At 63.0% G+C, this 110483-nt stretch carries 113 protein-coding genes, 1 tRNA gene and 2 riboswitches (2 of these 116 running past the window's edge); of the genes, 44 read left to right on the top strand and 70 right to left on the bottom strand.

Annotated features, from left to right (window positions below; genetic code table 11):
* Window positions 1-209, bottom strand: the 5' end (the start) of a protein-coding gene (locus ASD07_RS23565) for an FAD-binding oxidoreductase (RefSeq protein WP_055935943.1). 1399 nt of this gene lie to the left of the window's left edge; 209 of the gene's 1608 nt are visible here — the first part of the coding sequence; its start codon is at window positions 207-209; its stop codon lies off the left edge, out of view.
* Window positions 210-277: 68 nt separating this feature from the next.
* On the opposite strand from ASD07_RS23565, the gene ASD07_RS23560 reads away from it, so the two are divergent.
* Window positions 278-1315 (top strand): AraC family transcriptional regulator, encoded by a 1038-nt coding sequence (locus ASD07_RS23560; protein WP_055935940.1) that lies wholly within the window; start codon window positions 278-280, stop codon window positions 1313-1315.
* Here ASD07_RS23560 and ASD07_RS23555 read toward each other — a convergent pair.
* From ASD07_RS23555 to ASD07_RS23540, 4 genes are all read right to left on the bottom strand, one after another.
* Window positions 1312-1734, bottom strand: coding sequence for a hypothetical protein (locus ASD07_RS23555; RefSeq protein WP_229207269.1), 423 nt, complete (start codon window positions 1732-1734; stop codon window positions 1312-1314). The genes ASD07_RS23560 and ASD07_RS23555 overlap by 4 nt on opposite strands.
* Before the next feature lie 124 nt (window positions 1735-1858).
* Complete coding sequence (locus tag ASD07_RS23550; RefSeq protein ID WP_055935937.1) at window positions 1859-3232, bottom strand: cytochrome P450; 1374 nt, start codon at window positions 3230-3232, stop codon at window positions 1859-1861.
* A gap of 37 nt (window positions 3233-3269) precedes the next feature.
* The gene (locus tag ASD07_RS23545) at window positions 3270-4148 is read right to left on the bottom strand and encodes a sulfurtransferase (protein ID WP_055935935.1); all 879 of its coding nucleotides are present in this window, start codon (window positions 4146-4148) and stop codon (window positions 3270-3272) included.
* Between the two features lie 23 nt (window positions 4149-4171).
* Window positions 4172-7054 carry a pitrilysin family protein gene (locus ASD07_RS23540; protein ID WP_082507546.1) on the bottom strand — a complete coding sequence of 961 codons (2883 nt, stop codon included), beginning with the start codon at window positions 7052-7054 and terminating at the stop codon, window positions 4172-4174.
* Window positions 7055-7103: 49 nt separating this feature from the next.
* On the opposite strand from ASD07_RS23540, the gene ASD07_RS23535 reads away from it, so the two are divergent.
* The 3 genes from ASD07_RS23535 to ASD07_RS23525 are packed head-to-tail and all read left to right on the top strand — an operon-like array spanning window position 7104 to window position 9497.
* A complete protein-coding gene (locus ASD07_RS23535; protein WP_229207268.1) occupies window positions 7104-7871 on the top strand; it encodes an ABC transporter permease in 768 nt (255 codons plus the stop codon).
* Window positions 7872-7875: 4 nt separating this feature from the next.
* Entirely contained in the window at window positions 7876-8841 is a 966-nt protein-coding gene (locus ASD07_RS23530; protein WP_055935929.1) for an MlaD family protein, read from the top strand.
* Entirely contained in the window at window positions 8838-9497 is a 660-nt protein-coding gene (locus ASD07_RS23525) for a hypothetical protein (protein ID WP_055935927.1), read from the top strand. The genes ASD07_RS23530 and ASD07_RS23525 overlap by 4 nt, the downstream gene beginning before the upstream one ends.
* A gap of 125 nt (window positions 9498-9622) precedes the next feature.
* Here ASD07_RS23525 and ASD07_RS23520 read toward each other — a convergent pair whose 3' ends face one another.
* On the bottom strand, window positions 9623-10879 hold the full coding sequence (locus ASD07_RS23520) for a DEAD/DEAH box helicase (RefSeq protein WP_055935924.1): 1257 nt from the start codon (window positions 10877-10879) through the stop codon (window positions 9623-9625).
* Window positions 10880-10972: 93 nt separating this feature from the next.
* On the opposite strand from ASD07_RS23520, the gene ASD07_RS23515 reads away from it, so the two are divergent.
* The gene (locus ASD07_RS23515) at window positions 10973-11935 is read left to right on the top strand and encodes a dipeptidase (RefSeq protein ID WP_055935921.1); all 963 of its coding nucleotides are present in this window, start codon (window positions 10973-10975) and stop codon (window positions 11933-11935) included.
* Here ASD07_RS23515 and ASD07_RS23510 read toward each other — a convergent pair whose 3' ends face one another.
* Together ASD07_RS23510 and ASD07_RS23505 are read right to left on the bottom strand one after the other, a co-directional pair.
* Window positions 11936-12325: a VOC family protein gene (locus ASD07_RS23510; protein WP_055935919.1), complete on the bottom strand. Its 390-nt coding sequence runs from the start codon at window positions 12323-12325 to the stop codon at window positions 11936-11938.
* Window position 12326: 1 nt separating this feature from the next.
* Complete coding sequence (locus ASD07_RS23505) at window positions 12327-12734, bottom strand: hypothetical protein (protein ID WP_055935908.1); 408 nt, start codon at window positions 12732-12734, stop codon at window positions 12327-12329.
* A gap of 31 nt (window positions 12735-12765) precedes the next feature.
* Between ASD07_RS23505 and ASD07_RS23500 the strand changes: the two genes are divergently transcribed.
* Entirely contained in the window at window positions 12766-13182 is a 417-nt protein-coding gene (locus tag ASD07_RS23500) for a MerR family transcriptional regulator (protein WP_373922097.1), read from the top strand.
* A gap of 48 nt (window positions 13183-13230) precedes the next feature.
* Here ASD07_RS23500 and yfcF read toward each other — a convergent pair whose 3' ends face one another.
* Entirely contained in the window at window positions 13231-13893 is a 663-nt protein-coding gene (gene yfcF / locus ASD07_RS23495; RefSeq protein ID WP_055935905.1) for a glutathione transferase, read from the bottom strand.
* A 98-nt stretch (window positions 13894-13991) separates the two neighbouring features.
* On the opposite strand from yfcF, the gene gcvA reads away from it, so the two are divergent.
* Complete coding sequence (gcvA, locus tag ASD07_RS23490; protein WP_055935902.1) at window positions 13992-14933, top strand: transcriptional regulator GcvA; 942 nt, start codon at window positions 13992-13994, stop codon at window positions 14931-14933.
* Entirely contained in the window at window positions 14897-15643 is a 747-nt protein-coding gene (locus ASD07_RS23485) for a Mut7-C RNAse domain-containing protein (protein ID WP_055935900.1), read from the top strand. The genes gcvA and ASD07_RS23485 overlap by 37 nt, the downstream gene beginning before the upstream one ends.
* Here the strand turns inward: ASD07_RS23485 and ASD07_RS23480 are convergent.
* Window positions 15640-17463 (bottom strand): DUF4153 domain-containing protein, encoded by a 1824-nt coding sequence (locus ASD07_RS23480; protein ID WP_082507533.1) that lies wholly within the window; start codon window positions 17461-17463, stop codon window positions 15640-15642. The genes ASD07_RS23485 and ASD07_RS23480 overlap by 4 nt on opposite strands.
* Window positions 17464-17552: 89 nt before the next feature.
* Here ASD07_RS23480 and dapC point away from each other — a divergent pair, with 89 nt between their 5' ends.
* The 6 genes from dapC to ASD07_RS23450 all read left to right on the top strand — a co-directional run bounded on the left by dapC (window position 17553) and on the right by ASD07_RS23450 (window position 23737).
* A complete protein-coding gene (gene dapC, locus ASD07_RS23475; RefSeq protein WP_055935898.1) occupies window positions 17553-18770 on the top strand; it encodes a succinyldiaminopimelate transaminase in 1218 nt (405 codons plus the stop codon).
* Window positions 18767-19588, top strand: coding sequence for a 2,3,4,5-tetrahydropyridine-2,6-dicarboxylate N-succinyltransferase (dapD, locus tag ASD07_RS23470; RefSeq protein ID WP_055935893.1), 822 nt, complete (start codon window positions 18767-18769; stop codon window positions 19586-19588). Before dapC ends, dapD begins: the two co-directional genes overlap by 4 nt.
* Before the next feature lie 24 nt (window positions 19589-19612).
* Window positions 19613-20752, top strand: a complete 1140-nt coding sequence (locus ASD07_RS23465) for a PilT/PilU family type 4a pilus ATPase (RefSeq protein WP_055935890.1) — start codon at window positions 19613-19615, stop codon at window positions 20750-20752.
* A gap of 184 nt (window positions 20753-20936) precedes the next feature.
* Window positions 20937-21707, top strand: a complete 771-nt coding sequence (locus ASD07_RS23460) for a PEP-CTERM sorting domain-containing protein (protein WP_055935888.1) — start codon at window positions 20937-20939, stop codon at window positions 21705-21707.
* Between the two features lie 42 nt (window positions 21708-21749).
* Window positions 21750-23288 (top strand): helicase HerA-like C-terminal domain-containing protein, encoded by a 1539-nt coding sequence (locus ASD07_RS23455; protein ID WP_055935884.1) that lies wholly within the window; start codon window positions 21750-21752, stop codon window positions 23286-23288.
* Window positions 23288-23737: a thioesterase family protein gene (locus ASD07_RS23450; RefSeq protein WP_200953846.1), complete on the top strand. Its 450-nt coding sequence runs from the start codon at window positions 23288-23290 to the stop codon at window positions 23735-23737. The genes ASD07_RS23455 and ASD07_RS23450 overlap by 1 nt, the downstream gene beginning before the upstream one ends.
* Before the next feature lie 9 nt (window positions 23738-23746).
* On the opposite strand, the gene ASD07_RS23445 is transcribed toward ASD07_RS23450, so the two are convergent.
* Entirely contained in the window at window positions 23747-24625 is an 879-nt protein-coding gene (locus ASD07_RS23445; protein WP_055935876.1) for a hypothetical protein, read from the bottom strand.
* Window positions 24626-24743: 118 nt separating this feature from the next.
* Here ASD07_RS23445 and ASD07_RS23440 point away from each other — a divergent pair, with 118 nt between their 5' ends.
* The 4 genes from ASD07_RS23440 (at window position 24744) to ASD07_RS23425 (ending at window position 29170) form a co-directional block, all read left to right on the top strand.
* Window positions 24744-25097, top strand: a complete 354-nt coding sequence (locus tag ASD07_RS23440; RefSeq protein WP_055935872.1) for an ArsC family reductase — start codon at window positions 24744-24746, stop codon at window positions 25095-25097.
* Window positions 25094-26227 carry a succinyl-diaminopimelate desuccinylase gene (gene dapE / locus ASD07_RS23435; RefSeq protein WP_055935869.1) on the top strand — a complete coding sequence of 378 codons (1134 nt, stop codon included), beginning with the start codon at window positions 25094-25096 and terminating at the stop codon, window positions 26225-26227. Before ASD07_RS23440 ends, dapE begins: the two co-directional genes overlap by 4 nt.
* 10 nt (window positions 26228-26237) lie before the next feature.
* A complete protein-coding gene (gene prmB, locus ASD07_RS23430; RefSeq protein WP_055935866.1) occupies window positions 26238-27128 on the top strand; it encodes a 50S ribosomal protein L3 N(5)-glutamine methyltransferase in 891 nt (296 codons plus the stop codon).
* A 71-nt stretch (window positions 27129-27199) separates the two neighbouring features.
* The gene (locus tag ASD07_RS23425; RefSeq protein WP_055935864.1) at window positions 27200-29170 is read left to right on the top strand and encodes an ATP-binding cassette domain-containing protein; all 1971 of its coding nucleotides are present in this window, start codon (window positions 27200-27202) and stop codon (window positions 29168-29170) included.
* Here ASD07_RS23425 and ASD07_RS23420 read toward each other — a convergent pair.
* On the bottom strand, window positions 29140-29610 hold the full coding sequence (locus ASD07_RS23420; RefSeq protein WP_055935861.1) for a chemotaxis protein CheW: 471 nt from the start codon (window positions 29608-29610) through the stop codon (window positions 29140-29142). The genes ASD07_RS23425 and ASD07_RS23420 overlap by 31 nt on opposite strands.
* Before the next feature lie 127 nt (window positions 29611-29737).
* Here ASD07_RS23420 and ASD07_RS23415 point away from each other — a divergent pair, with 127 nt between their 5' ends.
* On the top strand, window positions 29738-30763 hold the full coding sequence (locus tag ASD07_RS23415) for an HDOD domain-containing protein (RefSeq protein ID WP_055935859.1): 1026 nt from the start codon (window positions 29738-29740) through the stop codon (window positions 30761-30763).
* Between the two features lie 45 nt (window positions 30764-30808).
* Here the strand turns inward: ASD07_RS23415 and ASD07_RS23410 are convergent, their stop codons facing one another.
* From ASD07_RS23410 to ASD07_RS23400, 3 genes are all read right to left on the bottom strand, one after another.
* The gene (locus ASD07_RS23410; protein WP_229207267.1) at window positions 30809-32671 is read right to left on the bottom strand and encodes a flagellar assembly protein A; all 1863 of its coding nucleotides are present in this window, start codon (window positions 32669-32671) and stop codon (window positions 30809-30811) included.
* Window positions 32672-32719: 48 nt separating this feature from the next.
* Window positions 32720-34609 carry a flagellar assembly protein A gene (locus tag ASD07_RS23405; RefSeq protein ID WP_156398160.1) on the bottom strand — a complete coding sequence of 630 codons (1890 nt, stop codon included), beginning with the start codon at window positions 34607-34609 and terminating at the stop codon, window positions 32720-32722.
* A gap of 138 nt (window positions 34610-34747) precedes the next feature.
* A complete protein-coding gene (locus tag ASD07_RS23400) occupies window positions 34748-35098 on the bottom strand; it encodes a hypothetical protein (RefSeq protein WP_156398159.1) in 351 nt (116 codons plus the stop codon).
* A 185-nt stretch (window positions 35099-35283) separates the two neighbouring features.
* On the opposite strand from ASD07_RS23400, the gene ompR reads away from it, so the two are divergent.
* The 6 genes from ompR to ASD07_RS23370 all read left to right on the top strand — a co-directional run bounded on the left by ompR (window position 35284) and on the right by ASD07_RS23370 (window position 40050).
* Window positions 35284-36048: a two-component system response regulator OmpR gene (gene ompR / locus ASD07_RS23395; RefSeq protein ID WP_055935850.1), complete on the top strand. Its 765-nt coding sequence runs from the start codon at window positions 35284-35286 to the stop codon at window positions 36046-36048.
* 25 nt (window positions 36049-36073) lie between these two features.
* Window positions 36074-37408: a sensor histidine kinase gene (locus ASD07_RS23390; protein WP_229207266.1), complete on the top strand. Its 1335-nt coding sequence runs from the start codon at window positions 36074-36076 to the stop codon at window positions 37406-37408.
* Between the two features lie 176 nt (window positions 37409-37584).
* Window positions 37585-38070 carry a VOC family protein gene (locus ASD07_RS23385; RefSeq protein WP_055935844.1) on the top strand — a complete coding sequence of 162 codons (486 nt, stop codon included), beginning with the start codon at window positions 37585-37587 and terminating at the stop codon, window positions 38068-38070.
* Between the two features lie 13 nt (window positions 38071-38083).
* Window positions 38084-38509, top strand: a complete 426-nt coding sequence (locus tag ASD07_RS23380; RefSeq protein WP_055935840.1) for a YciI family protein — start codon at window positions 38084-38086, stop codon at window positions 38507-38509.
* A 20-nt stretch (window positions 38510-38529) separates the two neighbouring features.
* Window positions 38530-39219 (top strand): YciI family protein, encoded by a 690-nt coding sequence (locus ASD07_RS23375; protein WP_162246599.1) that lies wholly within the window; start codon window positions 38530-38532, stop codon window positions 39217-39219.
* A gap of 84 nt (window positions 39220-39303) precedes the next feature.
* Window positions 39304-40050 (top strand): hypothetical protein, encoded by a 747-nt coding sequence (locus tag ASD07_RS23370; protein ID WP_055935833.1) that lies wholly within the window; start codon window positions 39304-39306, stop codon window positions 40048-40050.
* Window position 40051: 1 nt separating this feature from the next.
* Here ASD07_RS23370 and ASD07_RS23365 read toward each other — a convergent pair whose 3' ends face one another.
* A complete protein-coding gene (locus ASD07_RS23365) occupies window positions 40052-41044 on the bottom strand; it encodes a LacI family DNA-binding transcriptional regulator (RefSeq protein ID WP_055935830.1) in 993 nt (330 codons plus the stop codon).
* Window positions 41045-41115: 71 nt separating this feature from the next.
* Here ASD07_RS23365 and ASD07_RS23360 point away from each other — a divergent pair, with 71 nt between their 5' ends.
* The 6 genes from ASD07_RS23360 (at window position 41116) to ASD07_RS31115 (ending at window position 45411) form a co-directional block, all read left to right on the top strand.
* Window positions 41116-42375: an RNA polymerase sigma factor gene (locus ASD07_RS23360; protein WP_055935827.1), complete on the top strand. Its 1260-nt coding sequence runs from the start codon at window positions 41116-41118 to the stop codon at window positions 42373-42375.
* A 14-nt stretch (window positions 42376-42389) separates the two neighbouring features.
* Entirely contained in the window at window positions 42390-42668 is a 279-nt protein-coding gene (locus ASD07_RS23355) for a hypothetical protein (protein WP_055935824.1), read from the top strand.
* Window positions 42669-42704: 36 nt separating this feature from the next.
* Window positions 42705-43256, top strand: coding sequence for a hypothetical protein (locus ASD07_RS23350; RefSeq protein WP_055935821.1), 552 nt, complete (start codon window positions 42705-42707; stop codon window positions 43254-43256).
* Window positions 43257-43278: 22 nt separating this feature from the next.
* Window positions 43279-43641, top strand: a complete 363-nt coding sequence (locus ASD07_RS23345) for a hypothetical protein (RefSeq protein WP_055935818.1) — start codon at window positions 43279-43281, stop codon at window positions 43639-43641.
* A 168-nt stretch (window positions 43642-43809) separates the two neighbouring features.
* Window positions 43810-44511, top strand: coding sequence for a DUF3027 domain-containing protein (locus ASD07_RS31120; protein WP_156398158.1), 702 nt, complete (start codon window positions 43810-43812; stop codon window positions 44509-44511).
* 54 nt (window positions 44512-44565) lie between these two features.
* Entirely contained in the window at window positions 44566-45411 is an 846-nt protein-coding gene (locus ASD07_RS31115; protein WP_156398157.1) for a hypothetical protein, read from the top strand.
* A 593-nt stretch (window positions 45412-46004) separates the two neighbouring features.
* Here ASD07_RS31115 and ASD07_RS23320 read toward each other — a convergent pair.
* From ASD07_RS23320 to ASD07_RS23310, 3 genes are read right to left on the bottom strand one after another with little or no spacing between them, the layout of a single operon-like run.
* Entirely contained in the window at window positions 46005-46388 is a 384-nt protein-coding gene (locus ASD07_RS23320; protein WP_229207265.1) for a GFA family protein, read from the bottom strand.
* Window positions 46389-46428: 40 nt separating this feature from the next.
* Window positions 46429-46887, bottom strand: a complete 459-nt coding sequence (locus tag ASD07_RS23315) for an immunity 26/phosphotriesterase HocA family protein (RefSeq protein ID WP_055935801.1) — start codon at window positions 46885-46887, stop codon at window positions 46429-46431.
* 36 nt (window positions 46888-46923) lie between these two features.
* Complete coding sequence (locus ASD07_RS23310) at window positions 46924-47223, bottom strand: hypothetical protein (protein WP_055935798.1); 300 nt, start codon at window positions 47221-47223, stop codon at window positions 46924-46926.
* A gap of 125 nt (window positions 47224-47348) precedes the next feature.
* Here ASD07_RS23310 and ASD07_RS23305 point away from each other — a divergent pair, with 125 nt between their 5' ends.
* Both ASD07_RS23305 and ASD07_RS23300 read left to right on the top strand, forming a co-directional pair.
* The gene (locus ASD07_RS23305; protein ID WP_055935796.1) at window positions 47349-48518 is read left to right on the top strand and encodes an iron-containing alcohol dehydrogenase; all 1170 of its coding nucleotides are present in this window, start codon (window positions 47349-47351) and stop codon (window positions 48516-48518) included.
* 7 nt (window positions 48519-48525) lie between these two features.
* A riboswitch (TPP riboswitch) is annotated at window positions 48526-48624 on the top strand.
* Between the two features lie 73 nt (window positions 48625-48697).
* On the top strand, window positions 48698-50791 hold the full coding sequence (locus tag ASD07_RS23300) for a TonB-dependent siderophore receptor (RefSeq protein ID WP_055935793.1): 2094 nt from the start codon (window positions 48698-48700) through the stop codon (window positions 50789-50791).
* Here the strand turns inward: ASD07_RS23300 and ASD07_RS23295 are convergent.
* The 13 genes from ASD07_RS23295 to ASD07_RS23240 all read right to left on the bottom strand — a co-directional run bounded on the left by ASD07_RS23295 (window position 50788) and on the right by ASD07_RS23240 (window position 71811).
* The gene (locus ASD07_RS23295) at window positions 50788-51492 is read right to left on the bottom strand and encodes a hypothetical protein (RefSeq protein ID WP_055935791.1); all 705 of its coding nucleotides are present in this window, start codon (window positions 51490-51492) and stop codon (window positions 50788-50790) included. The two genes, ASD07_RS23300 and ASD07_RS23295, sit on opposite strands and share 4 nt — an antisense overlap.
* Window positions 51493-51495: 3 nt before the next feature.
* The gene (locus ASD07_RS23290; protein WP_055935788.1) at window positions 51496-52011 is read right to left on the bottom strand and encodes an AAA family ATPase; all 516 of its coding nucleotides are present in this window, start codon (window positions 52009-52011) and stop codon (window positions 51496-51498) included.
* Window positions 52008-52622 (bottom strand): nicotinamide riboside transporter PnuC, encoded by a 615-nt coding sequence (gene pnuC, locus ASD07_RS23285; protein ID WP_055935785.1) that lies wholly within the window; start codon window positions 52620-52622, stop codon window positions 52008-52010. Before pnuC ends, ASD07_RS23290 begins: the two co-directional genes overlap by 4 nt.
* A 233-nt stretch (window positions 52623-52855) precedes the next feature.
* Window positions 52856-54991 carry a S46 family peptidase gene (locus ASD07_RS23280; RefSeq protein ID WP_373922096.1) on the bottom strand — a complete coding sequence of 712 codons (2136 nt, stop codon included), beginning with the start codon at window positions 54989-54991 and terminating at the stop codon, window positions 52856-52858.
* A 69-nt stretch (window positions 54992-55060) separates the two neighbouring features.
* Window positions 55061-56593 (bottom strand): PAS domain-containing protein, encoded by a 1533-nt coding sequence (locus ASD07_RS23275; RefSeq protein ID WP_055935779.1) that lies wholly within the window; start codon window positions 56591-56593, stop codon window positions 55061-55063.
* Window positions 56590-58326, bottom strand: coding sequence for a CheR family methyltransferase (locus ASD07_RS23270; RefSeq protein WP_229207264.1), 1737 nt, complete (start codon window positions 58324-58326; stop codon window positions 56590-56592). The genes ASD07_RS23275 and ASD07_RS23270 overlap by 4 nt, the downstream gene beginning before the upstream one ends.
* A complete protein-coding gene (locus ASD07_RS31885; RefSeq protein ID WP_229207263.1) occupies window positions 58305-59147 on the bottom strand; it encodes a chemotaxis protein CheB in 843 nt (280 codons plus the stop codon). Before ASD07_RS31885 ends, ASD07_RS23270 begins: the two co-directional genes overlap by 22 nt.
* Window positions 59148-59209: 62 nt before the next feature.
* Window positions 59210-60583, bottom strand: a complete 1374-nt coding sequence (locus ASD07_RS23265) for an efflux transporter outer membrane subunit (protein ID WP_055935776.1) — start codon at window positions 60581-60583, stop codon at window positions 59210-59212.
* Entirely contained in the window at window positions 60580-63768 is a 3189-nt protein-coding gene (locus ASD07_RS23260) for an efflux RND transporter permease subunit (RefSeq protein WP_055935773.1), read from the bottom strand. Before ASD07_RS23260 ends, ASD07_RS23265 begins: the two co-directional genes overlap by 4 nt.
* Window positions 63765-66821: an efflux RND transporter permease subunit gene (locus tag ASD07_RS23255; RefSeq protein ID WP_055935770.1), complete on the bottom strand. Its 3057-nt coding sequence runs from the start codon at window positions 66819-66821 to the stop codon at window positions 63765-63767. The genes ASD07_RS23260 and ASD07_RS23255 overlap by 4 nt, the downstream gene beginning before the upstream one ends.
* Window positions 66818-68257 carry an efflux RND transporter periplasmic adaptor subunit gene (locus tag ASD07_RS23250; protein WP_055935767.1) on the bottom strand — a complete coding sequence of 480 codons (1440 nt, stop codon included), beginning with the start codon at window positions 68255-68257 and terminating at the stop codon, window positions 66818-66820. The genes ASD07_RS23255 and ASD07_RS23250 overlap by 4 nt, the downstream gene beginning before the upstream one ends.
* Window positions 68258-68437: 180 nt before the next feature.
* The gene (gene sppA, locus ASD07_RS23245; RefSeq protein WP_055935764.1) at window positions 68438-70315 is read right to left on the bottom strand and encodes a signal peptide peptidase SppA; all 1878 of its coding nucleotides are present in this window, start codon (window positions 70313-70315) and stop codon (window positions 68438-68440) included.
* Window positions 70316-70341: 26 nt separating this feature from the next.
* Window positions 70342-71811: a sodium:solute symporter gene (locus ASD07_RS23240; RefSeq protein WP_055935761.1), complete on the bottom strand. Its 1470-nt coding sequence runs from the start codon at window positions 71809-71811 to the stop codon at window positions 70342-70344.
* 89 nt (window positions 71812-71900) lie between these two features.
* Between ASD07_RS23240 and dgt the strand changes: the two genes are divergently transcribed.
* Genes dgt through ASD07_RS23225 form a run of 3 tightly spaced genes read left to right on the top strand, consistent with a single transcriptional unit; the run spans window position 71901 to window position 74282 of the window.
* On the top strand, window positions 71901-73124 hold the full coding sequence (dgt, locus tag ASD07_RS23235) for a dGTP triphosphohydrolase (RefSeq protein WP_055935758.1): 1224 nt from the start codon (window positions 71901-71903) through the stop codon (window positions 73122-73124).
* Complete coding sequence (locus ASD07_RS23230) at window positions 73121-74059, top strand: GyrI-like domain-containing protein (protein WP_055935755.1); 939 nt, start codon at window positions 73121-73123, stop codon at window positions 74057-74059. The genes dgt and ASD07_RS23230 overlap by 4 nt, the downstream gene beginning before the upstream one ends.
* A 4-nt stretch (window positions 74060-74063) precedes the next feature.
* Complete coding sequence (locus ASD07_RS23225) at window positions 74064-74282, top strand: DUF3820 family protein (RefSeq protein ID WP_055935752.1); 219 nt, start codon at window positions 74064-74066, stop codon at window positions 74280-74282.
* Window positions 74283-74289: 7 nt separating this feature from the next.
* Here ASD07_RS23225 and ASD07_RS23220 read toward each other — a convergent pair whose 3' ends face one another.
* Window positions 74290-74838 carry a type II secretion system protein gene (locus ASD07_RS23220; RefSeq protein ID WP_055935749.1) on the bottom strand — a complete coding sequence of 183 codons (549 nt, stop codon included), beginning with the start codon at window positions 74836-74838 and terminating at the stop codon, window positions 74290-74292.
* A gap of 105 nt (window positions 74839-74943) precedes the next feature.
* Between ASD07_RS23220 and ASD07_RS23215 the strand changes: the two genes are divergently transcribed.
* Window positions 74944-76191 (top strand): dipeptidase, encoded by a 1248-nt coding sequence (locus ASD07_RS23215; protein ID WP_200953845.1) that lies wholly within the window; start codon window positions 74944-74946, stop codon window positions 76189-76191.
* Here ASD07_RS23215 and ASD07_RS23210 read toward each other — a convergent pair.
* From ASD07_RS23210 to ASD07_RS23200, 3 genes are read right to left on the bottom strand one after another with little or no spacing between them, the layout of a single operon-like run.
* Window positions 76148-76549 carry a PPC domain-containing DNA-binding protein gene (locus tag ASD07_RS23210; RefSeq protein WP_055935747.1) on the bottom strand — a complete coding sequence of 134 codons (402 nt, stop codon included), beginning with the start codon at window positions 76547-76549 and terminating at the stop codon, window positions 76148-76150. The two genes, ASD07_RS23215 and ASD07_RS23210, sit on opposite strands and share 44 nt — an antisense overlap.
* Window positions 76549-76929: a glutaredoxin domain-containing protein gene (locus ASD07_RS23205; protein ID WP_055935745.1), complete on the bottom strand. Its 381-nt coding sequence runs from the start codon at window positions 76927-76929 to the stop codon at window positions 76549-76551. Before ASD07_RS23205 ends, ASD07_RS23210 begins: the two co-directional genes overlap by 1 nt.
* Window positions 76926-77351, bottom strand: a complete 426-nt coding sequence (locus ASD07_RS23200; protein ID WP_055935741.1) for a DUF1810 domain-containing protein — start codon at window positions 77349-77351, stop codon at window positions 76926-76928. Before ASD07_RS23200 ends, ASD07_RS23205 begins: the two co-directional genes overlap by 4 nt.
* A 126-nt stretch (window positions 77352-77477) precedes the next feature.
* Here ASD07_RS23200 and ASD07_RS23195 point away from each other — a divergent pair, with 126 nt between their 5' ends.
* Window positions 77478-77864 carry a KGG domain-containing protein gene (locus ASD07_RS23195; RefSeq protein ID WP_055936406.1) on the top strand — a complete coding sequence of 129 codons (387 nt, stop codon included), beginning with the start codon at window positions 77478-77480 and terminating at the stop codon, window positions 77862-77864.
* On the opposite strand, the gene ASD07_RS23190 is transcribed toward ASD07_RS23195, so the two are convergent.
* The 3 genes from ASD07_RS23190 to ASD07_RS23180 all read right to left on the bottom strand — a co-directional run bounded on the left by ASD07_RS23190 (window position 77861) and on the right by ASD07_RS23180 (window position 80351).
* Window positions 77861-78772 (bottom strand): DMT family transporter, encoded by a 912-nt coding sequence (locus tag ASD07_RS23190; protein ID WP_055935738.1) that lies wholly within the window; start codon window positions 78770-78772, stop codon window positions 77861-77863. The two genes, ASD07_RS23195 and ASD07_RS23190, sit on opposite strands and share 4 nt — an antisense overlap.
* Window positions 78769-79332, bottom strand: coding sequence for a glutathione binding-like protein (locus ASD07_RS23185; protein ID WP_055935731.1), 564 nt, complete (start codon window positions 79330-79332; stop codon window positions 78769-78771). Before ASD07_RS23185 ends, ASD07_RS23190 begins: the two co-directional genes overlap by 4 nt.
* A gap of 77 nt (window positions 79333-79409) precedes the next feature.
* The gene (locus ASD07_RS23180; RefSeq protein WP_055935728.1) at window positions 79410-80351 is read right to left on the bottom strand and encodes a LysR substrate-binding domain-containing protein; all 942 of its coding nucleotides are present in this window, start codon (window positions 80349-80351) and stop codon (window positions 79410-79412) included.
* Window positions 80352-80456: 105 nt separating this feature from the next.
* Between ASD07_RS23180 and ASD07_RS23175 the strand changes: the two genes are divergently transcribed.
* The 4 genes from ASD07_RS23175 to ASD07_RS23160 all read left to right on the top strand — a co-directional run bounded on the left by ASD07_RS23175 (window position 80457) and on the right by ASD07_RS23160 (window position 84229).
* Window positions 80457-81155, top strand: a complete 699-nt coding sequence (locus ASD07_RS23175; RefSeq protein WP_055935725.1) for a pirin family protein — start codon at window positions 80457-80459, stop codon at window positions 81153-81155.
* A gap of 97 nt (window positions 81156-81252) precedes the next feature.
* Window positions 81253-81906, top strand: a complete 654-nt coding sequence (gene ribA / locus ASD07_RS23170; RefSeq protein ID WP_055935722.1) for a GTP cyclohydrolase II — start codon at window positions 81253-81255, stop codon at window positions 81904-81906.
* 32 nt (window positions 81907-81938) lie between these two features.
* Window positions 81939-83255, top strand: a complete 1317-nt coding sequence (locus ASD07_RS23165) for a serine protease (RefSeq protein WP_055935719.1) — start codon at window positions 81939-81941, stop codon at window positions 83253-83255.
* Entirely contained in the window at window positions 83252-84229 is a 978-nt protein-coding gene (locus tag ASD07_RS23160) for an FHA domain-containing protein (RefSeq protein WP_055935716.1), read from the top strand. Before ASD07_RS23165 ends, ASD07_RS23160 begins: the two co-directional genes overlap by 4 nt.
* On the opposite strand, the gene ASD07_RS23155 is transcribed toward ASD07_RS23160, so the two are convergent.
* The 26 genes from ASD07_RS23155 to tpiA form a co-directional block, all read right to left on the bottom strand.
* Window positions 84230-84640, bottom strand: a complete 411-nt coding sequence (locus ASD07_RS23155; RefSeq protein ID WP_200953844.1) for a VOC family protein — start codon at window positions 84638-84640, stop codon at window positions 84230-84232.
* Window positions 84641-84657: 17 nt separating this feature from the next.
* Window positions 84658-85518 carry a hypothetical protein gene (locus ASD07_RS23150; RefSeq protein ID WP_055935713.1) on the bottom strand — a complete coding sequence of 287 codons (861 nt, stop codon included), beginning with the start codon at window positions 85516-85518 and terminating at the stop codon, window positions 84658-84660.
* A 10-nt stretch (window positions 85519-85528) separates the two neighbouring features.
* The gene (locus ASD07_RS23145; RefSeq protein WP_055935710.1) at window positions 85529-85831 is read right to left on the bottom strand and encodes a hypothetical protein; all 303 of its coding nucleotides are present in this window, start codon (window positions 85829-85831) and stop codon (window positions 85529-85531) included.
* Between the two features lie 540 nt (window positions 85832-86371).
* Window positions 86372-87295, bottom strand: coding sequence for a cupin-like domain-containing protein (locus tag ASD07_RS23135; RefSeq protein WP_055935706.1), 924 nt, complete (start codon window positions 87293-87295; stop codon window positions 86372-86374).
* 4 nt (window positions 87296-87299) lie between these two features.
* On the bottom strand, window positions 87300-87797 hold the full coding sequence (gene ispF, locus ASD07_RS23130; protein WP_055935703.1) for a 2-C-methyl-D-erythritol 2,4-cyclodiphosphate synthase: 498 nt from the start codon (window positions 87795-87797) through the stop codon (window positions 87300-87302).
* The gene (gene ispD / locus ASD07_RS23125; protein ID WP_055935700.1) at window positions 87794-88477 is read right to left on the bottom strand and encodes a 2-C-methyl-D-erythritol 4-phosphate cytidylyltransferase; all 684 of its coding nucleotides are present in this window, start codon (window positions 88475-88477) and stop codon (window positions 87794-87796) included. The genes ispF and ispD overlap by 4 nt, the downstream gene beginning before the upstream one ends.
* Window positions 88474-89181, bottom strand: a complete 708-nt coding sequence (locus tag ASD07_RS23120) for a hypothetical protein (RefSeq protein WP_055935697.1) — start codon at window positions 89179-89181, stop codon at window positions 88474-88476. The genes ispD and ASD07_RS23120 overlap by 4 nt, the downstream gene beginning before the upstream one ends.
* A gap of 4 nt (window positions 89182-89185) precedes the next feature.
* Window positions 89186-89743, bottom strand: a complete 558-nt coding sequence (locus tag ASD07_RS23115) for an NUDIX domain-containing protein (RefSeq protein WP_055935694.1) — start codon at window positions 89741-89743, stop codon at window positions 89186-89188.
* Window positions 89744-89923: 180 nt separating this feature from the next.
* On the bottom strand, window positions 89924-90229 hold the full coding sequence (locus ASD07_RS23110) for a DUF2818 family protein (RefSeq protein WP_055935691.1): 306 nt from the start codon (window positions 90227-90229) through the stop codon (window positions 89924-89926).
* Window positions 90230-90232: 3 nt separating this feature from the next.
* Window positions 90233-91720: an NADH-quinone oxidoreductase subunit NuoN gene (gene nuoN / locus ASD07_RS23105; protein WP_055935688.1), complete on the bottom strand. Its 1488-nt coding sequence runs from the start codon at window positions 91718-91720 to the stop codon at window positions 90233-90235.
* Between the two features lie 22 nt (window positions 91721-91742).
* Complete coding sequence (locus ASD07_RS23100; protein ID WP_055935686.1) at window positions 91743-93251, bottom strand: NADH-quinone oxidoreductase subunit M; 1509 nt, start codon at window positions 93249-93251, stop codon at window positions 91743-91745.
* A gap of 24 nt (window positions 93252-93275) precedes the next feature.
* Window positions 93276-95324, bottom strand: coding sequence for an NADH-quinone oxidoreductase subunit L (gene nuoL, locus ASD07_RS23095; protein ID WP_055935683.1), 2049 nt, complete (start codon window positions 95322-95324; stop codon window positions 93276-93278).
* A gap of 32 nt (window positions 95325-95356) precedes the next feature.
* Entirely contained in the window at window positions 95357-95665 is a 309-nt protein-coding gene (nuoK, locus tag ASD07_RS23090) for an NADH-quinone oxidoreductase subunit NuoK (protein WP_028104269.1), read from the bottom strand.
* The gene (locus tag ASD07_RS23085) at window positions 95662-96294 is read right to left on the bottom strand and encodes an NADH-quinone oxidoreductase subunit J (RefSeq protein ID WP_055935680.1); all 633 of its coding nucleotides are present in this window, start codon (window positions 96292-96294) and stop codon (window positions 95662-95664) included. Before ASD07_RS23085 ends, nuoK begins: the two co-directional genes overlap by 4 nt.
* Window positions 96295-96311: 17 nt before the next feature.
* Window positions 96312-96800 carry an NADH-quinone oxidoreductase subunit NuoI gene (gene nuoI / locus ASD07_RS23080; protein WP_028104271.1) on the bottom strand — a complete coding sequence of 163 codons (489 nt, stop codon included), beginning with the start codon at window positions 96798-96800 and terminating at the stop codon, window positions 96312-96314.
* A 15-nt stretch (window positions 96801-96815) separates the two neighbouring features.
* Window positions 96816-97898 (bottom strand): NADH-quinone oxidoreductase subunit NuoH, encoded by a 1083-nt coding sequence (gene nuoH / locus ASD07_RS23075; RefSeq protein ID WP_055935677.1) that lies wholly within the window; start codon window positions 97896-97898, stop codon window positions 96816-96818.
* On the bottom strand, window positions 97898-100228 hold the full coding sequence (gene nuoG / locus ASD07_RS23070) for an NADH-quinone oxidoreductase subunit NuoG (RefSeq protein ID WP_055935673.1): 2331 nt from the start codon (window positions 100226-100228) through the stop codon (window positions 97898-97900). The genes nuoH and nuoG overlap by 1 nt, the downstream gene beginning before the upstream one ends.
* A gap of 12 nt (window positions 100229-100240) precedes the next feature.
* A complete protein-coding gene (gene nuoF / locus ASD07_RS23065) occupies window positions 100241-101539 on the bottom strand; it encodes an NADH-quinone oxidoreductase subunit NuoF (protein ID WP_055935670.1) in 1299 nt (432 codons plus the stop codon).
* Window positions 101536-102027, bottom strand: a complete 492-nt coding sequence (nuoE, locus tag ASD07_RS23060) for an NADH-quinone oxidoreductase subunit NuoE (RefSeq protein WP_055935667.1) — start codon at window positions 102025-102027, stop codon at window positions 101536-101538. The genes nuoF and nuoE overlap by 4 nt, the downstream gene beginning before the upstream one ends.
* Before the next feature lie 9 nt (window positions 102028-102036).
* Window positions 102037-103290 carry an NADH-quinone oxidoreductase subunit D gene (locus tag ASD07_RS23055; RefSeq protein WP_055935664.1) on the bottom strand — a complete coding sequence of 418 codons (1254 nt, stop codon included), beginning with the start codon at window positions 103288-103290 and terminating at the stop codon, window positions 102037-102039.
* 3 nt (window positions 103291-103293) lie between these two features.
* Window positions 103294-103884: an NADH-quinone oxidoreductase subunit C gene (locus ASD07_RS23050; protein ID WP_055935661.1), complete on the bottom strand. Its 591-nt coding sequence runs from the start codon at window positions 103882-103884 to the stop codon at window positions 103294-103296.
* Between the two features lie 6 nt (window positions 103885-103890).
* Window positions 103891-104367 carry an NADH-quinone oxidoreductase subunit B family protein gene (locus ASD07_RS23045; protein WP_028104278.1) on the bottom strand — a complete coding sequence of 159 codons (477 nt, stop codon included), beginning with the start codon at window positions 104365-104367 and terminating at the stop codon, window positions 103891-103893.
* 3 nt (window positions 104368-104370) lie between these two features.
* Window positions 104371-104730: an NADH-quinone oxidoreductase subunit A gene (locus ASD07_RS23040; protein ID WP_028104279.1), complete on the bottom strand. Its 360-nt coding sequence runs from the start codon at window positions 104728-104730 to the stop codon at window positions 104371-104373.
* Between the two features lie 142 nt (window positions 104731-104872).
* A tRNA-Leu gene (locus tag ASD07_RS23035) sits at window positions 104873-104957 on the bottom strand.
* Window positions 104958-105052: 95 nt separating this feature from the next.
* Entirely contained in the window at window positions 105053-105511 is a 459-nt protein-coding gene (gene secG, locus ASD07_RS23030) for a preprotein translocase subunit SecG (RefSeq protein ID WP_055935658.1), read from the bottom strand.
* 30 nt (window positions 105512-105541) lie between these two features.
* Window positions 105542-106288 (bottom strand): triose-phosphate isomerase, encoded by a 747-nt coding sequence (tpiA, locus tag ASD07_RS23025; protein WP_055935655.1) that lies wholly within the window; start codon window positions 106286-106288, stop codon window positions 105542-105544.
* Window positions 106289-106363: 75 nt separating this feature from the next.
* Here tpiA and ASD07_RS23020 point away from each other — a divergent pair, with 75 nt between their 5' ends.
* Window positions 106364-106753 carry a hypothetical protein gene (locus ASD07_RS23020; protein ID WP_055935652.1) on the top strand — a complete coding sequence of 130 codons (390 nt, stop codon included), beginning with the start codon at window positions 106364-106366 and terminating at the stop codon, window positions 106751-106753.
* A gap of 6 nt (window positions 106754-106759) precedes the next feature.
* Here the strand turns inward: ASD07_RS23020 and ASD07_RS23015 are convergent, their stop codons facing one another.
* The 5 genes from ASD07_RS23015 to ASD07_RS22995 all read right to left on the bottom strand — a co-directional run bounded on the left by ASD07_RS23015 (window position 106760) and on the right by ASD07_RS22995 (window position 110318).
* Complete coding sequence (locus ASD07_RS23015; protein ID WP_055936399.1) at window positions 106760-107740, bottom strand: NAD(P)H-quinone oxidoreductase; 981 nt, start codon at window positions 107738-107740, stop codon at window positions 106760-106762.
* Between the two features lie 39 nt (window positions 107741-107779).
* Window positions 107780-108358, bottom strand: a complete 579-nt coding sequence (locus tag ASD07_RS23010; protein WP_055935649.1) for a TMEM165/GDT1 family protein — start codon at window positions 108356-108358, stop codon at window positions 107780-107782.
* A 6-nt stretch (window positions 108359-108364) separates the two neighbouring features.
* Window positions 108365-108540, bottom strand: a riboswitch (yybP-ykoY riboswitch).
* 147 nt (window positions 108541-108687) lie between these two features.
* Window positions 108688-109305 (bottom strand): tetratricopeptide repeat protein, encoded by a 618-nt coding sequence (locus tag ASD07_RS23005; protein ID WP_055935646.1) that lies wholly within the window; start codon window positions 109303-109305, stop codon window positions 108688-108690.
* Between the two features lie 43 nt (window positions 109306-109348).
* A complete protein-coding gene (locus tag ASD07_RS23000; protein ID WP_229207262.1) occupies window positions 109349-110113 on the bottom strand; it encodes a GIN domain-containing protein in 765 nt (254 codons plus the stop codon).
* Window positions 110114-110141: 28 nt separating this feature from the next.
* On the bottom strand, window positions 110142-110318 hold the full coding sequence (locus tag ASD07_RS22995; protein ID WP_156398156.1) for a hypothetical protein: 177 nt from the start codon (window positions 110316-110318) through the stop codon (window positions 110142-110144).
* A gap of 103 nt (window positions 110319-110421) precedes the next feature.
* Between ASD07_RS22995 and ASD07_RS22990 the strand changes: the two genes are divergently transcribed.
* A protein-coding gene (locus ASD07_RS22990; RefSeq protein ID WP_055935636.1) for a c-type cytochrome crosses the window boundary here: on the top strand, window positions 110422-110483 show its start. Its footprint extends 1345 nt past the window's final position; only the first 62 of its 1407 coding nucleotides appear in the window; it begins with the start codon at window positions 110422-110424; its stop codon lies beyond the right edge, outside the window.

Genomic DNA, 110483 nt, shown 5'->3' with positions numbered 1-110483 from the left:
CCAAGCGCATTGCGCAAGCGCACAGCCGGTGCCGTATCGATCATGGGGTGCGGCGGCAGGCGCGATCCGGCAAGCGAAGCGCAAGCGGCGTCGAAACTGGCATCCTGCACCGCCCGGCCCTGGCCAACCAGGCTGGCCAGGAACGCCAGCGCATCATCATGCAGCGGATACTCGACCGTCTCGTCGCCCCAACCGTTCCATCGTTTCATGTGCAATCCCTTGTTATACTTTGCTCAATAGACTTTAATCCATCGCCACCTGCCAGTCTTGCTTTTTCATGCCAGCCGAATTGTTCGATCATGCCAAGCCTGCTCGCGTAGCGGGCTCCTACCTGCAACCTGTGCTGGAGGCGGCGGCTGCGCGCGGGGTGACGGCGCAGGCGCTGGAGCAGGCCGCCGGACTGCCCGCCGGCGCCCTGGAGCCGCTGCCGGAAGCCCTGCCGGCCGATACCTATGTGAAGCTGCTCGATACTGCCGCCCGGCTGGCCGGCGATCCGCATTTCGGCCTGCACGTGGGCGAGCGCGTCAAACTGGGCACCTACACGGTGTATGGACTGGTCCTGCTAAGCTGCCGCGACTTCGGCCAGGCCTTTGAGCAGACCATGCGCTACGAACAGCTGGCGCACGACCTGGGACGCTCCACGCTGCAAGTCCATGGCGCCCTGGCCGACTACACCTGGCATTCGAATTACCCGGCGCAGCACCGCCACCTGGCCGACAGCGTGTTTGCCGGCATCCGCGTCTTCGGCAACTGGCTCGCAGGCGCCACGCTGCCGCCGGCCGAACTGTCGCTGATGCACGATGGCGGCGATCCGGCCGGCCACGCCGAGTACATGCGCGTGTTCGGCGCCCTGCCCCGTTTCAATGCGATGTCCAATGTGGCGCAGTTCGAAGCTTCGCTGCTGGCATGGCCGGTGCCAAATGCGGACGTGAGTCTTTATCCGGTGCTGCAGCAGCATGCCGAACAACTCCTCAGGCAGCGCGCTGCAGCGGCTAACGCCGGCATCGCGGCACAGGTGCATGAAGCCATCGTGCGCCGGCTGTCGCAGGGCCAGGTGCGGGTTGCCAGCGTGGCGGAAGACCTGGGACTGGCGCCGCGCACGCTGCAACGCAAGCTGTCGGACGCCGGCTCCAGCTTCCAGCAGGTGCTGGACGAAGCGCGCTTTGCCCTTGCGCGCGACTATTTGCGCCAGCCCGGCCTGTCGCTGGTCGATATTGCGTTCCTGCTTGGCTACCAGGAGCAAAGCGCTTTCACCCATGCCTTCCGCGAATGGTCGGGCATGAATCCGGGGGCGTGGCGCACGGCGGGGCGCTAGATTTCAGTGCCGCGCACGCGGACAAAGGGGCCGATGCAGCTTCCCATGTCGCGCCGCTGGCACATCAGGAACATATTGTTCGAAGGATGGAACACGATGAAGGACTGGATGATGTGGCCGACCTCGGTAATCTCGCCGGTGCAATCCTTCTTGCCGTTGTCTTTCACGATCTTGTCGTTGGAGTGGTAAAAACCATCGCCGTCGGGCTGGTCGTCGATCTGGAACTCGGTTTCCGCTATCTCGGCAGCGCTGGTGATCAGGGCCGAGCCGTCGGCGCGGATACGGTACATTTCGTGACAGGAGCCATCAGGCAGTTCGAAACGCCAGGTGCCGACAATCGGGTGGTCGGTGCGCAAGGGGCCAGCCAGCGTACTTTGGGCAGCCAGCAGGGCTGCGGCGAACAAAAGGATCGGTTTCATGGCAGCCCCCGGCGGAGTGTTTAGGCTCAGTATAGCCCTGTTGCGCTATTTGCACTTTCCTGTTGCCGTCATTTTTCCGCAGCCGCCTTCAGCTGCGCCAGCCCCTGTTCGAAGTCCTTGCCGATCATCTTGTCCATGCTGAAGAACAGGGCCGCAAAAGCACAGGCAATGCGCTTGGCGTCATGGTCACGGTGAACACCTCCTCCACCGGCGGCGCGCCGGGCACGGCCTCGATCGTGAAGTTGCGCGCCACCATGGACAGCAGGACCCGGATCTCGCTCATGGCCAGATAGCGGCCCGGGCAGAAACGCGGGCCGCCGCCAAACGGCACCATCCTGCGGGCGGGGTCGTCCAATTTTTCCTTCATGGCGGGATCGAGCCAGCGTTCGGGCCGGAACTCGGCCCCATCGGCCAGCGGCACTTCGCGTTCGAACGAATGGCGCACCAGCATGAAGGCCACGGTGCCCGCCGGCACCTGCACGCCATCCAGCGCCACGTCCTGCACCGCCTCCGCGCCCAGGATCGGTGCTACGGGCTTGAGGCGCATGGATTCCTGGACGCAGGCGTCCAGGTAAGGCATTTGCGCCGAACTTGCCGCAGCATCGGCCTCCTCGGCCAGGCGCGCGGCAGCTTGCGGGTTGCGCGACAACAGGTAGAGCAGCCAGGCGACGGTGTTGGCTGTGGTGTCCTCGCCGGCAAACACCATGATGATGGCATTCGCCCGCACCGTCTCGTCGCTGATGCCGGAACCGGGGATGTCCGCCGCCGCCAGCATGGCTTCCAGCAGGTTGCCCGGCTTGTCGTACAGCGCCGGATTGGCTGCCATGCGGGCCCGCGCGCCGGCAACGAAGCCGTCCACCGCAGCGCGTATGCGCAGGCCGGCGGCCTCGGTGGCATGATCGGCAGGCAGCTTGATGGTGCGCCAATAGGCGATCGGCGCTACCAGGCGCCGCGCCACCTGGGTAAACACGAATTCGATATCCTGCTGCAGCGGATTGTCCTCGTTCCGGACCATGTCCTGGTCCTGGCCCATGGCCATGCCGATCGCGACATCGAGGGCAAATGCCTTCAGGTCGCGCAGCAGGCGTTGCGGCTGCCCGGTTTCCGCCGCTGCCAGCCAGCGCAGGCGCAAACGTTCGGACATGGCCGCAAGCCTGGGATGGAAGCGATTGATGACTTCCGGCGTCAAGGCATGCATGACCAGCTTGCGCTGGCGGCGCCATTCCTCGCCCTCGGCCGCGAACACGCCCACCGCCGCCGCTTCTTCAAGGATGCTGGCCACGCGCCGCGAGCGCCGCCACTGGTCCGGGCGATCGTGCAGGATCTGCGCAATATCGGCATGCCTGCTGGTCACGATGAAGCGCCGCTCCATCAGGCGCATGCGGTAGATCGGCCCATACTCGCGCGCCCACTGCTCCAGTTTCTGGTGGAAATGGGCAGTATCGATTCCAACATTCCCCACCAGCGGCAAACCGGCGGGACCAGGCAGGTGATCCATGCTGCGCCTCCTTCAGAAAACGCTCCCGGAGCGCCGGTCAAGGATTGACCCGGCTCCACTCGCACCAGCCGCCGTCGTAGACGCTGATGCGCTCCCAGTCCATCAGCCAGGCATAGAAGAATGCCAGCGAAGCCCGCCAGCCGGTACCGCAGTAGAAAGCGGTGCGCTGGCATGGCTCAATTCCCGCCTGCCGCCATAGCGCACTGATTTCCGCCGAAGGTTTCATCGTTCCGTCAGCGTGCTGGTATTCGCTCATGCTGTGCACATCGCCATCGTTGCCGGCGCGGCCCCAGCGTGCGCCGGGGATGTCGCCGCGCGCATCGATATAGCTGTAGCCGGAAGTGGCGCCGACGTGCTCTTGCCAGGTGCGGATACTGACCAGGGCGCCATCCGGCTGCTGCAGCAGTTCGCGCGCCTGGGCGGTGTCGATCAGGAAGTCGGGGCGCGCCGGGAAGACGGCGCCAAAACTGGCGGCGGCCTGCGGCAACGGGCCGGCACCCTGCTCCAGCGCGTGACCGGCGCGCAGCCAGCCATCGAAGCCGCCATCGAGCAGGCGCACATCGGCTACGCCGGCATACAGCATGAGATGGGCGGCGCGGGCGGCGGCCAGCGAACTGCGGCCGTACAGGATGACGGTGGTGTCGTGGCGGATGCCGTTTTCCAGCAGGAGCGCCAGCAAGGCATCATTGGATACCTTGTTCCACAATGGCTGCCGTTCGAGGCGGTTGGTGTCGATGTAAGCGGCGCCGGGAATATGGCCGGACTGGTAGTCGGCCAGGCTGTCGCAGCCTACCTCGAACAGGCCCCATGCCCCGCCAGGCGCCCCCAGCACGGGCGCGCCATCGAGCAGGCGCGCCAGCCAGGCAGGCGATGGGAGCTGGCGCCAGCGCGCCAGGTCGGGACGGAAACCATGCATTTAAAACAATTCAAAAATGTCGCTTAATCCGCGAGTTTAGCAGCTTCGGCGTGCGCCCCCGGCTTTGCGTCGGGATTGGCTTCCTTGCCTTCGGGCTTGTTCTCGGCCGGGTGCATCACCACCTGCACGTAATTGTTGAAGTCGAAATAGCGCTTGGCTGCGGCCTGCACGTCCGCAACCGTCAGGCTGGCAATCATTTCGTTCTGGCGCAGCAGCACTTTGGGGTCGGTCTTGTTGACCAGCGCTTGCTGCAGGTTGATGAGCCACCAGCCGTTTTCACGCAGGGCTTTGCGGTAGTTGCTGCTCCAGTTTTCCTTGACCTTGGCCAGGTCGGCCTCTTCCGGCCCCTTTTCCTGCAGCTTGCGCACCTCGGCAAAGGTGGCTTCGATCGCCTTGTCGACGTTTTCAGGCGCAGTCGGCAAGCCGATATTGATGGTGTAATTGGCGTAGGGATGGCGTACCATGCCGCCCGAAATGTTCGCCGTATAAACCAGGCCCCGCTGCTCGCGCAAGGCTTCCGTCGCCTTGATCTGCATGATCTCGACCAGCGCGCGCAGGCGCATCTGTTCGACTTCGTTGTAGTTGGCCTCGCCGGCAAAGGCGATGCTGACCTGGCTCTTTTGCTCGCGGCCGCGGCGTACTTCTTTCTTCACCACCCCGCGCACCGGGCGTACATGGCGATCCTTGTATTCGGTAGCGATTTTCGCTGCCGGCAAGCCGCCCAGGTAAGTGGCGAGCAGCGGCTTGATCTTCGCCGGCTCAAAACTGCCGACCAGGAAGAAGGTCATGCCGTACGCGCTGGACAAGCGCTCTTTCTGCAGCGCCATCACCCGGTCCAGGCGAATGCCGTCCAGTTCTTCAGGACGCGGCGTCAGGGCTACCCGCGGATGGTTGCCGTACATGGTGGTGCGCATGGTATCCGTCAGCACCGCTTCCGGGCGCGCCTGGGCGTTGCGGGCCTGCTCCTGCTGCTTGTCGATGAAGACATCAAACAAGGCCTGGTCGCGGCGCGGCTGCGTCATTTGCAGGTAGATCAGCTGCAGCATGGTTTCCACGTCGCCGCTGCTGGAACCGCCGCCATAGCCTTCCGACACGCCGCCGATCCCGAAAGCCGAGCGCACACTGCGCCCGGCCAGGATCTTCTGCAGGTCCAGCGGCGCATAGCCGTTGACGCCCATGCTGGCCAGGATGGCGCTCGCATAGCGGGCATTGACGATATCGCCCTCCTCCGCCAGCGACTGCCCGCCGAAACGGGTGGAAGCCATCAGGACCTGGTCGTTCTTGAAATCGGTCGGCTTCAGCACGACCTTGACGCCGTTCGACAGCAGCAGTTCGGTGGTACCCAGCAGCTGGTCCGAGGTTTCCTTGACGATGCGGCCGGCTTTGGGCGGCTGCGACATCAGGCTCGCAGCCAGCGCCTTTTCCTCATGTGCCGACACGGTGGCCTTCTCGGCCTCATCGACGGTTGCGAGCATCTGCGCCGCCTGCGGCACCACAGTGCCCGACTTGTCGTTGCCCATGAAGATAACGAGTTTCTTCTGGCCGACCGGGATCGCGCTGCGCACCTGGGAGTTGACCTCCTCCAGCGTCACCCCCGGCAGCATGTCCTTGTAATAGCCGTATTCGTTCTCGATGCCCGGCATCGCTTCGCCATCCAGGAAGTGGCGGGTGAACTCGCTCACATAGGCCCCGGACTCGGTCTTGTCACGCTCGTTGTGCAGGTTTTCAATGAAGCGCATCATATTCTTCTTGGCGCGCTCGAGCTCCGCCGCGCTGAAGCCAAGCTGGCGCGCGCGTTCGCCCTCTTCGACCACGGCGCGAATGGCCGGCAATGCGCCAGCCTTGCCCACCACGGCGCTTGAAACGAATGCCTGGTGGCCGTGCACGGCCTTGGCCATATTGCTGTAGCCTTGCAGGAACGGCGGGCTGGTTTGCTGCGACAGTTCCGCAATGCGCTGGCTGAGCATTGCGGCCGACAGCAGTTCCACCATGTGGGTGCGGTACTCGCCAACCGTTCTGGATTCGGCGCGTTCCATGAAGGGATAACGGATCGTCACCAGGTTGGACGGGGCTTCGCGGTCGGTGACCACGATGGCTTCCGATTCCTTGCGTTCCGGGATAGGCGGGTACTTGCGTGGACGCGGATTGGCAGGGTTCACCAATTTCGAGAAATGGCTGGCGACCAGGCGCTCGGCCTCCTGCGGGTCGACGTCGCCCACCACCATCACCGCCATCAGGTCCGGGCGGTACCAGTCCTTGTAGAAGCGGCGGATCGCATCGGGCTTGAAGGATTTCAGTATTTCCTCCTTGCCGATCGGCAGGCGGCGCGCGTACAGCGAACCATTGAAGATCTTTGGCAGCAGCACTTTGTTCATGCGGTCGGTCGCGCCTTTGCCAAGGCGCAGTTCTTCCAGCACGATGCCGCGCTCACTTTCGATATCCGCATCATTGAAGGTTACGCCCTGGGCCCAGTCTTCCAGCACCAGCAGGCCCTTGTCCAGGTTTTCCTTCTTGTCGACCGGGATCGGCAGCATGTACACCGTTTCGTCGAAGCTGGTGTAGGCGTTCAGGTCGGCGCCGAACTTCACGCCCACCGACTGCAGCCACGAAATCAGTTCATGGCGCTTGAAATGGATGGAACCGTTGAAGGCCATGTGCTCGGTGAAGTGGGCCAGGCCCAGCTGGTCCTCGTCCTCCAGTACCGAACCGGCTTTCACCACCAGCCGCAGCTCCACCCGCTTTTCAGGGCGGCGGTTCTGCTGGATGTAGTAAGTCAGGCCATTCGCCAGCTTGCCGGTCCTGATCTGGGGATCAAGCGGCAGCGGCGCAGTCGGATCGGGGGCGCCGGACGCCACGAAAGAGCAGCACAGCAAGCTCGCTGCCAGGAGCAGTTTTAGGAGTTTCATAACATAGTACGATACACCATAGGTCATCCTTAATGCTAGTATGCCAACCATGAACGCTCACCGCTCTGCAATCGCATGGCTGACCAGCTGGTGGCAGCTGCTGCAGTTCGCCGCGCTGCTGCTGACGCGCGCCATGGCGCCATCCAGCTACCGGCGCGATAACCGGCGCATGCTGTCTGAACAGATCGTCGTTGCCACCACCGTCAACCTGGCCTGGTTTTCCGTGCTGTGCGCGCTGATCAGCCTTGTCATCATCCGTATCGTCGTTGTCACCTCGGCGAGCTACGGTCTGTCGCGCTATGCGCTGGAAATGGTGGTGCGCGTGCTGGTGCTGGAGCTGGTGCCGCTGACGGCGGCGCTGTTCGTGGCGCTGCGCACCACCCTGCCGGCCGGCGTCGAATTCGCGCAGCAAAGGCTGGCCGGGAACGCGCCCGACGCCCGTGCGGCCTTGCGCACCCAATTTTATCCGCGCGCCGCGGCGGGCGTGTTTGCGGTGTGGATGCTGGCTGCGGTCAGTTGCCTGGTGACCCTGGTGCTGACCTACCTGGTGATGTATGGCTTCACGCCGTGGGCGCTGCCGGGCTATACCCGCGTGGTGGGGCAGATTTTCAATCCGGCCGTATGCCTGATCCTGGTGCTGAAGGTGGTGTTTTTCAGCGTGGCGGTGGCGGTGATCCCGCTGGCTTCTTCATATTACACCGGCGCGTCCAGCCCGCTGCGGCGCATCGGCGTCGCGCACGGACTGGCGGACATGGTGCGCATGTTCTCCGTGATACTGGTGGTGGAAGCAGCATCCCTGATGGGCAATTATTATTGATGATATGAGCGAAACGACTCCTCCCGCAGCCGGCCCGGAACCGGCGCCGATCCATAACGCCGAAGCCAAAGCCGTGGGCCTGCTGGTGCTGCTGGTCGCACTGGTGCTGGGTGCGGTCATGTACCTGATGTACGCGCGCGGCGCTTTCGAGCCGACGCAGCGGCTGGTGCTGACTGCCGACGATTCCGAAGGCGTGGCGGTCGGCATGGACGTGACCTTCGCCGGCTTCCCGATCGGCCGCGTGCAGCGCATCGAACTGGCGCAGGACGGCAAGGCCCGCATCCTGGTCGACGTACCGAGCAAGGACGCGCATTGGCTGCGCAGCACCAGTATCTTCACGCTGGAAAAGAGCCTGGTGGGCGGCGCCAAGCTGCGCGCCTTCACCGGCATCCCGGCCGACCCGCCGCTGCCGCCCGATGCCGAGCGCGCGCTGCTGGTGGGCGATATGGCGGCCGAAATCCCGCGCCTGCTGCAAACGGCCAAGGACTTGTTGAACAACCTGGCGGCGCTGACGGCGGAGGAATCGGCACTGGGCAGCAGCCTGCGCAATGTGCAAGGCGTGACCGAGAAGCTGAACGGCCCCGCCGGCGCGCTCGGCGTGCTGGCGGGCGAAGACCAGAAAGCGCGCGAACTGCTGCGCAACGCCAATTCGCTGGTGGTCAAGGCCGATAGCCTGGTGGGCAATGCCGACAAACGCGTATTCGGCGACAAAGGCCTGGCCAACGATACGCAGGCGGCAGTGCAGCAGTTGAATGCCCTGCTGGCCGATGCCCGCAACTCGTTGAAGAAGCTGGATGCGGTGCTGGTGGAGGCGCAAGCCGTCGGCGCCAACACGCGCGAGGCCACCGAAGACCTCAGCACGCTGCGCGCCGAAGTCGATGCCAACCTGCGCAAGGTGGAACAGATGATCAATGAGCTGAACCGCAAATGGCCGTTCAAGCGCAGTGAACCGGAGATCAAGCTGCCATGAGGATGACGAAATTCGCCGCAATACTGGCTGCCGTTGCGCTGGCCGCCTGCAGCAGCGGTCCGCGGGTGCCGGACTGGCAGTTGAACGCCGCCGGCGCAACCGAGCGCGCCACCTCGGCCTACATGGAAGGCAAGACAGCGGTCGCAGAGCGTGAATTCGCGCTGGCGCGCAGCCAGGTTGGCAGTACCGCGCAGCCGGCGCTGGCAATCCGCATTGAGCTGCTGCGCTGCGCGGTGCAGGTAGCGGCGCTGGTATTCGAAGAATGTCCCGGCTTCACGCCGCTGCAGCCGGACGCGTCGGCCGCCGACCAGGCTTACGCGCGCTACCTCGCCGGCCGCGCCGCGCCATCCGAGGCCGCCCTGCTGCCCGAGCCGCAACGCGCGGTTGCCGCAGCTGCCAGCGACACCGCAGCAGCAGCGGCAGCCGCCGCCGTCAGCGATCCGCTGTCGCGCATGGTCGCCGCCGGGGCACTGCTGCGATCCAACCGCGCCACGCCGGAACTGGTGACGACAGCCATCAACACCGCCTCCGCCCAAGGCTGGCGCCGGGCGGTGCTGGCCTGGCTGAACGTCCAGCTGCAGCGCGCCGAGCAAGCCGGCGACACCAGCGAAGCCGAGCGCCTGCGCCGCCGCATCAAGCTCGCCACCACCCCATAACAGCCGAGGCCGTGTCACACCTTGGGGTCACACCCCGAGTGTGACACGAGCTCAAGCACATTCATTGTTGAGAGCGTGTCACACTTAGGGTGTGACCCCATGGTGTGACACGAGCGCGGCTGTTGTCAGCTGGCGGACTTGGCGGCGGCTTCGCGCAGTTTGTCTTTTTTGCTCTTGCGCTTGCCCTTGATGCCGCCGGTGCCGTCGTCGGCGCCGGGGGGCAGCGGCTTGGCTTCCTCGGTGGGCTCGAAACCGGCCAGGCGTTCGCGCTGCACGCGTACTTCCTGGCGCTTTTCGATCAGGCGGAAGTGCTGTTCGGCGTCGGGGGTGATGAAGCTGACCGCCAGGCCGGAAGCGCCGGCGCGGCCCGTGCGGCCGATGCGGTGGGTGTAGTCGGCCGGGGAGCGCGGCAGGTCGTAGTTGACCACGACCGGCAGTTGCGCGATGTCGATGCCGCGGGCTGCGACGTCGGTTGCAACCAGCACTTTCAGTTTGCCTTCGCGGAAGTCGTTCAGCACCGAGCTGCGGGCGCCCTGGCTGAAGTCGCCGTGGAAGGCTTCCGCTGCCACGCCGCCGCGGCGCAGCTTGTCGGCCACGTGCTCGGAGGCGTATTTGGTGGCGACAAACACCAGCACCTGGCGCCAGCCCTCTTCTTTCAGCAGGATTCGCAGCAGCGAGGTGCGCTGCGACTGGTCGACCTCGATCGCGCGCTGGGTGATGTCGGGTGTGTCGCCCGCTTCGTCCATGGTGGCCACGCGCACCGGCTCGTGCAGCAGCTTGTCGGCCAGTGCCTGCACGGCCGGCGGGAAGGTGGCCGAGAAAAACAGGTTCTGGCGGCGTGCCGGCAGCAAGGCCATGATGCGGGCGATTTCGTCGGCGAAGCCCATGTCCAGCAGCTTGTCCGCTTCGTCCAGCACCAGCACCGAGGTGCTATCGAGCTTGAGGGCATTGTGCTCGACCAGGTCGAGCAGGCGGCCAGGCGTGGCGACCATGATGTCGGTGCCGCCGCGCAGCGCCATCATCTGCGGGTTGATCGAGACGCCGCCGAAGGCCACTGAAACCTTGACAGGCGACGGCAAATGCGAGGCCAGTCCGCGCAGCGTCTCGCCAACCTGGGCCGCCAACTCGCGCGTTGGCGCCAGCACCAGCGCGTACAGCTTGCGCTGGCCGGAACCGGCGCCGCCCGACTCCAGCAGGGCGTGCAGCAGCGGCAGCGCGAAAGCGGCCGTCTTGCCGGAACCGGTTTGCGCCTGTCCCAGCACGTCGGCGCCGCGCAAAGCGGGCGGGATGGCGGCGGTCTGGATGGCGGTGGGCGTGCTGTAGCCGGTCTCGGTGACGGCGTTGAGCAGTGCGGGCGCGAGGCCCAGGCTGGAGAATGTCATGGCGTGCTTGGATTGGATAAGCCGGCAGTATACCTTGCGCCGGGTTTCATGCGACTATACGTTTGCTATCAAACTACCAACATTTACAGAAGAATGATCAATTGGGACGCCCACATCTGCCTGCCGCAGCATCCGCAGGCGGACTTTTCACCCCTCAGCCAGCTCCATTCCGCGGGCGTGAACTATGTGTCGGTCAACGTGGGCGCCGACATGAATCCGGTTTCGCAGGTGATGTCGGTGATTGCCGGCTACCGCGCCACCATTGCCGCCAGTCCCGGGCGCTACCGCCTGGTGTCCGGCGTGGATGAAGTGATCCAGGCCGCGGCGGACGGGGTGCTGGCTATCGGCTTCGACCTGGAAGGCGCAATGCCGTTGATGGAGCAGCCGGAAATGGCCGAAGTGTATGCCCGGCTGGGCGTGCGCCAGATGCTGTTCTCCTACAACCGTAACAACAACGTCGCCGATGGCTGCCATGACACGGCGCGCGGGCTGACGCGCCTGGGCCATCGGGTGCTGCAGGCTGTGAACGAGGCGGGCATCATGGTCGATTGCTCGCACACCGGCCGCCTGTGCAGCCTGGAGATCATGGAAGCTTCCAGCAAGCCGGTGGTGTTCAGTCATGCCAATCCTTTCGCGCTGGTGCCGCATGGGCGCAATGTGACCGATGAACAGATCCAGGCTTGTGCGGCGACGGGCGGCGTGGTGTGCGTGTCCGGCCTGTCCTGGTTCCTCGGCAGCGAGCAGCCGACTGCGGCTGACGTGGCGCGCCATGTGGCGTATGTGGCCGACCTGGTGGGCGTGGCGCACGCCGGCGTCGGGCTGGATATCTGCTTCAGGGAAAAGGACCTGGACGATACGCCGCCCGGCGGCTTCAACCCGGCATGGTGGTGGCCGGAGCCGGCCGGCTATCGCGCCGGCCGTTCGCCTTCGTTCGTGCCGATCTATGCCTGGCGCTCGCTGCCGCTCGAACTGCGCAAGCTGGGCATGGCGCCCAACGAAATCGAACAGGTCCTGGGCCGCAATATGCTGCGCGTGGCGCGCGAGACCTGGCGCTAGCTACATGCCGACGTCGCCGTAAGGCCCGGCCAGCACGACCACATAACCTTCCGGATCGCGCAGCCACAACTCCCTGTGCTGCGCATTGCTGTTCTCTTTCGGTCCTTCCAGCACAGTCGCGCCGGCAGCCGTGGCGCGGTCGACCGCGTCGTCGAAATCGTCGGTCCAGAACCACAGCAGCGCGCCGTTGCCGTAGGGGCGCTGCTCGGGATTGCCGATGTGGGGATGGTGGTGGGCGTCCCAGCGGTGCAGCTGCAGCACCATGCGTCCGTCGTGCAGCAATTGCTCATAGTCGTTGCCGCCATGGCCGCTCTTCAGGCCCAGGGTTTTCTGGTACCAGCGGCTGGCTGCCTCGACGTTGCTGACAGCAATTAAAGGTTGCGCTTGCATATCACCCTCTCCTTTTGCTCAACGGAGGAACAGCATACCACTGGGCGACGCCCCATGCGAACTCGGGGACGATGAACAGCCACACCAGCGGCAGCCCGCCGCCGGCCAATGTCCACGCAAACCAGGTGCTGAACAGGAAGCGCGCGGTGCCGTCGTAGGTGGCGAATTGCGGTTGCGGGTCGCGCAGGCGCAGCCAGGACCAGACCAGCACGATGCTTCCCATCAGGCAGGCAAACAGGAGGTGCATGGCGCCGAAGGCCGGCAGCGGCAGGCCGCCCAGCGCCTGATTCAGCGCGGACAGCTGGCCGTGCGCAAGGGCGAAGGTCCATGGGGTGGCAAAGGGTGCGGTAAGCAGCAGGTCGTAGGCGGCGCTGGCGCGCACCAGCTTGTGGATGTTTTGGGTTTTCATGCTGCGCAGCTTAAACCTTGGAGTACACTCCATGGTCAAGCACTTTTTTGGGAGCAGCAGCATGCAGATCGGCGAACTGGCCGAGGCGACAGGCCTCAGCCGCGATACCTTGCGCTATTACGAGAAGCGTGGCTTGCTGGCCGCGCGCCGCAGCGTCAACGGCTACCGCGACTATCCGGAGGAAGCGGCCGACTGGCTGCGCTATATCCGCCTGGCGCAGGCACTGGGCTTTACCTTGCAGGAGATCGAAGCCGACCTGCCCCTGCTCTTGGCCCCGGCCCGCGACAGCGCAGCCACCGCCGCGGCATTGCGTGAGGCCCTGCAGGGCAAGCTGGCCGATATTGACCGCCGCATCGGCGGCCTGCAGGAACTGCGCGGCGAGCTGGTGCGCCGCCTCGGTGCGCAGATGGAGGAGTGCCCGATGCGCGCCGGCGCGGCCGTTGCATAGAGCCGGCCCGACGCCGCGCCCGCCCCCCCTGACGACTGCCGTGGTCTTTCAGGTGCCCAACGTCTTCGTGTGCTGCAATGGCACCGGGTTGATTTTCTTCAGCCACGCTTGCAAGGAGTCGCGCTGAGACTGGAAGGCCACGTAATCCTTGAGTTTTTGCGGCACCGGGTCGCCGTTCACCACCAGGCGGCTCAGCATGATGGCGAGGTCAGTGTCGGCAATGCACCAGCTACCGAACAGGCAATCGCCGTTGACCACGCGGTCGGCCAGCCGCAGCAGCTTGTCCGCGGCCGCCTGGGCGGCGGGCGAGAGCGGCTGTTCGGGCTGGTCCGCCCGTTTGTAGAACACCGTGTAGGTGCTGCGGTCTTCCCTCAGCGCCAGCAGGTCGCTGCGAATCCAGGCCTGGATCTGGCGAGCAATGGCACGCTTCTCCGTCTGCACCGGGTACAAGCTCGGGTATCTCGGTGCAGGGTACATCTCTTCCAGGTATTCGGTAATGGCACTCGACTCGGTCAGCATGAAGTCGTCGTGCACCAGGCAGGGCACGCGGCCGGTCAGGGCCTTGGCGGTATAGGACGATTCCTTGTTCTGGCCGGCATCCAGGTCGACGGTCTCGATCGCAAACTCCAGGCCTTTTTCGCGCAGGGCAACAAAAGCGGAAATGGCGTAAGGACTGATGAACTGGCTGTCTACATATAGTTTGAAACTCATGGTAATGCTCGGGTTTGGTTAACAGTAAGCGCATGATATTGCTTGCCAATTACTAGCCAAAACGATATATTTTTGACCGCCTTGCTAATACCACTCACATGCGACTTCCCAACCTTTCCGCACTGCGCGCCTTTGAGGCGGCGGTTCGCCACGATAATTTTTCGCGCGCGGCGGCGGAACTGTGCCTGACGCACGGAGCAATCAGCCATCAGGTAAGAACCCTGGAAGAGGAGCTGGGCGTGCAACTGTTCACCCGCAATGGGCGACAGGTCACTGCGACGCCTGAGGCACAACGCTATGCCGCTACCGTGGCGCGCTGCCTGGCGGAGTTGGCGGATGGCGCGGCCGAGTTGCGACCGCAGCAAGGGTTGCAGCGCTTGAGCGTGACATCGATCCCCTCCTTTGCGGCACGCTGGCTGGCGCCCCGGCTGCGGCAATTTATCGAACAACATCCAGAGGTTGAAGTAATCCTGCAAGTCGGCCAGCAGTTACAGGACCTGGCGCAGGAAGGGATCGATATCGGCATCCGTTTCGGACGCGGCAAATATCCCGGGCTGGAAACGGAGCGCCTGAGCGGCGAGGTGCTCTATCCTGTAGCGAGCCCGCGTTACCGTCAGGGCGAATTGCCGCGCTGTCCAAGTGACTTGGAACAGGCCACCCTGCTGCGTTCGGAGGACCCCTGGACACCGTGGTTCCAGGCGGCCGAACTGTGCCTGCCTGAACCCTCCGGCGGTGTCATGTTCGATGACTTATCCATGCAGATTCGTGCCGCCGTCGACGGTGACGGGGTAGCGCTGGTGCGTCATATCGTGGCAATGCAGGAGATTGCCTCGGGACATCTGGTGCGCCTGTTCGACCTCGCCATACCTTGCGCGGACGAATACTATTTGGTGATCCCTCCACACGCCATGCAAAAACCGCAGGTGCGGGCATTCCGTAAATGGCTGAAGGCAGAGATCGCCCGGAACCAGCGACAGCCAGCGCAATCACCTTATACTGACGCATGGTCAGCGCCACCTTCCGCTTCTACGAAGAACTAAACGACTTCCTGCCGCGCGGGCGTCGCAAGGTTGAATTCACGGTGACGTGCGCCCGTGCCGCTACCACCAAGCACATGATCGAGGCGCTCGGCGTGCCGCATACCGAGGTTGAACTGATCCTGGTCAACGGCGAATCATCGGGCTTCGAGCGCATCCTGTGCGATGGCGACCGGGTGGCGGTCTATCCCAAGTTCGAGGCTTTCGACGTGCGACCCCTGTTGCGGGTGCGCGCCGAACCTTTGCGTGTGATGCGTTTCGTGGCCGACGCCCATCTGGGCGGGCTGGCGCGGCTGCTGCGCATGGCGGGCTTCGACACGCTGTATGACAACCGGATTGACGATCCGACCGTGGCCTCGCTGTCGGAGGAGGAAGGGCGCGTTGCCCTCACCCGCGACCGCGACCTGCTGAAGCGGCGCGGGATCACGCATGGCTGCTATGTGCGGGCGTTGAAGCCTGCGGAGCAGTTTGCGGAGATCTTCCGGCGCCTGGACCTGGCAGCCAGCGCGCGGCCGTTTACGCTTTGCCTGGCCTGCAATGCGCCGCTGCGGCAAGTGGCGAAGGCCGATGTGGCGGCGCAATTGCCGCCATCGGTGCGGGCTTCGCAGGAGCAATTCCTGACTTGCGACGTTTGCCGGGGCGTTTTCTGGCGCGGCTCGCACTGGCGCCGGATGACGGCGCTGCTGGCGAGCCAGGGCGTGGCCGGCGGCTAGCGCGGCGCGCAATCAGGCAGCTCGGGTTCCGGCGGTACCAGGACGATGCGCTGGCCGTCCACCTCGATGTCGCGCAAGGGCGTGGGAGAGAGTTTGAACTGGCCGGCCCGCAAGCGTTGCTGCAAGCGCGGGCAACCGGCGAGGGCCGTTGACGGCCGGCCGATGACTTCCCATTTGCCATTTCGCTCCGATAGCAGTGCGGCGCCGTCGCCGCGCTCCTCACCCAGCACCAGCACATCCGGCCGGCCATCGCCATCGCCATCAAGCACGATGGCATCACAGCGCCTGCCCAAACCGCGCATGCAGCTTGGCGGCGTGTACGGTTGCCACGTCCTCATCCAATCCTGCGTAAGGAAGCCAGCCGGCAATTGCGCGCCCTTTGGCCACACGCGGAGGTCAGGCGGCCCGGCGGCTGGAGCAGATGCCCGCGCTGCCGTCCCGCCCTCATAACGCTCGTCCAGTGCATCGGCCGCGCGAATACGTACGGCCGCGGCCTGAGGACCTGCGCCGCGTGCAGCCAGCGCCTGCAATGCCTGCATGCCGTAACGCGCGCCATGGTAACGCAGGAATCCGTAGTCGAACTTGTCGGCAGGCGTGGCGCCGCGCGCCAGGCGCGCCACCTGGTCGGCCACGGAAATGCGGGCCGGATCGGCGACCGGCGTGAACATGGCAAGCGACACCGCCAGCGACAGGAATGCTGCGGCAATATTCACCTGGCGCAGGCCATCCAGCCAGGGACCGCCACGGCGCACCGCGGCAAGCAGGTATCCGCCGGCATAGGACAAGGCCACCAGCAGGCAGGCTGCCGCGATCACCCGGTCCGGCGTCCAGCCGTAATCGGCCACCCGCAAGCCAAGCGCATACACGCCCAGCACCGCCAGCGGCGTCAGCAAGAAGCATGCTACCCGGGCCGCAAGGCGCACGATGCGCGCCAGCCCGCCCGCCGCGTCGCCGGCCTGGAAAGCGGCATTGACCAGCACCACCAGCACCGCGCAACTTGCCAGCAGTACGGCCGTGGCGTGGCGCGTCTGCCACAAGACCTCAAGGCCGGTAAACGGTAACGACGCAAGGAAGCCGCCGACCAGCAGCATGGCGATCGGCAGGATCCACGCCATCAGCACCAGCAACAGGCTGCGGATGCCGCGCACGATGGCAGGCCGCACGTCGGTGGTATGCATGGCACTGGAAAACGCCACGCACACCAGCGGTACCGAGAACCAGGACTTCAACAGCAGCCGTTCGAGGAAATCCAGCTTCAACAGGCCAAACAGTGCCGCGCCCATCCACATCACCAGCCACACGCCAAGCAGGAATAAGCCGGCGAACAATAGCTGGATGGCGAGCTTCCAGGCGCTTTCAAAGCAGGTGGCGTAATGCGCGACCCAGCGCCGGTCGTGTGCACCGGCCATCACCAGGCTGTGGGCGACGAAGAAGAAGCCTATGCAGAACGGGAACACCAGGAAGCTTGGGCGCAGCACGGGCGCGTGGTCGAGGGCATTGCGCCAGGCGTCATGCATGCCAACCATGGCCAGTACTGCGGCAGCGGCCCCCAGCCACAAGGCCAATGGCCGCCGTTCCAGGTGGCCCAGGCTGGAAATCAGCAGCGCCGGCAGCACGATCGCGGCCAGCACCAGCGGCAAATACAGTGCGGCCTGATTCGCGGGCCAGGCGCCAGATTGCTGCGCGCGATATAAAAAATACAATATAGCGCCTTGCATCAGGCCGGCGATCAAGCGTAACTGCCCGACACGCCGGGTCACGGCGGCATCGCGTACAGTTTCCTGCACGAGCAGGTCAGGTTCGGGAGTTGTGGCCTTCATGTATCGATCATAGCCTCTTGTCAATTTTGCAGCAACGCCACAGTTGCCCAGTACGGCTATAATCAATGGTTCAACCAGCCGTACGCGCCATGAATCCACATCTCGACAAGCTGCAGTCCTACCCGTTTGAAAAACTGCGCCAGCTCTTCGCCGGCAGCACGCCCAACCCCGCTTTCAAGCCGATCAGCCTGGGCATGGGCGAGCCGAAGCACCCCACCCCGGCCTTCATCCGCCAGGCACTGATCGATAACCTGGATGGCCTGGCCAACTACCCGGTAACGGCCGGCAGCGAGGCGCTGCGCAATGCCATCGCGTCCTGGCTGGAGCGCCGCTACGGCCTGCCGACGCTGGACCGCGCTACCCAGGTGCTGCCGGTGAACGGTTCGCGCGAGGCACTGTTCTCGTTCGCGCAGACGGTGATCGCGCCCGATACCGGCGCGCTGGTGATGTGCCCTAACCCGTTCTACCAGATCTATGAAGGCGCGGCTTTCCTGGCCGGCGCCGAGCCGTATTTCGTCAATTCCGACCCGGCCCGCAACTTCTCCCCGGATTACGACAGCGTGCCGGAAGCAGTCTGGCAGCGCGTACGCCTGCTGTATCTCTGCTCGCCGGGCAACCCGACCGGCGCCGTGCTGACGCTGACCGACTGGGAGCACCTGTTCGCGCTGTCGGAACGCTATAACTTCATCATCGCCGCCGACGAGTGCTATTCGGAGATCTACCATGGCGACGAGCCGCCGCTGGGCGCCATGCAGGCCGCCAATATTCTGGGCCTGACCAGGGAAGGCGAGCCATATGCCCGCCTGGTGGTGTTTTCCAGCCTGTCCAAGCGTTCGAATGTGCCGGGCATGCGCTCCGGCTTCGTGGCCGGCGATGCGCAAGTGCTGAAGAAATTCCTGCTGTACCGCACCTACCACGGCGGCGCCATGGGCCCGCATGTGCAGGCCGCCTCTGTCGCCGCCTGGGCCGACGAAACCCATGTCGAGGAAAACCGCGCACAATACCGCGCTAAGTTCGCCGCCATCACACCCCTTATCCAGGAGGTGCTGGAGGTGCAAATGCCGGACGCCGGCTTCTATTTGTGGGCCGACGTGACCCGCAGCGGCCTGTCCGACACCGAATTCGCGCGCCGCCTGCACGCCGAGTACAATGTCACCGTGCTGCCGGGTAGTTACCTGGCGCGCGACGCCCACGGCAGCAACCCGGGCCGCAACCGCATCCGCATGGCGCTGGTTGCCGAAACCGGGGAAGGCCTGGAAGCGGCGCGCCGTATCGTCCAATTCTGCCAACAACTGAAGAAATCATGAGCATCCAGCAAATTATTGAAGCCGCGTGGGACAACCGCGCCGAGATCAACCCGTCCAACGCCACTGCCGAAGTGCGCGACGCCGTCAGCCACGTGCTGGCCGGCCTGGACAACGGCTCGCTGCGCGTAGCCCAGAAAGAAAACGGCGCCTGGATCGTCAACCAGTGGGTCAAGAAGGCCGTGCTGCTGTCGTTCCGCCTGGAGAACAACGTGGTCATGCCGTCCGACGGCACCATGCAGTTCTACGACAAGGTTCCTACCAAGTTCGCCAACTACTCGGCCGAAGATTTCGCCAAGGGCGGCTTCCGCGTGGTGCCGCCAGCTGTGGCGCGCCGCGGTTCCTTCATCGGCAAGAACGTGGTGCTGATGCCTTCCTACGTGAACATCGGCGCCTACGTTGACGAAGGCGCGATGGTCGACACCTGGGCCACCGTGGGTTCCTGCGCGCAGATCGGCAAGAACGTGCACCTGTCCGGCGGCGTGGGCATCGGCGGCGTGCTGGAGCCAATGCAGGCCAACCCGACCATCATCGAAGACAACTGCTTCATCGGCGCCCGTTCCGAGATCGTGGAAGGCGTGATTGTGGAAGAAAACTCGGTCATTTCGATGGGCGTGTACATCGGCCAGTCGACCAAGATTTACGACCGCACCACCGGCGAGGTATTCTACGGCCGTGTGCCGGCCGGCTCCGTGGTGGTTTCGGGCTCGTTGCCGTCGGCCGATGGCAAGTACAGCCTGTACTGCGCCGTCATCGTCAAGCGCGTCGATGCGCAAACCCGCGCCAAAACAGGCATTAACGAATTGCTGCGCGGCGTATAACCGTAACAAGGAGATACCCAAAAAATGGCTATGGACCGCCTGTTCCAGCTAATGAAGGAAAAAAACGCCTCGGATATGTTTTTCGCCGTAGGCTCGCCGGTGCATTTGAAGATCAACGGTCTTCTGATCCCGATCAACCAGCAAAAGCTCGAGCCCGAAAACCTGGAGGCCTTGCTGGCTGAGGTCTGCTCGCCCGAGCAGCTGGAAGAACTGGACACGTCCAATGAGCTGAACATGGGTATCTCCGTGGCCAACCTGGGCCGTTTCCGTCTGTCGGCCTTCCGCCAGCGCGGCAGCATTTCCGCCGTGTTCCGTTTCGTCCCTGCGGCCATCCCGCCGCTGGGCGAACTGGGCCTGCCGCCGGTACTGGCCGACATGATCATGGAAAAACGCGGCCTGGTGCTGCTGGTCGGCGCCACCGGTTCCGGCAAGTCGACCACCATCGCGTCCATGCTGGACCACCGCAACGAGCTGCGTTCGGGCCACATCCTGACGCTGGAAGACCCGATCGAGTACCTGTTCCGCAACAAGAAGTCGATCGTCAACCAGCGCGAAATCGGCGCCGATGCCAAAGACTTCTACACCGCGCTGCGCAACTCGATGCGCCAGGCGCCGGACTGCATCCTGATCGGTGAGATCCGCGACCGCGAGACCATGGCGTCGGCAATGGCGTACGCGCAGTCGGGCCACCTGGTGCTGGCCACCCTGCACGCGAACAACTCGTACAACGCGCTGAACCGTATCATTTCCTTCTACCCGATCGAGAACCGCCCGGCCCTGCTGCAGGACTTGTCCTCGACCATCAAGGCAATCGTCTCGCAGCGCCTGATCCGTTCGGCCGGCGGCGGCACCCGCACGCCGGCGGTCGAAATCATGGTCAACACCCGCTACATCTCGGACTTGATCGAGAAGGGCGAGATCGGCCAGATCAAGGAAGCGCTGGAAAAATCCCTGTCGCCGGGCTCGCAGTCCTTCGAACAGGCGCTGTACAAGCTGGTCATGGAAGGCGCCATTACCAAGGATGAGGCGCTGGCCAATGCCGACTCCGCCACCAACTTGCTGTGGCTGCTGAACCATGGCGCGGAAGCGCCACCACCTGTCGAGGAAGAAGAACTGAAATCCCCGACCGACGCCTCCTTCACCGAGTTCACCCTGAACTCCTGAGTTCAGGCAACGCGCGCGGCGGGCATTGTTTGCCCGCCGTGTCGCCAATCTTTACACTCAAACCTGGTCCCAACAAAGCTGCAACCATAAGTAACTGAATTCATGGAATTTAGTTATTCGGGTGCATTTCTTGCGTCACCTCCAAACAGCAATCGACTTTGTCGAGCCCGCTCCGGAGGGGATCATGAATTCCTTACTACGCCTGTCCCTGCTGACTTTCTTGCTGTTGAGCGGACCATGGGCCAGGGCCTCGCTGCTGTCGAGTATTTCCTACTTTTCCTGCGGCGCACCGTGCCCTGCCGTGGTCAATTCGACAGCCCAGGACACAACGGCGCTTACTTTCAGCGACCAGTACGGATCGATCCTTGCGCAAGCCGGCTACGGCGTGCTGAAAGCCAGTGTTGACAGCTCATATGCCGCTGCACCGGGCGGCGGCTTCGTCAGCATGAGTACTGGCTCGTCCCTGGCCCAGTTCAGCGACACAGTCACCTTGGGAGGACTTAGCGGCCCACAGGAAGTTACTGTTGTCCTGCATTTCGAAGGCACGCTTGGCGGCGCTGGGGAGGAAACGCAGGGAACTTCCGCCAGCATGACGGTTTCCCTGACTGTCGACGGGCATAATATTGCCCTCGTCGCCGACTGGTTCGGCAACCTTCCCGAACCCCTGGCAAGCGCCAGCAGCCCCGGCCTGAGCGCAACGTTCGCACTGGATTATGGCGTTCCGATTTCACTCGCAGCACTGCTGCAGGTCAGCGGTACTTTCGGCGGCTTTGCCCATTTCGGGAATACAGCGACGCTGGAATTCCTGGTCCCTGAAGGCACCACCATCCAGTCCGGCTCGGGAGCTGAATACCTGGCGACTACGGTGTCGATTCCTGAGCCCGCAACGATTGCGCTGCTATTGATTGGCCTGGCCACGCTGTCCGCAACACGAAGTCGATATCGGCAAGCCTGATGGTATGATCGGAATTTCATATCAACAAGAAATTCTGTCCCTATGAGCACCGCCCTGCCGATCGCCAAAACCGACACCCTTTCCCTCGATTTGCTGTCCAGCCTGGTGAACCGCCACGGTTGCATTACCGGCGCCACCGGTACCGGCAAAACGGTCACGCTGCAGCGCATCGCGCAGTCCCTGTCCGATATCGGTGTGCCCGTATTCATGGCCGACATCAAGGGCGACCTGTCCGGCATGGCCAAGCCCGGCGCGGCGAGCGAGAAAATGGCCAAGCGCCTGGAAGCGCTGAAACTGGAAACCCCGCAATGGGCCGCCTGCCCGGTCACCTTCTGGGACGTGTTCGGCGAACAGGGCCACCCGGTGCGCGCCACCGTTTCGGACCTCGGCCCCACCCTGCTGGCACGCATGCTGAACCTGAACGATACCCAGGAGGGCGTGCTGCAACTGGTGTTCAAGATTGCCGACGACAACGGCATGCTGCTGCTCGACACCAAGGACCTGCGCGCCATGCTGCAGCACGTGGGCGACAATGCCGCCGACTACAAGACCAGCTACGGCAACGTCAGCGCGGCCAGCATCGGCGCCATCCAGCGCGGCCTGCTGGCCATCGAGGAACAAGGCGGCGAGCAGTTCTTCGGCGAGCCGATGCTGAACATCGACGACCTGATTCAAACCGATGCGGCAGGCAAAGGGGTGGTGAACATCCTCTCTGCCGACAAGCTGATGAACGCTCCGCGCATCTACGCGGTATTCCTGCTGTGGATGCTGTCCGAACTGTTCGAAAACCTGCCCGAGGTGGGCGATATCGATAAGCCCAAGCTGGTGTTCTTCTTCGACGAGGCGCACCTGCTGTTTGCGGAAGCGCCGAAAGCCTTGCTGCAAAAGATCGAGCAGGTGGTGCGCCTGATCCGCTCGAAGGGCGTGGGCGTATTCTTCATCACGCAGAACCCTCTCGACATCCCGGAAACCGTGCTGGGGCAGCTGGGCAACCGTGTGCAGCACGCGCTGCGCGCCTATACGCCGCGCGACCAGAAGGCGGTTAAATCGGCCGCGGAGACCTTCCGTCCGAATCCGGCCATCGACGTGGCGCAAGTGATAACCGAACTTGGCGTCGGCGAGGCACTGGTTTCCTTCCTCGACGAGAAAGGCACGCCGCAAATCGTGCAGCGCGCTTTCGTGCTGCCGCCGGCATCGCAGCTCGGCCCCATCACCCCTGCTGAGCGCCAGGCCGCGCGCGACAACTCGGTCGTGGCGGGTGTGTACGAAAAAGCCGTCGATCGCGAATCCGCTTACGAGAAGCTGACCGGCCGCGTGAGCGGCGCCGGCGCCAGCCCTGCGCCAGCCCCGGGCGGCCGTGCCCCGATGGGCCGCGGCACCGCACAGGCGCCGGCCGAAGCGCCGGCAGACAGCGGTGGAGGCTCCATCTTGGGCGACGTGCTGGGCGGCCTGTTCGGCGGCAGCAGCAAGCGCGACACCGCCGTGCAGGCCATGGTCAAATCCGCCGCCCGCAGCATCGGCTCGCAAGTCGGCCGCGAAATCATCCGCGGCGTGCTCGGCTCCATCCTCAAGAAGCGCTGATGGCGCAATCGGCAGTTTGCTGGGATCGGCCGGCGCCCTTCATCGTGCCCGTCACGCCGCGAGCGGGCGATATCGATGGTCTCGGCCACACCAATAATGCGGTCTACGTGCGTTGGTGCGAGGAAGCTGGCTGGGCGCATTCCAACGCACTTGGCCTGACGCTGGCCGATTACAAACGCCTGGATCGCGGCATGGCGATCCGCCGCAGCGAGTTCGATTACATCTTCGCCACGAACGAGGGGGAAGAGCTGCTGCTCGGTACCTGGCTGCTGCCTGGCGACAGTTCCCTTTCGATGCAGCGCTGCTTCCAGCTGGTGCGCCGGCGCGACAACACTACCGTGCTGCGCGCTCGCTGGGAGCTGGTATGCATCGAGCTATCCAGCGGCCGCCCCAAGCGTCGCCCGCCCGAGTTCAGCGAAATATACGTTCCGGCCTTCAGCGCGACCTGAAGCCGCCGCTCAGAATTCAACTTCGAAGTAGACGCGCGCCTGGTGCTGCTCCGCCCATTGCAGGATGGCGCGCACTTCTTCCAGCGCTGCCAGCGTGGCCTTTTTAGCCGGCAGCTTTTTCGTCGAAGCGCCAATAGCCGCCAGCAGTCCATCCACCGCTGCCAGCACTTCCGCAGCCGGCGCGCCGTCCTCTTCCGCCTGGCCATCAATGCCGACGTAGTTGGACAGCGGCGCCAGCCCCTGCTCCGCGCTGATCGATTCGAGCTTGCTCCAGGCACGGCCAAGTGTCGCGGCATCCATATCGCGCTGCATTGGGCACTCTGGCTGGGAGACCAGCCACATTGGCATGCTCGCAGTGCGGAACATTTTGGCCGCATCGAGCCGGCGTTGCGCCAGGCCGGCGTTGTAGGCCGGATCGTCAATTGCCGCGGCCCAGGCATCGGCGAAGGCGTCCTCCAGCTCCAGCATCTGCCGCACATCGTCAATAATGTCCGGCGGGGCTGCGGAAAGGCTGCTGCGCCGCGATACCGTCACCGCGCCAAAATGCGACAGGCCATGCACCTTCAGCACGCCCTTGGCGCCGTCCTGCTTTGCGTAGTAATGGTTGACTGTCTTGTCCAGGTCCTCGCGGCGCGGGCCCATTTCATTGATGGCCTTGACCTTGGCGTCGCTATAAAACTCGCCCCGGGCATGGCGGCGGGCGTTCATCAGCTGGCTGTGCGCTTCACGCTTCACCTCCAGTTCGGCGCGCAGCGCCGCCAGGCGTTCGATGGCGGCGCGTTCGCCCTCGGATGCGGCGCGCGACAGCGCCAGTTCCAGCGCCCGCTGTTCCAGGTAATGCGAATTGGAAGTGTCAATTTTCGCTTCGGTCCTGGTCGGGGCAGTCATGCAGCTGGTCCTTTGATGATCTTCAGTAACATTAGCAAAACGTACACGGCTTGTCCCCCCCTGTGCCACGATATAATGTCGTCCTTCGGCTGCAGCGCGGCCCCAGCACAACTTCTCGATGATAATTCTCTACGGCATCCCCAACTGCGACACGGTCAAGAAAGCCCGCGTATGGCTGGCTGGCCAGCAGCACGACTTCACCTTCCACGACTTCAAGAAACAGGGCCTGGAGGAAGCCACCGTGCGCACCTGGCTGAAAACCCTGGACTGGGAAGTGCTGGTCAATAAGAAGGGCACCACCTGGCGCGCCCTGCCCGACGAGCGCAAGGCTGCCGTTACCGGCGCCGATGCTGCCGTCGCCCTGATGCTGGAGAATCCGTCCGTGATCAAGCGCCCGGTCCTGGTTGGCGCCGGCCCGAAAGCGCATGTCGGTTTCAACGACGCCATGTACCAGGAAATTTTCGCGGCATGAGCGCGTCCCGTACCCTCGACCTGACCGAAAAGCTGCTCGGGCGCGAGTCCGTCACGCCGGACGACAAGGGCTGCCAGGACCATTTGAAGTCCTGGCTGGAGCCGCTGGGCTTCCAGTGCGAGACCATCATTTCCGGCGAAGTGACCAATCTGTGGGCGCGCAAGGGCACTGAAAGTCCGGTGCTGGTGTTTGCCGGCCATACCGACGTGGTGCCGACCGGCCCGGTCGAAAAGTGGTCGTCCGAACCGTTCTACCCGACCCACCGCGACGGCAAGCTGTATGGCCGCGGCGCTGCCGACATGAAAACTTCGATTGCCGCCATGGTCGTCGCCTGCGAGGAATTCCTGGCTGCGAACCCTGGGCATAAAGGCTCGATCGCCTTCCTGATCACTTCCGACGAAGAAGGGCCGGCCACCGACGGCACCATCAAGGTGGTGGAAAAGCTGAAGGCGCGCAACGAGGCGATCGATTACTGCATCGTCGGCGAGCCGACTTCCGACAAGACCCTGGGCGACATGATCAAGAACGGCCGCCGCGGTTCGCTGTCGGGCAGCCTGACCATCAAGGGCGTGCAGGGCCACATCGCCTACCCGCAACTGGCGAAGAACCCGATCCACCTGGCCGCGCCGGCGCTGGCCGAGCTGGTGGCGGAAGTCTGGGATCACGGTAATGAGTATTACCTGCCGACGTCCTGGCAGATGTCGAACATCAAGGCCGGCACGGGCGCGAACAACGTGATTCCGGGCGACATGCACATCGACTTCAATTTCCGCTTTTCGACGGCTTCCACGCACGAGAGCCTGCGCGAACGCGTGCATGCCATCCTCGACAGGCACGGCCTGGAATACCAGCTTGACTGGACCTTGTCCGGCCTGCCGTTCCTGACCCCGCGCGGCACGCTGTCCGAGGCGCTGTGCCACGCCATCAAGGATGAAACGGGCGTCGACACCGAGCTATCGACCACCGGCGGCACCTCCGACGGGCGCTTCATCGCCCAGATCTGCCCCCAGGTGATAGAATTTGGCCCCCCGAACGCCAGCATCCACAAGATCGACGAGCACATCGAAGTGCGCTTTATCGATCCGCTGAAGAACATCTACCGCCGCACCCTGGAAAACCTCCTGCGCTAAGAAGAAAACTATGGATACCACCCTGTACACCACCCCGCGCGACCTGATTCGCCACGCAGTCACCCGTTTCAACAAGGCCAGGCTGTTCTTCGGCCACGGCAGCGCCGAGGCTTACGATGAAGCGGCCTACCTGACCCTGCACACCCTGGCGCTGCCGCTGGACCGCCTGGAGCCGTTCATGGACGCGCGCCTGCAGCCGGAAGAAGTCGCCGAAGTACTGGCTGTGATCGAGCGCCGCGCCAACGACCGCGTGCCGGCTGCCTACATCACCAATGAGGCCTGGCTGGGCACCTACAACTTCTACGTCGACGAGCGCACCATCGTGCCGCGTTCGTATATCGCGGAACTGATCCCGAACTACTTCGCGCCGTGGGTCAATGATGCGGAGAACGTGTCGAATATCCTGGAACTGTGCACCGGTTCCGGCTGCCTGGCGATCATGATGGCGGATGCCTTCCCCGACGCCGCAGTCGATGCGGTCGACATTTCCGGCGATGCGCTGGAAGTGGCGCGCAGGAACGTCGACAAGTACGAACTCGCGGACCGCGTGAACCTGATCCAGTCGGACTTGTATGCCAACGTCCCGGCGGGCAAGAAGTACGACCTGATCATCACCAATCCACCGTATGTGAATTCCTCGTCGATGTCCAAGCTGCCGAAGGAATACCTGCATGAACCGCAGATCGCCCTGGACGGCGGCGCCGATGGCATGGACCTGGTACGCAAGATTGTCGCCGGCGCGGCTGAGCGCTTGACCGATGACGGCCTGCTGATCGTTGAAATCGGCAATGAGAAAGCGTTTGCGGAGGCGGCTTTCGGGGAACTGGGCCTGACCTGGCTGACCACCAGCCAGGGCGACGATATGGTGTTCCTGCTTACCGCTGACCAACTGAAACTCTAAACCGGTAGTGCGGTGTCTGGCCTGCGGGGTCCGACACCGCACTGCTGGTTTCAAAGAAACGACCAAAGAAAATGATCCGCTTCATCAACGTCAGCCTAATGCGCGGCCTGAAGCCGCTGCTGGAATCCGCCGACCTGACCCTGAACCCGGGCGACAAGATCGGCCTGATCGGCGCCAATGGCGCCGGCAAATCCAGCCTGTTCGCCATGCTGCGCAACGAGCTGCACCCGGACCTGGGCGACATCGATTTCCCGAAGAGCTGGCGCATGGCCTACGTGGCGCAGGAAACCCCTGCCCTGCCGCGTACCGCCATCGACTATGCCATCGACGGCGACGCCCACCTGCGCCAACTGCAGGCCGAACTGGCGCGCCTGGAAGCGCTGCCGGATTTGCCGGAGCACGGCATCGACATTGCCCACGTCCACGCCGAACTGGCCGATGCCGACGCCTACACCGTGCAGTCGCGCGCCGAGCAACTGCTGCTCGGCCTGGGCTTCTCGCTGGAGCAGATGCAGCAGCCGGTGGCCAGCTTCTCCGGCGGCTGGCGTATGCGCCTGAACCTGGCGCAGGCGCTGATGTGTCCTTCCGACCTGCTGCTGCTGGACGAACCGACCAACCACCTGGACCTGGACGCGATCATCTGGCTGGAAGACTGGCTGAAGCGCTACCCAGGCACCCTGATCATCATTTCCCACGACCGCGATTTCCTCGATGAGATCGTGAACGTGATCGTCCACATCGACGACCGCAAGCTGAAACGCTACTCGGGCAACTATTCCGGCTTCGAGCGCCAGCGCGCGGCGCAACTGGTGCTGCAAGCTTCCGCTATCGAGAAACAGCAGCGCGCCCGCGCCCACCTGCAGTCCTTCATCGACCGCTTCAAGGCCAAGGCCACCAAGGCGCGCCAGGCGCAAAGCCGCATGAAGCAGCTGGCCAGGATGGAAGAACTGGCACCGCTGCGCGCGGCTGCCGAATTCAGTTTCGAATTCCGCGATCCGGTCAGCGCGCCGAACCCGCTGCTGGTGATGGAAGACGTGAACTGCGGCTACCACACCGAGCAAGGCGACAAGACCATTGTGCGCGGCGTGACCTTCTCGCTGGTGCAAGGCCAGCGTATCGGCCTGCTGGGCGTGAACGGCGCCGGCAAGTCGACCCTGATCAAGACCATCGCCGGCGACATCGACCCGCTGACGGGCACCGCCACCACCGGCAAAGGCCTGGTGATCGGCTACTTCGCCCAGCACCAGGTGGAGATGCTGCGCCACGACGAATCGCCGCTGTGGCACCTGCAGAAGATGGCGCCGACCGTGCGCGAGCAGGAGCTGCGCAACTTCCTGGGCAGCTTCAACTTCCCTGGCGATATGGTGACCAGCAAGATCGCCCCGTTCTCCGGCGGCGAGAAAGCGCGCCTGGCGCTGGCCCTGATCGTATGGCAGCGCCCTAACCTGCTGCTGCTGGACGAACCGACCAACCACCTGGACCTGGAAACCCGCGAGGCGCTGACCGATGCGCTGGCGCAGTTCGAAGGCACGCTGCTGGTCGTATCCCACGATCGCCACCTGCTGCGCGCCACCACCGAGCAATTCATCATCGTCGAAAGCGGCCGCCTGCGCGAATTCGACGGCGACCTCGATGAATACAAGGACTGGCTGCTGCAAACCAAGATGGCCAAGCCTGCAGCTGCGGCACCGGCCGCAGCAAATGCTGCCGCCCCGGCAGCCGGCGCAGTCGAGGACACGCCGCTTTCCGCCACCGACCGCAAGGAACAAAAGCGCCTGGAAGCCGAGCAGCGCCAGCGCCTGTCGGCCCAGCGCAAGCCTTTGGAAAATCGCCTGAAAAAGGTGGAAGCCGCCATGGCCCAGCGCAGCGAACAGAAAGCTGCGATCGACTCGGCCCTGGCCGATCCGGCCGTCTACGAAGCTGAAAACAAGCCGAAGCTGAAAACCCTGCTGGCCGACCAGGTCGAGTGCAGCAAGGAGCTGGAGCAGCTGGAAGGCGAATGGCTCGAGCTTCAGGAGCAGCTCGAAGCACTGGCCGCCTGACGCGGGCGCTTCGCCGCGCGCACCGCCATCAGGCGGTCGATATCAAGCATGATCAGCCGGCGCTCGCCGAGCTGTCCCATCCCCAGCAGGTAGTCCACCTCCTCGCCCCCGTGCGGCAGGGGGTGGACTGCGCTCGCCGGCAACGACACCAGGTCGGTTACACCATCGGTCACCATCCCCATCACGCACGTTGAAAGCTGCAGGATGATCACGTCGGTGCGCGGATCGTGCGCCAGCGGACGTGGGCCGAACGCCACGCGCATGTCGACGATGGGCATGATGACCCCGCGCGACAAAGCCACGCCTTCAACGATCTCCCCGCCCGACGCAATGCGTTCGAGCGCACTCAATGGACGCAACTCCTGCACGCGGCGGTAGTCCAGCGCGTATTCAAGGCCGCCCAGGCGGAACGTCAGGTACTGTCGCAGGTCGGCTTCCATATTGCTCCTCTGATTCCGCTGATACGCTGTTCCATCGTACCGTTACGCAACAGCAAGCAGTTTGACCATCCTCAAAGATTGCAGCCTGGGCTACAATGCTTTCATAACAATTGCTGGGAAAGCACCCATGTTCCAATGGCTGAAGCGATTGCTCGCCACACCTGAAAGCCGGCCCCAGCCGGCAGCTCCTGCCGCGCCGGCACGGACAACGCCCACGCCGGCGCCGGTCCCGGTGCTGTCGCCCGCCCTCGAAGGCGGCCCCGATTTCGAACAGAAGGACCTGGTCAACGCCACTTTCCAGCGCTGGCTGTTTGGCCTGCACCAGGACGAATCGCTCGATACCACGGCGCCCGAGGGCCGCGTGCTGCACGAGTTGATCCTGGCCGCGCAGTCGGGGCACAATGCGGCCGACATGCTGCGCCGCATGCCGGGCGTGATCCCGCAACTGCTGCAAAGCCTGCGCAGCGAGAATTTCGCCGGCGCCGACATCGCGCGCAAGATTTCCAACGACCTGGTGCTGGTGGGGTCCGTGCTGCGCCTGGCCAATGCCGCCATCCAGAACAGCGGCGAGGTGACCAGCATCAACAGCGTCGAACACGCCGTGATCGTGGTTGGGCAAGAGGGCTTGCGCCAATTGATCACCACGGTCGCGTTCCGCCCCATCATCGACCTGAATTCGGGCCATTACACCAAGCTGCTGGCGCCGCGCATCTGGGAGCAGTCCGAAAAAAGCGCCGTCGCCTGCCGTATGCTGGCGCCGGAATTCGGCGTCGATCCGTTCGAGGCCTTCCTGGCCGGGCTGGTGGTGAATGCGGGCCTGTTGACTGCCTTGCCAGTGCTCGACAGCGCTGGTGCCAAGCCAGGCGAACTGGGCTCGACTACCTTCCGCGCCCGCCTGGCCAACGAGTCGCTCGCCATTTCGGCCGGCATATCGGAAGCGTGGAATTTCCCGCCCTCGATCACGCAAGCGATCCGCGAACAGGGAACCATGCGCAAGGGGGAACAGCGCACGCCGATGGCGCGCGTGCTGGCGGTGGGCGATTACCTGTCCAAGATCCGGGTCCTGCAAGCCAACCGGGCAATCAACGACACGGACCACAACCTGTTCCACGACCTGCCGCTGGGCGCCATGCCCTGCTACGCTGCTATTTGAAAGTCGGGGTCAGGTCTGGCAATCCGCCAGACCTGACCCCGACTTTCATGCTGCGCTGCCGCTCCAGTCGAACTGGCCGCCGCTGCCGATGAAGAGCGGGGGCTGCGTGCCCAGCGGGGCGCGGACGCGCAGTTTGACTTCTTTTGGCGGCAGCAGGTAGGCCGGCCCGAGGTCGGGATTGAACACCAGTTTGCGCACTACCATGTCGCCGGCCACCATGCGTACCGTGCAGCGCGCACCGCCGACAACCAACAGTTTCTGCTTGTAGACATGCTCACCCAGTTCCTGTTCCTTCTGCTGCGCGGCCTGCGCTTCCTTCATCGCCACTTGCAGCCGCGCCACCATCTTCAGTGACGGGCCGACCTTCAGCGCCATTTTCTGGAACAGCGCCAGCTGCTCCTGGTTCAGCGTGACTTCCTGCTTGCGCACCTTGCTGGCCAGTTGCAGGTAGTTGCGCACTTCCTGGTCGGCGGTGATGGCGTCCATCTGCTCCTTGCAGCGCTGCGCCTGCTGCTCCTGCTTGTCCGCGCGGAAGGCGCATTCGGCCAGCTTGTCGTCGTATTTGCCGGTATCGGGCACCATCACGTGGAGCTGCATTTCGGCCTGCTTGCGCGGGCCGGCGCTATCGATTTCGATGCGGCGCGCCGCAATGGCGCAGCCGGCGGCCAGCTTGATCAGCACCTCGTCGGCCATGATCTCGCAGTTGTAAGCCTCGGTGATGATCACCCGCGAACCGGTAATCACACAGTTCTGCGCCTTGCCCAGCACCACCTCGCCTTTTTTCGCCTGCAGCAGCGCGCCGGAAGCGACGCCCGCCACGCGGATATTGCCGTCGGCGTTGGTCGCGCTGCCGCCCATCAGGTTCTTTTGCAGCGCGATGGTGCCGCCGCGCGAGACGATATTGCCGAAGACGTCGGCATGCACGGTGATATTGCCGCCCTCCACCGTGCGCTGCTCCTGCACTTCGCCGAATTCCTCATAATCGCCGTCGAGCTTGAGGTTGCCCGTGGTGCGCGCGGACACGCCTTCGCGGCTGACGATCTTGGGCCCGATGGAAATGCGCTTGCTCTTGCTGTCGACGTTGATGAAGCCTTCGCGCGAAGACACCAGGTAGTCGACGCCATCATGATGTTCCACCACAGTCCCCTCGCCGGCCACCGTGGCCAGCTCCAGGTCGCGCGCCGGCGGCGGTTCCAGCACGATGCCGGACAGCTCGAAGCCGCGCGTGCCCGCCTGCGGCGGCTCGCGGCGCAGCAGCCGCGCCCGGGCTTTCACTTGCGGGAAGCGGTTCTGGAAACTGTGCAGGTCGAAGCGGCCATTGGCCAGCAGGCGCGGTGCATTGGAGCGGTGGATGCTTTCCGAAACCTCCACGATGGCGGCGTCGCGTCCCGGCACTGGCGGCAGCCTGCGCGCCACGATCAGGCGCGCCACCTTGCCGCTGGCAATGGCCTCGCGCACCGCCGGCGCATCGATGCCGAAGCGGATGCCCTTGGTCCACATATCTGCCACGAACTCGCCGAAATCGAGATGGGCCGGAACCGGCGCCTCGCCTTCGGCTTCAATAAACACCGGTTCGAAATAATATTCCGCCTCGCCGCCGACGATGCGCACCGACTTGTACAGGTCGCGCCGCCCGCTGGGGAATGGCACGACGTCGTCGGCGAAACGCCACAGGGGCTGGCCGTCCATGCCTTCCGGCAGTTCGGGGCCGACGCCGTACACGGCGCGGATGAAGACGCCGTAATCCAGGCCCCGGAAGCAGGCGCCGGACAGGAATACCTGGTTGGCAGCCGCCTGCAGCAAAGCCGCCGGGGCTTCCGCCTTGAAATACACACCATCGGCACGCTGGACCAGCGACGATGGCAGATCGCCAGCCGCCGCGGCGGCCGTGGCAGCGTCTGCAGGCACCTTGTCTCCCGGGTTATCTTCTTGCGCCATTGTACGGCTATCGGCCCACTACGCTACGCTCGCCTCGGCCGGGGCCGCGCCATGCCAGTTTACGCTGCCGGTGGAGCCGGCGAAGATGGCCATGCTATCGAGCCGCGGGCCACGCAGCATGGCTTTGTAATCCTTGGGCTGCGCCATGAAGTTGGCCGCCACCGCCTCGCCCAGGGGCAAGGTCCGCACCAGCACTTCGCCGTCGACCATGCTGACCCGCACCGAGGAGCGGGCGGCGGCATCGCGCTTGAGGGCTTCCAATTCGTCGCGGCGGGCGCGCGCTCCAGCGATGGCATCTTCCGCCACCTTGATCGATTGCACCAGCTGGCCGATCTGCTTGATGTGCGGCGCCACCGCGCCTGCCACTTTCTTCAGGTGCGGCACCTGCGCCGGCGTCAGGTGGATCTCGCCCTTGCGCAGCTTTTCCGCCAGCGTCAGGTAGCTGCGCACCTCGGACATGGCATTCAGGCGGTCGTGTTCCGCGCGCCAGGCAGCAATTTCCACCTCGTGCACAGCGACCTGCTTCTGCAGCGCTTCCAGCTCGGCGTCGTGGCCGGCGACGTCTTTCACCACCACATAGACGAACATTTCGCTGCTCTTGCGCGGGCCGGCGCTTTCCACTATGACGCTGCGGCCGGCGACGGCGCAGCCGATGGCCAGCTCCATATTTACTTCGTCGGCAAAGATCTCGCAGTTGGAGGCTTGCGCGATCACCACCCTGGGCGCGCTGATCACGCAGCTTTCGGCGCGGCCGGTGATGGTGACGGTACCGCAGGCAGTCTGGATGGTGGCGCCAGAGGCCACGCCCTCGATGCGGATGTCGCCCTTTGCATTGATGGCACGGCCGCCCACCAGGTTGCGCCCCAGGACGATGGTGCCGCCACTGGAGTTGATGTTGCCGAACACGTCGCCGTGCACCGTGATGTCGCTGCCGTTCACGTCGCGCAGCTCCTGCACGTCGCCGAATTCTTCAAAGGCGCCCATCAGCTCCAGGTTGCCGGTGGTGCGGCCGGACACGCCTTCGCGGCTGATGATCTTGTCGCTCAGCGCCACCTGCCCGCTTTTCGGGTCGACATTGAGGAAACCTTCGCGCGCGGCTACCAGGAATTCGCCGTCAGGCTCGCGGGCGATGACCGTGCCCTCGCCCGCAAGGCGGCCCAGATCGACGTCATTCGGCGCCAGCGCGGCCAGCGGCTGGCCGGCGATATTGCGGCCCGGCTCCCCCGGCACGCCCGGCAGTTTTTGCAGCAGGCGCATGCCCTGCTTGATCTGGGGGAAGCGGTTCTGGAAGCTGGTCAGGTCGACCGTGCCGTCCGCGCGCTGGCGCGGCGCATCGCTGCGGTGCAGCTCGGACGCCACTTCAACCACGCGCGCGTCCTGCGCCGGGGTCGGCTCCAAGTCGAGGGCCGCCGCCACGCGTTCACCCTTGGGTGCTGCCAGCGCGGCGCGCACAGCCGCCACCTGGATGCCGAAGCGCACATTCTTCAGCCACATATCGGCGACGAATTCGTCGAAATCGAGTTGCGCCTGGCCTTCCGGCAGCAACGTGCCGTCCGACAGCTCCTCGGCCGGCAGGTAAATCGGTTCAAAGAAGTATTCCGCCTCGCCGTCGCGGATCTTGACGTTGCGGTACAGGGGCTTGCGCGCGGATGGAAATGGCTCGAGCCGGTCGCCCAGGCGTACCAGCATTTCGGGATTGGGCGCCAGTTCCGCCCCTGCGCCGTACAGGGCGCGCGCCAGCACCGGGTAATCCAGGCCGCGCAGCACATAGCCGCTGCGGAACAAGGCATCGACCGCGGCGGCCAGTTCAGGCGCGAGCAGGCGCATGTCCAGGTAGACCCCGTCGGGGCGCTGGACTACACCGGCCGGCAGGTTGCCGGCGCTCTCCTGTTGTGCAATTTGGGACAAAGCTCCTCCTCCAGTGCCCTGATCATGGGCGCGCCGGGGCGCGTTGTCTTGCGGGCAATCAATATTACACGCAAAACATCAAATTCCGGAGGTTTTTGGGGCCGAAAGTTTTCCTAACGTTACGTAAACGTCACAAAGTCACCGCCTGCGCGGCAGGGAATACACTTGCTGGCCCGCTTCATTGATCTGGCGGCGCAGGTCGCGGCGTTCGTCGGGGGTCATGCGGCCCGTACGGCGCGAGTCTGCGTTGTCCCGGTCGTCCACCATGCGTGGCGCATCGTCCATCCTTCCTTCATACTGGCGTGGATAGCGCGCCTCACGGGCGTCGTTCATACGATTGTCGCGGAAGTCGCGTGGCGCTTCACGGCGTTCCTGCTGGCGGCCGCGCTGGTCGGACTGCGCTTGCGCGCCGGCCATCAAGGTGCAGCACAGGCCGGCGCACAGCGCCAAAGCCGCTTTGCCCACTCCTGTTTTCGCACCAAGTTTCATCGCCGTCCTCGTCGTACTTGCCGTATCCATGCCCGCAGTGTATGCGCTACAACTTCCCATAGTAAGAGCGACTGGGTAAAGTTTGTAAGAATTTGTAATGAGTTTTCACCGGTATGGCACCGGCAATCAATATGACGTTACCATAGCGACATGCATCTGACAATTCAACAAGATCAATCCTTCCCATGAATACCACCACTACCCCTCCAGCCGCGACCGGCGGCCAGCAAGGCCACCAGGCCAAGATCATGGTGGTGGACGATGACGTCCGCCTGCGCGACCTGCTGCGCCGCTACCTGACCGAGCAAGGCTTCAACGTCGTCACCGCCGAAAACGCCACCGCCATGAACAAGCTGTGGCTGCGCGAACGTTACGACCTGCTGGTACTGGACCTGATGCTGCCCGGCGAAGACGGCCTGTCGATCTGCCGCCGCCTGCGCGGCGCCGGCGACCAGACCCCGATCATCATGCTGACCGCCAAGGGCGAGGATGTGGACCGCATCGTGGGCCTGGAAATGGGCGCCGACGATTACCTGCCGAAGCCGTTCAACCCGCGCGAGCTGGTGGCCCGTATCGGCGCCGTGCTGCGCCGCAAGCAGCCGGACGAAATCCCGGGCGCGCCTTCCGAGCACCCGCAAACCTTCGAGTTCGGCCAGTTCGTGCTGGACCTGGGCACGCGTACCTTGAAGAAGAACGGCGAAACCGTGCCCCTGACCACCGGCGAATTCTCGGTGCTGAAAGTGTTTGCGCGCCATGCGCGCCAGCCGCTGTCGCGCGAAAAGCTGATGGAACTGGCGCGCGGCCGCGAGTACGAAGTGTTCGACCGCAGCCTGGACGTGCAGATTTCCCGCCTGCGCAAGCTGATCGAGCCGGACCCGTCCAGCCCGCTGTACATCCAGACGGTGTGGGGCCTGGGCTACGTCTTCATCCCCGAGGGCCAGCCACGCTGATTTTGGGCTGTCGATGAAATTCCGCATGCCACGCCCGGCGTCGCTGACCAGCGGCCTGTTCTGGCGCACTTTCCTCCTGCTGAGCGTGCTGACCACGCTCTCCATGTCGGCCTGGTTCGGCATGGTCAACTATGTCCAGCGCGAGCCGCTGGCGCAGCAGACTGCCGCCCAGGTGGTGTCGGTGGTGACCATCACCCGCGCCGCCCTCACCCATTCGGCGACCGACTTGCGGCGCGAGCTGCTGTTCGAGCTGGTGTCGAACGAAGGCATCCGCGTGTTCACCATGGAGGACGACGACGAGGTGGCGCCGCCGCCAAGCTCGGGGCTGATGGCCGACATCCAGACCCTGGTGCGCGCCAAGCTGGGCGCCGATACCCGTTTTTCCTCGGAAGTCAATGGGGTGCCGGGCTATTGGGTCAGCTTCAAGATTGCCGACGACCGTTACTGGCTGATGCTGGAGCGCGAACGCCTGCAGGGTCCGGTCGAATGGCTGGGCTGGGCCGGTGTGGTGGCGCTGGTGTCGCTGCTTGGTGCGGCGCTGATTTCCAGCCTGATCAACCTGCCGCTGAAACGCCTGACCGCCGCTGCGCGCGAGATTGCCCAGGGCCGCCATCCGGAGCCGTTGCCGGAAGTCGGGCCGCAGGAAGTGCGCCAGGCCAACCGCAGCTTCAACCAGATGGTGGATGACTTGCAGCAGGTCGAATCCGACCGTGCGGTGATCCTGGCCGGTATTTCCCACGACTTGCGCACGCCGCTGGCGCGCATGCAGCTCGAGGTGGAAATGGCCAACCTGTCGCAGGAAGCGCGCGAGGGCATGCAGTCGGATATTGCACAGATGGATGCGATCATTGCGCAGTTCCTCGACTATGCCAAGCCAACCGAGGCTTCCAGCTTTATCAATGTGGATATGGCGGCGCTGCTGGCCGATTGCACGCATGAGGCCGGCCGGCATTCCGATGTCAAGGTTACGGCTGAGATCCCTGAACAGGCGCATGTGCTGGGCAACGCGACCGACCTCAAGCGAGTGATTGCCAACCTGGTTGAGAATGCACGGCGCTATGGCAAGACGCCGGGGTCGGAGGTGACCGAGCTTGATATCAAGTGCTCGGTGCGGGGGATGCATACGGCCAAGCGGGTGGTGATTGAGGTGCAGGACCATGGCGTGGGCGTGCCTGAGGATCAGATCGCGCAGCTGTTGAAGCCGTTTACACGTCTGGATACGGCGCGCGGACAGGCGAATGGGGCTGGGCTCGGGCTGGCAATCGTGGATCGGGTGCTGTCGCGGCATGAGGCGGAGCTGGAGGTTGCCAACCGTGAGGGTGGTGGGCTGAAGTTCACTATTTCTTTGCGCGCGCTTTAAACCGTCTGTTCTGCCGTCAGGGGTTCCATCCCCGCAGGGGCAGCCGGCCTGCCCCCCCCCCCGGAATGGCTGGCTAAAAAAAATCTTTTGTAATCGTGTCGATCTGGCGCATCCGCGTTCGTCGTGGGAATATGGAGGCCGCAAAAGTGTCCTCTTTCCTCAACAATGAATGGAGAATGACCATGACTGTCAAAGCGATTCCAGAAGGCATGCACACGGTTACCCCGCACCTGGTGTGCGAAGGCGCCGCAGCCGCTATCGAATTCTACAAAAATGCTTTCAACGCGGTAGAGAACGCCCGCATGCCTGGCCCGGGCGGCAAGATCATGCACGCCCAGATCAGCATCGGCGATTCGCACATCATGCTGGTCGACGACTTCCCTGACGCAGGCTGCTTCGGCCCGAAACACTACAAGGGCACGCCGGTGACCCTGCACATTTACGTGCAAGATGTCGACGCCGCCTACAAGCGCGCCATCGACGCCGGCGGCACCGCCAAGATGCCGCCGGAAGACATGTTCTGGGGCGACCGTTACGGCGTGCTGGTCGACCCGTTCGGCCACAGCTGGTCGATCGCCACCCACAAGCGCGACCTGACGCCCGAACAGATGCAGGAAGGGATGAAGGAAATGATGGACAAATCACCTGACTGCAAAGCCTGAGGAGACCGACAACATGCGATTCATGCTCATCGTAAAAGCCACCCCGGATTCCGAAGCGGGCAAGATGCCGAAAACCGAACTGCTCGAAGCCATGGGCAAGTTCAACGAGGAACTGGTGAATGCCGGCGTGCTGCTGGCCGGCGAAGGCCTGCACCCAAGTTCGCGCGGCGCCCGCGTGCACTTCTCGGGCAGCAAACGCACCGTCGTCGACGGCCCGTTCCAGGAAACCAAGGAGCTGATTGCGGGCTTCTGGCTGATTCAGGTAAAGTCGCTGGCTGAAGCCATCGAATGGGTCAAGCGCTGCCCCAATCCGATGGAAAGCGACTCAGATATCGAAATCCGCCAAGTGTTCGAGGCCGAGGATTTCGGCGCCGAGTTCACGCCTGAACTGCGTGAACAGGAAGCGCGCATCGCGAGCAAGATCGCAGCGCCCGTATAAAGGAGACTTCAATGCAGTACATGGTTATTCGGAAGGCCGACGCCGCGTCGGAAAAGGACAACTTCCCGTCCGCTGAACTGGTGCAGGCCGTACCGGGTGCCAAATGGCTGCGCTCCAGTGCCGACGGCGGCTTGCGCATGCGCCGCCGCGACGGCCAGTGGCTGTACGAAGAAGGCCCGTTTGCGGACGTGAGCGTGGCCGGTTTCACCTTCATCGAAGCCGAAGACCGCCGCGCCGCCAGCGAACTGGCTGCGCGCTGGCCCTCGGCCGATGCTGAAGGCTGCGCCGTGGTCGAAGTGCGCGAAGCCGGCTGCCCCGGCGGCTGCGTAGGCTTCGACACCGGCGAAGCGCCCAAGCATGCCGCCTGGGCCATCCTGCTGCGCTCCGATGCTGTAGCGGAGCAGGACTTCGAGCCGCCTGCCGTGGTGATCGACATCATGAACCGCGCCAACAATGCCGGCGTCGCCGCTGGTATTGCATTGTCGGGCGAAGGCTTGAAGTCCACCGCGCGCGGTGCGCGCGTCAAGTTCAGCGGCGGCAAACCCTTCATCACCGACGGTCCGTTCGCCGAAGTGAAGGAACTGATTGCCGGCTATTGGGCGGTAGATGCGGCGTCACGCGATGACGTTATCGCCTGGGTCAAGTCCTACCCCTACCCTAACCCGGGCGATATGGAAGTAGAACTGCGCAAGGTCGCCTCCGCCAATTAAAGCAAACCACCGTCGCGCCTCCCGGTGCGACGGCTTCTTGCCAATTATCAATGGCTCCCTCCCGCGCCAGTGCCAACATGGCGCATGAGCGAGAAACAAAACATATGGCATCTTGGCGCTGGGTGGTGGCTCCTTATGGCCACCTTCGGCGCAGCCCTGGCCATACCTGTAGTTGGATGGGACGAAGTTTGGGCGGCGTACAAGTATCTGGTTGCCCAGGCACCTTGTATCTTCGTCATAGGATCACTTCTGAAAACTCCGGCACGGTACGTAACACGCATGGTGTTGATCGGCGCCCTTTTCATGCTTCCTGCAGCGCTATCGTGCCTGGCCCCGGCCTTGATTATTGCGTTCACTCTCGACCCACAGCCCGCACCGGCGCGCGCGTTCTTCATTTTAGTGAATTTGACCTGCCTGTTGACCTGGCGCGTCGTGCGCATCTCGGGCCGGGAAGACCAGTGGCTGCGGGAACCGATTGCATCGCATCTATTCACGCGTGGGGAAGTCGCCTGTTTCATGGGACCCAGCGCCAAAGAAGGTCGAGAGCACAACCTGCTCGGCTACATCGTCTGGCTCGCTTTGCTGTACCCGGCACTTATACTTCTTGTCTGGATCTTCTACTTTGAAGCGGAACCGGTCTACGAACTGGTGGCGATACCTCTTGCCTGGATGGGCATTGGAATTATCGCATGGTCAGCCAGCGATTTCATTCACTGGATTTTGCCGGTGTGGCGCCATGAACGCGCGAACGGAATAGTCGTCTATCTAACGCCCCCTGCGCAGGCTCAAAAGACTCCGCGCAGACGAAGCGCTTCGCGCGCAAAAAAATAATTCAGGCGCGCGTTGCGGTGGAGGCGCGCAGCACAAGCTGCGCGTTGATTACCGTAAGGGGCTCGACTTCCTGGCCTTCGATCGATGCCAGGAGTTTCTCCATCGCCGCTGCACCCATTTGTTCGCTATTCAGGTCAACGCTGGTAAGGGCGGGCGAGACGAAATTCCCAAACTGGATATTGTCGAAGCCGACCACGGAAATATCGTTTGGAACCCGGAAGCCCAAGGTTTGCGCGGCTTTCATGAAGCCTAGCGCCAGCAGGTCGTTGAAACAGACCAGGGCGTCGGGCGGCTGCCGGCCCAATACGATCGAGGAACACAGTTTCTCGCCTGCGATCGAAGTAGGCGCTTCAGCTTCGAATTCACTCAACTCCAGGCCTTGCGCCGCGAGAGCTTCCCGCACACCTGCCATGCGCTCGGGATTGCGGCGCGAATTGGGAAAGCCCATATAGCCGACGCTTTTGTGGCCTTGTGCCAGCAGGTGGCGCGTGACCATGAAGGCGCCCAGCTGGTCGTCACTGGCCACGGAGGGCAGCTGTATGCAGTCCGGGCGGCCGAAAAATACAGACGGACGGTCCAGCGCCAGCAGCCAGCCCAATTCCTCCTCCGGTGTGCGGGAATAGACGATCATGCCGTCCACGCGCCGGCTCAGGGCTTCCAGCAACTGCCGCTCGCGCTCCGGCGTTTCTTCGGTATCGACCAGCAGCAAGGTGTAGCCGTGGGCCTGGGCCACGCGGTTGGCGCCTTTCACAACACTTGCGTAATGGGGGTTCGTGATGTCCAGCACCGACAGGCCGATGGCCCTGGTGCGGCCGGTGATCATCGATTGCGCCATGGGGTTGGAGCGGTAGCCCAGTTCCTCGATGACGCAGGTAAGGCGGGCTTCGACCGCAGGCGAGAAGCGCTGCGCCCCGTTGACGAACTTGGAAACCGTGGCAGTGGATACCCCTGCGGCGGCTGCCACATCACGGATTGTCGCTACGTTCTTCTTCATCGCCCTGATACATTATTGGAAAAGTTGCCGAGTTTATCACGCAGCCATGGCCTTGATGGTAAAGTAGCTGCATGAACGACAACAGCATCCACCGCGCCATCGACGCTGTCTGGCGCATTGAAGAAGCAAAGATCATCGCAGTCCTGACACGCATGCTGCGCGACGTCGCGCTGGCGGAAGAAATGGCGCAGGATGCACTGGTCAGCGCGCTCGAAACCTGGCCGGAGAACGGCACGCCCGACCGGCCAGCCGCCTGGCTGATGCAGGCGGCGAAGAACAAGGCACTCGACTACCTTCGGCACCAGAAACTGGTGCACGAAAAAGAGCCCGAGCTGACTTACGAAATTGAAGGCTTGCTGCAGGATGCTGCGCCGGACCTGGAGCGCGAACTCGATGACAATATCGGCGATGACCTGCTGCGGCTGATCTTCATTTCCTGCCATCCGGTGCTGACCATGGAAGCGCGCGTAGCGCTGACCCTGCGCCTGCTGGGCGGCCTGACGACCGATGAAATCGCGCGCGCCTTCCTGGCCTCCGAAACGACCGTGGCACAGCGCATCGTGCGCGCCAAGCGCACGCTGGGCGAGGCCAAGGTGCCGTTCGAAGTGCCGCGCGGCGTCGAACTGGAAGAGCGCCTCGGCGCAGTGCTGCAGGTGATCTACCTGGTCTATAACGAGGGATATTCCGCCAGCGCTGGCGCCGACTGGATGCGCCCTGCCCTGTGCAACGAAGCGCTGCGGCTGGGACGCATCCTGGCCGAACTGGTGCCGGGCGAACCGGAAGTACATGGCCTGGTGGCGCTGATGGAGATCCAGTCATCGCGCTCGCGCGCCCGCACCGATGCCGAAGGCAAGCCGGTGCTGTTGCTGGAGCAGGACCGCACGCGCTGGGACCAGATGCTGATCCGGCGCGGACTGGCGGCGCTGCAGCGGGCGCAGGCCCTGGATCGCGTACCCGGGCCGTATGTGCTGCAAGCGGCCATCGCTTCCTGCCACGCCCGCGCGCGACGGGCCGAGGACACCGATTGGCAGCAGATCGCGGACTTGTACCTTGCATTGGCCACGCGTGCCCCCTCGCCGGTGGTGGAACTTAATCGCGCTGTGGCGCTGGCCATGGCTTATGGGCCGGCGGTCGGGCTGGAGCTGGTAGACCAACTGGTGGATGAGCCGGCGCTCAAGCAGTACCACCTGCTGCCAAGCGTGCGGGGCGACTTCCTGTTCAAGCTGAACCGCCTGCCCGAAGCGCGCTTTGAATTCGAACGCGCCGCGAAACTCACCCAGAATGAGCAGGAACGCCAGTTATTGCTGACAAGAGCTGCCGGCTGCAGCTAAAAGGGAAAAAGACTGTGCACGAACGACTCGCCTCGAACGATCGGCTGGATTATGAAAGAATCGGTCGATTCATTTACTCATTACCCCGGTTTTGTAATGCTTTCGACGAGTTGATCGAAACCGGGTTTGAAACAAACGCGCCGCGCGAGCTTGTGGAGCGCGCCACGAGTATCGTGCAAAAAGTCAAGCACATCTTGAAAAACGCCGCGCTCACGCCTGAGGGCGAGCTTCGGTCTGCGCTTCAAGAAGCATCTGAGGTGCAAGCGGAAATTGATAAATGGCAGTCTGCCTAAACTAGCTTATAACTTTACCGGTGTGCCCTGAAACCTATGCGCCTGAAGACATTATTCGCAACCACCATTCTTGCATTTGGTCCCCCGGCGTTCGCCGAGTCGCCACCAATCGAGTTCGTCACGCAGGTTCTCGAGCCTACCGGCGGAAAGATTCAACGCCCGAAGTCCTGGTTTTATTCCGAAGGTCACCACGGCTCGATGTATATGTGGACGATCTCGCGAGAAGACAGTAGCGGTAATCGTCCATACACCACTGGGGTCCGGGTCCAGACGTTCGTTGGCGTCAAAGAAGGCACCGGCAAGACTGCCAAGGAATTCATCCTCGACTTTGTTGCGGAAAAGAAGAAGAGCGTCCAGGTCCTTCACACTTGCGCAGAGAAGGATCAAGGGCTGTTCACCCGCGTTTGTCTCGAAACAGTGGAAGGTCCCCACCACATTCTCTACTCACTCTTCTGGGGCAGCGACGGCATGGACATCGCTGTCGTCTCGATCGCAGGCACGACGAAGGAGCTGTGGGGAACATTCGCTCCGACTTTCCAAAAAATGGGCGACTTCGAACTGATAGACATGGAGCGCTTCCAAAAATAAGGCAGACGTCCAAGGTGAATCTATGCAACTGCACCGCTTCCATCCGCTGGCCGGAATCACCGCTATCATCTTCGTAACATGCACGCTGGCAAACTTCTTGACATTGGACTGGCGCAGCGCTCCCATCTCCAATGCCATTGGCTCAGCGCTATTAGCCAGTCCATTTGCCGTGCTTTTCATCGCACACATCACCATGGCGAAAACGTGGCGACGTAATGCTTATCTCGCGACAGGGAGTATCCTGTTCATCGCCCCCTGGAATGTCATCTCGTTCGCAATGCGATGGTTCCACGGAGGATGGCCGGGTCTCGCCGTAGCCTGCGTAGTCCTGATTACGCTGGCTATGGGATTTTCACTAACGGCCCGGCTTATCAGGGAGAAGTGAAGATATAGTGGAGGAGTAAGTCCATGAGCACGCAGTTTCTTTGGTTCATACGGCTAGTTCTCGTGGCGCCTGGCAGCCTGACTGCGTTGGCGCGATCAAACGACGCGACCATCATGCACCCGTCGCAATCGCTATGATCTCTATCTCTAAATCTTTCAATGTAAGTAAATGGCACGTTCATCGATTTCCCTCACCGAGGCAAATACCCTCCTTCAAAGCGCTTTCAACCTCCCCGTTTCGTTACCATGGAAAGGTCATGGCTCGGCAATTTTTCTCGAGCTAGGTCAGCTTGCGCCTTTGAGCCGTCCTAAGCAACGCTACCAAAGCGGTGATGTGACAATCTATATCAGTTGGGATTGGCGTGTTGAACAAGGCAGCAGAGTCCTTTACGGCAGTTCAAATAGCAGTCCGCAGATTGAGGACGGCTTGGACGGACTTCTCGGAACCACGATAAAAAGCTTAGCAATTGAGGGACAGGTGCCTGAGCTCGCGATTGAGTTCTCGAACGGCCAGCGTCTGATTTCAGCGGCCATGTGCACTGACGTCTCCGAGTGGAGCGTGCGGATGCCGGGGGCGACTTGGATCAGTTGCGACAGAGGTACCGTATATGTGGGTGATGGCGAGGCTATTGGTATCTCACCGGAAGAGGACCTGAAGTTTGAACACGCTTTGTCTACGACGCGGCGCTGGGGGATTCCAGCCACCGAGGAACTTGTAGGGCATTGCAGTGATTGCATATCAATGCTGCGCATTGATGGCGATGCAGATTTTCTGGATTACGGAGTTTGCACTTCTGCCGACAGCCCGCTTGACGGCCGCGTCGTGAACATGCGCAGTGGCTGCTCGTTCTTTTCTGCCAGCGAATCCTGAGCACTGACCGCGTGCTGGGTATGGCACCTTTTTTGACGACTTCAATTACTTTCAATGAATGATAAGAATCTCGCCTGGAGCGGGGAAATCGGCTGTGAAGGCGGTCCAGTTCTTGTCGCGAACCTGGAGCATTTTGAGCAATGGCATGGTTGCGAGCCATTTGATTCCTCGAAAGCTACCGAATTGCACTATTGGTCGCAATTCATCACAGAGCTGCCCGCGCAGTGGCAGCCAAACGGTCCTCACGGCCATCAATATCTCGCCACTTCGAATCCACCGGAGGTGCGGGAACAGTTAATGTCTCTGGTCCAAAAACTTTGGCCGGGAACTGTCATTGGCCGAACTGACGACACATGGCGCGCAATGCGTCCTGATGGGAAAACTTTGAACGCTGCATTATCGCCAGACAGCGAGTACGACAACGCCATCAGGAACTTGGGTGACGAGGGTATTCATCACTTTGGCGAAAGTGCGATTGGGTACTTGTGGAGCGCAGGGCCCGGCATGGTACGCATTGATCTCGGCGAGAAGCGCGACTCCCTGGTTCTGTCTCAAGTGGAGTTTGCCGATAGCGATGAGGATGCGCAGAACGCATTTGACCATGCGCTTAACGCGGAATGGCGTGATGCCGCCCCTACCCTGCAATATGAAGTGACCCTGGGGCCGGTTGTAGTGGCGTGGTCGCCAAACAGTGCGCGTGATTTGTCGAAGCCGATCTGCCACAAAGATACCGCGCCCTCTCGCCCTGGACTCCTGCTCGATCTGTCTACTGGCGGCAGCGGTGCGCTTCTCTGGCTTGAGCCAGGATTGTATGAGTCAACCTTGCATTACCATGAAGATGGCAGTTGGGCTGTTTCCTGGTGCAGACTGCAGCGGGTTAGGGCATTGCATGAAACTTGAATCCCAAGGTAAGTTTCAGACCTTTTGCTTTGAAGGAGTCCAATGGACAGATGGACACAGTACCTATTTGAAGGGCATTCCGAGCACGAATTGCGCGCCTGGGCTCAGCGGTTGAGGTTTTTCCGGTTTTTTAGAGCCTACGGTGGACATGCAAACGACGGGGATTCGTTAAATGCAGCGTTTGCATACGCGACAACCGAGCAACTTGAATCGTTTCTAGTAGACCTAGGTGTTGAACTAACAAAGTTCGACGTCCCGCCTCCACAACCCGAATTAGGTGTCTCCTATCCAGGAGATGTCTTTGCGCAGTTCCCATTTCTAGTCGGTGGCACGACTGGGATGCAGCAGCCTGGTCGTTGCCAGATCATGGACGTTAATGTTTTCATTTGGTGCGAAGCCGGCCAGATCAGGATTTCGCTGGGTGACGACTACGCGGTAACTGAAAAGAATGTCCTAGATGCTGAAAAACTGGAGACTCTGCTTGCCCATTCCACTCTTGATCGAATAGATCCGCCCAAGGACACTAGAAACTGTATTTGCCCAAAGTACTATCCGGACTATTTCAAAAACCAGTCCGCAAGATCGCGTTGCAGCTAGGCGCGTTCCAGGGCGCCGTCGCGGCGCGTGCGGCGGTAGCGTGGGAGGTCGTCGCAGATCGGCTCCCAGTGCAACCGGTTGTCGGCGAAGGTGTGGTCTTGCGGCGGCAGCGCTTCAGGGTCGTCCAGGCTGGCAGTGGTGATGTCAATTTCCCCCGGTGTGCTGTCGTCGGCGAAGGTGAGATGGGTGCCGCATGTGCCGCAGAATTCGCGCGTCACGCCGGGGCTGGAATGGTAGATGGCGGGCTTGCCCCGCACGTAGCGAAACTGGGTGCGCGGCACGCTGAACCAGGCCACGCTGGGCGCGCCGGACAGGCGGCGGCACATTGAGCAATGGCACCAGGTGCAATTCAACACCGGCGCGTCTGCTTCGTACTGCACTGCGCCGCAAAAACAGCCGCCCGTGTACATAGGGGTCCCCCTACTCCAGCAATTTGGTCATGAGCAGTTCCGCAGAGCCGTAGCCAAACAGCGAATCACTCTCCAACCCGTCCGTGTCGTATGGCACGGATACCTCGCGTTCCGGCTTGGCCGGGTCGTCGCCGTAGGTTGCTTGCCAGGCGCGCTTCAGGGCGTCGGCACGGCGGATGAACATCGGCACCGGCCAGTCGCCGCGCTCGAAGCCAATGCTGTTGCCAATCACCGGCCAGCGCCCGTTAGCCACAGCGATGTCGCCGGTGCGGATCACTTTCAGCGCATCGTTCGGCGTCAACGGCTGCACGTCCGCCAGGGTCGGCAGCGTCCAGTGGGTTGGTCCGAACAGGTAGGCCAGCATGACCTTTCCTTGCGGTGACAGGCGGGCCACCAGTCCGGTGGCATAGCCGCCATTTCCAAGCGGGATGGCAAACCAGCTGCCCTCCCGGTACGGCTGCAACTTCATCGACTTCCTTTCTGTTTGCAGCGCGATACCAGGACATCATTCGTAGTGGTATTGCGCGGCGATCGGTCCCGCCTTGAACAGCGCGTCCTTCATTTCCTTGTCCATTTTCGGGTCGCGCCGGCGCACCCATTCCAGCAGCATCGCGATCTGCTTGCGCGTGGCATCGCGATGGCTGGCCATGACCAGCTTCAGCTCGGGATCGGTGCACGTTTCGATGCGCTGGTTATGCATATCCAGCATTTCGATCTTTTCACTCAGCGACGTTAGTGCCCGGTGCATGTCCAGCACCTGGGCATTCAAATAATCGCGCGGCTCGACCACGTGTTCCTGCGTCATCTCACTCTCCTTAGGCATGCGGGTACACGCATTGTCAGCCTGCGGCGCGGATTTCTCAAGTGTAGCAAGGCGTCCGGCGGGGTGTCGCACGGATGGGTGAGATTTGCGCGATAATTCGCGGCACTATGCAAAATTTCGAATTCCACAATCCAACCCGCGTGATCTTCGGCGTGGGTCAAATTGCCTCCTTGGCAAAACATATTCCTTCCAATGCACGCGTGCTGATGCTCTTCGGCGGCGGCAGTATCAAGTCCAATGGTACCTACGACGAAGTGCACGCTGCGCTGGCGGGCCTGGAACATCCGGTACTGGAGTTCGCCGGTATCGAGCCGAATCCGCGCTATGAAACGCTGATGAAAGCTGTTGAGCTGATCCACCGCGAGAACGTCGACTTCCTGTTGGCAGTGGGCGGCGGCTCTGTTGTCGACGGGACAAAATTTGTTGCCGCCGCTGCAGCGTATGACGGCGATGCCTGGGACATCCTGAAAATCGGCGGCAAGGTAGTGAAGGCCGCCCTGCCCTTTGGCGCCGTGCTCACCTTGCCGGCGACCGGTTCGGAAATGAACAGCGCCAGCGTGATCAGCCGCGCAGAGACGCAGGAAAAGCGCGCTTTCATGAGCCCACACGTTTATCCGCGCTTCTCCGTACTGGATCCAGCAAAGACGCTGACCCTGCCGCTGCGCCAGGTCGGCAACGGCGTGGTCGATGCCTTCGTCCATACCACCGAACAGTACCTGACCTATCCGGCCAACGCGCCGGTGCAGGACCGTTTTGCCGAAGGCCTGCTGCAAACCTTGCTGGAACTGGGCCCGCAAGTACTGGCGCGCCCGGACGACGTGGAAGTGCGCGCCAACATCATGTGGACTGCCACCATGGCGCTGAATGGACTGATCGGCGTCGGCGTGCCGCAGGACTGGGCGACGCACGGCATCGGCCATGAACTGACCGCGCTGTTTGGCCTGGACCATGCGCAGACGCTGGCGATTGCGCTGCCGGGCGTGCTGCAGATTCGGCGCGAAGCCAAGCGCGGCAAGCTGCTGCAATATGCCGAGCGCGTATGGGGCCTGCATGCCGGCAAAGGCAGCGAAGATGAGCGTATCGACGCGGCCATCGGCAACACGCGCGCCTTCTTCGAGCAGATGGGCGTGCCGACCCGCCTGTCCGGTTATGGCCTGGGTTCGGAGGCGATCGACGCCGTTGTCGCCGCCCTGGAAGCTGCCGGCCTGACGGGCCTGGGCGAGCGCCGCGATATCACGCCTGGCGACGTGCGCAAGGCGCTGCAATTGAGCCTGTAGTACAATACCGCCTCGCTAGGGGTCCTCGCGCATGTGCGCGGGGTGAGAAATACCCTCCGAACCTGATCTGGATAATGCCAGCGAAGGAAAGCGTAGATGGTTGAAGGTCCCGCAGCCTGGGGCCCCGCTCTCACCCCTCGTGCTCTCCCGCTGGCGCAACATACAGCAAGAGCACAAAAATGACTCAATACCGCCTTACCCTGGCCGCACTGGCCGTAGCTTCCGCCTTCGCCCCTGCCGCCTTTGCGCAGGACCAGAAAATGACCGAAGTGGTCATCACCGCCAACCGCGTTGCGGCCGAACGCGCCTCCGTGGCCGGTTTCAGCGAGCAGCCCTTGCTGCAGACCCCTGCTTCGGTCAGCGTGGTAACCCGCGAACAGATCCAGGACCTGAACATTTTCAGCACCACCGATGCCGTCAAGTTCGACGCCAGCATCGGCGACGCCTACAACGCGGTCGGCTATGCCGAGCAGTTCTCCATCCGCGGTTTCAAGCTGAATAACGCCAACTCCTACCGCAAGGATGGCCATGCGATTTCCGGCGACGCCCAGATCCCGCTGGAAAACAAGGAGAGTATCGAAGTGCTGCGCGGCCTGGCTGGCCTGCAGGCTGGCGTTGCGGCGCCGGGCGGCGTGGTCAATTATGTGACCAAGCGCCCAACCGACAACAACCTGCGCTCCGCGGTGTTTGCCGTGGGCGAGCGCGGTTCGGTGCTGGGCACCATGGACCTGGGCGGCCGTTTCGAAGACCGCCGTTTCGGCTACCGCATCAATGCCGCGGGTGAGCGCATGCGCTCCATCATCAAGGGTGCCGACGGCCACCGCAGCTTCGTATCCGGCGCGTTCGACTTCCGCATCAGCCCGCAGGCGCTGCTGCAAATCGACGCCGACTACCAGAAGAAATCGCAAAAATCGGCGCCAGGCTTCCAGCTGATTGGCGGCACCAACCTGCCGGTGGTCGATGCTGCGACCTTCCTGAATGATCAGCCTTGGGCCAAGCCTGTAGAAACGGAGTCCAGCAATATCGGCGTCAGCTTCCAGTACCAGCTTTCGCCGGAGTGGAAGGCTACACTGAGCGCCAACCAGCACCGTTTCAAGCGCGACGATTACACCGCCTTCCCTTACGGCTGCGGGAACGAATTGCTGTGGCCCGGCTTCTGCAGCAACGGCGACTACGACGTCTACGACTACCGCAGCCTGGGTGAAGAGAAGAAACCGCTGTCCGCCAAGGCGCAGTTGAATGGCCGCTTTGCGACCGGTTCGATCCGTCATGAACTGGCTGCGGGCTTGTCCTTCTTTAGCAACCGCGAGAGCTGGGGCGATTATGTGTATGAATTTGCTGGCGTCAGCAACATCTATCGCCCGGTCGCGGTACCGATGTCGAGCAAAGACGTGGGTGCGGTTTCCGAGCGCCGCAACGATCATGAACGCTCCGCCTACGTGCAGGACATTATCGGCCTGACCGATCAACTGGCGCTGCATACCGGCGTGCGCTACGCATCGCTGCGCCGCAATGAACTGGGCCAGTTCGCGCCGGTGCGCGAGAATTTCTGGCTGCCGAATGTGGCGCTGGTGTTCAGCCCGAGCGCCAAGCTGTCCTACTACGTGAACTACGCGCAGGGCCTGCAGTACGGCGGCGTGGCGCCATTCAAGACCGAGAACGAGAACCATGCGCTGGCTCCGGGCAAATCGAAGCAGGTGGAACTGGGCGCCAAGGCTGAAGTCAACGGCATCACGCTGTCGACCGCGCTGTACCAGATCGACCAGGGCCTGGAGTTCACGGACCTGGCCACCAATACCTTCGTGCGCAGCGGCCAGGAACGCCACCGCGGCCTGGAATTCAGCGCGCAGGGCAAGGTGAGCCGCGAGCTGCAGTTGGGCGCATCGATGGCTGCGATCCACACCGAGCAGGAAGGCACCGGCCTGGCGGACGTCGACGGCAAGCGCGTGACCAACGTGCCGAACGTCAAGTCGACCGTGTGGGCCGATTACGCTGTGAGCGATGTTCCCGGCCTGAAGCTGAACGCGAACTGGCAGTTCGCAGGCAAGAAGGCATTCGACAAAGAGAACAAGACCATGGTGCCGTCGTACCATGTAGTGAATCTGGGCGCCTCTTACGCCACGCGCGTGGGTGGTTCGGCGGTGATCTTGCGTGCGCAGGTGAAGAATGCGTTCGACAAGTTCTACTGGCGTGATGTGACGCCGGAACTGGGCGGCTACCTGTTCCCTGGATCGCCGCGCAGCTTCATGCTGTCGGCGCAGGTGGACTTCTAAAAGAGGTACTGGGCGCGCATCGAGAACGAATTCGCTGCGCGTCCTGAATTCCTGCCGAACAGGTAGGCCGCTTCGTATTTGAAGTGGCCCGCTTCGCCGAAGAATGCCGGGCCGGCGCGGTGCGATTGTTTTTTCGACGGCAGCCAGTCATTCCACTTCCCTACTTCGCCGAAGCCCTGCAGGCCGGGCGAAAACCAGCGCTTCCAGCGCTGCTTGACCTGCCACTGGTAGGCCAGTTCGGTTTCGTTCTGCTCCCCGTTATCCATTTCGCGCTGGAAGAACAGGTTGAAGTTCAACTGCGTACGCCAGGCCTGCATTTGCAGCACCGGGCCGAACTCCACCGCGTAACCGTTGTCACGCCGCCTGGCGCGCTCCACCAGGGTATGCAGCGCCACGTCCACCTCGTACTGCCCTTGCGTCAGCAGAAAGTCGTTTTGCCATTCAACCCCGGTATTGCGCGTCTGCCGGCCGTCGCGCTGGAACCATTGCGTAGTCAATTCGGTGTACCAGCGCGACGTCACGCCATAGCCGATGCCGATTTCCGGACTGGCCGTGTTGCGCAAATTCTTGTAGTGGGCGTTCCAGTACTTGTAGTCGATTGAAGCCTGGCCTTCCACATCATAGGTGGTGACCATGTAATAACCGGTCTCGCCAAACGCCGCCAGGGGGAGCATGGCGGCCCACGCGAGCAGTTTTTTCATGCTTCAACCTCCCAGGAGTTGAGCTACTTGCTTCAGGCGCTCTTCGAGGCCGCCCGAGATGCGCGTGTAGGGCACGCCGCGCCGGGCCAGCTCGTCGAGCAGGATCGAGTCAATGATACCGCTGACATCTTCCTCTTCGTGATGAAGACCGTCAGGAATCCATGCAAATTCAGGCTTGCAGACCAGGGTAATGTCGTATTGGCGCGACGCCGCGAGGCTTTCGAGCTGCTCGTCGATGCCGCCGAAGTAATGGATGCTGTAGACCGCCGTCATCAGCGGGGTGGTATCGCAAAACAGGAAGCGGCCGACCTGCGCGGCCAGCGCGTCTTCGCGCGCCACCTGGGTGGTGGCGATGTGGAACTGGTCGGTCGATACCGGCACGCTCTGGCGCGCGTCGCAGAATTCGCGCAGGTATTCGGGGACCCAGATGGCGCCGTAGCGCTCGGCCAGCGCCTGTGCCAGTGTGGTCTTGCCGGAGGCTGCGGCGCCGATGATGGCAACGCGGTAAGGCTGCTTCATTTCCAGACGACTGCTTCTTCCGGTTCTTCGCTGCTGCCCTGCCAGGCCAGCAGGCCGGCAATGGCCATGGCGACGAACATGCCGTACAGGACGGCCGTCAGCATCAGGCCTTTGTGCACGTAAAGTGCGACGTACAGCACGTCAACGATGATCCAGACGTGCCAGTTTTCGATCTTCTTGCGCGACAGGAGGGCTTGTCCCACCAGGCTGCCGGCGGTGAGGAAGGCGTCGGCGTTCGGCACGTCGGTGTCGGTGAAACGGCGCAGGAACCAGGCCAGGATGCCGAAGCCTGCCAGCCAGGCCACGCCCGACAGCACGCGGCTGCGCGCGCTCAGCGTCGAGACGCCCAGTTGCTGGCCGTGATTCCCGTGCAGCCATTGGTACCAGCCCCAGAACGACACCGTCATGAACACGCCTTGCAGCGCCACGTCGCCGTACAGCTTGGCGCCGAAGAACACCACGCCGTAAGTCGCGGAGGACACGATGGCGAACAGCCAGGCCCAGTGGTTCTGGCGGATGTTCAGCCACACGGTCAGCACGGACAGCACGAACGACACCAGTTCCAATGGATTGGTGGTGGCCAGGCCGAACAGGGAGATGGTTTCGTTCATGTAATTGCGTTTGGATGAGGCCGGATTATGCCATGAGCAGGAAAGCCACGGCGAAAACGCGAGCTTGCCATTATGAGAATGGAGCGCAGCGCTCCGAAGGTCCGCAGGCGATGACCTTACGAAACAAAGTACGCCGATTTAAGAGCAAACAAGGGCGAATAAGAGTGTTTAAGTGGGTTTAAGAGATTTGCCCAAAAACGAAAGGGGGCTCTCTACGAGCCCCTTTTTTCTGCTTACTTCTGCGGATACTTGATGCTCATTTCCTTCAGCAGGTTGTCCGCATGGTCAACCTCCTTCATCACCCACAGCATGTAGCGCACGTCCAGGTGGATGGCGCGCGTGATGTCGCGGTCGAAGTACCAGTCCTTGGTGATCGACTCGTAGGTGGAGTCGAAGTTCAAGCCAATCAGTTCGCCGCGCTTGTTGACGATGGCGGAACCGGAGTTGCCGCCGGTGGTGTCGGCCGAGGACAGGAAGTCGACCGGCACGGTGCCCAGCACCGGGTCCTTGAACTGGCCGTAGCGCTTGGCCTTGACCGCATCGATCAGCGCCTTCGGCGCGTCGAACGGCTCCTTGCCGGTGTGCTTCTCAAGGATCCCTTCCACAGTGGTGAATGGACCTTTGGTGATGCCGTCGCGGCCCGGGTAGGACGACACGGTGCCGTAGGTCACGCGCAAGGTGGAATTGGCGTCCGGGTAGACCGGTTTGCCCTGCGACTTCTTCCACGCGATCACGGCGGCCATGTATTGCGGGATGATCTTCTCGAGATTGCCGTCGACTTCCTTGCGGCGCTCTTCCAGCGTCATGGCTACGCCATGCATGCGCACGGCCAGCTTGATGAACGGGTCGCTCGACTGCTCGAAGTCAGCCGGTGCCTTCTCCATCCAAGCCAGGCGGGTGGCGGTATCGGCCAGGCCGGTCTTCTGGTACATGCCTGGCACGTCGGCCAAGGCCGGGGTCAGGTTGTCCAGCCACTGTGGATGCGCCTTGGTTGGCAGCTTGACGTAGCGCTGCAGGCCGGCGACGTAGCGGGCCTGGTCGACCGCAGGAACCAGCGACTGCTCCAGGCGGCTCAGGCGCGCCTTGATGTTGGCGATGTCGCGCTCCTGGAAACCCGGCTCGCGGTCAGCATCGGCTTTCTGCTTTTCCAGCGCCAGGCGATACACGGTGCGCGCGGATTTCAGCAAGTCGCTGTAGGTCGCCACCCCGTAGGCGAATTCGTCGTCGCTCAAGTCCATGTCGGCGGCAATGGCGGCATCCAGTTCGGCCAGCATGGCTGGAGAAGACTTGGGCTGCTTGCCGTACCAGGTGCGGAAATCCGCGTCCTGCTTGTCCTTGATGGCGGCGATGTCCTTGCGGGCGAAGCCGTCCAGCAGGCCCTGGGTCTTCTTCATGCGGTTGTTGATCGACTTGACCACGCTGGCGTAGCGCACCACGTCATTTTCCTTACCCTTGGTGGCGGCGGCGATCGCATCGAGGTCGGCCTGGTAGTCGGCCACCATCATCGGGTAGCTCAGGTCGCGCGCGTAGCGGATCTCGACCGGCAGCTTGTAGCGGCTGGTGCGGCCAGGGTAGCCTGCCAGCAGGATCGGATCGCCGTTCTTCAGGCCTTCGGCGGAAACCACCAGGAAGTCCTTCGACTTGTACGGCACATTGTCCGGCGATGGCTCGGCAGGTTTGCCGTCCTTGCCGACGTAGGCGCGCAGGAAGGAATAGTCGCCGGTATGGCGCGGCCACTCGTAGTTGTCGATGTCGCCGCCGTAGTTGCCGATCGATTCCGGCGGCGCGTATACCAGGCGCACGTCCTTGATCATCATCTGGCGGATGCGGTAGTACTCGGCGCCGCGATGGAAAGCCGGCACGGAGCAACGGTAGTTCTTGTCGGCTTCGCAATCGGCGATCAGCGCCTTGATGCGTTTTTTCACTTCGGCGTGGCGATCCTTGCCGGTCAACTTGTCCAGCCCGCCGTTCACGCGCTCTGTCACGTTTTCCACCTTGTCGGTCACGTAGACGCGGGTGGTCGGGCCGCCCGGCAGTTCTTCAGCGCGGGTCTTGGCCAGGAAGCCGTTGGCGATGTAGTTCTTTTCAGCGGTCGAATTGCGCTGGATGGCGCCGTATGCGCAGTGGTGGTTGGTGACCACCAGGCCTTCAGGGGACACGAACGACGCGGAGCAGCCGTCCAGCGACACGATGGCGCTCATCGGATGCTTGGACAGGTCGGCCAGGCGTTCGGCCGGGATGGTGATGCCGATGCGCTGCAATTCCGCCCTTAGTTGCGGCAGTTGGTGCGGCTGCCATTGGCCTTCGTCGGCCATGGCGGGTGCAAAAGCGAGTAGCAGTGCTGCCGGAAGTGCGAGTTTTTTAGTCAAAACAGTCCCCTGAACGTATAAAAGCTCCGGCAGTATACGCATTCCGGAGCCTCAGGGCTATTGACTTTTTTACAACGGAAGGCGCACCGTCACGCAGCACCCTGCGCCTGGCTCGTAGTCGTTCAGGGCGAAGCTGCCGTGCAAGGCGTCGACCCGCTCCTGCATGCCGATCAAGCCAAACGAGCCGGGACGCTCGCGGCAGGCCGGCGCAATGCCGATGCCGTTGTCCTCCACCTCGAGCAGGATCACGTCCTGCTCCAGCCCAAGCCGCACCGCCACCTGCGCGGCGCGCGAGTGGCGCAGCACATTGACCAGCGCTTCCTGCACGATGCGGAACAGTACCAGGCTGGTTTCGCTGTCGATGGCCGCCAGCACGGCTTCGCCGGGCAGGGCCAGTTCGTAATGCAGGCTGCTGCGGTGACGGAAGTCGTTCACCAGCCATTCCAGCGCCGCCGCCAGGCCCAGGTCAAGCACCGAGGGCCGCAGCTCGTTCATGATGCCGCGCACGCTGCGCAGCGTGGCGTCGATATTCTCCAGCGCCGCCCCCACGCGCCGCGCAAAGCGGGTCTGGCGGCCGGTCATGCGCTCGTTCAGCTGGGCGATGTCCAGCTTCAGGGCCAGCAGGTTCTGCCCCAGTTCATCGTGGATTTCGCGCGCGATACGCTTGCGCTCCTCTTCCTTGACCGCCGCCATGTGGGCCGACAGCTGGCGCAGCTGGCCGTTGGCGTGCAGCAGTTCCGCGGTGCGCTGCACCACGCGCGTTTCAAGGTTGCGGTGCAGGTCCTGCAGGGCCGATTCGGCCTGCTTGCGGCGGCTGATATCGGACAGCACCGCCACCACGCCTGCCACGCCGCCGTCCGGCCCGGCCAGGGTGCGCAGCGACAGGGTGGTCTGGTAGTCTCCGCCGTCCGGGCGCCGTCCGCTCAACTCGCCCTGCCAGTTGCCCCCGGCCAGCACTTTCAGGGCCGTCTCCGCGCCACACAGCTCGGCCAGGTCGCTGCCAATAGCCTTCACATCCGTCAGCCCGCTGATGGCGGAAAAAGCCGGATTGACCGCCACGATGGCGCCATCGGCATCGGCCACCGCCACGCCCTCTCCGAGATTGTCCAGCACAGCGAAGGCGCGGCGCAGGGCCGCATCATTCTGCTGGTGCGAGCGGACCTCGCTGATCACCATGCGGAATGCTTCGCCGGCATGATCAAGATTGGCTTCGATGTGTACCCGCCCGCCGCCGATGCCCTGGAACAGGTGCGCATCGATGGCAGCGCTGCCGCCGTCGGCGTGCAGGCTGGCCAGCAACTGGCGCAAGGACTGCTGGCTCGCTGGCGCCAGGAAGCGCTCCACCGGCTGGCCCGGCAAATCCTGCAACGGCATGGAGAACAGCGTCTCCGCGGCGCGGTTGGCGCCGGCGATCATGCCGTCGCGCGCCAGCGCCAGGTAGCATACCGGCGCCTGGTCGAACAGGCCCGCATAGCGCAGCAGGCCCTGCTCCACCTCGCGTTTCTGACGCTCGAGCTCCGCCAGGGCGGCACTCTGGACTTCAAGTTCCAGCTGGCTGACTTGCAGCTCATGCCATTGGCGCAGGGCGTCGGTACCGCTCATTTTAGGCTGCCTCCTTCAGGCGTTAAACGCGCTTCCAGCAGTTTAAGTTCGGTGACGTTGACAAAGGTTAGCACGAGGCCGTCGATCACGTTGTTGACCGTGCGGTAAGGCATGATGCGCACCATGAACCAGCGCCCGTCGCGGGTCGGGATCTGGCGCTCGCAGAACACCAGCGAGCGCAGCACCTCGGCCGCATCGTCTTCCATGGTGGGATACACCAGGTCATTGGCGATATCGCTCAGCGGGCGATTCAGGTCGGTGGCGATCAGCTTGTACAACTGGGTGGCCTGGTTGGTATAGCGCCGGATGTTCATCTGGCTGTCCAGGAAGATGACGGCGATGTCGGTGCTGTTCAACAGGTTTTTCATGTCGCTGTTGACCAGCGACAGGTCGTCCACCTTGGACTGCAGTTCGGCGTTGACGGTGTACAGCTCTTCGTTCAGCGACTGCATTTCTTCCTTCGAGGTGGTGAGTTCCTCGTTGGTCGACTGCAGTTCTTCGTTGGTCGACTGCAGTTCTTCGTTGGCCGCCTTCAGTTCCTCGCGCGAGGTCTGCATTTCTTCGCGCACCGCCTGCAGTTCCAGGCGCGCCATGGTCAGCTGCTGTTCCAGCTCCTGCGGGCGCGGATCGGCGCCACGGCTGCCGCGCTTGCGTGCCGGCATCGGCGAAGCGTTGAACGTCACCAGCAGGTTATGCCCGGAATGGGCGTCTTCGCGGAGAACTTCGGCCGTCATGTCGACCAGCAGCGAGGCCGCGCCGTCCTTGAACAGCAGCTCGCGCACGGTTTCGGTCGACTCGCTGCGGTTGGCGCGCTCGATCAGGTCCGCCAGTTCGTAGCGCAGGCCGTCGCGCGCCATGGCGTGGATGTTCCAGTTGGCGCGGCCGGCAGCCGGCTCCAGGAAGGTGCCGGTGCGGCCGTGGATGTAGAGGATATCGCCATCGCTATTGATCATGACTGCCGCCGGCGTATGGGCTTTGAGCAGCAGGTGTTCTACTTGTGTCTGGATATTGCCGTTCATGGTCATGGTAGTAACTTCGATGGAACTTGGTTGCGCAGCCTTCGCGATCTTGGTCGGGAAATAGTTCGCCACGCGCTGCGTGCTGGCGTCCAGGCGGCGGTAAATGCGCCCGCATCCCGGCACCGGCGTAAACAACTCGTTGTAGCTGCCTGGCGTATCCGCGCTCCCCAGCACCAGCAAGCCTTCCGGTTTCAAGGCATAGTGGAACAACGGTATCAACTGTTCCTGCAGTTTTGGGTTGAAGTAGATTAGCAGATTGCGGCAGCTAAGAATATCGAGTTTGGTGAACGGCGGGTCGGAAATGATGTTCTGCTGCGCGAAGATGATCATATTGCGCAGCTCCTTGCGGATGCGGTAGCCGGCACCGTCGACTATAAAATAGCGCAGCAGGCGCTCGTGCGACAGCGCATCCTCCACGGCGCGCCCGAACATGCCCTGGCGCGCCTTGTCGATGGCGTCGCCATGCAGGTCGGTGGCAAAGATCTGCAGCGAAAATTTGCCCAACCCGCTGGCGCGCGTCACTGCCTCGTCGAACACCATGGCCAGGGTGTAGGCTTCCTCGCCGGTCGAGCAGGCCGGCACCCACGCCTTGAAAGCGGCGCCGTCCGGATTGGCCGCCAACAGTGCGGGAATGGTCTCGTTGCACAGGTGTTCCCAGACCGTCGGGTCGCGGAAAAAACTGGTCACGCCGATCAGCATCTCGCGGAACAGCACACCTCGCCGGTGTTCTCGCGCAGGTAGGCCACGTAAGACTCCATCGAATCGAGCTGGTGCAGTTTCATGCGGCGCTCGATGCGGCGCAGCACAGTGCTCATCTTGTATTCGGTGAAGTTGTTGCCGGTATGGCGCTGCAGCAGCGACATCAGCTCGCGCAAAGCCTGGCGCCGCGCCCGCGCCGCACCGTGGGCGCCGCCGTGCGGCACCGAGCGCACCTGGCACAGCCACATCGGCATGGCACCGGGCGGCGCCACGAAATCGGCCACGCCGGCCGTGATGGCGCTGCGCGGCATGGAATCGAACTTGGCCGAATTGGGTTCCTGCGCCAGCGTTACCCCGCCCGCTTCCTGGATGGCGCGCAGGCCGGCAGTGCCGTCCGTGCCCATGCCGGAAAACACCACGCCGGCGGCCGCCTGCCCCTTTTCAGCGGCGAGCGTACGGAAAAACGAATCGATCGGATAGCGGGCATGGGTGTCGGAGGTTTCCACCGCCATCAACTTTCCGCCGGAAAAAGCCAGGTCGAAATTGGGCGGCGCCACGTACACGTGATCCGGCCGCACTTCCGTCGACTCGGCGATTTCGTATACTTCCATGGAGGTGATCCGGCGCAGCAGTTCCGGCAACAGGCCACGGCGCGATGGATCCTGGTGCTGGAGCACCACGAATGCCATGCCGGTGCGGGACGGCATGGAGGCAAGGAACTCGGAAATCGCATCCAGTCCACCTGCGGAAGCGCCCATGCCGACGATCTGCACCACGTGGCGGTGCCGTACCACTTCTGCGGCCTCCGAATCGGAAGAAACTAATGGATTAGTCATCCCGCCATCATGCCAGTGCGGCAAGAAAATGGCAAACCGGCAGTTACCGCCGGCGGGACGATTTACCGTACGTGCCAGCCGCCGCCCAGCGCCTGAACCAGGGCCACCGCGGTTGACTGCCGGTCGGCTTGCGCCTGCAACAGCGAGCGCCGGGCGTTAAGCGCGGCGACCTGCGCCGCCACCACGTCCGTATAGCCAACCTGGCCGGCGCGGTAGCGGTTCAGCATCTGCTGCTCGGCCTGGGTAGCGGAATTGGCCGAAGTCTCGCGCAGCGACTGCTGCTGCGCCAACACCCTGCTGGCCGCCAGTTGGTCCTCCACGTCGGCCAGGGCGTTCAGGACAGCCTGGCGATAGGCCGCCACCGCCGCATCGCTTGCGGCGCTGGCCTGGTCGACGCGGGCGCCTGTGGCGCCGGCATTGAACACCGCCTGCGCTGCCGACAGGCCGAGCGACCACAGGGTATTGGAGGCGCTGAACAAGCCGCCCAGCTGGCTGCCTGCCACGCCATAGCTGCCGCCCAGGCTCAGGCTGGGGAAATAGGCGCTGCGGGCAATGCCGATCTGCGCATTGGCGGCGGCTACCCGGCGCTCGGCGGCGGCGATGTCGGGGCGGCGTTCCAGCAAGGTTGATGGCAGGCCCACCGGGATCTGCGGCACTTGCAGCGCCCACGGCGCCGGCTGCAAGCTGAAATCGGCCGGCGCCTTGCCAAGCAGGATGGCGATCGCATGTTCGAGCTGGGCGCGCTGGCGCTGTGCGCCGAGGCGGTCGGCGCTGGCGTTGGCGAGCTGGGTCTGGGCCTGCAGCAGGTCCGAGCTTGGCGCGACGCCGGCATTCACGCGGTTCCGGGTAATCTGCAGCACACGCTGGTAGCCTTCCACGGTCTCGCCCAGCAGCGCCAACTGGGCATCGGCCAGGCGCAGGCCGATGTAATTGAGCGCCAGCTCGCCCTGCGCCGCCAGCCGCGCCGCCGCCAGGTCCGCCGCGCTGGCCTGGGCGCCGGCCTGGGCGCCGCTGACGCCCGCGCGCAGCCTGCCCCACACGTCGGGTTCCCAACTGGCGCCGATATTCGCACGGTACTGGTTGCCGGTACGCGTATCGCCGCCCCCGCCGCTGCGGTTGGCGCTGGCGTCCAGCGTCACCACCGGGAACAGCGAAGCGCGCTGCTCGGCTACGGCGGCACGCGCCTGGGCATAGCGCGCTTCGGCCGCAGCCACGTTCTGGTTGTTCACTTCCACCTGTCTGGCCAGCTCGTTCAGCGTAGCGTCGCCGAACAACTCCCACCACCGGCCCTTTTCCAGCAGGTCCGCCGGCGCAGCCGGCTGCCAGCCTTGCGCTTCCTTGAACTGCGCCGACAGCGGCGCCGCCGGCACCTGGTACGCCGGGCCGGTGGCGCAGCCGGCCAGTGCCAGGGTGAACACGCCGAGAATTTTTTTCATGGTGTCGCCTTTGCGCCACGCAGGCGCATCTTGTCGAGCAGCAGGTAGACCACGGGCGTGGTCAGTAAAGTGAGCAACTGGCTGGCAACCAGGCCGCCGATGATGGCGATGCCGAGCGGCTGGCGCAGCTCCGAACCTTCGCCAAAGCCGATCGCCAGCGGCAGCGCACCCAGTGCCGCCGCCATGGTCGTCATCAGGATCGGGCGGAAGCGCAGCAGGCAGGCTTCCCGCACCGCGCTGCGCGAATCCAGGCCGCGCGTGCGTTCCGCCTCCAGCGCGAAGTCGATGATCAGGATCGCGTTCTTTTTCACGATGCCGATCAGCAGGAACACGCCGATCAGGGCGATCAGAGAAAACTCCATGCGGAACATCAGCAGCGCCAATACCGCGCCGACGCCGGCCGAGGGCAGCGTCGACAGCACCGTGATCGGATGCACCAGGCTTTCGTACAGCATGCCAAGGACGATATAGATCACCACCAGGGCGGCCACGATCAGCAGCGGCTGCTGCTGGTTGGTTTCCTGCGCCGTGCGCGCCGTGCCCTGGAAGCTGCCGCGCACATTGTTCGGCATGCCGATGGCGTTTTCCGCGTCCTTCACAGCCTGCTGGGCCTCGCCCAGGCTGGCGCCGTCGGCCAAGTTGAAGGACACGGTGGTCGCCAGTTCGCCATCCTGGTGGTTGACCGAGGCCGGCGTGGAACGCTCGGCAAACGTCGCCAGCGCCGCCAGCGGCACCATTGCCTCGGCCTGCGTGCTGAGCGCCGAGCCGCCCGAAGGGTCGCGCATCCCGGCCCCGACCACCGAGCCGCTCGTACCCGTCCCCGCCCCCGCCCCTGTGCCGGTGGCCGCAGCGGCCCGGCGCGCGACGTAGACGTCGGCCAGCGCTTCGGGACTGCGCGCATACTCCGGCGCCACCTCCATCACCACCTTGTACTGGTTCAGTTCATCGTAAATCGTCGCCACCTGGCGCTGCCCGAAGGCGTTGTACAGCGCGTTGTCGACATCCTTCATGGACAGGCCCATGCGCGACACCATATCCTTGTCGGCCTCGACGAAGGTTTCGACGCCGTTGTCCGCCTGGTCGGTATCGACGTCGACCAGCACTTTCTGCCGCTTCATTTCGTCGGCCAGGCGCGCTGCCCAGCGCTTCAAATCCGCCCGGTTGTCGCTTTTCAGCGTGTACTGGTACGTGGAATTGCTCTGCCGCCCGCCCATGCGCAAGTCCTGCACCGTATTCAGGAACAGCGACACGCCGGTCACCCGCGCCAGCTTGGGCCGCAGGCGCGCAATCACCTGCTGTCCGGTCACGTCGCGCTGCGCCACCGGCTTCAGGCTGACGAACATGAAACCGCCGCCCGCCCGCGAGCCGCCGGTAAAGCCAACCACCGTCGCCACCGCCGGATCGTCGCGGATGATGTTCACCAGTTGCCGCAGCTTGCCCTGCATGGCCTGGAAGGAAATGCTCTGGTCGGCGCGGATGCCGCCGTTGATCTGCCCCGTATCCTGCTGCGGGAAGAAGCCCTTGGGCGCAGCCGCATACAGGTAGACGTTCAGCCCCACCACGAACACCAGCACCAGCATCACCAGCCATGCGCTGGCCAGCGCCCAGTCGAGCGACTTCTCGTACATGCGCAGGATGACGCCGAAGCCGCGCTCGAACCAGCGCGAAACGCGACCCGGCGGCTTGTGCCCGGCGTCCGGCCGCAGCAGCCAGGCGCACAGCATCGGCGTCGTGGTCAGCGAAATCACCAGCGAGATCATCACCGCCGCCGACAAGGTGACGGCAAATTCGCGGAACAGCCGCCCCACCTGCCCGCCCATGAACAGCAGCGGAATGAACACCGCCACCAGCGACACGCTGATCGACAGCACGGTAAAACCTACTTCCTGCGCGCCCAACAGCGCCGCTGCGAAGCGCTCCGTGCCCTGCTCCATGTGGCGCGCCGTGTTCTCCAGCACCACGATGGCGTCGTCCACCACAAAGCCGGTGGCCACCGTCAGCGCCATCAGGCTGAGGTTATTCAGGCTGAAGCCCAGCAGGTACATCACGCCGAAGGTTCCCAGCAGCGACACCACGGTTGCAATGGCCGGAATCAGGGTCGCCCGCGCGCTGCGCAGGAAGGCGCTTACCACCAGCACCACCAGCACGATCGATATCAGCAGCGTGAACTCGATCTCCAGCAGCGATGAGCGGATGGAATTGGTGCTGTCGGACGCCACCTGCAGTTTCACGTCCTGCGGCAACTGGGCCTGCAACTGCGGCAGCAAGGCGCGCACCGCATCCACCGTCTCGATCACGTTTGCCCCGGGCTGGCGCGTAACCAGCACGATCACCGCCGGCTCGCCGTTGAACAGGCCCAGCGTGTTGCGGTTCTCCGCGCCGTCCGTCACCTGCGCCACGTCGTCGAGCCGGATCGCCGCGCCGTCGCGCCAGGCCACGACCAGGTCGCGGTAGTCGGCCGCGCTGCGGCCGCCGCTGGCCGTGGACGCCGCCGAATAGACCTGCAGGCGCCGCCCTTCCACTTCGACCGCGCCCTTGGGCCGGTTGGCATTGGTAGCCTGGATCGCGGCCCGCACGTCTTCGGACGAGACTCCGTACCGGTTCAGCGCAAACGGCAGCAGTTCGACGCGCACTGCCGGCAGCGAACCGCCGCCGATCTCCACGTCGCCAACGCCTTTCACCTGCGCCAGCTTCTGCTGCACGATATTCGATACCGACTCGTACACCTGCCCCGGGCTGCGCGTTGCCGATGTCAGCGCCAGGATGATCACCGGCGCATCGGAAGGATTGGCCTTGCGGTAGGTCGGGTTGCCGCGCAGCGTGGCCGGCAAGTCGGCGCGCGAGGCGTTGATGGCCGCCTGCACTTCGCGCGCTGCGGCATCGATCTTGCGGTTCAGCTCAAATTGCAGGTTGACGCGCGTCGAGCCGCTGCCGGACGACGAGGTAACTTCGTTCACGCCCGCGATCACGGCCAGGCGCCGTTCCAGCGGTGTGGCCACGCTGCTGGCCATGGTATCCGGGCTGGCCCCGGGCAGGCTGGCACTGACCGAAATCGAGGGATAGTCCACCTGCGGCAGCGGCGACACCGGCAGCACAAAGAAAGCCGCAATGCCAGCCAGCGCCAGCCCGATCGTCAGCAGCACCGTGGCGATGGGACGGCGGACAAAGGGCTCGGACAGGTTCATGCCGCTTCCTCGCGCCCGCGGCGGCGGCGCTGCGCGAGGCGGTCAAAGGCCAGGTAGATTACCGGCGTGGTGTACAGCGTCAGCAGCTGGCTGACAATCAGGCCGCCGAAGATCGACAGGCCGAGCGGCCGGCGCAGCTCCGCGCCCTCGCCCCAGCCGAACATCAGTGGAACCGCCGCAAACAGCGCCGCCATGGTGGTCATCAGGATAGGGCGCAGCCGCAGCAGCGCCGCCTGGTGGATCGCTTCGCGCGGCGCCATGCCCTGCTCGCGCTCCGCCTCGATGGCGAAGTCGATCATCATGATGGCGTTCTTCTTGACGATGCCGATCAGCAGGATGATGCCGATAATGCCGATCACGCCCAGCTCCTGCCCCGTCAGCATCAGTGCCAGCAGCGCGCCGACGCCAGCCGACGGCAGCGTGGACAGGATGGTCAGCGGGTGGATATAGCTTTCGTACAGCACGCCCAGCACGATGTACACGCATACCACGGCCGCCAGGATCAGCCAGAGCTGGTTGCTCAGCGAAGCCTGGTAAGCGCCAGCCGCTCCCAGGAAGGTCAGGCTGACCGACTGCGGCAAGCCCACTTCCTTTGCCGCATTTCGGATCGCGTCGACCGCCTGTCCCAACGCCACGCCCGGCGCGGCATCAAAGCCGATGGTGGTGGCCGGATATTGGGCCACATGGGTGACCTGCAGCGGCGCCGGGCGCTCCTGAATGCTGGCGATGGCCGACAGCGGCGTCGGTTTGCCGCTGCCGGTGCGCAGCTGCAGGTTGCCCAGCGCTTCCGGCGTGTCCATGCGGTCCTGGTCTGCCTCCAGGATCACGCGGTACTGGTTGGTCTCGGTAAAGATGGTTGACACAATGCGCTGGCCGAAGGCGCTGTACAGCGCGTCGTCCACGGCGGCGGCGGTGATCGACAGCCGCGAGGCGGTGTCGCGGTCGATGCTGACGTAGGCGCCCGCGCCGGTGGCGCCGACGTCGGACACCACGTTGCGCAGCCGGTCCTTGCCTGCCATGTGTTCGGACAGCCTGGCCGCCCATTCTGATACCGTGGCGTTGTCGGCGCCTTCCAGCGAAACGCGATACTGGGTCGGGCCGCTTTCGGCGTCGATGGTCAGGTCCTGCGTTGGCTGCAGGTAAAGCTTGACGCCTGCCACTTGCGCCACGCGGTTGCGCAAGCGTTCCATCACCACCGGCAGCTTGTCGCGCTCGGGCTTCAGGTTGACCAGCATGCTGCCGGTGTGCAGCATGCTGTTGTTGCCGGCATCGACGCCGACCACGGAGCTGAGCGAAGCCACGGCGGGGTCGTCGAGCAAGGCGCGCGCGGCCTGCTGCTGCAATTGCGCCATGCGTTCGTAGGAAACGGTCTGCGCCGCTTCGATGCGGGCTTGCAGTTGGCCGGTGTCCTGGGTCGGGAACAGACCCTTGGGAATCCACAGGTAAAGCAACACCGTCAGCAGCAGCGTGCCCAGCGCCACCAGCAGCGTCAGGCCCTGCCGCTCCAGCACCCACTGCAGGCTGACGTCATAGCGCTCGACCAGGCGGTCGAACAGCGTCGCCTCATGCTCCTTGTGCCCGGCCAGCCAGCGGCCGGACATCATCGGCACCAGCGTCAGCGACACCACGGCCGAAATCAGGATGGTGATGGCCAGCGTGACGGCGAATTCACGGAACAGGCGGCCTACCACGTCGCCCATGAACAGCAGCGGGATCAGCACTGCGATCAGCGATACGGTCAGCGAAATGATGGTAAAGCCGATCTGCTGCGCACCTTTGAGTGCGGCGTTCATCGGGCTCTCGCCGTCTTCGATATAGCGCGCAATGTTCTCGATCATGACGATGGCGTCGTCCACCACGAAGCCGGTGGCGATGGTGAGCGCCATCAGGCTGAGGTTATTCAGGCTGTAGCCAAGCAGGTACATCACGCCGAAGGTGCCGACCAGCGAAATCGGCACCGCCAGGCTGGCGATCACGGTGGCGCGCGGACTGCGCAGGAAGGCGAAGATCACCAGCACCACCAGCACCACGGCCAGCAGCAGCTCCAGCTCCACGTGCAGCACGGAAGCCCGGATGCCGTGGGTACGGTCGCTCAGCACCGTCACCTCGATGGCGCCGGGCAGGCTCGCTTGCAGTTCCGGCAGGCGTTCCCTGATTGCATCGACGGTGGCGATCACGTTCGCGCCGGGCTGGCGCTGCACGTCGAGAATGATGGCAGGCGTCATGCCGGCCCAGGCGCCGAGCTTGACGTTTTCCGCGCTGTCGACCACGCGTGCCACATCCTGCAGCCGGACCGGCGCGCCATTGCGGTAGGAGACGATCAGTTGGCGGTAGTCGTCGGCCGCCAGCAGCTGGTCGTTGGCGTTGATGGTGAAGGCGCGCGTGGGACCGTCGAAGCTGCCCTTGGCGCTGTTCGCATTGGCCGCAGTGATGGCGCTGCGCAGCGTATCGAGCCCAAGCCCGTAGCTGGCCAGGGCTTGGGTGTCGGCCTGGATGCGCACCGCGGGGCGCTGGCCGCCGCCCAGCGTCACCAGGCCGACGCCGTTGACCTGGCTGATTTTCAGCGCCAGCCGCGTGTTGACGATGTTCTGCACCTCCGTCAGCGGCATGGTTTTCGAGGTGATGGCCAGTGTCAGCACGGGCGCATCGGCCGGGTTGACCTTGGCGTACACCGGCGGCGCCGACAGGTCGGTCGGCAGCAGCGAGCCGCCGGCGTTGATGGCGGCTTGCACTTCCTGTTCGGCCACGTCCAGCGTCTGGCCAAGGCTGAATTGCAGGGTGATGATCGAGACGCCGGCAGCGCTGGTGGAACTCATGCGCTGCAGGCCCGACATTTGCCCGAACTGACGCTCCAGCGGCGCCGTAACCGTGCGGCCCATCACTTCCGGGCTGGCGCCGGGGTACAGCGTACGCACCTGGATGGTCGGGAAGTCGACCTGCGGCAGCGCCGACAGCGGCAGGAAGCGATAGCCCAGCAGGCCGGCCAGCACGATGGCCAGCATGAACAGCGCCGTCGCCACCGGCCGCCGGATGAAGGGCGCCGAGGGGCTCATCGCGCCGCGCCGTCCGCCGCCCGGCCCTCACGGCGCCGGCCCCTGCCGCCGCCTTCGGCCGCCGCCCCCCCTTCGGTCGGCGCCGCGGCGGAAGCAGCACCGCCAGCGGCCGCATCGCCACGATTGCCTCCTGCCCGCCCCTCACGGCGCGCACGGCCGGAATGTTCGCCATCCGCCCCGGGCCGTTGCGAGGGCAATGTAACGCGCGCCCCATCCTTGATCCGGTCCGCGCCCTCGGTGATCACCTGTTCGCCGGCCGCCAGCCCGCTTTCGACCTGCACCTTGTCCACGGTAGCAATACCACGCTTGACCTGCCGCAGCGACGCCGTCTGCCCATCCTGCAATACGTATACGTAGTCACCGGACGACCCATGCCGCAGGGCTGTCACCGGCACCACCACCGCATCCTTGATCGTGCGCAGCTCAAGCCGCACGTTGACGAACTGGCTGGGGAACAGCGAAGAACCAGCGTTGGCAAAGCGCGCCTTTGCCATCACCGTCCCGGTTTGCGTATCGACCTGGTTATCCAGCGCATAAAACACGCCCTTCTCCAGCACCGTGCTGCGCGTGCGGTCATACGCCAGCGCCACCATGCTTGCGCCGGCACCATCGCCGGTACGCGGCGCCAGTTCCGAAACCCGGTCCTGTGGAACGGCAAACTCCACATCGATCGGCGCCAGCTGCGTAATCACCGCAATCCCCGCCGCATCGCTGGAGCCAACCAGGTTGCCGATATCGACCACCCGCAAGCCCACTCGCCCGCTGATCGGCGCCACGACTTTGGTATAGCCAAGATTGAGGCGCGCCGTGCCTTCGTTCGCGCGGTCGGTCGTGACCGTGCCCTGCAGCTGCTTGACCAGCGCAGCCTGCGTATCGACATCCTGCCGCGCAATCGAGTCCTGCGACAGCAAGGTGCGATAGCGTTCGAGCGTCAGGCGCGCATTTTCCAGTTGCGCCTCATCGCGCTCGCGCTGCCCGGTGGCCTGCATCAGCTGCAGCTCGAACTGGCGCGGATCGATCTGTGCCAGCACCTGGCCCGCCTTTACCATCTGGCCTTCCTTGAACAGGACTTTTTGCAGGATGCCTGAAACCTGCGGCCGCACGGTCGTCGTTGCAGCGGCAGTCACCGTGCCAAGTGCGTCCAGGGTAAGCGGCAGATCGGCCTTTTCGGCAGTCGCTACGCCAACCGTGGCGGCGGGGCCGCGGCCGCCGCGCCCACCCCGGCCGCCGCCCTGCCCGGCAGCACCAGCGCCGGCAGCGGCGGCAGGAGTACCCGAACCACCCGGCCCGCCCTCGCCGGGGCCGCGGTGGGTCAGGTACCAGGCCAGGCCGCCCAGGACCAGCATCCCGGCCAATGCGGCGACTCCCCCAATCCAGCGCGCCCGCTTGCTGGCGCGAGGTTTCGACGGGGCATTGGATGTTATTGGAGTCTCCATAGGGCGACCCTTTCTTCTTTTGGGTGGTGTTCGAATTGACTCTAGCACAGGGTCCTTGCCCAAATGCGTTAGGCAAGAAACATGGGAAACAATTCGGGCGCCCGGACGCCCCAAAGGAAAAGCCGCCAGACTGGCTGGCGGCTCGGTTCCTGTAATAACTGCTTACAAAGCTGCTACAAACTAATCGGGCGAACTGCAGAGGCAATGGGTCAGTGCCATGAACGGCTTGCGCTGGGCAGTCATCTCGTTCAGCCAGTTCAGGTCCTGCACCACTTCGGTTGCCACGCCAGCCGGCACGCCGGCAGGCAGCAGCGACGTGCGCGCCTGGTCGCCAAACGCCTTGGCTGCGGCGGCCTTGGCGGTCGAGGCGCCGAAGAACTCCAGCACCTTGTCAAAGCGCGACACCTCACGCTCGATGTACACGATGCGCGGCTCGCCGGTCAGCTTGGCGCGCAGCGCAGCCGCTTTCAACGCATCCCGGTAGCCGCCCAGCGTATCGACCAGGCCGCGCTCCTTCGCCTGGGCGCCGGTCCATACCCGGCCCTGGCCCACGGCATCAATCTTGTCGGCCGTGGTGTTGCGCGCCTTGGCTGCCTTGGCGGTGAATTCCTCGTAGGTGTGGCCAATCACGCCCTGGATCAACTGGCCGAAACGCGGGTCCATCGGGCGCAGCGGATTGCCCGCGTCGCCCAGCCAGGTGGTGGTCTGGCCAGCCGTGTGGATGCCCAGCTTGTCGATCACCTTGTCCACGGTCGGGAACAGCGCGAACACGCCGATCGAACCGGTGATGGTGGCCGGATCGGCAATCACCTCGTCCGACGCCATCGAAATCCAGTAGCCGCCCGAAGCAGCCACATTGCCCATCGAGACGATCACCGGCTTGCCGGCCGCCCGGGTCAGTTCCAGTTCGCGGCGGATCAGCTCCGAACCGAAGGCGCTGCCGCCAGGCGAATCGACGCGCAGCACAACGGCCTTGATCGCGCTGTCCTCGCGCGCCAGTCGCACCAGGCGTGCCGTCGACGCGCCGCCGATCTGGCCGGCCGGCGCATCGCCGTCGCTGATTTCACCGACTGCCATCACCACGCCGATTGCGTCGCCGGTCAGTTTAGGGAATACGCGCGCCAGGTAATCGTGATAGCTGACCTGGCGGAAGGACTTGGCCGCCGGATCGTCCACGCCGCGCTTGGTCATCATCACGCGCAGTTCGTCCTTGGTCTTCAGGCCATCAACCAGCTTGGCATTCAGTGCCACTTGCGCCAGGTTGCCCTTGGCCTCGGCCACCAGCGCCGGCAGGCTGTCGATCGACTTCATCAGCGAGCCTTGCGGCATCTTGCGCGACTTTTCAACCTGGTCGGTGTAGCGCGCCCACAGGTCGTTGTACAGGAAGGCATCCGCCTCGGCCGCCGCCGGCGACGGGCCGTTGGCGATGAACGGCTCGGCAAAACTCTTGTAGGTGCCGACCCTCATCAGGTTGACGGTCACGCCCACCTTGTCCAGCGCATCGCGGTAATAATTGCGGTACTTGCCGAAACCATCGAGGAACACCGCGCCCATCGGGTGCAGGTAGACTTCGTCGGCATGGATGGCGACCTGGTACTGGCGCTGGTTGTAGCTGGAACCCCAGGCCACGACTTTCTTGCCGCTGGCCTTGAAGCGGTCCACAGCCGCGCCGATTTCGCGCAGCATGGCCTGGCCGCCGCCCTGCATTTCGTCCAGCACCAGCACGGCGCCGCCGATTTGCGGGTCTTTGGCGGCGGCATCGAGGACGTTCAACACATCGCGCAACTGCACCGACTTGTGCACTTCGCCGCCGGACAGGCCGGCCATCAGCGCGTCGCGGCTGCTGCCGGACGATTGTTCCACCAGGGCGCCTTCCAGGTTCAGGACCAGCATGGTCTTGTCGCCCAAAGGCTTGACGCCGCCGCCGAAGATGGCGGCAATCAGCAGCACCACGACCAGCAGGAACAAAAAGTTCATGGTGGCGCGGCGGCTTTTATCCACGGCGCCCCATAACCAGGAAAATCCGCCGCGGACATACGAGAAAACAGAGCGAGACATCTTTACTCCTAATGCATAAAATGTAACTACTTCACACTATAAGCGACATTCGCTTTAGATGGTGAAGAAATCAGGTAGAGCCCAGCCATGACCAGCAGGCCATTGATGACCAACAATTCCAGCCCGATGCGGTAGCTGCCGAACAGGCTTTGCTGGTTGAAATCGACCAGGGCGCACAGCAGCGGCCCGGCCAGCACGACCCACGGCACCAGCCTGTCGTTCACCGCGCGTTTGCCGAGCAGGCCGAAAGCGAACAGTCCAAGCAGCGGACCGTAGGTATAACCGGCCAGCTTCAGGATCATGCCGATCATGCTGGCGCTGTCGATCCACTTGAACACCATCACCAACAGCAGGAACAAGGCGCAGAACGCCAGGTGCACGCGGTGGCGGATGCGCAGCTGGGCGTCCTCGCCCAGGTCGCCGCGCCGTTTCAGGCCCAGGATGTCGATGCAGACGGACGAGGTCAGCGCCGTGATCGCACCATCCGCGCTCGGGAACAAGGCGCTGATCAGGGCAATGATGAACACCAGTTGCAACAGCGCCGGCAGATGGCCCATCACCACGGCCGCGAATATCTTGTCGCCGGTCGCCGCCACGCCCGCCTGCGGCGCGTACAAGTACAGCAGGCCGCCGAGGAACAGGAACAGCGTCAGCACCCCGGCCAGGATGGCGTTCAGCGCCAGCATGTTCTTCTGCGAGTCGCCCAGGGTCTTGACCGAGATATTCTTCTGCATCATTTCCTGGTCCATGCCGGTCATGGTGATGACGATGAAGAAGCCGGCCACGATCTGCTTCCAGAAATGGCCCGGGCTATTGATATCCATCGTGAAAACGCGCGCCAGGCCGGCCGAACGCATGCGCTCCAGGCTTTCCAGCAGGCCCAGGTTCATCTCGCCGAGCAGGAACACCGTGCAGGCCGCCAGGCCAAACAGCATGCCCGTGGTTTGCAGCGTGTCGGTCCAGACGATGGTCTTCACCCCGCCCTCATATGTATACAGCAGGATCATCGCCAGGATAACCAGGCTGGTCAGCCAGAACGGCACGCCAAGGCTGTCCAGGATCACGGCCTGCAGGATGTTCACCACCAGGTACAGGCGCGCCGTGGCGCCCAGGGTGCGCGACAAAATAAAGAAGGCGGCCCCGCTCTGGTAGGAGCGCCGGCCCAAGCGCACGTCGAGGTAGTGGTAGATGGAGGTCAGCTTCAGGCGGTAGTACAGCGGCAGCAGCACATACGCCACGGCGATGTAGCCCAGCACATAGCCGATCATGATCTGCATATAGCCGAAGCCGTCGCGCCCCACGGCCCCCGGTACGCTGATAAACGTCACGCCGCTCAGCGTGGTGCCGACCATGCCGAAGGCCACCAGCATCCAGTTCGAACTCTTGTTCCCGATGAAGAAGCTGTCGTTGTTGGCGTTGCGCGAAGTGGCCCAGGCCACGCCGAGCAGCAGGCCGAAATAGGCCAGCACCACGAGGAACAGTGAAACAGGTGACATTTTATTATCCAGCCATGAAACAATTTGGGCTGCAATATACACTGGAATGCCGAAGCGCCTTAGAATCGCCTGCAAACCTGAGGAAAACAATGTACGACCAACAGACCATCGAATTCGCCCGCGCCCAGGAGGCGCTGGTACTGCCGCTCGAATACCGGGTCCACGCCCAGGCCGACGGCCGCGGCGAGGGCCGCGAGGAATGCATGCGCGATTATGCGCGCGTGCTGTATTCATCGTCATTCCGCCGCCTGCAGGGCAAGATGCAGCTGCTCGGCGTGGACGCCAACCGCTTCAACCGCAATCGCCTGACCCACAGCCTGGAGGTGGCCCAGATCGCCCGCTCCATCGCCGCCGACCTGGGGCTGGAGCGCTGCGTTGTCTCCGAGACCTGTTCGCTGGCCCACGATATCGGCAATCCCCCCTTCGGCCATTACGGCGAAAAGATCCTGGATGAGCTGGTATCCGGCTTCGGCGGCTTCGAGGGCAATGCGCAGGCCTTCCGCACCCTGCGCACGCTGGAGAAGAAGCACCACGCTTACGCCGGCTTGAACCTGACTGTGCGCTCCCTGCTCGGCATCACCAAATACTTCCAGCGCCGTGCCGACAATCCGAAGAAATTCCTGTACGACGATGACTACGAGTTCCTGATCGCGCAATTGAATGCGCGCGGCGTATCGCTGAGCAAGAGCATCGATGCCCAGATCATGGACCTGGCCGACGAAATCGCCTACGCCGCGCACGATGTCGAGGATGCACTGAGCTTCGGCATCATCACCTGGGGCGAGATCGTCCACGAATTCAAGATCAGCAGGGACTTCTCGGGCGCCCACGAGCAGTTCGCCAGCATCGCCAACCACGCCCACGAGGAAGCGCTGAAATGCGATATGCAGGAAAGCTCGGAGGAGTATTCCATCGTGCTGCGCAAGGAGCTGACGTCGCAGATCGTGCATGAACTATGCCGCGACATCGCCGTGGTCGAGGGCCAGCATGGCCCTGAACTGGGCTACCGCACCAAGGGCCTGCTGGCGCGCGGCCTGAAAAGCCTGCTGTGGCGCGCCATCCTGCGCAAGAAGGACGTGCAGCTCTACGAAAAACGCGGCGAGAAGATCATTCGCGGCCTGTTCGAAGTCCTGACCGACAAGAACTACAACAAGGGCGGCATTTTGCTGCCGCCAGCCATCCGCAGCCAGAAGGACTCGCGCGAACGGCTGGTAGTGGACTACATCTCCGGCATGATGGATTCCTACGCCGCCAAGGAGTACGAAAAGTACTTCGGCCCCGGCAGCCTCGATCGCATCTATCCCCTGGCATGAACGATCCGCGCAGCGAATACGAGCGCCGCATGAACCGGGTGCTCGACCACATAGACCGCAACCTCGATGCGCAGCTCGACCTGCCCGGCCTGGCCGACATCGCCAACTTCTCGCGCTACCACTTCCACCGCCTGTTCGCGGCCTGGATGGGCGAAACGCTGGGCGACTACGTGCGCCGGCGCCGGCTGGAAGTGGCCGCGCACAAGCTGGCAGCCGGCGGCACGGTGCTGGAAGTCGCGCTGTCGACAGGCTTTGGCTCGGGCGAAGCGTTTGCCCGAGCTTTCAAGACGCGCTTCGGCAGCACGCCGACCGAATGGCGCGCAAATACCCCGGCGCGCATCGCGGCCTTCCTGGCCGAGATGGACGCGCAACATAGCAATCCTGATCAGGCGAACAGCAAGCACGGTCAGGCCGGCAACGGCGCAAGCGGCCAAGATGAGGGCTCCAACAACCTCAATGGAGCAAGAAAAATGGACGTCAACGTTATCGACCTGCCGCCAGCCCGTATCGCCTACCGCCGCCACATCGGCCCATACGGCCCGGCTGTGGGCCAGTTCTGGGGCCAGGCCGTCATGCCATGGATGCTTGGCCACGGCCTGGCCGAAGCCACCTGCTACGGCATCGGCCACGACGACCCAAGCGTCACCCCGGCTGACAAATGCCGCTACGATGCCTGCGTCGAAATCCCGGCAGGCTTCGAGCCCGGCGGACAATTCAGCGTTGCCAACCTGCCCGGCGGGCGCTACGCTGTGACCCGCTACACCGGTTCGCCGCGCGACATCGGCCCGGTGTGGAGCCGCATGATGAAGGAATGGCTGCCATCAAGCGGCCTGCAATGCGACGAGCGCCCATGCTTCGAGCGCTACGAAAACCTCGCGACACAGACCGATGGCAGCTTTACCTGCGAGATCTGCATACCTGTGAAGGCACTGTAAAAAAATGAACCCGGAATACCTGGCAATGCTGGTGGCGCGCGATATGCCCTATGGGAAGTACAAGGGCCGCAAGCTGGCCGACTTGCCAGGTCATTACCTGGGTTGGATGGCGCGCGAAGGTTTCCCGAAAGGGGAACTTGGCGCGCTGCTGGCATTGATGTACGAGATCGACCACAACAACCTGCGCACCCTGCTCGACCCGCTGCGCGCACGCAGGAACTGAACTGGCTTCAGCAGCCGCTGGTATTGGCCTTGATAACCGGCGCCGCGCTACCGTTATAGGTGTATTGCACTGAGCACTGCATAGGCGTTGGCGCGCTCTCGATCCGCCAGCCGGCATCCCCGCCCGGAATCTGGCTGTTGCCATAGCCATAGAAGGTGTATTCGCCGGCCGGCACCGCGCTGGGGGAAAGATAGCAGCCGCCGCTTGGGATTTTCGAGCCTTGCAGCGCCACGCCGATGCCATCGCACCAGCGGTCCGGGTAGCCGCTCCAGACCCGCATCGAGGTCCCGCTATCGATGTCGACGAAAGTAATGTTGGCGATACTGCTGGCCGTGCCCTCGCCGCGCAGCGCCGTCAGCGAGCGCACCAGGCCGATGGACGTCTTGGCGGAGCCGGCCAGCGCCTCGATCGACGCGGTACGGGCCGACTTCCCGAAGTTGAGGAAACGCGGAAGTGCCACCGCAGCTAGAATCCCGAGTATGACCAATACGACAATTAATTCGACGAGCGTAAAGCCCTTGGCCGGGGCTTTGCGCGCTTGGGACTGGCGGCGCATGGAGAATTCATTCTGGATTAGGTTCCTGGAGTATACCGTCGTTTTTGCGTTAATGCATGACTTGATGTCTTTTAATCAATAACATCAAACCACCACGGAGACAAATTGAAACGCCTCTACATAGCAATAATCAGCAGCTTCCTCTGCAACGCAGCGGTCTCCGCCCAGGACGCTGCCCTGCAACACGCCCGCGCCCTGCTCGACAAAGTCCCGCTGGTCGACGGCCATAACGACCTGCCCTGGACCATCCGCGAAGACGCCTCCCACCCGATGGACGTTGAGCACTACGACCTGCGCCAGCGCACCCCGCACGAAACCGACCTGGCGCGCCTGAAGCAAGGCAAGCTGGCGGCCCAGTTCTGGAGTGTCTACGTGCCGGGCGAATTGAAGGGCGGCTGGGCCGTCACCCAGCTCGAACAGATCGACCTGGCCCGCCGCCTGATCGCCAGATACCCGGAAAGCCTGGTGCTGGCCACCCGCAGCAGCGACATCGCCAGGGCCAAGCGCGAAGGCAAGGTCGCCAGTTTCATCGGCATGGAGGGCGGCCACGTGATCGAGAACAGCCTGGGCGCCCTGCGCGCCTACTACGACCTCGGCGCCCGCTACATGACCCTGACCCATAACAGCACGCTGGACTGGGCCGACGCCGCCATGGGTGAGCGCAAACACGGCGGCCTGACGCCGTTCGGCAAGGAGGTCGTGCGCGAAATGAACCGCCTCGGCATGCTGGTGGACCTGAGCCATGTCAGTGCGGAAGTGATGCAGCAGGCACTCGACACCAGTGAAGCGCCGGTGATTTTCTCGCACTCCAGCGCCCGCGCCCTGAACGACCATCCGCGCAATGTGCCGGACGAGGTCTTGAAGCGCCTGCCCGCCAACGGCGGCGTGGTGATGGTGACGTTCGTACCGGCGTTCATCTCGCCGCAAGTGGCCGCCTGGCGCAAGGGATTGGGCGAGGCTGCGGCCGCCGCCGGCGCCGCACAGGACAGTCCGGAGTTCAAGGCGATCAAGGAAGATTACACCGCCAAGGCTGGCCCGGCGCCAAACGCCACGCTTGCCATGGTGGCCGACCACATCGAACATGTGGCGCGCGTAGCCGGCAAGGACCATGTCGGCATCGCCGGCGACTACTACGGCTCGGTCAATCCGGAAGGCCTGGAGGACGTATCGACCTACCCTGCCCTGTTCGCGGAACTGATACGCCGCGGCTGGAGCGACAAGGACCTGGCCAAGCTGGCCGGCGGCAACCTGGTGCGCGCCTTGGCCGGCGCCGAACAGGCCGCGGCCCGATTGCAGAAGGAACGCAAGCCTAGCCTGGCGCGCCTCGAATTGCCAGCTCCGCAAAGCCGGTAAGCGGATCGTGTTCGCGCGAGAACTGGTGCGCTGGCAGCAGCACCAGCAGCAATTCGGCCGTGGTGCGCACGATGCAGCCGCGGCCCACATGCCCGCCAAACACCCGGCCGCGCGCATCGGACAACATCATGTGCAGGTGCGCGCCGTCCGGCGCCACCGAGCCGGCCAGGCTAAGGATCTCGAGGTCACCCAGAAACTCGGTGGGCTGCGCCAGTCCGGCATAGCGGATCTGCGCCACCGACAGGCTGCCGATGCCTTGCACCAGGTAGCCCGCCGCCGTCCCCGTATCGCGCAGGGCCTGCTCCACGGCGCCGCGCAAGTCGTCGCCCGGATTCAGGCGCAATGGCAGCGCGTCCATCACCCCTGCAGGCGCGGCGCGACCAGCGAGGTGAACTCCCCTTTTTCGACCAGGCGCTCCAGGTCGTTGTAACCGCCAAGCAGGACGCCGTCGATGAAGATCATCGGGAAAGTTGGCCAGCCGCTCCACATCTTCAGCGCGGTGCGGCGGCGCCATTGGCTGAAATAGCTGCCGTATTCGAGGTAGGCGTATTTCGTGCCTTGCGCATCCAGCAGGCGGCAGGTCTTTTTCGGGAACGGATTCTGGCGCATGCCGACGACGACCACGCGGTTGGCCGCAATGGCCGCCTGCACTTCGGCCACGATATCGGCATGGTTCTTCGCCACGCGTTCGCGGATAGCCGGGTGCAGGTGGGCGTCGTCGAGGATGGTACGGGTCATTGTTTTTCCTTATGCAGTAAGTCCAGCGTGGCCTGGTCGGGCACGCCGCCAAAATATTTGTCGAGGCAATCGCGGAACAGCGCTTCATCCGGCGCAGCTTGCGCGAACAGCGTCATCGATGAGTGGAACTTCATATTGTCCGGCGACCCGAAGATACCATGGACTGTGGCTCCCTGGACAGCCAGCACCAGCGCGCCGCACTCGCGCAGCCTGGCGCCGAGCAGCGGATGCGCCAGGTAAGCCCGCGCCTCATCCAATCCACTGATCGCATAATGCTGCGCCATCGCACTGAAACCGAGGCCGGCCAGTTGCGGGAAGATGAACCACATCCAGTGGCTGCGCTTGCGTCCCGCCGACAGTTCGTCGAGCACCTGCTGGTAGAGACTGTCCTGCGCAACGACAAAGCGCTCCAATTGGTACATAGGCTGCCTCAAAACATTACTTTTCAATGAGCCATTGTCCTACAAAGTCTGGTAGCGTGTTCTGATTAATTGGAACCCATGCCGCGCCTACCATGACGACTCCTTGAACCGAAATGGGAGATGATCATGGCATCCAGTAATCAAGATAATCGCGGCGGCTCCAAACAGTCGGGCAACCAGGGCGGCAATCGCCAAAGCGGCGATACCAGCAACCGTGGCTTCGCTTCGATGGATCCGGAACGCCAGCGCGAGATCGCCAGCGAAGGCGGCAAGGCGGCCCACGCTTCCGGCAATGCGCACGAATTTACTTCGGAAGAAGCCCGCAAAGCCGGCAGCATGAGCCACAAGAATGACGGCAATCGCCAATCCGGCTCCGATTCCGGTGGCGGCAGCCGCCAAAGCGGTGGCGGCAGTGGCGGCAGTGGCGGTAGCGGTGGCGGCACCCGTGGCGGCACGCCTGAGCAGCACGCCGAAGCCGGCCGCCAGAGCCACAAAAACGACGACAAGCGCTAAGCGCGCCGCGTCGTGAAGGGAGCCGTCCAGCGCGACGGCTCAACAAGCCCGGTGGTCAGCGCACAGCCCGCGAGGATCACCAGGCAGCTCAATCCCGTCTGCAGCGAGAAAGTCTCGCCCAGGAACAGGCAGCCCCACAGCACGCCGAAGGCCGGGATCAGGAACAGCGCACTCATCGCCTTGCCGGCACCGAGCCGCGCAATCAATCCAAAGAACAGCACATAGGCAAAGGTGGTACACAGCGCAGCCAGGGCCAGCACCGCGCCCCAGGCCCGGGCCGACGGCGGTTCGTGCGGCCACAGCGCCATGGCCGGGCCAACCAGCAGCAGCGCGGCCACCATCTGGCTGCCGGTCGCCACCGCCAGCGGCGGCGCTTCAGCCAGGTAGCGCTTGCTAAAATTACCAGAGATTCCGTACAGCAATGTCGCCGCCAGGCAAGCCAATGACGCCAGGGCCGTCCGCAGCATGTCATGCTGCGGCAGGAAATGCAGCTTGCCTGCCACCAGCAGCACCACGCCGCCAAAGCCCAGCGACAGCCCGGCCATGCGGCTCAAGGTCAGCCGTTCACCGAGCCAGACCGCGCCGATCAGTGCCGCAAACAAGGGCGTGGTCGCGCTCAGGATCGAGGACAGGCCGGCCGGAATCGTCAGCGCCGCGAAATTGAACAGCAGGAAAGGCAGCGCCGCATTCGTCACGCCAACAAAGCCGATACCGCACCAATGCTTGCGCAGCGCCCCAAGCTGGCCGCGCCACAACAGCAACGGCAGCAATAGCGCCGCCGCAGCCACCGCGCGCACCCCACCCATCGCCGCCGCCCCAAACTCAGGCGCCCCGACGCGGATGAACAGGTAAGACGCCCCCCAGAGCGCCGCCACCGACAGCATGCTCCCCGCATCCGCGCGCCTCATGGCAACACCCCCGCCAGTGCAGGAATGTCCACCTCGGGGTCGGGACGGTCCGGCGCCCCGGCAAAAGTGGACATTTCGCGGCCGTAGGCGCGCTGGGTGGCGGGCCGCTGGCTGATGGCGTGGAACCAACGCGCCAGGCTGGGATAGGCGGCCAGTTGCGCACCGCGTGCGCTCACCCACGGGAAGCAGGCGATGTCGGCTACCGAATATTGCTCGCCGCACAGGTAGGCCTGCTCCGCGAGCTGCTTGTCGAGGGTGCTGAACAGCTCAGCGGTTTCTCTGCCATGGCATTCGAAAGACTTCTGCCAGAATAGCCACTGCCGCGCTTCTGTCCGCGCGCGCATGCCAGCCGGCAGGCCAAAGCCCGCCTTCTCCGCCAGGTAGAGCAGCATGGCGCCCGATTCCTGCAGCGCCAACGGCTCGCCCGCATCCATCGGCCAATGGTCAACCATCGCCAGCGAGTTTGCCTTGGGAATGCGGCGGAACGGCAGCCCGGTTTCCTCCAGGAACATCAGCAGTTGCTGCCCTTGCGGTGTCGCGACGTAGTAGAAGTCCAGCATGGCTATCCCTTTTCGATGGTGTCAGGAATAGTTTGCGCCGTGACCTGGCCCCAGCAAAGATCCACGAATGGCAGATATTATGGAGCCAGCACCGTTTCGCGCGTACGCGGCAGGTGGGCGCACAGGCGCTCGAACAAGCCCGGTTCGGCCATGCGCTGCTGCCACCAGCGCAAGGCCGCACCGGACTCGCCGCTGCGCCAGGCCAGGTAAAAGGTTTCGTCCGGTTTCGGCTCCTCCACTTCCTTTTCCACCAGCAGGCCGGCGGCAATCGCTTCGCGCGCGCAGCGTTCGGGCAGGAAACCGAAGCCCAGGCCCGCCAGCTGGTAATCGAACTTGGCCTGCATGGTCGGCACGGTCAGCGTGTCCTGTCCCAGCACCAGGCCGACGGTGCGCGGCGCCAGCAGGCGCGCCGAATCGGCCGTGGCAATGGCGCGATGGAGCTGCAAGTCGTTGCGCGAAAGGCGCCCCTGCGCCTGCGCCATCGGATGCTGCGGCGCGACTGCGAATACCCATTTCAACTGGCCGATCGGCTGCGATACATACCCTCCGCCGGCAGGACCATCCCCCGGCGCACCAACCGCGATATCGACGCGCCGGTCCAGCAAGGCTTCCCAGCTGCCGCCCAGCGTTTCCTGCACCAGGCGCAGGCGGGTTTGCTGCGTCGCTTCATAGAATGCGCGCACGTACGGCGCCAGCACGGTCGCGCCGAACATCGAGTCCAGGCCTACCGACAATTCCGTTTCCCAGCCGGAGGCCACGCGCCGCACGCGCTGCTCCAGGTCGCCCGCCGCCTTCAGCAGGTAGCGGCCCTCCTTCAGCAGTTCGTGGCCGGCCGGCGTCAGTGCGACCCGCGGGCCGAAACGCTCGAACACCTGCACGCCAAGCTCCTCCTCCAGCTTGCCGACCGTATAGGAAATGGTGGACGGCACGCGGTACAACTCCCGCGCGGCAGCGGCAAAGGAACCGCCACGGTCGATAGCGTCCACGATTTGCAGGGCTTCAAGGCTTAATCTGAGCATTCGATTTTTTCGATCATGAGACGGTAAATTATTCGCTTTTTAACACCATTAGCGAGGAATATACTGCGAAACATCTGATCGAAATTATCGCACAAGGAGATAAATATGTTGCAAGTACGTAAATCTGAAGACCGCGGTGTTGCCAACTTTGGCTGGCTGGATTCCCGCCATAGCTTTTCCTTCGGCCACTACCACGACCCGAAACACGTGGGTTTCGGTCCGCTGCTGGTGATCAACGAAGACAAAGTGTCGCCTGGCCAGGGCTTTGGCACCCACGGCCACCGCGACATGGAAATCATCTCCTATGTGCTGAGCGGCGCCCTGGAACACAAGGACAGCATGGGCAATGGCTCGGTCCTGCATTACGGCGACGTGCAGCGCATGACCGCGGGTACCGGCGTGCGGCACTCGGAATACAACCATTCGAACAAGGAAGGCGTGCATTTTCTGCAGATCTGGATCCAGCCTTCGCAAGGCGGCATCGAGCCTGGTTACGAGGAAAAGCACTTCACGCCGGAGAGCAAAACCGGTGCGCTGCGCCTGATTGCTTCGCCGGATGGGCGCGACGGGTCGGTGCTGGTGCACCAGGATGCCTTTATCTATGCATCCATCCTGAATAGCGGCGGCGCTGCGGTGCATACGCTGGGCGCTGGGCGGCAGGCTTATGTCCACGTGATCCGCGGCACCATTACCGTCAACGGCTGCGAGTTGAAAGGTGGTGATGCTGTCAAGATTACAGGCGAGGAGTCGGTGACGCTGTCCGGCGCGGATAATGTTGAAGTCTTGCTGTTTGACCTGCCTTAAATCCGGTTAGTCGGGGCTATCCCAAGGGGCTGGCCCCGATTTACCGGCTTTTTGTTATGATTGCAGGGTTCCACAATACAAAGATTGAAAGAGCATCATGCAGCCCGTAGCAGAACAACCGGTAAAAGAAGACCTGGACTACGTCACTTCATGCGCCCTGCCGACGCCGTGGGCCCAGTTCACGCTGCATGCCTTCGTCGAACACGCCACCGGCAAGGAGCACCTGGCCATGGTGCTGGGCGATATCGGCAATGGCGAGCCAGTGCTGGCGCGCGTCCACTCCGAATGCCTGACCGGCGACGTCCTGTTCTCCCAGCGCTGCGACTGCGGCGCCCAGCTTGAAGGCGCGCTGAAACGCATCGCCGAAGAAGGCCGCGGCGTGCTGCTCTACCTGCGCCAGGAAGGCCGCGGCATTGGCCTGATCAACAAGATGCGCGCCTACCGCCTGCAAGAGCAAGGCGCCGACACCGTGCAAGCGAACGAACAACTGGGCTTCAAGCCGGACCAGCGCAACTACGCCCTGGTGGAGCCGATGCTCAAACAGTTCGGCGTGAAGAGCCTGAAACTGATGACCAACAATCCGCGCAAGATCGCAGCCATGGGCACGCTCGGCGTCGAAGTGGCCGAACGGGTGCCGCTGCTGGTCAACCGCAATGCCTTCAACCAGCACTACCTGAACACCAAGGCGCTCAAGCTGGGGCACATGATGACCCCGGTCACGCCGCCTGCCGCCGAAGACGGCGAACTGTAATCCCGCCTTACTCCCCCCGGTCGAAGGATTAGATGAAATTCACTAAACTGGCTTTACTACTGACTTTGACCTGGGGCTGCATGGCAGCCAACGCCCAGCAGGCGCCGGCTACCGCCCCCGATGCAGTCGCCCTGCCAACGCCATCGAGCACTGCGCAAAAACTCTATTCCGCCGCCAAGGCCGACCTGCTGCAAGTTCGCTCGCTGCTGAAAACCGGCCGCACCCAATCTTCGGTGGGTTCCGGCTTCCTGGTCGGAACCTCCAACCTGGTATTGACCAACTACCACGTCGTTTCGCAGTTTGCGCTCGACCCCGACACCTACACCGGTGAATGGGTCGACACCGCCGGCCAGCGCGGCAATATCGAATTGCTGGCGGTGGACGTGCTGCACGACCTGGCCGTGGTGCGCGTCAACCGCTACGGCACCGGCTACTTCAAGCTGGGCGACAAGCCGGTCACGCTGACGCAGGGCCAATATCTTTACTCGCTCGGCAATCCGCTCGACCTGGGCTTTGCCATCTCCGAAGGTTCGTTCAACGGCGTGATCGCGCGCAGCTTCTACGAACAGCTGATGTTCACCGGCCCGATCAACGCCGGCATGAGCGGCGGCCCTAGCGTGACCGTGGATGGCGCAGTGGCCGGCATCAACGTTTCCAAGCGCCTGGACGGCGAACTGGTGTCCTTCCTGGTTCCGGCCCGCTACGCGCAGGAACTGCTGAAGCGAGTCGATCCGGAAGCCAAGCCGCCGAAGGACTTCACCGCCATCGTCGCGCAGCAGCTGCTGGTGCACCAGAAGGCCATGATCGACCAGTTGCTGGACAAGCCGCTGTCCGCCAAGGCCATGGGGCCGTACTCGGTCCCGGTGCGCGAATCGGAACAGATGCGCTGCTGGGGGCGTTCCAATGACCGCGACTCGTTCTCGGTGGAAGTCACCAACTGCCAGATGGAGTCGTCGCTGTTCGTCTCCGGCTCGCTGCAGACCGGCCAGGTGCAGATCCAGCACCAGTACATGAAGAGCACCGGCCTGGATGAAGTGCGCTTCGCCGTCCTGTCCAGCAATTCGTTCAAGAACGAGAATTTCGGCAGCCACAAAGACAAGCGCCTGACCGGCCCGATGTGCACCGAACAATTCGTCAAGAACAGCACCCTGCCGATGCGCGCCGTGATGTGCGTGCGCGCCTATCGCAAGTTCGACGGCCTGTACGACTTCGCCCTGCTGACCTCCAGCACCGACGAAGGCAAAATGAACCTGCAAAGCCGCCTCGATGCGCGCGGCGTATCGTATGAAAACGGCCTGCGCGCCTCGCGTGCCTTCCTCGAATCGCTGGCGCGCGGGGGCAAGAAATGAACGGCCCATTCTTCATTGAGACGCTGGCGCGTAATGGCGACGTGCTGCATCGCCACCGCGTCGACAAGCTGCCGATCACCATCGGCCGCGGCTACAACAACGATTTCATCCTCGACGATGCGCATACCGCCGCTACCCACGCGGTAGTTGAACTGGCCGAAGACGGTGCGCTCGTGATGCGCGACGTGGGGAGCCAGAACGGGATTGTGGTACACGGCAAGCGCCATGCCTCGCTGCCGATCAACGGCACCACCGTGGTCCGCCTCGGCCACACCCGCCTGCGCGTACGCGATGCGGCCTTCCCGGTTGAAGCCGAAGTCACCGACACCACCATGCACGCCTGGGAGGGCGGCGTGCCGGCCTTGGCCGGCATGGCATTGATTGCGCTGTTCGTCGCCGTCACCGAAGCGCTGTCGGATACCGGGGCCTTCCAGGCCATCCGCTACCTGCTCGTCATTGTTACCGGCATCGGCGCCGGCATGGTGTGGAGCGGTGTCTGGGCATTGGCCAACCGCCTGTTCGGCGGCCACCCGCGCCTGGGTCGCCACCTCTTCATCCTCGGCAGCGGCCTGGTGGCAATCGGCGCGTGGAAAGCCTTGAGCAGCGTGCTGGCCTATGCCTGGTCGGCGGAAGTATTCACGCGCTATGGCAACCACGTAGTGATGCTGATCCTGGTGGCGATGATCTACCACCACCTGCGCACGGTCAAACCAAACAAGCCGCGCGCCTTCATTTCTTCTTGCGCGGTGTTCCTGGCGCTGGCTTCAGGCCTGATCCTGATGCGCAACTACGAAAACGCCGGCCGCCTGCGCGACGAGCTGTACATGTCGGTGATCCTGCCGCCGGAAGTACGCCAGAGCAAAGACCACAGCGTGGATGAATTCATGGGCGATGCAGCCAAGCTGAAAGCGGCCGCCGACGAAGCGCGCAAGTCCTCGAAGCTCAAGAAAGACGACGAGGACGACGACGAGTAATCAGCCGGCGTAAGGCGCGCCGCGCAGTTCGACGGTGTTGCCTTCCGGGTCGTTGACGTAGATCGACGGCCCCTCGCCTTCCGCCCCGTAGCGCGATTCGGATGGGCCATTGGCGACGTCATGCGCCGTCAGATGGGCGCGGATCGCCGCTTCGTCAAACGGCTCGACACGGAAGCAGAAATGGTCGACATTGCGGCCTTCCTTGCCCGGCGCGGCGCCGCCCATCTTGCCCAGTTTCTTATCGATCGGCACCAGGTCAACCAACGAACTGCCGGCGCGCAGCTGGATCAGGCCAATCTCGTCCTGGCGTCGTTCGATGGTGCAGCCAAGAATCTCAGTGTAGAAGCGGATCATGCGGTCGGCATCGACGACGCGCAGCACGATGTGGTCAATTTCCCGGATCATGATCAACGTAGGTCTCCTTTTGTTTAAGCGTCTGGAACGGGGTTGCTGCCGGAGACGGGCACGTAACGCCCGCCACGGAATTCGAATTTCATCGCCTGGTCGATGCGCTGGGCCGGCGCGTTGCCGCCCTTTCCAGCCTTGCTCATCGCGCCGGCGAAGCGCAGCGTCAGGGCGCCTGCGCTGCCAATATCCCAACGCCCCTCGATGGCATAGCACAAGCCCGGCGGCACCTTCTCGTCGGCGTAGGCGGGATCGGCTGGCTGCAGGCCTTGCATGATCGCGTTCAGGCGCTCGACGCAATCGGGTCGCGAATACAGGTTATTTCCCTTGATCTTCTGCCGCAACAGCGGCTTCGCCTTCACGCCATCGCCGCCGATTGCATACAGCGCGAATGCGTCTGCACAGCGCCCTTGCCAGCAGCTACCCCAAGTGACTTGCAGCGCCTGCGAAGTTCCTGGCAATGGTACCAGGGCCATCTGCGCCCGCCCCTCATAACCCTGCAGGTCAAACGGCTCCTGGCGCCTGGCAACCTTCCAGCCATCCTTGCCGGGCTTGAAGGTATAGGCAGCAAGGCCCACGGGCGTGCCATGCGCCACTTGCGGATCACCGCTGTCTCCGGCCGGCACCAGGGTCGCCAGCAGCACGATGCGGTCCGGCGCGACACGCACAGCCTGGCGCGGCACCACGATGACATTGCGCTTCTTGCCCTGCTTTGCATTCCAGCCGCGCGTCGCGGCGCTGGTCGGAATGGACTGCGCACGCCCGCCCTCTTCATCCTTCCATTTCGGGAAAGCGATTTGCAGCAACTCGTCAGGCTGCGGATCGGCTACCTGCGCCAAAGCCAGCGCAGGCACTGCCAGCAAAGAGGCGATAGCAAGCTTCATCGAAGTTCTCCTAAATCCGCAAGCGGCGGCGGTCGTTGAGGAAGGTCTCCAGCTGCTCCGGCGCCAGTAGCTTGACCGGATCGCCGTGGAAGACATACAGGTAAGGCTCACTGCCCAGGCGGTCCGTCATCTTCGCCAGCACCAGGAAGCAGGTGCCCAGCGGATAAACAGCCGTATCGCGCAATTGCCGCGAACATTCGACCCGCATCTCGGGGCTGAACGCCTGCCCATTCACCGCCCGCACCACCACCCGGCCGTATTCCTCGACCGACTCGACCGCCACCTCGCGGTAATCAAAAGTATCCCTAGTCATCCCGCGATCTTACCTGATCCACCTCAACACCGCCCAGCGCCGCCGACAGGAAAATCAGGCTTCCAGCCGAGCCTGCTTGACTTATGTTCTTGATGAAGATTGTCCGGAAATGCAGGCTAGCGACTTCGAACGAGGTACTCTGCGGTACCACGGGCGCAATCCCGCCCGCGAAGAGATCAAAGGAGGAATGCGAATCCTTCTGAACTACCTCAACGGTGCTGGAGATTAAAGTAGCCCTATTTTTGCCCAGGAGTCTTGACCAGAAACCCATGCGTGGCGTGTGGTATGTGAATGGTTCTGCAGCACTTACGACGGGCGCAACTAGCAACCGATGAAAGCTAAGCCGTGTGGCTCCAGGCGGCCTTAAAGACCGTTCGCACAGCTGGAAGATCTGCAATTCGAACAGGTTCCACCTCGACCATAGCGAGACCGTTCGACTCCGCTGCACCACGGCAAAAGACCCGAAGTGCGTCCGCATTCTGGAAGTAAGCTACTGATTCTTCGGATTTGACGAGCGCCCACTGGGATGGCAGTTTAAAGTTATCGGTGCAATGCGTATGGAAGACCGCGTGCCCAGCGGTTGGAAGAAAGGGAGAAAGTCAGCGCGCGAACCTGATGGTACCAGCCAGCGGGAACGTACAGCATGTCGCCCGGCTGGACGATCACTTCGATCATCGTAGCCTGGCGCGCCAGCGGGTAGCGCTCGAAGTCAGGGGATTCAGGGTCGAACGGGCTGCCGAACAGGACCGGGTTCGCTTCGCGGCTGTAGAGGAATTCATCGTGGTGCGGCGGCGACAGAAAGATCCGCTTGGTGCCCCACACTTGCGCAAAGATGTTGTCGTCAAAGTCGCTGTGCAGCGGCGTCACGGTTCCTGCAGGACCGATCCAGAAGCGCGGTGGTCCCATCTTCTCAAAATATGTCGGCCAGTGGCACAGGCTGTTCAACTCGCGCAGCTCAAGGTTGCCAAGGTATGGCGGCAACCCTTCGGTCACTGCGGCGAGATCGAGGTATTCGCGCATCGTCGTGTCCAGCATTGCGCGGTCCGGGGCAAATGCGGTGCCGATGTAGTCGCCGACCCGCGCCCGCACATGTACGTCGCCGAAGCGCTCTCGCAGAACCTCGGGACCGAGCGCGCAGATCGGCCAGCGCGCCACCGCGCCGGGAATCAGGAATGGCAGGCCTTCACGCGCGCGCGTGCGAAACGCGGTTGCGCTCATGGGACGAACTCGCGGCACGGCATCGATGGCCGGCAAGGCGCGGGCTGAAGTGCGGATCGACTCACGCATTTCCTGCATCGACGATACGCCCCGCATCTCAGCATCGCGGCGCTCGCGCGCTTCGGCTTTTGCAGCCTGCGCAGCGTCATCGGCAGCCTGGCTGCGCGAAGCCTGGAGTGGCGGCAGGCGTGACGCGGCAAACTGCGCGCCGGGCGCTGGATCGTCCGGCGGCTGGTGATCCGTCATGGCCTTATGCTCCCTGGCACAGCACCAGCAGCGCAACCGCTTCGGCGTTGATGCCCTCTTCTCGCCCGAGATAGCCAAGCTTCTCGTTGGTCTTGGCTTTTACGTTCACGTGGCCAACCGGCACGCCCAGGTCGGAGGCGATATTGGCTGCCATCCCGGCGATGTGCGGCGCCATTTTCGGGCGCTGGGCGATGATGGTGCAGTCGACATTGCCGATATCGTAGCCGGTGGCACGCACGCGCTTGGCCGCCTCGCGCAGCAGCACGCGTGAATCAGCGCCGCGGAACTCTTCAGCCGTGTCAGGGAAATGCTTGCCGATATCGCCCAGCGCCGCCGCGCCGAGAATGGCGTCGGTGATCGCATGCAGCAGCGCGTCGGCATCCGAGTGCCCGAGCAGGCCGCGCTCGTGCGGGATCTCGACCCCGCCCAGAATCAGCTTGCGGCCTTCAACCAGGCGGTGCGAGTCGTAGCCCTGGCCGATACGGAATGGGAGTTGCGTCATTTTGAATCCTGTCCTAAATACATTTCTGCGATGGCGATGTCGGCCGGCAGCGTCACCTTCATATTGCGCGGATGGCCTTCCACCAGCTTCGGCGAGAAGCCCAGCATCTCGACCGCGCTGGCATCATCGGTGATGGCGTTCGGGTCCGGCGCCTGCGCCAGGGCGCGCAACAGCAGCGCATAGGAAAACATCTGCGGCGTCTGTGCCAGCCACAGCCCGTCGCGCGGCGTGGTCTGCAACGCGCCGGAGCGCGTGGACTTTACCGTGTCAACCACCGGCAGCGCAAGCAGGCCGCCGCCTTCATGGTCGCCGACTGCGGAAATCAGCCTGGCAACAAGGGCCGTCGTCAGGCCAGGGCGCGCGGCATCGTGCACCAGCACCATGTCGTCGTCGCCAACCAGGGCGCGCATGGCACGCAAGCCGTTCAGGATCGATTCCATGCGCGTGGCGCCGCCACAGCGCAGGACCGTCACGCCCAGTTCGGGCGTGACGGAATCGATATAGCCGTCGCCGGCGCTCACCACCACATAGGTGTGCGCTATCAGTTCGCTCTGGCGGAAGGTGTCCAGCGTGTGCTGCAGCATCGGCACGCCGTTGATCGGCAGGTACTGCTTCGGGCTGGCGGCAGCCATTCGGGCGCCAACGCCGGCGGCAGGAATCAGTGCGAAGTATCGCTTCATTTTTTGCTACGTGACTTCCGTAAAATTGTTTGTATCTCGCCGTTGCAAGCCTTGCTCAAGCGGGCGTATTCGGCCGGCGAATCAATCAGCGCCTGCTGCACTTCGACCTTGGCCATTTCGGCCTTGATGTACGGCAGCCAGCCGCTGTCGATCTCGTGCGCCAGCGCCGAGCGTGCGGTGCCGGCCGGGGCATACAGCGGCTTGGCTTCGAAACGCCGGGCCAGCGCCGACCGCACGACCTCTTCCACCTTGACCAGGTGGTCCATGTACGCATTCATGTGCCGCAGTTCGTGCGTCAGGATCTCGGCATAACCGCAGGTCCCGGGCGGGAACTCGTTGCCAACGTAGATGCGCACCGGCGCATACGTCAGCTGCACCTTGATCTGCGGCGCCACGCATTCATAGCCGCTGGCCGGATCGGTGAGCATCGGCCCATCGAGGCCGATCTGCACGCGCGACTCGGTCCGGGTCAGGCCCAGCACATAGCCTGTGGCGGGCATCTTTTCGGTCCGCATCGCCGAAAGCTGCTTGTACGATAGCTGGGTGTTGACGGTGTAGCCGTTCTGGCGCGCCGACAGCACCGAGACCGTCTTGCTGATTGTGTCCTCGCAGCGGATCTGGAATGGGGTGCGCTCAACCTGCGCCGCCTGCGCCTGGTTTGCCGCAAGGGCACCAACCAGCAACAGGCTGCGCGAACCGATCATGGCCTTAATCCAGCTTCCATGCGCCGGAGCGCAGCTTGTCGAGCCAGAAGGCGCCGATCACGGTTTTGACGTCGGTGATCTTGCCGTCGCGGACCCAGTCCAGCATTTCGTCCACGCTGGCGGTGATGGTTTCGATGAATTCACCGTCGTCCAGCTTCACTTCGCCTGCGCTCAGGCCGCGCGCCAGGTAGATGTCCAGGTGCTCGTCCGAATAGGCGATAGCGTTGTGGATGGTGCTGACGAATTGCCAGTCGGTGGCTGTGTAGCCGGTTTCTTCTTCCAGCTCGCGCATGGCGCAGGCCAGCGGGTCTTCGCCCGGGTCGATCTTGCCGGCAGGGAGTTCGATGAAGACGCGGTCGTTCGGATAGCGGTATTGGCGTTCCAGCAGCACCTTGCCGTTGTCCAGCACCGGGATGATCACGACGGCGCCCGGGTGGCGGATGTATTCGCGCTTGGTGTGCTTGCCGTCGGGCAGGCTGACCGTGTCGCGGTGTACTTTGAGGAAGCCGCCGTCGTAGGCGATGCTGCCGTCTATTTTGGTTTCTTTTAGGTGCTTGTCCATGTTTGCTTTTTAAAACCGGTAAACCAGGGTCGGACCCAAGGGTCCGACCCTCAACGGTTTTACGGCTGGGGGCTGGTTGCGTGCTTTTGATCTTCGCAAAAAGTCAAAGGCCTAAAACCATCCTTCCGGCTTTGAGACCGTTGGCGGTCTGCCCCTTGGGTCAGACCCTGGTTTACCGGTTTACTGGTGGTGTTTACGCAGGTAGCGTACCACGAAGCCAGGAAAAGCAAACACCAGGAAGGCGAAAGCCGCGACCCAGTAGAACTCCCAGTTCTGCGGGAACGCGGTGCCGATGCGGGATTCGAGCGCGATGCCGATGCCGCCGACGGCGACATACAGCACTGCCAGTTCCGCCAGCCGCAGCAAAAATGGCTTGCGTGCGGCCCTCAGCGGAACCAGGGCAAATGCCTTCTCATTCAGAAAAGGCAGGTTGGCGGCCACCACTGCAAGCAGGATGACCAGCCAGGATGACGCATTGACGTCCATCTATCAGGAAGCCAGGGTCTTCTGCATGGCTGCCATGCAGGCGTTCAGCAGCGGGCCTGGAATCATGCCCAGCACCACAACGGCCAGGCCGTTCAGTGCCAGCACGATGCCCTTGTCGCTGTTGACGGACAGCGGAGTGCTGTCGGCCGGCTCGTCGAACCACATGACTTTCACGATACGGATGTAGTAGAACGCACCCACCAGCGAGAACATCACGGCGAACACGGTCAGCCACACGGCGCCGCCCGCCAGCACCGATTGCAGCACCGCGAACTTGGCGGCGAAGCCCATCATCGGCGGCACGCCGGCCAGCGAGAACATCAGCACGGACATCAGCAGCGCGTAGGCCGGGCTGCGCTTGGACAGGCCCTTGAAGTCGTCGATTTCCTCCGCTTCGAAGCCCTGGCGCGCCAGTACCATGATCAGGCCGAACGAGCCGACAGTGGTCATCACGTAGGTGATCGCGTAGTACATGGAAGCCGAGTAGGCAGCGGCAGCATGGGTGGTATCGTGGCCGCCAACGACGCCTGCCATCAGGCCCAGCAGAACGAAGCCCATTTGCGCGATGGTGGAGTAAGCCAGCATGCGCTTCAGGTTGGTCTGTGCGATCGCGGTCAGGTTGCCGATAGCCAGCGACAGTACGGCCAGGATCATCAGCATCTGCTGCCAGTCGAATGCCATCGGCAGCATGCCTTCCACCAGCAGGCGTACGCAGATGGCGAAGGTCGCCAGCTTCGGTGCGCCGCCCAGCAGCAGGGTCACGCCGGTTGGGGCGCCCTGGTAGACGTCCGGAACCCACATATGGAATGGCACGGCGCCCAGTTTGAAGGCCAGGCCAGCCACCACGAACACCAGGCCGAAGGTCAGGATGGTCGGGTTGACGGTACCGGAGCCGACCACGGCAGCCACGCGCGAGATGTCCAGCGAGCCGGTCGCGCCGTACAGCATCGACATGCCATACAGCAGGAAGCCGGAAGCCAGCGCGCCCAGGATGAAGTACTTCATCGCAGCTTCGGTCGCGCGGGCGTCGTCGCGGCGCAGGGCCACCAGCGCATACAGCGACAGCGACATCAGTTCCAGGCCCAGGTAGATGGTCAGGAAATTGTTGGCCGAGATCATCACCATCTGGCCCAGCAGGGAGAACAGCGCCAGGACGTAGAACTCGCCGCCCAGGTTACCGCCCATCATGCCGCGGTCGGTGGAGTACTGGCGTGCATACACCAGCGTCATCGCCGTGGCCAGGTAGGAGAACAGCTTCAGCAGGTTGCCCATCGGGTCGCTGATGAACATGTTCGAGAACGCGTACACCGTGCTGCCGGCCGTGTAGTCGGCAAAGCTGAAGAAGGCCGCGCCGACCAGGGTGGCCAGCGTCAGCATGTAAGTGATCGCACGTTTGCCCTCTGCCAGGAACATGTCGATCAGCAGGATCGCCGAAGCGGCGATCAGCAGAAAGACTTCTGCGTAGAGCGGGATCAGGTTAGTGGTATTCATGAAAACTTGGTCCTATCTGCAATCAAGGGGCCACGACTGGCAGCTTGCTTTGAGCAGCATGCGCCAGCAGGTCAGCCACGGAAACCTGCATCACGTCCGTGAACGGCGCCGGGTACAGGCCCATCACCAGCACAGCGATCGCCAGGATGCCCAGCATCAGGAACTCGCGGTTGTTAACGTCGGTCAGTTCTTCCACGTGCGGGTTGGTGATAGCGCCGAAGATCACGCGCTTGGCCATCCACAGCGAGTACGCCGCGCCGAAGATCAGGGCGGTCGCCGCCAGGATACCGGTCACGAAGTTGAACTGTACGGCGCCCAGGATCACCATGAACTCGCCCACAAAGCCGGAGGTGGCAGGCAGGCCGCAGTTAGCCATGGAGAACAGGATGAACAGCGCGGCAAACTTGGGCATCTTGTTCACGACGCCACCGTAGTCGGCGATCTGGCGCGAGTGCATGCGGTCGTACAGTACACCGATGCACAGGAACATTGCGCCGGAGATGAAGCCGTGCGACACCATCTGCACGATACCGCCCTGCACTGCCATCTCGTTGAACATGAAGAAGCCCAGGGTCACGAAGCCCATGTGCGCGATGGACGAATACGCCACCAGTTTCTTCATGTCTTTCTGCACCAGGGCCACCAGGCCGATGTAGATCACGGCGATCAGCGACAGCACGATGACGAACGGAGCCAGCTTGTGCGACGCGTCAGGCACGATGGGCAGCGAGAATCGCAGGAAACCGTAGGCACCCAGCTTCAGCATGATCGCGGCCAGCACGGCGGAACCGCCGGTCGGCGCTTCCACGTGGACGTCCGGCAGCCAGGTGTGGACCGGGAACATCGGCACCTTCACGGCGAAGGCCATGAAGAAGGCGAAGAAGATCGCGACCTGCTCGCCCATGGTCAGCGGCAGTTTGTGCCAGTCCAGGATGCTGAAGCTACCGGACTTGTTGTACAGGTAGATGATGGCAACCAGCGTCAGCAGCGAGCCGAAGAAGGTGTACAGGAAGAACTTGAACGCTGCGTAGATGCGGTTGGCACCACCCCAGACGCCGATGATGATGTACATCGGGATCAGGGTCGCTTCGAAGAAGAAGTAGAACAGCAGGCCGTCCATGGCGGCGAACACGCCGATCATCAGGCCCGACAGGATCAGGAAAGCGCCCATGTACTGCGCCACGCGTTCGGTGATCACTTCCCATGCCGAGATCACCACGATGATGGTGATGAAGGCGGTCAGCGGGATGAACCACATCGACAGGCCGTCAATGCCCAGCGAGTAGAAGATGTTGAAGCGGTCGATCCAGGCCGCCTTCTCGACGAACTGCATGCCATGCGCCGCTTTGTCGAACTGCGTCATCAGCGGGATGGTCGGCACCAGGGATACCAGGGCGCCTACCAGCGACAGCACGCGCACCATGCCGGCACGCGAATCGCGGCCGATGGCCAGTACGATCAGGCCGAAGACGATCGGTACCCAGATCGACAGGCTGAGGTAAGGAGGTAGAGTATTAATCGTTGACTGCATTTGTTATCTCTTTTGCGTCAGCTGTTAAGCGTGCCAAAACGGCAGGAAGTACACCAGGAAGCCCAGGATACCGATGATCATCACGAAGGCGTAGTGATAGATGTAGCCGGTCTGGAACACCTTGGTGATGCTGGAGAACCAGCCCACCATCTTCGCCGAACCGTTCACCAGCAGGCCATCGATGATGGCGCGGTCGCCCGCTGCCCACAGGCCCTCGCCCAGCAGGCGTGCGCCCTTGGCGAAGACAGCCTCGTTGAACTTGTCCATGTAGTACTTGTTATCCAGCAGGGTGTGCAGGAACTTGAACTTCGCGTAGAACCAGGCAGGGACCTTTGGATTGACCATGTAGCAGTAGTAAGCCGAAGCCACGCCTGCAATCGCCAGCCACAGTGGCAGGGTCATGACCGAATGCAGCGCCATCTCGGCCCAGCCGGTGAAGTGGTGGTGCAGCGCTTCCATCGCGCCGTGGTTCTCGCCGACGAAGATCACGTCCTTGAAGAAATCACCGAACAGCATCGGCTTGATCGCGATCGCGCCGATAACGACGGACGGGATGGCCAGCAGGATCAGCGGCAGGGTCACTACCAGGCCTGGCGAATGCGGCTTCTCGCCTGGAGCCAGGCCATGGTGGCCGTGGTCGTCCTCTTCGGCTTCGTCAGCGTGGTGCGAATCGTGGTCGTGGTGGTGTTCCTTGCCGAAGTTCTCCGGGCCGTGGAACACGACGAAGTACATACGGAAGGAATAGAACGCGGTCACGAACACGCCGGCCAGCACGGCGAAGTTGGCAAAGCCAGCGCCCGGCAGGTGGGTGGCATGCACCGCTTCGATGATCATGTCCTTCGAGTAGAAGCCGGAGAAGAACGGGGTACCGATCAGCGCCAGGGAGCCCAGCAGCGAGGTAATCCAGATGATCTTCAGGTACTTCTTCAGGCCGCCCATATTGCGGATGTCCTGGTCGTGGTGCATCGCCATGATGACAGCGCCGGCGCCCAGGAACAGCAGTGCCTTGAAGAACGCGTGGGTCATCAGGTGGAACACCGCTACCGAGTAGGCGGAGGCGCCCAGCGCCACGGTCATGTAGCCCAGCTGCGACAGGGTCGAGTAAGCAACCACGCGCTTGATGTCGTTCTGGATGATGCCCATGAAGCCCATGAACAGCGCGGTAATCGAGCCGATTACCAGGATGAACGACAGTGCGGCGTCCGACATTTCGAACAGCGGCGACATGCGGGTCACCATGAAGATACCGGCGGTAACCATGGTTGCCGCGTGAATCAGTGCCGAGATCGGGGTCGGGCCTTCCATCGAGTCAGGCAGCCAGACGTGCAGCGGGAACTGCGCCGACTTGCCCATGGCGCCGATGAACAGGCAGATACAGGCCACCGAGATCAGCGCCCAGCCGAAGCCTGGCAGGGTGCCGTTGACCAGCACGTCCTTCCTGGCGAACACTTCCTGGTAGTCCATGGAACCGGTGTAAGCCAGGATCAGGCCAATGCCCAGGATGAAGCCGAAGTCGCCCACACGGTTGACCAGGAAGGCCTTCATGTTGGCAAAGATCGCGGTCGGGCGGGTGTACCAGAAACCGATCAGCAGGTAGGACACCAGGCCCACAGCTTCCCAGCCGAAGAACAGCTGCAGGAAGTTGTTCGACATCACCAGCATCAGCATCGAGAAGGTGAACAGCGAGATGTAGGAGAAGAAGCGGTTGTAGCCTTCGTCTTCAGCCATGTAGCCGATGGTGTAGATGTGAACCATCAGCGACACGAAGGTCACCACGTTCATCATCATTGCCGTCAGCGCGTCGATCTGGAAACCGACGGCCAGCTTGACGCTGCCCACGGTCATCCAGCGGTAGATGTCGCCGTTGAAGGTGGCGCCATCCATCACCTGCAGCAGGGTCTGGAACGAGATCAGGAAAGCGATCAGCACGCCCAGGATGGTCGCGCTATGCGACACCTTGCGGCCGACGACATTGCCGAAGAACTTGGTGCCCAGCAGGCCCGCGATTGCGGAACCTGCCAATGGCGCCAGCGGAACGGCCAGAAGGAGGGTTGGGTTAAGTTGCCCCGTCATGATTTACCTTATCTATTTTTCGAGGTTTTAACTTAGCCTTTGAGGCTGTCCAGGTCTTCCACGTTGATGGTGTCCAGGTTACGGAACATCACCACCAGGATCGCAAGGCCGATTGCCGATTCGGCAGCCGCCACGGTCAGGATGAAGAAGACGAAGATCTGCCCGGCCGCGTCGCCCAGGTAGTGCGAGAACGCGATGAAGTTCATGTTCACTGCCAGCAGCATCAGTTCGATGGCCATCAGCAGGACGATGACGTTCTTGCGGTTCAGGAAAATACCGACGATCGAGATCGCGAACAGGATCGCGCCCAGGACCAGGTAATGAGCCAGGGATAAAGTCATGGTGCCTCCTTCGTTTCCGCAGCTGCGACCGGAGCGTGGACGACAGCGTCCATCTTCACGATCTTCAGGCGGTCATTGCGCTTGACGCGGACGGCGACGCCCGGGTCGATAGCCTTGGTGTCTTTGCGCTTGCGCAGGGTCAGGGCGACGGCGGCAACGATTGCCACCAGCAGCACCACCGCCGCGATTTCAAACGCGTAGACGTACTCGGTGTAGATCTTCAGGCCCAGCGCCTTGGTCTGGCCGATGCTGTTGGCCGCCTCAGGCACAGCGGTGCCGGTGGACGGGAACGAGCGCCAGATCACGGCAGCCATTTCCAGCACGATCACGCCGCCGACGATGGAAGCGATCGGCAGGTAATTCCAGAAGCCCGCGCGCAGCTTGTCCATGTCGATGTCGATCATCATGACGACGAACAGGAACAGGACCATGACGGCGCCGACGTACACCAGCACCAGCACGATGGACAGGAATTCCGCTTTCAGCAGCATCCAGATGCCGGCCGCCTGGAAGAAGGCCAGCACCAGGAACAGCGCTGCTTGCACCGGGTTGCGGGCGGTAATCACGCGCAGCGATGCCAGCACCAGGATGGCAGCGAACACGTAGAACAAAATAGAAGTGAAGTTCATTTTATTAGCCTCGGCGATCAGCGGTACTTGGCATCAGCCGCGCGGTTAGCCGCGATTTCCGCTTCGTAGCGGTCGCCTACGGCCAGCAGCATCTCTTTGGTGTAGTACAGGTCACCGCGTTTTTCGCCGTGGTATTCCAGTACGTGCGTCTCGACAATCGAGTCCACCGGGCAGGATTCTTCGCAGAAGCCGCAGAAGATGCACTTGGTCAGGTCGATGTCGTAGCGCGTGGTACGGCGGCTGCCGTCGTCACGCTGCTCCGACTCGATGGTGATCGCCATCGCCGGGCAAACTGCTTCGCACAGTTTGCAGGCGATGCAGCGCTCTTCGCCGTTCGGGTAGCGGCGCAGGGCGTGCAGGCCGCGGAAACGCGGCGAGATCGGGGTTTTCTCTTCAGGGAACTGGACGGTGATCTTCTTGGCAAACATGTATTTGCCAGTCAGCGCCATCCCCTTGAACAGTTCGGTCAGCAAGAAGCTGCCGAAGAAATCTTTCAATCGGTCCATTCTGTATTCGCTCTCTTACTTCCAAATATTCCAGGAGGTCTGCATCCACGTCGCCACGAACACCAGGTATGCCAGGGTCAGCGGGATGAACACTTTCCAGCCCAAACGCATGATCTGGTCATAGCGGTAACGCGGGAAGGTGCCGCGCGTCCAGATGAACAGCGATACGATGAAGAAGGTCTTGATGAACAGCCAGAAGAAGCCGCCGAACACGCCGCCGAATTCCAGCGCTGCGATCGGGGCGGACCAGCCACCCAGGAACATGATCGACGCCAGCAGCGAGATCAGGATCATGTTGGCGTATTCCGCCAGGAAGAACATGGCGTAAGCCATGCCGCCGTATTCGACCATGTGGCCGCCGACAATCTCGGATTCGCCTTCCACCACGTCGAACGGGTGACGGTTGCATTCGGCCAGGCCGGACACCAGGTACACGACGAAGATCGGCAGCAGCGGCAGCCAGTTCCACGACAGCAGGTTCAGGCCCATGGATGCCATGGTGCCCTTCTGCTGGCCGGCCACGATTTCCGACAGGTTCAGCGACCCGGAAACCATCAGCACGATCACCAGGGCGAAGCCCATGGCGATTTCGTAGGACACCATCTGCGCCGATGCGCGCATCGCGCCCATGAAGGAGTACTTCGAGTTGGCGGACCAGCCGGCGATGATGATGCCGTACACCTCCATCGAGGCGATTGCCATGATCAGCAGCAGGCCGGCGTTGACGTCGGCCAGGGCAGCGCCCGGGGCGAACGGCACCACCGCCCAGCAAGCCAGAGCCGGCATGATGGTCATCACAGGACCGATGAAGAACAGGGACTTGTTCGACTTGGTCGGGACGATGATCTCTTTGAACAGCAGTTTCAGTGCGTCGGCGATCGGCTGCAGCAGGCCGTTCGGGCCCACGCGGTTCGGGCCGATACGGATCTGGATCCAGCCGAGGAGCTTACGCTCCCACAGGGTCAGGTAGGCGACCAGGCCCATCAGGGGCAGGGTCACGCACAGGATCTTGGCCATGGTCCAGACGAACGGCCAGAAGGTGCCGAGGTTGGCCTCGCCCATTACCTTAATCGAATCAATCATTTCTGGCAGAGCCATTATTTGCCCTCCCCTGCTTTAGCAACGGTGATGTCACCGAACATCGCGCCCAGCATCGAAGTCGATGCATGGGCGGCGGACACGCGCACCACGTTCGCTGGCAGGCCGGCGTCGATGGTGGCTTCCAGGATCGCAAAGCCGGAGCCCTGCTTGACTTCAACCTTGTCGCCGGCCTTCACGCCGATCTGCTGCGCGGTGGCAGTAGACAGGTAGGCTTTAGGCGCGGCAGCGTCGCTAGTCGCCTGCAGCGGGCCGGAGCGGCGCGCCATGGCGTCAGCGAAGTAGATCGGCACGTCGGCCAGGCGCTGCAAGCCGGTTGCCGTGAACGGCACGCCGGCAACTGCAGCCTTGCGCGACACGTTCGACAGCTTGGCGGACAGGTCGGAGGCGCCCTTTTCGAACAGTTCGTCGCGGATCGATTCCGAAGTTTCGTAGTCGAAACCGCCCAGGCCCAGGATGTTGCCCAGGACGCGCAGCACTTTCCAGGCCGGACGGGCATCGCCCATCGGCTTGACGGTGCCGTTGAAGGACTGCAGGCGGCCTTCGGCGTTGACGAAGGAACCGGAAGTCTCGGCAAACGGAGCGACCGGCAGCAGCACGTCGGCATAGTCCATGCCATGCTTGAAGGCCGACATCACGACCACCATGTCGGCGGCGTTCAGCGCGGTCTTGGCAGCCTGCGGGTTGGCAGCGTCCAGTTCCGGCTCGGCGTTCAGCAGCACGTAGGCTTTCTTCTGCACGGCGAAGGCTGGAGCAGCGTTCTTCGCGGTGGCGCCAACCAGGTAGCCGCCAACGGTGTTGGCAGCTTCGGTCAGGTAGCCCAGCTTGGCGCCGGTCTGTTCCGCGATCCACTGCGCGGCAGCGTGCAGCTTCGACGCTTGCGGATGCGCCACTGCGGCGTTACCCAGGAAGACCGCCTTGCGCTCGCCGCCGATCAGCGATTCGGCGACGGCATCGGCTGCCGCGGAAGCGACAATACCTTCGAAGCCGGCCGGAGCGGCCACGCCCTTGGCTTTCGCCACGGCGGCAACCACGCCGGACAGCGCGGCCAGCCAGTCGGTCGGCGCAGCGATGATCTTGTTGGCGGTGGTGATCAGGTTTTCGTCGTTCGAGCCATGCAGCACGGAGAGCTTGCCGCCGGCTTTCACGGCCGCACGGATGCGGGTTGCGAACAGCGGATGGTCCTTGCGCAGGAAGGAACCGATCACGAACACGCGTTGCAGGGTGCTCAGTTCAGCGATCGGCATGCCCAGCCACGGCTTCACTTCGCCGTCCAGCGCGAAGTCGGACTGGCGCAGGCGGAAGTCGACGTTCTCCGAACCTACGCCGTGCATCAGCTTCTTCAGCAGGGTCAGCTCTTCCACGGTCGAATGCGCGGTCGCGTATGCGGCCAGCGAGTCGGCGCCGTGTTCATGCTTGATGTTCTTCAGGCCGTGCGCCACGTACTCCAGCGCGACCTGCCATTCAACTTCTTTCCATTCGCCGCCCTGCTTCAGCATTGGCTTGGCCAGGCGCTCGGCGCTTTCCAGCGCTTCGTAGGAGTAGCGGTCCTTGTCGGAAATCCAGCATTCGTTGACGTCGTCGTTTTCGAATGGCAGCACGCGCTTCACGGAGCCCTGCTTCACTTGCACGATCAGGTTGGCGCCGGTGGAGTCGTGCGGGGAGACCGATTTGCGGCGCGACAATTCCCAGGTACGGGCGCTGTAGCGGAACGGACGCGAGGTCAGCGCGCCGACCGGGCACAGGTCGATCATATTGCCCGACATTTCGGAGCTCACCGCTTCGCCCACGAAGGTGGTGATCTCGGAATGCTCGCCGCGGCCCAGCATGCCCAGCTCCATCACGCCGGCCACTTCCTGGCCAAAGCGCACGCAGCGGGTGCAGTGGATGCAGCGCGACATTTCTTCCATCGCCACCAGCGCGCTGCCGGCCTTCGGCGGCACCACGCGCTTCTCTTCTTCGTAGCGGGACTCCATCTTGCCGTAACCTACGGCCAAGTCCTGCAGCTGGCACTCACCGCCCTGGTCGCAGATCGGGCAATCCAGCGGGTGGTTAATCAGCAGGAATTCCATCACCGACTTCTGTGCTTGCACAGCCTTGTCGGAGGCGGACTTCACAATCATGCCAGCCGATACCGGCGTGGCGCATGCTGGCAAAGGCTTGGGCGCCTTCTCAACTTCGACCAGGCACATACGGCAGTTTGCAGCGATCGACAATTTCTTGTGATAGCAGAAGTGCGGGATGTAGGTACCCAGCTTGTTGGCGGCGTCCATCACCATGCTACCCGCAGGGACTTCTACCTTTTTGCCGTCAATTTCGATTTCAACCATGATAATCGCAGCTTAGTAAGCCGATACAGGCACCAGACAGTGCTTGTGTTCGACGTGATATTCAAATTCTTCGCGGAACTGCTTGACGAAGGCGCGGACCGGCATAGCGGCAGCATCGCCCAGCGCGCAGATAGTGCGGCCCTGGATGTTGTCGGCGATGGAATTCAGCATGTCCAGGTCCGAAGGACGGCCCTGGCCGTTCTCGATACGGTGGATCATGCGGTACATCCAGCCGGTGCCTTCACGGCACGGGGTGCACTGGCCGCACGACTCTTCAAAGTAGAAGTAGGACAGGCGTTCCAGGGCTTTCACCATGCAGCGCGTCTCGTCCATCACGATCACGGCGCCCGAACCCAGCATGGAGCCGGCTTTGGCGATCGAATCGTAATCGAGGTCGGTCTGCATCATGATCTCGCCGCGGATCACCGGAGCGGACGAACCGCCAGGGATCACGGCCTTGATCTTCTTGCCGCCGCGCATACCGCCGGCCAGTTCCATCAGCTTGGCAAACGGCGTGCCGAGCGGGACTTCGTAGTTGCCTGGACGCTCAACGTCGCCCGAGATCGAGAAGATCTTGGTGCCGCCGTTGTTAGGCTTGCCCAGGCCGAGGTAGTTTTCGGCGCCGATGTTCAGGATGAACGGAACGGCCGCGAAAGTCTCGGTGTTGTTGATGGTGGTCGGCTTGCCGTACAGGCCGAACGACGCCGGGAAAGGCGGCTTGAAGCGCGGCTGGCCTTTCTTGCCTTCCAGCGATTCCAGCAGCGCGGTTTCTTCGCCGCAGATGTAGGCACCGTAGCCATGGTGGGCGTGCAGCTGGAAGCTGAAGTCCGAACCCATGATCTTGTCGCCCAGGAAGCCGGCGGCACGCGCCTCTTCCAGCGCTTCTTCAAAGCGCAGGTAGTCCTGGAAGATCTCGCCGTGGATGTAGTTGTAGCCCACGGTGATGCCCATCGCGTAGGCGCCGATGGCCATGCCTTCGATCAGCGAATGCGGATTGTAGCGAATGATGTCGCGGTCCTTGAACGTACCCGGTTCGCCTTCGTCGGTGTTGCAGACGAGGTATTTCTGGCCAGGGAACTGGCGCGGCATGAAGGACCATTTCAGGCCGGTCGGGAAACCCGCACCGCCGCGGCCGCGCAGGCCGGAGGTCTTCAAATCGGCGATGATCGCTTCCGGCGCGATCTTCTCTTCGATGATGCGGCGCAGCGCGGAGTAACCACCGCGTTTGACGTAGTCGGCCAGGCGCCAGTTGTCGCCGTTCAGATCCTTCAGGATCAGCGGATTGATGTGTCGATCGTGCAGGGAGGTCATTCCGCCACTCCGTGGTTCAGCTCATTTATCAATGAGTCCAGTTTGTCGTTGCTCATGTGGGAACACATGCGGTGGTTATTGACCAGCAGTACCGGTGCGTCGCCGCAGGCGCCCATGCACTCCCCTTCCATCAGCGTGAACGCACCGTCTTCGGTGGTGCCGCGGAAGTCGATGCCCAGTTTGGCCTTCAGGTGCTCGGCAGCTTTCACGCCGCCCGACAGTGCGCAAGGCAGGTTGGTGCACACGGTGATCTTGTGCTTGCCGACCGGCTTCAGGTTGTACATATTGTAGAAAGTCGCAACTTCCTGCACGGCGATGGCCGGCATGCGGATGTAGTCCGCGATTTCCTTCATGGTTTCTGGCGACAGCCAGCCCAGTTCAACCTGGGCGTGGGCCAGCGAGGCCATCACGGCCGACTGGCGCTGGTCGGCCGGATACTTGGCCAACTCGCGGTCGATTTTTTTATAGCATTCTTGGGATAACAGCATTTCTTGCCCTTAGCGGTCGATTTCACCGAAAACGATGTCCTGGGTACCGATGATGGTCACGGCGTCGGCGATCATGTGGCCGCGCGACATTTCGTCCAGCCCCTGCAGGTGGGCAAAGCCCGGTGCACGGATCTTCATACGGTATGGCTTGTTGGCGCCATCGGAGATCAGGTAGATGCCGAATTCGCCTTTCGGGTGTTCCACCGCGCTGTACGCTTCGCCCGGCGGCACGTGGAAGCCTTCGGTGAACAGCTTGAAGTGGTGGATCAGCGATTCCATATTGGTCTTCATGTCCACGCGGTTAGGCGGAGCGACCTTGCGGTTGCTGGTCATGACAGGACCCGGATTGGCTTTCAGCCATGCGACGCACTGTTTGATGATCTTGTTCGACTGGCGCATCTCTTCGATACGCACCAGGTAGCGGTCGTAGCAGTCGCCGTTGGTGCCGATCGGGATGTCGAAGTCCATCTTGTCATAGACTTCGTACGGCTGCTTCTTGCGCACGTCCCAGGCGATGCCCGAGCCGCGCAGCATGGCGCCGGTGAAGCCCATGGCCTTCGCATCTTCCGGCGACACCACGCCCACGCCGACGGTACGCTGTTTCCAGATACGGTTGTCGGTCAGCAGGGTCTCGTATTCGTCGACATAGGTCGGGAAGCGCTTGGTGAAGTCTTCCACGAAGTCCAGCAGGGAACCCTGGCGGTTTTCGTTACGCTCGGCCAGCGCTTTCGCGTTGCGGATCAGCGATGCCTTGTACTGCGGCATCGAGTCCGGCAGGTCGCGATACACGCCGCCCGGGCGGTAGTAGGCCGCGTGCATACGCGCGCCGGAAACGGCTTCGTAGCAGTCCATCAGGTCTTCGCGGTCGCGGAAAGCGTACAGGAACGGGCCCATTGCGCCCACGTCCAGCGCGTGCGCGCCCAGCCACAGCAGGTGGTTCAGCAGGCGGGTGATTTCGTCGAACATCACGCGGATGTACTGCGCGCGCACCGGCACTTCCAGGCCCAGCAGCTTCTCGATCGCCATCACGTAGGCGTGCTCGTTGGACATCATGGACACGTAGTCCAGGCGATCCATGTAAGGCACGGATTGCAGGTAGGTCTTCTGTTCGGCCAGCTTTTCGGTAGCGCGGTGCAGCAGGCCGATATGCGGATCGGCGCGCTGGATCACTTCACCGTCCAGCTCCAGCACCAGGCGCAGCACGCCGTGCGCTGCAGGGTGCTGCGGACCAAAGTTCAGGGTGTAATTCTTAATTTCAGCCATTTCTTACTTCCCGTAGTTTTCTTCGCGGATCACGCGCGGCACGTTTTCGCGCGGCTCGATGGTCACAGGCTGATAGACAACGCGCTTCTGTTCCTGGTCATAGCGCATTTCAACGTAGCCCGACACTGGGAAGTCCTTGCGGAATGGGTGGCCGATGAAACCATAGTCGGTCAGGATGCGGCGCAGGTCGTTGTGGCCTTCGAAAATAATGCCGAACAGGTCGAACGCTTCGCGCTCGAACCAGTTGGCGGCGCGCCAGATCGTGGTCACGGAGGCCACGATAGGCAAGTCTTCGTCCGACGCGAACACGCGCACGCGCAGGCGCCAGTTTTTTTCCACGGACAGCAGGTGGGTCACGGCTGCGAAGCGCAGGCCGTCCCAGGTGCCTTCACCGTAGGTCGAGTAGTCAACGCCGCACAAGTCGATCAGCGTATCAAAACGCAAAGCTGCGTCGTCGCGCAGCTCTTGCATTACCTGGTAGTAGTCCCCAGATTTGACTGTAATCGTCACTTCGCCCAGCGCGATGACGATGGAGGCCCGCTCGCCCAGCTTTTGCTCGAGGGCGGAGACCAGTGTTTGCAGATGTGTGTTCATAAGGTCTTACCGCGCGATCGTGTTGGTCTTCTTGATCTTGTTATGCAGCTGCAGGATGCCGTACAGCAGTGCTTCCGCAGTCGGCGGGCAGCCCGGCACGTACACGTCGACCGGCACGATACGGTCGCAACCGCGCACCACGGAGTACGAGTAGTGGTAGTAGCCGCCGCCGTTGGCGCAGGAACCCATGGAGATCACCCAGCGCGGATCCGGCATCTGGTCGTAGACCTTGCGCAGCGCAGGGGCCATCTTGTTGCACAGGGTGCCTGCCACGATCATCACGTCGGACTGACGTGGCGACGGACGGAACATGAAACCGAAACGCTCCAGGTCGTAACGGGCAGCACCAGCATGCATCATCTCCACTGCACAGCAAGCCAGACCGAACGTCATCGGGTACATCGAACCCGTACGCGCCCAGTTGATTACCGTATCAAAGGTAGTGGTGATGAAGCCTTCGTTAAATACGCCTTCAATAGACATGGCTTATTCCCAATCAAGGGCACCTTTCTTCCAGATATACCAAAAACCGACCACGAATTCGGCGATGAACACCATCATCGTCACGTAACCCTGCCAGCCCAGTTCACGCATGGAGACGCCCCATGGGAAGAAGAATGCAGTTTCAAGGTCGAACAGAATGAACAGAATTGCGACGAGGTAGTAACGCACGTCGAATTTCATGCGCGCGTCTTCGAAAGCTTCGAAGCCGCACTCGAATGGGGAAAGCTTGGCCGCATCAGGCTTGTTCGGGCCAAGGATATGGCCCAGCACTTGCGGGACTACGCCGACACCAATGCCGACGAGAAGGAACAACAGGACGGGGAAGTAATTTTCGAGGTTCACGATGGGTAAGCAGCTTTATTGAAATACGCTCGACCCCAATCACTTAATGCTGAGACCAGGATCAAACGACACATCCTCGTAAAAAAACCAGCTAAGCCACTGAATCTATGATTCAAACGACCTGCTGGCTTTTGATCTTTTTTGGTGCCGACGACGAGACTCGAACTCGTACAGCTTGCGCCACTACCCCCTCAAGATAGCGTGTCTACCAATTTCACCACGTCGGCAATAGGCCGCTATTCTACACTGTGATCGTCGCTTTGTTAATGCACATTGCGCACAATCAAGAAGAAAAACGGCAAAAAGTTCAAAGTTGCCAGTTTTACTTCGCTGGCGAAGCAGCCGGAGCGGCTGCCGCAGGCGCCGAAGCAGCCGGTGCGGATGCAGCTGGAGCCTCAACCGGGGCCGGGGTTGCAGCCGCTGGAGCAGCAGGAGCAGGCGCTGGAGCGGCGGAAGGGATCGCTGCCGCGCCGGCGACTGGCGCAGGTGCCGCTGCTGGAGCCTTGACGTTATCCATCACGCCGGCGCCGGCCGAAACATTGCCCTTGCTGGCCAGGACCGACAGGCCCAGGGTGGCGCCGAAGAAAATCGCCGCCGCCAGTGCGGTCGACTTCGACAGGAAGTTGGAGGAGCCGGAGGCGCCAAACAGGCTGCCGGAAGCGCCCGAGCCGAAGGCCGCGCCCATATCGGCACCCTTGCCATGCTGCAGCAATACCAGGCCGATGATCGCCACGGCGGAAATGACCTGCACTACGATAACCAGATTGAACAAAGAGTTCATGCTATTCCTTAAATAATAAAATTGTCCTGCTTATGCAGCAGCGATGATGGCGAGGAAATCCGCCGCCTTCAGTGCCGCACCGCCAATCAGGCCGCCATCGATATCCGGCTGGGCCAACAATTCCTTGGCGTTGTCCGGCTTCATGCTGCCGCCATACAGGATCTGCATGCCGGCGGCAGACGCCGCATCCTTCTGCGCCACCCGGGCGCGCAGCAGTGCATGCACTTCCTGCGCCATTTCCGGGGTGGCGGTCTTGCCGGTGCCGATCGCCCAGACGGGCTCGTACGCCAGCACAATCTTTGCCAGCTGCCCGGCGCCCAGCACCTCCAGCACGGCATCCAGCTGCTCGCCCACCACATCGGCGGTCTTGCCGGCATCGCGCTGGTCCAGCGTCTCGCCGACGCAAACCACCGGCACCAGGCCGGCGTTCACGGCAGCCAGCGCCTTCTGGGCGACCAGGGCGCTGCTTTCCTTGTGATAGGAGCGGCGCTCGGAGTGACCGACGAGGGCGAATTTGCTGCCGAAATCGAGCAGCATCGCTGCCGAGATCTCGCCCGTGAAGGCGCCCGACGCATGGGCGGACACATCCTGCGAACCCCAGGCAAGCGCGCTGCCGGTGAGTTCAGCCTGACATTGTGCCAGATACGGGGCTGGGACGCAGACCGCGGTATCGGCCTTTGCATCACCCAGGCCAGCCTTGATACCTGCCAACAGGGTAGTGTTGGCGGCAAGGCTGCCGTTCATTTTCCAGTTACCGATGACGAGTTTGCGGCGCATAGTAGCTTAATTTTTAATAACCCGTAATTGTAGCGTGCGCCTTAAAGTCGGGTCAAACGCTAGACTCCGCGCCCTATGAAAAATAATATTTTTGACATCTCTTTCGGCTTTACCCTGGCACTGCCGCTCTCCATTATTGCCGGCGCAATAGCGTTGGCTGCTGACAACGGGTCCGGCAGCCTCGCCCTGCTGGCGACCGTCTGCACCCTGATCCTTGCATGGGCATTACTGGCACAGCTTTGCATGGACCGGCGCCACGGGCCAGGCAAGCGCGAATTTCGCCATTACCTGGTAGGCGCCCTGCTCCTGCTGCCGCTTGCGGCAACCGGGGCCATGTTCGGCATGATCAAGCTGCCGCAGGCCGGCTATGCCGGCGGCATTTATTGGCTCTTGATGAGCATCCTCGCCGCCGCCACGATATTCCTTGGCTGGCTGGCGGCGGCAGTTGCCTCCGCCTTCGATTGACGGGCCTTAAATTACCTGCAGCATGATCTTGCCCACATGGTTGCTGCTCTCCATCAGCGCATGCGCCTTGGCGGCCTGCTCCAGCGGGAAGCTCTCATAAATGACAGGCTTGATATCGCCTGCCTCGATCAGCGGCCAGGCTTTTTCGCGCAGCTGGCGCGCGATGGCGCCCTTGAAGGCGACCGAGCGCGGACGCAGCGTGGAGCCGGTAATGGTCAGGCGGCGCTTCAGCACCTGCCCCATGTCCAGCGTGCCCTTGGCACCGCCCAGCAGCGCGATGATGGCAATGCGGCCATCATCGGCCAGGCAACTGATCTCGCGCGGCAGGTAGTCGCCGCCCACCATGTCGAGGATCACGTCGACGCCGGTATCGCCGGTCAGTTCGCGCACTACCGCCGCGAAATCCTCGGTGCGGTAATTGATGCCGCGCGCCGCCCCCAGCGCTTCGCACGCCCGCGCCTTCTCATCGCTGCCCGCCGTGGCGAACACGCGGTGGCCAAGCGCCCGCGCGAGCTGGATCGCCGTCACGCCAATGCCCGAGGTCCCGCCCTGCACCAGCAGGGTCTCGCCCCGGCCCAGCCCGGCGCGGTCGAAGACGTTGCTCCAGACGGTGAAGAAAGTCTCCGGCAGCGAGGCTGCCTCCAGCGGCGACAGGCCGCGCGGCACCGGCAGCACCTGCTCCACGGGAGCCGTCACGTATTCCGCGTAGCCGCCGCCCTGCACCAGGGCGCACACCATGTCGCCGATCTTGAATCCGCTGGCAGCCAGGTCGCCATCGACGATCTCCCCCGCCACTTCCAGGCCTGGGATATCGGTGGCGCCAGGCGGCGGCGCGTAGCTGCCCATGCGCTGGAACACGTCCGGCCGGTTGATGCCGGCCGCGTGCACGCGGATGCGCAGCTCGCCCTCCTTCGCCACCGGCAGCGGGCGCTCGCACAAACGCAGCACATCGGCCGCGCCGGGTTTCTGGATTTCGATCGCACGCATCATGGCATCACCTCCGGGGGAAAGAGGCGATTGTAGCGCTTACAGCCCGAAGCGGGCGCCCATGCCGAGCAGGGTCGCCAGGCCAAGGGCCGCGAACATGGCGGCGGCGATGCCGTGCACCAGCTTGAGGGGAATTTTCGCGGCCAGTTTATCGCCCGCGAAAACCGCCGGCACGTCGGCGATCAGCATGCCGAGCGTGGTGCCGGCCACCACCATCAGCGGGTCCGGGTAGTGGGCGGCCATGGCCACGGTGGCGACCTGCGTCTTGTCGCCCATCTCGGCCAGGAAGAAGGTGACCAGGGTAGCGCCGAAGACGCCGAAACGGCCGGCGATATTGGTTTCATCGTCCTCGATCTTGTCCGGCACCAGGGTCCAGGCGGCCATGCCGAGGAAGGACAGGCCCAGCACCCAGCGCAGCACTTCGGGCGTGAGCAGGGAGGTGATCCAGGCGCCAAGCGCGCCGGCCAGGCCGTGGTTGAAAATGGTGGCAATGAAGATGCCGGCGATGATCGGCAGCGGCTTTTTGAAGCGGGCGGCAAGCAGGAAGGCCAGCAGCTGGGTCTTGTCGCCGATTTCGGCCAGCGCAACTACACCGGTTGAGACGAGGAGGGAATCCATTGTTTTAATCCAGGCCGGGCACGGACGAATGACCACAGCACGCCCCCGGCCTAAAATCGGCGGCGCTGTGGTCAAAGGTCTTGCCAAGTATGGGACCGCATATGCCATGGCCTGTGGGCCAAGTGTGTTGACATATGCCTCCTCCGGAGGTGGAGGAGAGGCTACTCCCCAATGACGGGGCGGATTATAACAAAACCGTTAAACCAGTGTCTGACCCAAGGGTCAGACACTGCCTGCTCAAAGGTTTGCGGTGTTGGTTGTGCGATGTTGATCTTCGCCGAAAATCAAAAGCCCAGAACCCAGCCCGCGGCAGGCGAGCAGACCGGGGCTCAGCCGCCGCCAGTGCGCGACGACCGCGGCAACGGCGTGTTGCGCCGCCACCCCGACGACAACGCCTGCCCTTCCTCGATCTGCTCCTGCGTCATCCCGCGCGCCACCGCCGAGCGCTGCTCCACCGCATTGGCCGACCCGCCTGCCGCTGCCAGGTTCCACAACATATACGCAATCACATTATCCTGCGGCATGCCGCCAATGTGATAACGGTACATCAGCCCCAGGACCTGCTGCGCATCCGGATGCCCCTGCTCCGCCGCCTTGCGGAACCAGGTCACCGCCTCCTTATGGTCCTGGATCACCGCATTGCCCGTGTAGTACATGGCCCCGACCACATACTGCGCATCCGACTTGCCCTTGAGGGCAGCTTTGCGATGCCAGGTCAGCGCCTGCTTGTAGTCCTGCGGCACGCCACGGCCCATGTAATACATCAAGCCAAGCAAATGCTCGGCATCCGTATTACCCGCCTTGGCCAGCGGCAGGATCTCCTTGTAGGCCAGCGCATAATTCTTGTTGTTATACGCCGTAGCCCCTTCCGCGAACCCGGCATGCGCACTGGCCTGTAGCCCAAGTGCGATGCTGAGCGCGATTAACACGCCTCGTAGTTTTTTCATGGTGCTTTAGATTTATCTCTTTTTATGCACTGCAGAATGTCTCTTACTTCCAGCTCACCTTGCCCAGGCCGTCGACGCTGACATTGCGGGTGGTCGGCTTGCCGTACACGGTCACAGACCCCAGTCCGCTCAAATTCAGGTTGGCGTTATTGGATGCGTTGATGGTCGCGTTGCCCAAGCCGCTCAAGTCCAGGCTGACGTCCTCCGCCTTGAACTGCTGCGCGTTCAAGCCGCCCAGGCCACCCAGCGTCGCCTTCAGGTTCTTGCTCCGCCCGCCAATGGTGATATAGCCCGCGCCCTGCAGGTCGAGATCGACATTTTCGTTTTCCGTCACCCACACATGCATGCTGCCCACGCCGCCCAGGTTGGCCTTCAGTTTCTTGTAATCGCACACCACCTTCATGCTGCCCGCACCATCCAGGGTGAGGTCGATGTTCTCGCCGCTGAAACCGCTGACCTCCGTACTGCCCACGCCATCCGACACCAGTTCACGCAACTGCGGCAGCACCAGCTCCACCTTCACTGCCGCGGATTTCAGCTTGACGCCGCGGCTCTCCGTATCGAGGTAGAGCGTGTCGCCGGTCTGCACGGCCGTCACTTTGCTGACGTAGCGCTTGTCGGTGGTGATGTTGAGCGCCGGCGTATCGCCGCGGCGCAGCTTGAGGTCGATCACGCCGTCGAGCTTGACGCGCACCACGCGCGCATCGATCGCCCGCGTCTCCGTCGTCGTATCGTCGGCCCGGGCCAGGCCCAGGAACAGACACAGCGCGGTGAACAGCAAGCCAATCTGGAATGGTTTCTTCATCATGTTTCCTTGGTAAGTCATCAGCGCATTGTCACAGATTGGCTGCCGCGAGGACAAAGGGCATCTCAGGGAGCGCGCTGGTGGCAAGTATGGTTGCCATATTAATACCACCAAGGATCAGGAGGGTGGCCAGGAAGATAGTTTCCATGTTTCTAGCGATTTTCATTTTGCGCTCCCCGAATGACTGTTTTTTCGATGGTTTCATCATATCGGCCGTCCCCGGCAGCGTCCCGCCATATGCGACGAAATGCAAAATACAGGGAACAGGCGGATAATCCGCCTGCCTTTTCGTCATTCCAGAGGGAAAAACAATGAATAACAAAGTCCTGACGCTGGCCACCCCTGCCCTGGCCGCCGCCCTGCTCTCCCCTCC

Origin of the sequence: Duganella sp. Root336D2 (assembly GCF_001425005.1) — a bacterium.
GTDB lineage: Bacteria > Pseudomonadota > Gammaproteobacteria > Burkholderiales > Burkholderiaceae_D > Rugamonas.
The sequence above is the reverse complement of the archived record's forward strand: the minus strand, read 5'-3'. Positions and strand labels throughout refer to the sequence as shown.

What these genes read in the sequence shown, in the direction of transcription:
- ASD07_RS23420 (WP_055935861.1), bottom strand. Translation starts at nt 29,610, where the DNA reads ATGGAAGCCGACCTGCGACAGTACCTGACGTTCCGCCTGGGCGGCCTT.
- ASD07_RS23110 (WP_055935691.1), bottom strand. Translation starts at nt 90,229, where the DNA reads ATGGACGTCAATGCGTCATCCTGGCTGGTCATCCTGCTTGCAGTGGTG.
- dgt (WP_055935758.1), top strand. Translation starts at nt 71,901, where the DNA reads ATGTACGACCAACAGACCATCGAATTCGCCCGCGCCCAGGAGGCGCTG.
- ispF (WP_055935703.1), bottom strand. Translation starts at nt 87,797, where the DNA reads ATGACGCAACTCCCATTCCGTATCGGCCAGGGCTACGACTCGCACCGC.
- ASD07_RS23190 (WP_055935738.1), bottom strand. Translation starts at nt 78,772, where the DNA reads ATGAGGCGCGCGGATGCGGGGAGCATGCTGTCGGTGGCGGCGCTCTGG.
- sppA (WP_055935764.1), bottom strand. Translation starts at nt 70,315, where the DNA reads ATGTCTCGCTCTGTTTTCTCGTATGTCCGCGGCGGATTTTCCTGGTTA.
- ASD07_RS23010 (WP_055935649.1), bottom strand. Translation starts at nt 108,358, where the DNA reads ATGGATTCCCTCCTCGTCTCAACCGGTGTAGTTGCGCTGGCCGAAATC.
- ASD07_RS23550 (WP_055935937.1), bottom strand. Translation starts at nt 3,232, where the DNA reads ATGGATCACCTGCCTGGTCCCGCCGGTTTGCCGCTGGTGGGGAATGTT.
- ASD07_RS23305 (WP_055935796.1), top strand. Translation starts at nt 47,349, where the DNA reads ATGCAAAATTTCGAATTCCACAATCCAACCCGCGTGATCTTCGGCGTG.
- ASD07_RS23200 (WP_055935741.1), bottom strand. Translation starts at nt 77,351, where the DNA reads ATGTACCAATTGGAGCGCTTTGTCGTTGCGCAGGACAGTCTCTACCAG.
- ASD07_RS23465 (WP_055935890.1), top strand. Translation starts at nt 19,613, where the DNA reads ATGGCTATGGACCGCCTGTTCCAGCTAATGAAGGAAAAAAACGCCTCG.
- ASD07_RS23445 (WP_055935876.1), bottom strand. Translation starts at nt 24,625, where the DNA reads ATGACTGCCCCGACCAGGACCGAAGCGAAAATTGACACTTCCAATTCG.
- ispD (WP_055935700.1), bottom strand. Translation starts at nt 88,477, where the DNA reads ATGAAGCGATACTTCGCACTGATTCCTGCCGCCGGCGTTGGCGCCCGA.
- ASD07_RS23045 (WP_028104278.1), bottom strand. Translation starts at nt 104,367, where the DNA reads ATGTCTATTGAAGGCGTATTTAACGAAGGCTTCATCACCACTACCTTT.
- ASD07_RS23515 (WP_055935921.1), top strand. Translation starts at nt 10,973, where the DNA reads ATGATCAATTGGGACGCCCACATCTGCCTGCCGCAGCATCCGCAGGCG.
- ASD07_RS23255 (WP_055935770.1), bottom strand. Translation starts at nt 66,821, where the DNA reads ATGAGCCCCTCGGCGCCCTTCATCCGGCGGCCGGTGGCGACGGCGCTG.
- ASD07_RS23240 (WP_055935761.1), bottom strand. Translation starts at nt 71,811, where the DNA reads ATGTCACCTGTTTCACTGTTCCTCGTGGTGCTGGCCTATTTCGGCCTG.
- nuoH (WP_055935677.1), bottom strand. Translation starts at nt 97,898, where the DNA reads ATGGCTCTGCCAGAAATGATTGATTCGATTAAGGTAATGGGCGAGGCC.
- ASD07_RS23505 (WP_055935908.1), bottom strand. Translation starts at nt 12,734, where the DNA reads ATGAAAACCCAAAACATCCACAAGCTGGTGCGCGCCAGCGCCGCCTAC.
- nuoL (WP_055935683.1), bottom strand. Translation starts at nt 95,324, where the DNA reads ATGACGGGGCAACTTAACCCAACCCTCCTTCTGGCCGTTCCGCTGGCG.
- ASD07_RS23160 (WP_055935716.1), top strand. Translation starts at nt 83,252, where the DNA reads ATGAACGGCCCATTCTTCATTGAGACGCTGGCGCGTAATGGCGACGTG.
- ASD07_RS23180 (WP_055935728.1), bottom strand. Translation starts at nt 80,351, where the DNA reads ATGCTCAGATTAAGCCTTGAAGCCCTGCAAATCGTGGACGCTATCGAC.
- ASD07_RS23345 (WP_055935818.1), top strand. Translation starts at nt 43,279, where the DNA reads ATGCAACTGCACCGCTTCCATCCGCTGGCCGGAATCACCGCTATCATC.
- nuoG (WP_055935673.1), bottom strand. Translation starts at nt 100,228, where the DNA reads ATGGTTGAAATCGAAATTGACGGCAAAAAGGTAGAAGTCCCTGCGGGT.
- ompR (WP_055935850.1), top strand. Translation starts at nt 35,284, where the DNA reads ATGAATACCACCACTACCCCTCCAGCCGCGACCGGCGGCCAGCAAGGC.
- tpiA (WP_055935655.1), bottom strand. Translation starts at nt 106,288, where the DNA reads ATGCGCCGCAAACTCGTCATCGGTAACTGGAAAATGAACGGCAGCCTT.
- ASD07_RS23165 (WP_055935719.1), top strand. Translation starts at nt 81,939, where the DNA reads ATGAAATTCACTAAACTGGCTTTACTACTGACTTTGACCTGGGGCTGC.
- ASD07_RS23315 (WP_055935801.1), bottom strand. Translation starts at nt 46,887, where the DNA reads ATGAAGTTGCAGCCGTACCGGGAGGGCAGCTGGTTTGCCATCCCGCTT.
- ASD07_RS23120 (WP_055935697.1), bottom strand. Translation starts at nt 89,181, where the DNA reads ATGATCGGTTCGCGCAGCCTGTTGCTGGTTGGTGCCCTTGCGGCAAAC.
- ASD07_RS23005 (WP_055935646.1), bottom strand. Translation starts at nt 109,305, where the DNA reads ATGAAAAAACTACGAGGCGTGTTAATCGCGCTCAGCATCGCACTTGGG.
- ASD07_RS23380 (WP_055935840.1), top strand. Translation starts at nt 38,084, where the DNA reads ATGCGATTCATGCTCATCGTAAAAGCCACCCCGGATTCCGAAGCGGGC.
- ASD07_RS23015 (WP_055936399.1), bottom strand. Translation starts at nt 107,740, where the DNA reads ATGCGTGCGATCGAAATCCAGAAACCCGGCGCGGCCGATGTGCTGCGT.
- ASD07_RS23250 (WP_055935767.1), bottom strand. Translation starts at nt 68,257, where the DNA reads ATGGAGACTCCAATAACATCCAATGCCCCGTCGAAACCTCGCGCCAGC.
- ASD07_RS23460 (WP_055935888.1), top strand. Translation starts at nt 20,937, where the DNA reads ATGAATTCCTTACTACGCCTGTCCCTGCTGACTTTCTTGCTGTTGAGC.
- ASD07_RS23535 (WP_229207268.1), top strand. Translation starts at nt 7,104, where the DNA reads ATGAACGCTCACCGCTCTGCAATCGCATGGCTGACCAGCTGGTGGCAG.
- ASD07_RS31885 (WP_229207263.1), bottom strand. Translation starts at nt 59,147, where the DNA reads ATGACTAATCCATTAGTTTCTTCCGATTCGGAGGCCGCAGAAGTGGTA.
- ASD07_RS23390 (WP_229207266.1), top strand. Translation starts at nt 36,074, where the DNA reads ATGCCACGCCCGGCGTCGCTGACCAGCGGCCTGTTCTGGCGCACTTTC.
- dapD (WP_055935893.1), top strand. Translation starts at nt 18,767, where the DNA reads ATGAGCATCCAGCAAATTATTGAAGCCGCGTGGGACAACCGCGCCGAG.
- ribA (WP_055935722.1), top strand. Translation starts at nt 81,253, where the DNA reads ATGCAGCCCGTAGCAGAACAACCGGTAAAAGAAGACCTGGACTACGTC.
- ASD07_RS23300 (WP_055935793.1), top strand. Translation starts at nt 48,698, where the DNA reads ATGACTCAATACCGCCTTACCCTGGCCGCACTGGCCGTAGCTTCCGCC.
- ASD07_RS23415 (WP_055935859.1), top strand. Translation starts at nt 29,738, where the DNA reads ATGTTCCAATGGCTGAAGCGATTGCTCGCCACACCTGAAAGCCGGCCC.
- ASD07_RS23510 (WP_055935919.1), bottom strand. Translation starts at nt 12,325, where the DNA reads ATGCAAGCGCAACCTTTAATTGCTGTCAGCAACGTCGAGGCAGCCAGC.
- ASD07_RS23520 (WP_055935924.1), bottom strand. Translation starts at nt 10,879, where the DNA reads ATGACATTCTCCAGCCTGGGCCTCGCGCCCGCACTGCTCAACGCCGTC.
- yfcF (WP_055935905.1), bottom strand. Translation starts at nt 13,893, where the DNA reads ATGAGTTTCAAACTATATGTAGACAGCCAGTTCATCAGTCCTTACGCC.
- ASD07_RS23310 (WP_055935798.1), bottom strand. Translation starts at nt 47,223, where the DNA reads ATGACGCAGGAACACGTGGTCGAGCCGCGCGATTATTTGAATGCCCAG.
- ASD07_RS23085 (WP_055935680.1), bottom strand. Translation starts at nt 96,294, where the DNA reads ATGAACTTCACTTCTATTTTGTTCTACGTGTTCGCTGCCATCCTGGTG.
- ASD07_RS23440 (WP_055935872.1), top strand. Translation starts at nt 24,744, where the DNA reads ATGATAATTCTCTACGGCATCCCCAACTGCGACACGGTCAAGAAAGCC.
- ASD07_RS23050 (WP_055935661.1), bottom strand. Translation starts at nt 103,884, where the DNA reads ATGAACACACATCTGCAAACACTGGTCTCCGCCCTCGAGCAAAAGCTG.
- ASD07_RS23290 (WP_055935788.1), bottom strand. Translation starts at nt 52,011, where the DNA reads ATGAAGCAGCCTTACCGCGTTGCCATCATCGGCGCCGCAGCCTCCGGC.
- ASD07_RS31115 (WP_156398157.1), top strand. Translation starts at nt 44,566, where the DNA reads ATGAATGATAAGAATCTCGCCTGGAGCGGGGAAATCGGCTGTGAAGGC.
- ASD07_RS23150 (WP_055935713.1), bottom strand. Translation starts at nt 85,518, where the DNA reads ATGAAGCTTGCTATCGCCTCTTTGCTGGCAGTGCCTGCGCTGGCTTTG.
- secG (WP_055935658.1), bottom strand. Translation starts at nt 105,511, where the DNA reads ATGAACTCTTTGTTCAATCTGGTTATCGTAGTGCAGGTCATTTCCGCC.
- ASD07_RS23485 (WP_055935900.1), top strand. Translation starts at nt 14,897, where the DNA reads ATGGTCAGCGCCACCTTCCGCTTCTACGAAGAACTAAACGACTTCCTG.
- ASD07_RS23360 (WP_055935827.1), top strand. Translation starts at nt 41,116, where the DNA reads ATGAACGACAACAGCATCCACCGCGCCATCGACGCTGTCTGGCGCATT.
- ASD07_RS23115 (WP_055935694.1), bottom strand. Translation starts at nt 89,743, where the DNA reads ATGGACAAGCACCTAAAAGAAACCAAAATAGACGGCAGCATCGCCTAC.
- prmB (WP_055935866.1), top strand. Translation starts at nt 26,238, where the DNA reads ATGGATACCACCCTGTACACCACCCCGCGCGACCTGATTCGCCACGCA.
- nuoF (WP_055935670.1), bottom strand. Translation starts at nt 101,539, where the DNA reads ATGACCTCCCTGCACGATCGACACATCAATCCGCTGATCCTGAAGGAT.
- ASD07_RS23530 (WP_055935929.1), top strand. Translation starts at nt 7,876, where the DNA reads ATGAGCGAAACGACTCCTCCCGCAGCCGGCCCGGAACCGGCGCCGATC.
- ASD07_RS23525 (WP_055935927.1), top strand. Translation starts at nt 8,838, where the DNA reads ATGAGGATGACGAAATTCGCCGCAATACTGGCTGCCGTTGCGCTGGCC.
- ASD07_RS23385 (WP_055935844.1), top strand. Translation starts at nt 37,585, where the DNA reads ATGACCATGACTGTCAAAGCGATTCCAGAAGGCATGCACACGGTTACC.
- nuoN (WP_055935688.1), bottom strand. Translation starts at nt 91,720, where the DNA reads ATGAATACCACTAACCTGATCCCGCTCTACGCAGAAGTCTTTCTGCTG.
- ASD07_RS23450 (WP_200953846.1), top strand. Translation starts at nt 23,288, where the DNA reads ATGGCGCAATCGGCAGTTTGCTGGGATCGGCCGGCGCCCTTCATCGTG.
- nuoK (WP_028104269.1), bottom strand. Translation starts at nt 95,665, where the DNA reads ATGACTTTATCCCTGGCTCATTACCTGGTCCTGGGCGCGATCCTGTTC.
- ASD07_RS23365 (WP_055935830.1), bottom strand. Translation starts at nt 41,044, where the DNA reads ATGAAGAAGAACGTAGCGACAATCCGTGATGTGGCAGCCGCCGCAGGG.
- ASD07_RS23500 (WP_373922097.1), top strand. Translation starts at nt 12,766, where the DNA reads ATGGTCAAGCACTTTTTTGGGAGCAGCAGCATGCAGATCGGCGAACTG.
- ASD07_RS23545 (WP_055935935.1), bottom strand. Translation starts at nt 4,148, where the DNA reads ATGCATGGTTTCCGTCCCGACCTGGCGCGCTGGCGCCAGCTCCCATCG.
- pnuC (WP_055935785.1), bottom strand. Translation starts at nt 52,622, where the DNA reads ATGAACGAAACCATCTCCCTGTTCGGCCTGGCCACCACCAATCCATTG.
- dapC (WP_055935898.1), top strand. Translation starts at nt 17,553, where the DNA reads ATGAATCCACATCTCGACAAGCTGCAGTCCTACCCGTTTGAAAAACTG.
- ASD07_RS23195 (WP_055936406.1), top strand. Translation starts at nt 77,478, where the DNA reads ATGGCATCCAGTAATCAAGATAATCGCGGCGGCTCCAAACAGTCGGGC.
- ASD07_RS23265 (WP_055935776.1), bottom strand. Translation starts at nt 60,583, where the DNA reads ATGAAAAAAATTCTCGGCGTGTTCACCCTGGCACTGGCCGGCTGCGCC.
- ASD07_RS23370 (WP_055935833.1), top strand. Translation starts at nt 39,304, where the DNA reads ATGAGCGAGAAACAAAACATATGGCATCTTGGCGCTGGGTGGTGGCTC.
- ASD07_RS23480 (WP_082507533.1), bottom strand. Translation starts at nt 17,463, where the DNA reads ATGAAGGCCACAACTCCCGAACCTGACCTGCTCGTGCAGGAAACTGTA.
- ASD07_RS23375 (WP_162246599.1), top strand. Translation starts at nt 38,530, where the DNA reads ATGGTTATTCGGAAGGCCGACGCCGCGTCGGAAAAGGACAACTTCCCG.
- ASD07_RS31120 (WP_156398158.1), top strand. Translation starts at nt 43,810, where the DNA reads ATGGCACGTTCATCGATTTCCCTCACCGAGGCAAATACCCTCCTTCAA.
- ASD07_RS23185 (WP_055935731.1), bottom strand. Translation starts at nt 79,332, where the DNA reads ATGCTGGACTTCTACTACGTCGCGACACCGCAAGGGCAGCAACTGCTG.
- ASD07_RS23350 (WP_055935821.1), top strand. Translation starts at nt 42,705, where the DNA reads ATGCGCCTGAAGACATTATTCGCAACCACCATTCTTGCATTTGGTCCC.
- ASD07_RS23020 (WP_055935652.1), top strand. Translation starts at nt 106,364, where the DNA reads ATGAAAAATAATATTTTTGACATCTCTTTCGGCTTTACCCTGGCACTG.
- ASD07_RS23055 (WP_055935664.1), bottom strand. Translation starts at nt 103,290, where the DNA reads ATGGCTGAAATTAAGAATTACACCCTGAACTTTGGTCCGCAGCACCCT.
- ASD07_RS23400 (WP_156398159.1), bottom strand. Translation starts at nt 35,098, where the DNA reads ATGAAACTTGGTGCGAAAACAGGAGTGGGCAAAGCGGCTTTGGCGCTG.
- ASD07_RS23555 (WP_229207269.1), bottom strand. Translation starts at nt 1,734, where the DNA reads ATGAAACCGATCCTTTTGTTCGCCGCAGCCCTGCTGGCTGCCCAAAGT.
- ASD07_RS23210 (WP_055935747.1), bottom strand. Translation starts at nt 76,549, where the DNA reads ATGGACGCGCTGCCATTGCGCCTGAATCCGGGCGACGACTTGCGCGGC.
- ASD07_RS23540 (WP_082507546.1), bottom strand. Translation starts at nt 7,054, where the DNA reads ATGAAACTCCTAAAACTGCTCCTGGCAGCGAGCTTGCTGTGCTGCTCT.
- ASD07_RS23230 (WP_055935755.1), top strand. Translation starts at nt 73,121, where the DNA reads ATGAACGATCCGCGCAGCGAATACGAGCGCCGCATGAACCGGGTGCTC.
- ASD07_RS23225 (WP_055935752.1), top strand. Translation starts at nt 74,064, where the DNA reads ATGAACCCGGAATACCTGGCAATGCTGGTGGCGCGCGATATGCCCTAT.
- ASD07_RS23145 (WP_055935710.1), bottom strand. Translation starts at nt 85,831, where the DNA reads ATGACTAGGGATACTTTTGATTACCGCGAGGTGGCGGTCGAGTCGGTC.
- ASD07_RS23560 (WP_055935940.1), top strand. Translation starts at nt 278, where the DNA reads ATGCCAGCCGAATTGTTCGATCATGCCAAGCCTGCTCGCGTAGCGGGC.
- ASD07_RS23220 (WP_055935749.1), bottom strand. Translation starts at nt 74,838, where the DNA reads ATGCGCCGCCAGTCCCAAGCGCGCAAAGCCCCGGCCAAGGGCTTTACG.
- ASD07_RS23205 (WP_055935745.1), bottom strand. Translation starts at nt 76,929, where the DNA reads ATGACCCGTACCATCCTCGACGACGCCCACCTGCACCCGGCTATCCGC.
- ASD07_RS23100 (WP_055935686.1), bottom strand. Translation starts at nt 93,251, where the DNA reads ATGCAGTCAACGATTAATACTCTACCTCCTTACCTCAGCCTGTCGATC.
- ASD07_RS23275 (WP_055935779.1), bottom strand. Translation starts at nt 56,593, where the DNA reads ATGAGCGGTACCGACGCCCTGCGCCAATGGCATGAGCTGCAAGTCAGC.
- ASD07_RS23455 (WP_055935884.1), top strand. Translation starts at nt 21,750, where the DNA reads ATGAGCACCGCCCTGCCGATCGCCAAAACCGACACCCTTTCCCTCGAT.
- nuoE (WP_055935667.1), bottom strand. Translation starts at nt 102,027, where the DNA reads ATGCTGTTATCCCAAGAATGCTATAAAAAAATCGACCGCGAGTTGGCC.
- ASD07_RS23135 (WP_055935706.1), bottom strand. Translation starts at nt 87,295, where the DNA reads ATGACGGATCACCAGCCGCCGGACGATCCAGCGCCCGGCGCGCAGTTT.
- gcvA (WP_055935902.1), top strand. Translation starts at nt 13,992, where the DNA reads ATGCGACTTCCCAACCTTTCCGCACTGCGCGCCTTTGAGGCGGCGGTT.
- ASD07_RS23425 (WP_055935864.1), top strand. Translation starts at nt 27,200, where the DNA reads ATGATCCGCTTCATCAACGTCAGCCTAATGCGCGGCCTGAAGCCGCTG.
- nuoI (WP_028104271.1), bottom strand. Translation starts at nt 96,800, where the DNA reads ATGGACCGATTGAAAGATTTCTTCGGCAGCTTCTTGCTGACCGAACTG.
- ASD07_RS23000 (WP_229207262.1), bottom strand. Translation starts at nt 110,113, where the DNA reads ATGATGAAGAAACCATTCCAGATTGGCTTGCTGTTCACCGCGCTGTGT.
- ASD07_RS23175 (WP_055935725.1), top strand. Translation starts at nt 80,457, where the DNA reads ATGTTGCAAGTACGTAAATCTGAAGACCGCGGTGTTGCCAACTTTGGC.
- ASD07_RS23295 (WP_055935791.1), bottom strand. Translation starts at nt 51,492, where the DNA reads ATGAAAAAACTGCTCGCGTGGGCCGCCATGCTCCCCCTGGCGGCGTTT.
- ASD07_RS23260 (WP_055935773.1), bottom strand. Translation starts at nt 63,768, where the DNA reads ATGAACCTGTCCGAGCCCTTTGTCCGCCGTCCCATCGCCACGGTGCTG.
- ASD07_RS22995 (WP_156398156.1), bottom strand. Translation starts at nt 110,318, where the DNA reads ATGATGAAACCATCGAAAAAACAGTCATTCGGGGAGCGCAAAATGAAA.
- dapE (WP_055935869.1), top strand. Translation starts at nt 25,094, where the DNA reads ATGAGCGCGTCCCGTACCCTCGACCTGACCGAAAAGCTGCTCGGGCGC.